This is a genomic window from Streptomyces sp. NBC_00354, assembly GCF_036106915.1.
Taxonomy (GTDB): Bacteria; Actinomycetota; Actinomycetes; order Streptomycetales; family Streptomycetaceae; genus Streptomyces.
This window is the reverse complement of record NZ_CP107983.1, coordinates 8,173,262-8,286,808: the sequence shown is the minus strand read 5'-3', so window position 1 is coordinate 8,286,808 and position 113,547 is coordinate 8,173,262. Positions and strand designations below refer to the sequence as shown.

Genomic DNA, 113,547 nt, shown 5'->3' with positions numbered 1-113,547 from the left:
GCAACATCCGGATCTCCCACATCGAGGACCGATTGCTGGACCTGGCCAACCGGAGGCCGTCGATCCGCCTGGTTCCCAAGCGTTTCGACGTGGCGGAGGAGCAGAACCGGATCACCCAGGAACACGTCCTGGTGGTCGCCGAGGGCGGCCGCTCCCGCACCCGGGAGCACTACGCAAACCGCTTCGGCGCTGCCGACTCCTCGATCTACTCCCTCGACGGCGAGCACCTCCAGGACATCGTGCTGGGGTTGCGCGTCAAGTCGAAGCTGCCGGACCCGATGAGCGTGCTGCTCACCGTGTCGCAGAACCGCTTCCTGCTCAACTCGCTGCGCGGCGAGGGCTTCCTGAACATGCGGCTCACCCGGGAGGAGACGAAGAGCGTCATCGGCATCGACCCGGTCCGCCACGTCTTCGAGGAATGCATCGCCGCCCGACCCTGCCTGATGAGTCGTCAGGAGGAAGACAATGAGTTCCGCTGCCCCACCCACGGCACCCTCTTCCTGCCCGCCCTGCTGCGCGGTTCCCCGCTGTGGAAGGAGATCCGTCAGGGTCTCAGCCTGTTCGGGGTGGCCGAGGAGGACCTGTCCGCGATCACCTCGTTCCGGCTGGACATGGTGCAGCGCCCGCGATTCACCGCACAGCTGCACCGGCCGACCGCGACCACCCCCGGCACCTACGGCTTCCTGCTGGGCGACGCGGCCAACGCCATCCACTTCTGGCCGGGCCGTGGCCTCAACAGCGGTCTGGCCTCGGCCACTTCGCTAGCCCGCTCGCTCAGCCGCGCATGGCAGGGCAAGCCGCTGCGGGACGCCGACTTCATCCGGCACGAGGCGGCGATGTCCATGCTCCAGTACCGGCACAAGAGCCGGGCCTGGAACGCCATGGTGACCACCGACGAACAGGGCATCACCCGCGCCATCAAGGACATCATCGCGCGCAGCGCGGAGGCCGACGCCGGTGCCGCGGACGGGAGCGACCTGGACGTACTGCTGGACCGCATGGCGGGGATCCGCGAACGGCTGGCACCCCGGATGCCCGGCCTGCCCGGCGACGGGGAACTCCGCTCCCACCTCGCCTCGATCGCACCCGCCACCCTCCGCACCCTGCGGGAGAGCGGCGCCTGGGACACCTTGATCGTCGGCGGCGAGGAGGCAGACATCGACCTCTTCTACCAGTCGGACTCCCCTGTCTTCGTCCCCCGCCCGACCGATCCCCGGAGCCCCTCCCCGGTCGGCTGACACCCAAAGGGACGGGACCCAGCTGGGGAAAGTCGGCCGGTGCCGGGGCGCCGGCTGACCACCTGCCTGTGGGCGGCCGCCCTCGTCTCCTGCTGCGCCACGGCGAGGGCGCCGGGCAGGTCCACTGGTACTGGACCGCGATCTGCCGGCGGCGGGCTTCGCAGCACCGCAGGAGACCATCGGTGTGGCTCCGAGAGGAGTGAGTACGGCTACTCATGACGGACGCTCGACAGCGGCCGAGGATGAGCGGTGTCAGCTCAGCGCCATCCGAACGAGGCCGCCCATGCTCAGCCGAATCGCCGCCGCCGTCGTGCCCGTATTCGGGAAACTGACCGTCACCTCCGAGGGCGAGACCGGTCCCGGCGCCGGAAGCATCCTGGTGGCCAACCACTCTTCGCTCGCCGATCCGGCCGTCGTGATCGCGGCGCTGCGGCGGTACGGGGTCGAGCCCGTCGTGATGGCCGCCGCAGGCCTGTGGCGGATCCCGCTGCTGGGGGCGGCGCTGCGCCGCGAGGGTCACATCGCCGTCCATCGCGGCAGCGCCCGCGCCGCCGAATGCCTGGACGCCGCGGCCGCCGTACTCGCGACCGGGCGCTGCGTCCTGCTCTACGGCGAGGGCCGGCTGCCCGGACGCGCCGACTCGGGCGAGGCCGCGCCCGGGCCCTTCCGCAGCGGACCGGCCCGGCTCGCTGCCGTGACCGGGGCGCCGCTCGTGCCGGTGGGCCAGGCGGGCGCGCGCAGGCTGTGCTCCGGCGGGCCGGTCAAGCAGCTCGCCGGCGCCGTGACCGCGCCGCTGAGGCGGCCGGGCCTGCACGTGCACATCGGCGCACCGGTGCACCTCCCCGGCCCGGTGCCGGAAGCGACGCACCGCATCCAGGCCGCCGTCGCCGCCGCCTGGGAGAACGCCGTCCGCGCCCAGAGCGGACGACGGCAGAGGGGTCACCCCTAGGCCGGGTCAGACCCGGATGTGCGTCAGTTGGTGCTCTGCCGGTCGAGGAGGTCGCAGTCGGTGTAGACCGTGGGCCTGGTCATCAGTGCCGACAGCGCCTGGGCCAGCTCGTCGGTCGCGGCCGCGCGACTGTTGGCCATGGCCGCGTCGTAGGAGTCGAATTCGACCACGGCGAGATAGCGGTTGGGGTTGGACCTGTCCTTGAGCAAGGTGCGGGCGGAGGGGGTACCGGGCCGTCCTTGCGAGCGGGCCTGTTCCTCGTAGGCGCGCAGGAGGTCGCGCACCTCGTCGATCCGCTCGGTCTCGAAATCGATGATCTGTGCGAACTTCATGACCAACTCCTCCTGGCAGACGGCGGCCTCACGGGTGCGGCACCTCCCCCAGCAAACACCGCGAGGGGCGGCGCCCCCGGACGCACACGCTCACGCACGGCGATTCCATCGGCTCGGGTGCGCCAGGGGGCCTGCGGTTCACCCTCCCGGGGCCGGCGGGCGGGCCGCTCAGTCGTCGGCAATCTGCAGGGCCAGCGCGAAGTGTTCGCCGTCCGACCCGGCAACCAGGCTGTCGAAGAGCGGGGTGAGCCCGTTCACGGCGCCGCACCCGGCGTCGTGGTTGGTCCACCAGCTTCCCTCCGGCCCGAGCAGGGACACCACCCGGTCCGCCACGCGCTCGGCGGCCTCGGCGGGCATGTGCCGGTGGTCCGGCCATACGAGGTCGACGGCCGCGACCCCGGCCAGGAACGCGGCGGCCTCGTGTGTCTCCAGCGGTTCCAGGGCGGCACAGATCTGCGGGACGGACGGCGGGGCATACCCGGGGATGAAGCGCTGCCAGGCCTCATCGGCCGCGGCCTCGGCCAGCAGTGCGCGGATCCGGGCCGCCAGCTCCGGCAGGTCGGGTTCCACCTCGGTGAACCGCGCGGCCGCTACGTACACCCGCGTCGGCGTGGACAGTTCCGCCATGCGCGCTTCCAGCTCGGCCAGATCCCCCGTGGACATCACAGCGGCATTCTGCCCTGCGCCCCCAGCCGGCGCCAGGAAGGGCGAGACCTGCGTGGATGTGGTCGAGGCAGGTGGGCAGCACCCGTTGTCAGGGAACGGAGCCAGGTGACCATTTCGCGGCGGTGGAGACGGCGCCCGGTCTTCCGGTTCCGAGAGGTCCTCCCAGTGCCACAGTGGTGTCGGGGTCCCTCCCGGTTCGCAGCCGTGACGGAAGTGCCGTGAGAGCGTGAGGACCAGCACGAATGCCTCGTCGTCGGTGGCGTTGCGCAGGTCTTCGATACCCCTGACCGGTGACGATGTGTTGGAGATGCGCGCTCGCAGCTTCTTCTCCGCCTCGTGTGCATCGCAGGCGCGAAGGGCCTCGAGCAGCCGCTCCGTGTGACCGTCGGCCTCGACGTGGGCCGCCGGATCGCGGGCCAGCAGCTCGTTGGCCGCCTCGACCATGCCGAGTCCGTGCAACGCGGCGAGGACGACTCCGACGTCCAGCGGATCGCTGATCGGCATCTGCGATGCAGCGCGGTGGGCCAGTACGGTCATCGGCTGCTCGGCTCCGGTGTCTCGGAACATGTGGAGAAGATCGGAGAGGTCGAAGCCCATGGTGAGGCGGGTATGCCGGGCGGCGCGATCGGCCAGCACGGCGCACGCCTCCAGCCGTCCTGCGCCGTGCAGTTCGGACAGCAACCCGGTCACCCACTTCGGGTTGTCGACCCGGACGCCGGTGGCAATCCGGTCGATCAGGGTGGTCACCGCGCCGTCGTCCGTCACGGTGGTGCGCCTGCACCGAAGGAGGGCGGCACACCTTCCGCGTCGGCGAGCGGAAGGCCTCGAGACGCCCGGCGGGCCAGGGCATCCGCAGCCGCCGGCGCCTCGGCCGAATGCAGCGCCGACAGCAGCTTGGCAATGTCCTGCGGATCCGAGAGCTGGGCATGGGCGGCCGGCGCGCGCCTCAGCAGTATGGCTCGGTCTTGCGGGCTCCCCGTACGGCCCACTGAATCGAGCAGTCTCGCGACTCCGCGGGGGTCGTCGAGAGGAACGCTGTGGGCGGCCGCCCGGCCAGTACGCGGGCGGCCCCATAGGCTCGCGCGTCCTTCAACGCGTCCAACAGCCAGGCGACGCCCGAGGCGTAGTCGAGCCGTACGTGTTCGGCCGGTGCTCGCTCCGGCAACTCGGCGATGGCGTCCTGAGCCTGGCATCGGCGCAGTTCATCGACCAGTCGGCTCAGACCGTGCGGGTCGTCGAGCCGGACGTGCCGGGCCGGACGACGGCGGAGCAGGGCTTCCCTGGCCGGCGGCGCGGAGCGCAGGGTCAGGAGCAGTTCCGCCACGCCTTCGGGATCGGCGAGCGAGACGTGTTCTGCCGCCCAGAAGGCGCCGGTGCCGTGAGGGTCGCGACCGAGCAGGTTCAGCTGGACAACGAGCTGGTGGGCGGCGTGGGTGTCACCGGCCAGGACGGCCCGGCGGTACAGGCGGGTCGACAGCCGGTACAGCCCGCAGTGCAAAGCCGATCGCGCGAGGTAGGCCAAGTCCGTGAACTTGGGCGGCGTGCGCAACGAGAGCGGTCCACAGCAGGGGCTCGGTGGCCGAGGTGGCGGGCGTCCAGGGCGGCGGTGATGATCGCCTGTTCCGTGGGTGCGAACACACGGTTGGCGTAGGCGTCCACGAGTTCCGGGCCGCCGCTCAGGTGCTGGAGCACGCGGCCGTCGGTCGCTCCGGCCGCGACTGCGCGTACCACTCGCGCCGCGTCGGTGCGGTCTCCCCGGTACGCAAGGCGGAGCAGCTGCTCCTGCTCCTCCTGTGACAGCCGGTCCGGAACCCTGATGAGATGTACGAGCGGGCCCGTCAGGAGCGAGCGGACTGCGGTGTGGCCATCCGGTGAGCTGCCCTGGGCGGCCAGTTCGTCGAGGTACGGCCGCTGCCAGGTCGACCCCACGGCCACGAGCCCCGACGTACGCGACAGCAGCCGCTGCAGTTCCCCGGCGGCCACCGCGCCGGCGTCACCGTAGAAGAAGCGCTGCGCCCCTTCGAGCCACAGCACCGTCCCGGAGGAGATCTGTCCACCGGCTCATGACCATCGGTGTCGTCGATGTCGTCGCGTACATCATCGGGGTGCACGGCCGCCCGGCGGAGACCGAGTTCCAGGGGGGTCCGTCTGCCCGGTCGTCAGCCACGGCCCCGCGGAGGCCTTCGGGGTGGCCCGGGCCTCTTCCCACCAGCGCTGCCAGTTCTTGAGGTCGAGCAGGTCACTTGGTAGATCGGCTCGGTCGATCTCCGCAGCGGCGATCCTCTTGACCACCTGATCCACAAGGGCCTCGACGACCAGGGAAGACAGCCACAGCCAGTCCGGCACGTAAGTCCCTTTGGCCCACTCGCTGACCCTCTTTCCGCTTTTCGCCGGGACTCCGGGCGTCTGGCCTGACGCGCTGCGCGCATGCGGCCCGTGGATCGCGTCGCACGCGCGGCTGCATCCTCGCGCCGGGTCCTGATCAACTGCGCCTGTCGCGCAGCCGCTTCCTGCTTCATCCCGGAAAGGCCCAACAAGTCTCGTAACCTTCGCGCAAGTTCCTCACGCGCATTGCTCGCATCGTCCTCGGCCGCACGAGGCCACGGGTCCGGAGCAAGGGGAGAGCCGGGCACCACCCGTGCACCACGACCGGCGCGCGTACCGAAAACCCGGCGGAGCCCTGAACCCGGCCGTGACCGGCCACCACAGGAGGAGCGAGCCGACGCGCGTGAGTCATCAGGCACACACGGACCACGGGAGCTGCCCGGCGACGTCCCCGTGCGAGGTGGTGCGGACCACGACACTGCCGGCTGACGCGAACGAGCCCATCGCCCCCGTGTCGGTCTGCCTCAGGCCGGGAGGTCCCGGGCAACGCGGTGTACACGGCCATGGCGACGGTGCCGCCGTCACAGGGCCGGGCAGACGATCCGCGACCGCAACGACTGCAAGGCCTGGGAGGAATCCGGCACCAAAGCCGCCATCGGCAGGACACTCACGATCTCCGATGGCAGCTAGAAGGCGTCCACCACGCCATGCTCGGCATCGCCCGGGGCTGCGCAACCTCACCCTTGCCCGACAGGCGAACGGGCGGCACCGCGGCCAAGCACGCCAGGGGCGACTCGAAGATTGTTTACGGGGTAACCCTTAGTGTGCGGTCGAGGATGGGGAGCAGGTGGTCCCAGTGGCGCTTCAGTCCGGCGGGGTCGAAGGCGTCGGTGTCGGACATGGTGAACCCGTGGACGGTGCCCGGGTAAATCTCGGAGGTGTAGCCGACACCCGCGGCATCCAGGGCCTGGTTGAGCTCGCCCAGGGCCTCGGGCGTCAGGTCGCTTTCGGCGTGGCCGAAGTGGACCTGGGCGGTGATCTCGGCGAGGGCGTCGGGCCCGTCCGCGCCCACGGGACCGTGGAATGCGGCGACTGCGGCCACCTGGCCGGGGTGGGCCGCAGCGGTGCGCACCGCCAGAAGGCCGCCTATGCAGTAGCCGGTCACCGCGACCGGTCCAGCGGCGACCTCGGGCTGGGTGGTGAGGAACCTGAGGTAGGCGTCGGCATCGCTCAGGACACGTTCGGCAGTGTGCGCCTCGATCAAGGGCATCAGCCGGGCGAAGACCGCGGACCGGACCTCTTCTCCGATGTACTCGGGAAGCTCGATCACCGGTGCCGGGCCGTGCCGGTAGAAGAGATTGGGGACGAGCACGTAGTAACCGTGCCCGGCCAGTTCGCGGGCCATCTCCCGCAGCACGGGACGGATACCGAAGCCGTCCGCGTACATCAGCACCCCTGGGTGCCGCTCGCCACGGTCGGGGAAGGTGGCGAAAGCGTCGGCCTGGCCGTCCGCGGTGGGGATGTGCAGCATCTTGCTGGGCATGAGTTCTCCTGTCGTGGTTGACGTATCGAGCTGCGATCAACACGACAAGAGGCGGAGCCCGCGCAGCAGCGCCAGATCCTCGATCCAACAGCGGGCCAGCACCGGCCCGTACGGCGCTCAGAGCAGCGCCGGGTCACCAATCCGTGTGTGGCGCAAGGCCGTCCCGGTAGTCATCACCGCATAACCTAGCCCACCGGACAGGATCGATGCCAGTGCTCCCCCTACGTCACAGTGCTATCGGATCTCGGCCGGGAAGTGCGCCGATTCCGCGTCTTCGCGTGGACCGACTGCTGGTGGAACGCTCCCTGAGGACGGAGGCAGGCCACCGCGCAACTGTCCTTGTTAAACTGCCAGTTCGGTCCAGATCATCGGGTGAGCGTGGCCAGCACCGCGGCACCGAGGAAGAGCACGCCTCCGGCAAACAGGCAGACGATCCGGGATCGGCGGTGCTTCCGGGTCCCTGCCAGTTGGCGAACTCGATCACAGGCGTCAAAAAGTCGTCCGCCGGCGCCTGCTCCCGGTCCACCACCAATCCCCCAGCGCGAACGCCGTGCCGACGCAGCCGCGCTTGCAACCGCACCTCCCGCACACAACCCCACAGACACAGCAGGCCCGCCAACACGCACAGCCCGACACCGATCGCTTCACCCGCCATCCGTCCCCCGCTCTCCCTCACACAGCGCAACCGGCAGCGGCGCCGGCACCGGTCCCGCACCATAACGACGCGGCACCCGGCCCGATGGTTCACGAAGGCACGCGGGCCACGTCCGCCCGATCCGACGTCAGCTCCGAAGGCCGACCCGTTGAGTACGTGCGCGGCGAAAGGTGTGGTGGCCGAGGTCAAGAGCGGCGCTCATCTGCGGGTGACATTGGCCGTGACCAGGCGGAGCAGGTATCTGGCAGTGGCGTCCTGTTCCGGAGTCAGGTTCATGGCATCACCGATGGCGAGCGGGACGGTCCGGGCCTTGCCCCGAAGGTTCGCACCAGCCTCGGTGAGGCGCACGGCGACCGAGCGCTCGTCGTCCACGCGCCGCTCGCGCAGGACCAGGCCGTTCACTTCGAGGCGCTTGAGCAGCGGCGAGAGCGTGCTGGACTCCAACTGGAGCGCGGCGCCCAAGTCCCGGACGGAGAGGGAGTCCCGCTCCCAGAGGGCGAGCATCACCAGATACTGCGGGTAGGTCAATCCGAGTTCGTCCAGCAGGGGTCGATAGCTAGCCGTGACCGCCCGAGAGGCGGCGTAGAGGGCGAAGCAGAGCTGGTCCTCCAACCGCACCGAGTCGCCTTCCGCCTGCCCGGTCGCCGCCTTCTCCATTCCGCTGTTCCCTCTACTTCCGCCTGATCCGCTGCTGCCACCTGCCCGGATCCCGGCTTCTCATCCTACCGTTCGAGGCGCACGCGACCATAGCGCGCACGATTAAGTTGTGTACTACTTAATCGCACGCTACCTTTCTGGTGTGCCTGCCGGGCGGCGGCGCGACGATCGCCGAGGGCTGCCCGCTCTCGATGCCCTACGCCTTGGAGAGTCCAACATGACTGAGAAGAGTGCTCGTCCGGTCCTGGAACCCGCTGCGGCCGCATTCGCGGAGGCCACGGCGAAGCCGCCATTCCTGTTCCAGATCCCGCCGGCCGAGGGCCGCAAGGCCGTCGACGAAGTCCAGTCCGCTCACATCACCGAACCCGCCGTCGACGAGGAGTGGGTGACCGTCCCCGGCGGCCCGACCGGCTCGATCCGCGCCCGACTCGTCCGCCCGACAGGGGCATCCGGCCCATTGCCGGTGATCGTCTACATCCACGGCGCGGGCTGGGTGTTCGGCAACGCGCACACCCACGACCGCTTGGTCCGTGAGCTCTCGGTCGGCGCCCATGCGGCCGTCGTCTTCCCCGAGTACGACCTCTCACCGGAGCACCGCTACCCGGTCGCCATCGAGCAGAACTGGACGGTGGCCCGCTGGATCGTCACCGACGGCGCCGTACACGGCCTGGACGCCACCCGGATCGCGGTCGCCGGGGACTCCGTCGGCGGCAACATGAGCATCGCCCTCACCCTCATGGCCAAGGAACGCGGCGGCCTGGACCTGCGCCAACAGGTCCTCTTCTACCCGGTCACCGACGCCGCCTTCGACACCGGCTCCTACCATCAGTTCGCGGAGGGCTACTTCCTGCGCCGCGACGGAATGCAGTGGTTCTGGGACCAGTACACCACCGACGTGGCCGAACGGGCCGAGATCACCGCCTCCCCGCTGCGCGCCACCACCGAGCAGCTCACCGGCCTCCCGCCGGCCCTGATCATCACCGCCGAGGCCGACGTACTGCGCGACGAGGGCGAGGCGTACGCCGACAAGCTGCGCACCGCCGACGTTCCCGTCACCGCGGTCCGCTACCGGGGCATCATCCACGATTTCGTGATGCTCAACGCCCTGCGCGAAACCCACGCCGCCCAAGCCGCCATCGACCTCGCCACCACCACCCTGCGCACCGCACTCGGCACCGCCTGAGCGGGCCCGGACCGCGGCGGGCACGGCGTCGATGCCGTGCCCGCCACATCGCGGCACCGCGCTCCGAACAGATCGGCGCGGCCAAGGCCTGCCGGTTCAGTCGACACGTCCGCTGAGGTCCGTGCACCACACCCAGGGCATGCGGCCGTAGAACTCCGGGCTCGGCTTCGGCGACAAGGGGCTGCACCAGCACTACTCGGCCAGGGAGGCTCCTCGTCATCGACATGAGCCACACCGATGAGGTGAACAGCCCAACGACGCCGGCCGCATGGCGCGGGAGGTCAAGGACGCCCTGGCCGCAGTCAGGCACCAGGCCGGAACACAGGGCGTGGGCGAAGACCCCGAAATCGACGCGCGGGCGAAGGCACCTCACCTGGGCGGGTGATGGCCACCGTGCACATCACCAGGGCACTTCGCCGGCGTCCTCGAAGAACTTGCCGGTCGGGCCATCGTCGGGCAGGGTCGCGAGTTTGATGGCGATCGCCGCGCCCTGTTCGGGGGTGCGTACGCCGCGGAAGCCGTTGAGGTCGGTGGCGACGTAGCCGGGGCAGCCGACGTTGATCAGGATGTTCGTGCCGCTCAACTCCCGGGCGTACTGGAGGGTGACGGCGTTCAGGAACGTCTTCGACGGCGAGTACGCCACGGCCACCGGACCCGCCGTCTGCTCAGCAGCGGTTCCTGACTGCCGGGTGAGGGAGCCCACACTGCTGGACATGTTCACGATCCGCGGCGAGGCAGAGCGGCGCAGCAACGGCAGCATCGCGTTGGTGACGCGGATGACGCCGATCACGTTGGTCTCCATGACCGTCCGGATGGTGGCGGGATCGACCTGGGTGGGCTCCTGCGGCATGCCGCCGGTAATGGCGGCGTTGTTGACGAGCACGTCGAGGTGCCCGGCCCGTTCCTCGATCAACCGTGCGGCGGCGCTCGCGCTCACGTCGTCGGTCACGTCCAGTGGTACGCCGAACGCGTCGACGCCGACCGCGCGCAGTCGCTCCACCGCCGCCTTACGGCGCTGATCGTCGCGGGCGCCGACGCCGACGCTCCAGCCGAGGGCACCCAGGCCTGCGGCGATCTCGTAGCCAATTCCCTTGTTCGCACCGGTGACCAGCGCAATCGTTCGTTCACTCATGGGAATCATGCTGCCTCGGACCCCGGCGCGAGGTCCAAGACCGATGGGGTGGGCAGCGATACCGTCCGGGTATTGATCCGGGGTAGCGTGGCCCTCATGGAGACCCGGGAACTGCGCTACTTCGTCGCGGTCGCTGAGGAGCTGCACTTCGGGCGCGCCGCGCAGCGGCTCGGCATCGCGCAGCCGCCGTTGTCACGGGCGATCCAGCAGCTCGAACGCCGACTCGGGGCAGCACTGCTGGATCGGACCAGCCGCACTGTCGCGCTGACCGAGGCCGGCTCGGTGCTGCTGGCCGAGGGCCGGGCGGCCCTCGACGCGGTCGACGCTGCTGAGCGCCGGACCCGCCGCGCCGCCCTTTCCACGACCGGCCGTCCTGGCCTGGTCCTGGTCACCAAAGCCAGCGCCTCCCGCGAACTGCTGGCGAAACTGCTCGACGCGTACGCCGCCGAACCCGGCGCGGTCCCCGTCGATGTCATCCTGTGCGGGCCGGCCGAACAGGAACGACTCCTGCGAGAGGGCCGGGCCGACGTGGCGCTGCTGCACCGTCCGTTCGACTCGACGGCCGGGTTCGACACCGAGGAACTCGGCACGGAGGGCCAGGTGGTGGTCCTGCCTGCCGGGCATCCGCTCACCGTCCGGGCCCATGTGCACATGGCCGACATCACCGGGCTGCCGGGCCTGCCCCTGCCACGCTGGCCGGACCCCGACGGCACCTACCCGCCCGGCCCCGGCCCACAGGTCCGCGACCACGCGCAGTTGTTGCAGCTCGTCGCGCTCGGCCGTGCTTGCGCGGTATCACCGGAGTCGTGCCGAGCCCAACTGCACGATGACCTCGCTGCCGTACCCGTGCTGGACGCGCCGACAGTCACCACCGTGATCGCCTGGCCACCGCACAGCCGGTCCAGAGCCGTCGCCGACCTTGTTCGGACTGCGACACGTCTCTAGTGGTTCCCACATGTCTGGCCAGGTTCCACCTGTCGTGTCCCGGCTCACCGCCTTGCGGGCCAACCGTCACGATCAGGGTCTTCCCATTGGAGAAGCCAACCTCGATCCGGCTCGTCAGCGGGCCTGGTTCGTCAGCTTGGCGTACTGATCTGTTCTGCTTCGTCGTCGCTCATTGCCGTGTAGACGGTCAGGATCGATGCCACGACGTCTACCTCGGCCGGGCCGCTGATCCGCAGCCATGCGAGCTCGTTCAATCCGTTGAATCGGCCGACGCGGCCGGCTGCGTCCTCGGGCCAGGGTGTGGCATCTCCGGTAGGTGTGTCAGGGAGATCGCGTCGATGAAGCAGCCGGAGATCTCAGGGGGCTTTGACACCGCGACGTAGCGAAGGTCGGAGAGAGAGATCACGACGTCGGGCTTCGTCGGCCCGTCTCTCATGGTGATCTCCATGGAGTCGTCCTCGTTGAAGGCTTCGAACGAGATCCGACTGATGAAGTAGCCGGTGAGCGACGCGAGCATCCGCTCGGCGTTCGCGCACCGATTCTTGAAGGCACTCTCTGTCTCACTTCTCCCCGTCACAGGCGGAGGCTACGAGCCGAGCCACTGCGCGTCGACCTGATTTACGGGTCGCGTCATCGCCGCGGTCTGAGGCGGCGCGACTTCGTAGAGGCGCCGGTCACGGATCAGGGCCCGCAGGGCGTTGCCGCGGCGGCGAGCGAGGGCGATCACGGACTGCGTACGGCGTTTCCCCTCGGCTCGTTGCGGCCGTAGAAGGTCCGGTAGTTGGGGTCGTAGCGGACGCTGGTCAGGGCGGACATGGAGAAGACGCGCTGGAGGCCGCGGTGGTAGTGGCCGGGGCGGTGGAGGTTGCCGCTCTTCTTTCCTGAGTCATGCGGCGCTGGTGCAAGCCCGGCGAAGGCGGTGAGCCGGTCCGGGGTTGCGAAGTAGCTGAGGTCACTGCCGACTCGGGGCGGACATGCGAGCAGTGAACGAGACGGGCCGAAACGATCACGCGCTCGGATCGTTGGCGGTGTATGAATCACACCACGCGTGGTCTCGCCTTCATCGTCCTGATGGCCACAGCCGCCCTACTCACAGTTCCCTCCGCGCATGCCGTGGATCATAAGTCCGGGGGTGCGAGCGTCTCCGACACCTGTGGTGGCACCCTGTTTGCGGATTACCTCGCCACAGCCGAGGGCACTGCTGACACTGCTTTCGCTGGCACGCTGACCGTGGTCGGAGGCGCCTCGCCCATCGCCATGACACTCACTCCGCAGGCCTCCGCAGGGGCGATCCCCAACGGCCTTGTCCGCACGGGGTTCTTCCACCCGGCCATCTCAGATGACGCGGTAACCTCCGCCCCGAATCTGCTGGAGGACATCTCCGGCAGGAGCCGGATCCGGTTCGAGACCCCGTGGGGTCCGACACTCGCCACGGCCGGATGCACCGGTGCCACGACCCGGGTCACCAAGCTGACCGGCGGCCTCACGTTTCATGGGGTTGCCTACGAGTACGTCCTCACCCGCGCGTGAGTACTTGTGCAACAGGCACGTACTCGCACGGTCGGCCGTGACCACGACTGCCGCCACCCGTTGGTCAGAGCACCACCGACTCCCTCAGCCGCTAGGTTCACCGTCCGCGTCGCTGCGCGCTCGGGTCTCGACCGGTCCGGCCTGGTGCGTCCTGCCGAGCCACGCTTCTGGCACGCCGACGGGGCGTTCCCGATGTTGCTCGACATCGTGTGCCGCCTGCCGCGGTCCGTCGCGTACGGGCGCCCCCCTGCCGCGCCGTACCCCCCGGGCGCGGTGCGCCGAGCATTGCGGGCTCTCGAGTTGATCGCCGTGAGCCCCGCACTCCGGAAACCCGGGCTCGGCGTCGCGGCTCGCCCGAAGGCCCAGCCCGCACAGAGAAAGAGGCCTGATCATGCAGCTCACCATCCTCGGCGCCACTGGACCCATCGGCCAGCAGGTACTCCAGCAGGCTCTTGCAGCCGGGCACCGGGTCACCGCACTGGTCCGTGACGCGGCCCGGCTGCCGCAGCGCGACGAGGAACGCGTGAGCGTCGTCATCGGCGACGCCACCTCCGCCGCGGGCGTCGAAGCGGCTACTCGGGGCAGCCAGGCCCTCATCTGTGCCCTGGGACCGGGCAAGGATTACAAGTCCACTCTCGCCACCCGCACCGCCGGTCCCGTCCTGGAGGCAATGGCCGCGGCCGGCGTGGAGCGTCTCGTCTGGCTGTCGGCTCTCGGCTCGGGCGACACCGCCCGGCGCCAGTCCCTCTTCCAGGCCTCGGCGTCGAAGCTCGTGATGGGCAAGCTCATGGCGGACAAGGGCATCGCCGATGAGACCATCGCCCGCAGCGACCGCGCCTGGACCATCGCCCTGCCCGTGATGTTCGCCAACGGCCAGACCACGGGCGACTACGAGACGATCCCGCTGGACGGGACCCAAGGACGCGTCGGCGGAAGAATCAACCGTGCCGACGTCGCGGACTTCCTGTTCTCCGCCGCGACCAGCGACCTATGGGTCCGCCGCCGCGTCATCCTCACGCGCTGAGCCGTCCGAGCGGCCGGATCGCCCGGGCCGATGCCTCAGAGGCCGACGGCACACGCACCCAGGATCGCGACGAGCCATGTCGAGCTCGGTCAACCGTGCCGGAGTCGACATGCTCGACGAGGTCCTCGCCGACTTCGACCGGCACCTTGAAGCGGCGGAACCCCAGAGGACCGGCGGAAGCTACCATTCCTTTCCCACCCGCTAAGACATGCGCACGGCCCGGGAACAGGGCCTGAGCCTGGTCACCCGTCCGATTTCCTGGCCGCCTTCCGGGGCACCAACGTCCGCCGGCCTTGACACTGCGGAGGCACGACTCCGCAGCGACACCCCCGCCGAGGGCCCTGCTCAGTGCCGGCATCAACGCCTCGGCTGGCGGTCGGGGCCTTGCCCGGGCAGCTTTTGCCCCGGCGCTGCTTCTGGGCGGCGCGGCGGGCCACGTCGGTGCCGGTGGGCGATGTCCAATGGGGGCTATGTACGGCAACGCGGATCAGGCAGGACTCCCGCGAAGCCCACCTTTGCCCGGAGGTCTCCATGTCGAAAAGTGGCGCGCCACGAGGCGGCGTTCCGCGCGAGGCCCCGGCGCGCGCGCCGCTCGTCCTGGCGTCCCTGATCATCGTCGCGGCGGTGGCCAACCTGAACCTGTCGGTGGCCAACGTGGCCCTGCCCGCGATCGGGAAGGCCTTCGACTCGTCACAGACCGCGCTGAACATGATCGCCGTGGGGTACTCCGTCGGCCTGGCCACATCGGTGCTCTATCTAGGGGCGATCGGCGACCGTCACGGGCGCAAGCTGCTGCTGCTCCTCGGCGTCACCCTCTCCATCCCGGCCTGTCTGCTCGCCGCCTGCGCGCCGAATGACACCGTCCTCGTGGCGGCCCGGATCCTCGGAGGACTCTCGGCCGGCATGGCCTACCCGACCACCCTGGCACTGATCACCGCCCTGTGGGCGGGGCCGGGGCGGACGAAGTCGATCGCGCTGTGGTCGGCCCTGGGCGGAGGCATCTCCATGCTCGGGCCAGTGGTCGCGGGCGCGTTGCTCGAACAGTTCTACTGGGGGTCGGTGTTCCTGATCACCCTGCCCCTCGCCGTGGTCGCGCTGATCATGGCACTGTTGTTCGTCCCCGCGCACGCCAACGAGTCGACCGAACCGGTGGACAATCTCGGCGGCATCCTGTCCGTCCTCTTGATCGCGGGACTCGTTCTGGCGATCAATTTCGCCGCCGTTCCCAACCAGGGGGCACTGGTCGTCGGCCTCGTCGTGATCGCCCTCGCTGCCGGAGCAGCGTTCTTCTGGCGTCAGCGCCGGGCTCCTAACCCGTTGTACGACCTCCACATCGCCGGCCGGCGAACGTTCTGGGTCGCCGCATGCGCAGGCATCGTCGTGTTCGGCTCCCTGATGGGGTCGGCGTTTGTCAGCCAGCAGTACCTGCAGAACGTGCTCGAGTACGACTCCGTCGCAGCAGGGGCCGCCATCCTGCCCGTCGTCGTGACGATGGTCATCGTGGCACCGCAGTCCGCGAAGCTGGTCGAGACACGAGGCGCCCGCACGACTCTGCTGATCGGTTATGTGTTCCTCTTCCTCGCCTTCGGCTGGATGCTGCTGTTCTGGGGCGAGGACAGCAGCTACTGGCAGATCGGCCTCGCCTACGTGCTCACCGGCATCGGGGTCGGCTTCGCCGGGACGCCCGCATCGCACTCGCTGACCGGGTCGGTGCCCGTGCGACGGGCAGGTATGGCCTCGGGCACAGCGGACCTGCAACGGGACCTCGGTGGGGCCATCATGCAGTCCGTCATGGGCGCGCTGCTCACCGCCGGATACGCCTCGGCCTTCAGCTCGGCGATCGCCACGTCTTCCGAGAGCAAGGACGTGTCGGACCAGGTCCAGAGCGAGCTGACGAAGTCGTTCGCCTCCGCAGAGCAGGTCGCCCAGCAGCACCCCCAGTACGCCGACCAGATCGTCGCGGCAGCCCGCCAGTCGTTCCTCGACGGCGACGACTGGGCATACACCGCCGCCTTGACCGCGATCGCACTCGGTGCGCTCCTGGTCTTCTTCAAGTTCCCGCGCCGGGACGCCGAGCAGGATCTCCTTCGGCGCTACTACGCCGAGGACTCCGCGTCCGCCACCGAGGGATCGACCGGATCGGGAGGCTGAGGTGTCTTGGGTCCCCGGCCCGGCCCGCCTCGCCCCCCGGGACAGCACCGTCCCCTTCCCCGAGCGTTCCGGACGCGGGGAAGAGGCGGCTATGCATAGCCGCCGCCCTGGGAGGATGCCCAGGTCACGGGCTCGGGCGCGGAGTGGAGCATCTGCCCAAGTCGCACGTGCGGTCAGGCGACCAGCTCATAGATGCCCCGGGCCGTCAGCCACAGGCCGACGAGCAGGGAGATCGTGACGATCAGCTGCTCCTGATGCTGCTCAAGCCAAATCCGCAGGGCGTTCAACCTGGCACCCGCGGCCGCCGGTGCCCAGACCGTGTACATCTCCATGACGATGAGGCCGAGCGTGGCCAGCAGGCAGTAGCCGGTCAGTGCGAGCCAGCTGGTGAGGGAGGAAAGGTCCGCGGCGACGACCGTCGCGGCGCCGGCACCGACCAGCGCCCAAGGCTGCAGCAGCCAGGCCAGCCCGGCAGCCGTGACCAGTGAGGCGCTGTCTACCCGGGCGGTCCAGTGCGGCGGGCCGTGCGGGCGGGGCGGCCGACGGCGCCGGTGTGCGCCGTACAGCACCAGCCCTATTCCGATGGCGAGTTTCGCACACGCCGCGGCGGTCGACGGCGTGCTGTGGCGGGCCGGGGGCTCACCACCGGTCAGCAGCACCACACACGCGATCACCACAACCAGGTTGGCGAGCCACGACAACAGGAACGCCAGGCCCTTGCGGACGCCACGCCGCGAGGAGAGCAGCAGGATGAAGGCGCTGTTGTGCAGAGGCCCCAGGGTGATGGCCGTGCCGATCACGACCAGGTCGAGGACCATCAGCGCAGTCACTCCCGGAGGCCAAGGCCGTCTGCCGCCTTCGGACGGGTGGACCGGAGAACGGGGTCGGGCGGCGCTGTCACGACACCGCGTTCCGACTTTGCGGGCGGCGTCCCGACCGGTCAAGCAGGCCACGCGCACGTTCCCGAATGCCGCACGGCGCCACCTGCCTCCGCGCGGAGCCCGGCCGGGCCGAACAGGCGCTGAACACCGCGCAGGAAACGCGAAGCCCCCGCAGGCGGCGGCCCCTCTGTCTACGGGAAGCCCGCCGCCCCGGGCCAAGGCGGCGGGAAAAGGGTGTGCCCCGCCCCGGCGTGGCGCCCGGGGCGCGCGGGCGCCCGTACACTCGGCTCATGAACCGCACACGCGTCACGGAGGAGTGCCTGCCGCAGGCTGCTCCCGCCGCGCGTGCGGCCCGCGCGGACCGGACGGGCGTCAGCTCCCGGACCGCCGTCGACGGCCAGGCCCCCGCGGTCGGCCGCGGTGCCCCGCACGGCCACGGCTAGCGCTTCCCGCCGCCGTCCCCCGCCACCCACCTCATCCGGGCCCCTCCCGTACCCCTTCCCGGGACGGCCCCACCCGCCTCCGGCCTCCCGGCCGGGCCACCGCGCCCCGACCCTTCCCGGTCCCGTCGCCCGGGGGCGACCCCTCGCCCCCACCCCATCACCGCGGTACCGGCGATCCGTCGGCGCTGCCGCCAGGCGCGGGCCGCACGCCGGGCCGCCGCCGCTCCCGAAGGGACCACCGTGAAGTTGAGCGGGTTGCTGACCGGCCACGAGTACCACGTCATCCAGGGTGACGCCGCATCGACGCGGATCACCGCGGGCACCACCTTCGACGTCGACCGGGTCGTGCCAGGCTCGCTCTTCATCGCCGTACCCGGCCACCGCGGAGGCGGTCCCGCCGCCATCGGCGCGGCGCTCGCCCGCGGGGCGGTGGCCGTGCTCGTCGACGCGACGGGAGCCGCCACCGCGCCCCCGCAGCGGGAGCTGTCGCCCGCGGTGTGCGTCGTAAGGGTGGCCGACACCCGCAAGGCCGCCGCCGTCGCCTCCTCCCGCTACTTCGGTGAGCCGGGGCGGCACATGGACGTGGTGGCGGTCACCGGGACCAACGGGAAGACCTCCATCTCGTACATGGTCGAGTCGCTGCTGAGAATCTCTGAGGGCGCCTCGGTGGGCGTCATCGGAACGGCGGGCAGCAGGATCGGCGACGAGGTGATCCCCATGCCGCCCTCGGTGCTGACCACTCCGGAATCGCCCGACCTCCAGTACCTCCTGGGCCACATGCGCGAACGGGCCACGGGCAGCGTGGTGCTGGAGGCCACCTCGATGGCGCTGCAGACGTACCGGATGGACCGCACGTTCGTCGACGTCGGCGTCTTCACCAACCTGACGCAGGACCACCTGGACGACCACGGCACGATGGGCCGCTACACGGACGCCAAACTCCGGCTGTTCCAGGGGCTCTGCCGGCACGCAGTGGTCAACGTGGACGACGCCGTGGGAGCCGGGATCCAGGCGATGATGCCGGGCGCGGTGACCACGTACGGACTCGACGCGGAGGCCGACTTCCGCGCCGCAGACCTGATCGCGGACGCCTCCGGCACTCGGTTCACCCTGCACCACGCGGGCCGGGCGTACCCCGCGGCCGTCCCGGTCCCGGGCCGGTTCTCCGTGTCCAACGCGCTGGCGGCCGTGGCGGCCTGCCGGGTCCTGGGGCACGACCTGGACGGCCTGGTCGCCGCGCTCGCGCAGATGCCGCCCGTACCGGGCCGGTTCGAGCGCTTCGTGACCCCCGCCGGGATGTCGGTGATCGTGGACTACGCGCACTCGCCCGACTCCCTCGACAAGGTCCTCACGGCCATCCGGGGCTTCGCCCGCGGCCGGGTCATCACCGTCTTCGGCTGCGGCGGCGACCGGGACACCACCAAGCGGGCCGAGATGGGCCGCATCGCCGGTACCCACTCCGACCTGTGCGTCCTGACCTCGGACAACCCCCGCACCGAGGACCCCGAGGCGATCCTGGACCAGATCGCCCCCGGCATCGAGAGCACCGGCACACCGTACGAGCGCTCCGCCGACCGGCGCCGAGCCATCGGCTTCGCACTGGCCGCAGCCCAGCCCGAAGACGTCGTCCTGATCGCCGGAAAAGGCAGCGAACCTCACCAGATCGTGGGCGAGGACCTCCTCCCCTTCAGCGACATGGCGACCGTCCGCGACCTCGCCTCCGATTCATGACACTCCCACCCACCAACGCCCTCTCAGACCAGACCCCCGGTCTGATCTGAGAGTCGCCGCCTTCGTGTACTTCGGCAGCAACCCAGTCATCGCCGCAGCCGAAGGAGCACTCTTCCTCGCCTTCTTCCTACTGGGCACACCACACCACAACGTCACCACCAGCCGCCTCCCCCTCACGCCTACACACATGACAGGGACTGTAAAAGGAACGTCAACTTTACGGACCCTGATTCCGGCCCGCGCTCGCGCCAGGAACACGAGGCGGCACGGGATCGAGAACATAAACAAGAGCGCTGGAGGACAGCAATAGCCACCGAGAGGCGGGAACGTACCCATAGGGAGAAGCTGTTACTGGCCCTGGCAGAAGGTGCGCCCGCCCTCTCTCGATGTTGCGCCGATGCGCCACTGAGAGACGATGGAACTGGCTCGGCGTTGTCCGCTGTCCGCTGTCCGCTGTCCGCTAAACCCGCCGAGACAGGAGGCGTAGCATGCCCGCGAATCCGTCGTTCCCGACCCCCGTCCTGGAACCCGCGGCCAAAGAGCTGGCCGACGCCACCTCAGCGCACCCGCGCATCTACGAAGTCCCACCGGAGAACGGCCGCGAGATGCTCGATGGCCTGCAGGCCGGGGAGGGCGTGGCCAAGCCCGCCGTGACCGAGGAGTGGGTGAGCGTAGACGCGGGACAATACGGCCACGTCCGCGCCCGTATCATCCGCCCCGAGGGAGAGACGAAAACCCTCCCGGTCGTGCTGTACATCCACGGCGCCGGATGGGTATTCGGTGACGAGAATACCCACGACCGACTGATACGTGAACTCGCGGTCGGATCGGAAGCAGCGGTCGTCTTCCCGGTCTACGCCCTGGCCCCCGAGGCGAAGTACCCCACGCAGATCGAGCAGAACTACGCGGTCGGAAAGTGGATCGTCCAAAACGGCGAGGAGCAAAACCTCGACACCTCCCGGATCGCGGTCTGCGGCGACTCGGTTGGCGGCAATATGTCGGCCGTTTTCGCGCTGATGGCCAAGGAGCGCGGCGATGTCAGCCTGGCGGCCCAGGTGCTGCTCTACCCTGTCACCGACGCCAACTTCGACACCCCCTCATACCAGCAGTTCGCCGAGGGGTACTACCTCACCCGCGACGGGATGAAGTGGTTCTGGGACGCCTACACCAGCGAGCCCGGGCAGCGCGAAGAGATCTACGCGTCCCCTCTGCGGGCCGACATCGAGCAGCTGCGCGGCCTTCCCACCACCTTGGTCATCACCGATGAGGCCGACGTACTGCGTGACGAGGGCGAGGCGTACGCATCCAAGCTGCGCAAGGCCGGTGTGGACGTCACCGCGGTGCGCGTGTTGGGCATGGTCCACGATTTCCTCATGCTCGACAGCCTCCGCGACTCCAAGGCGACCGTTGTCGCACGCACGCTGGCCGTCGAGGCACTGCGCCGAGCACTCCACTCTTAGAACTCCTATCGCAATGAGGTTGCCCGGGCCCAGAGGTTCAGGCTGCTGCCGGGTGCGATCTCTCGGTCCATTAGAGCGCCGCGCGCTCCGCACGGAGCTGAGCTGCACATTCATACAGTGCATGGACGGGAGAGCGAGATTGAGCAAGATCTTCTGTGGCATCGACTCATCGAGACTCCGCGAGGGCTGCTGGTCTCCTGCTTGCGGGTAACCGGACCGAAGGTCTGCGCGATCAACCCGCGGGTGCTGGTCAGTGGGTGCAGTGGCTGGTGCGTCCACGGAAGTGCCTGTTCATCCACTCGCGAGGGGGTTCGGTGCCGTCCCAACCGCCGCTCGGGCGGCCGGGTCCTACCTCGATCCCGTGCAGCGGCGGGCGCTGGCGAGCCGGTGACAGAGTGGTACCCCGGCGGCGGGATCGTCCAAAGCCGCAGTCGGCCCGGACGGACCTGCCGGTGGACTCTCCGGCAACCGCGCCGCTGCAGTTCCCAGGCGTCACCTTCCGTCTTGTTCCGGCGGGCCTGTCGAAGCTGTTGCTGAAGCGCAACAAGAAGTAGGGCTCACTTCTCGCAGGGGAACGTCACCTGCTCGCTGCGGACGCTCTTCTTTTGGTCCGGCAGGTGGAGCGTGACGTACCCGGTCACCGCCTTGGCGTTCCTGGGCGCCGGCATGTCCACGACCTGAAGGACGACCTTGGTGGAGGTGCCCGCGCCGAAGGCGAAGGATCCCGGGGAGACCCGGGCGCGGCTGGCGTTCACGGTCCAGTGGTAGCGGACCGTGCCCGGCCCGGTCGCCGTGACCTTTCCGTCGAAGGCCATGGCCACGGGAGTTCCGTTGCACTCGACGGTCTCCCCCGGCTTCAGCAGGGTGACCACTTCGACTTTGGTGACCTTCACCGCCTGCTTGACCCCGCTCGTCCCGGCGGTTCCGGCCTGCGCCACGTGGGCGGGGGCGAGGGCCACCGAGGAGGCGAGGAGCGGGGCTGCGAGGAGCATGAGGTATCGACGCCGCATCGTGCTGCCTTCCGGATGAGGAAAGCCCCCGATCTCGGTCCCAGGATATCGGCGGCCCGCCCGGGCGGCCCGGCAACCGGCGGTCAGCCCGGCGAAGGGATCGGCGCTCTCGGTGTGGTACCTCACCGGGGTCTACGCCACCGACCCGCCGCAGGTTGTGCAGGCGCTGGAGTCGTTCGCTGTCAGCACCGGTGATGCCCGATCACCTGGCGATGGTCCCGCCACCGACCACCCCGCTGAGGTGTCCGGTCCGGCAGCAACGGCGCGATCCGCGCCCACTGCGCGTCAGTCAACGACACACATCAACCAACGATCGGATGATCGGTAAGAAGCGGCCTAAACGGCACCTTCCTGAACGGCATCCCAGGATTCCGGGCGATCTGGATCACCGGCCGGGGCGGCGGCACGCAGCGCCGCGTCAACCTGGCGGTTGCTGGTCATGGTCGCCGTGACGGCGGTCATCGTGAGGAGGAGGCCGGCGGCGGCGTAGAGCGGGGTGCGTACGTCGTAGGTGGTGGCCAGCCAGCCGCCGAGGAAGGCGCCGAACGGGGCGGCGCACATGGCGAGCATGCGGGAGGTGGAGGCGACCCGGCCCATCAGGTGGGCGGGGACGATCGCCTGTCGGAGGGAGGGGCCGAGCACCATCGTGGCGCCCATGCCCGCTCCGCAGACGGCGAGCGCGAGGCCGGCGATGTACGGGTTCGGGGCGGCGGCAAGGCCCAGGATGGCGAGTCCCTCGACTGCGGCCGTGCAGGTCAACGCGGTGCCGGTGCCGAGTCGTCGGCCGAGGAAGGAGGCGATGCCCGCGCCGAGCAGACCGCCGGTGGCCTCCGCCGTGAGGAGCAGGCCGAAGCCGAAGGTGTCGATGCCGAGACGGTCGTGCGCGAAGAGGGCAAGTACGGTCTCCACGGCGAGGAAGGCGATGTTCCCGACCGCCGGACGCAGCGCGAGTCCGAGCAGCAACTGATCCCGGAATACGTACGAGGCGCCGGCCCGCGCCTGCAGCAGCAGCGACTCACGGGCCTGCGGTACGGGCCGGGGTGTGGCAGGCAGCGACCGCACGAGGAGTGCGGAGAGCGCGAACGACACCGCGTCGACGAGCAGCGGAACCGCCCGTCCGAGCGCGAGCAGGGCACTTCCCGCAGGCGGCCCCGCGAAGCCGGACGCGGCGGTCTGGGTGCCGCGCAGGCGGGAGTTGGCGCGCTCCAGGAGCGCGGGGTCGCGGCCGAGCAGATCCGGCAGATAGGCCGTGGCGGCCGTGTCGAAGAAGAGTCCGCCGAGGCCGAGCAGGAAGGCGACGGCCGCGAGCAGTGGAATGCTCAGCACGTCGAGCGCGGCCGCTGCCGCCGGTATCGCGAGCAGCACCGCACGCGCCGCGTCCGTGACCCACATCGTGCGCCGACGGTCCCAGCGATCCACCAGCGCACCGCCGAGCACCCCGAAGAGCAGCCACGGCAGCGTTCCGGCGGCCGTGACGACGGCGAGCGCCATCGGATCCCGCGTCAACGCCAACGCGAGCAGCGGCAGCGCGGCATGCGACACCCCGTCACCGAGCGAGGACACCGTCTGCGCAGCCCAGAGCCGTCCGAACCGGGTCGGCAACTTCCGAACGTCTGCGGTCACTTGGCGTCCCCTTCGGCCTGCTGGCGCGGTGCCGGGTGGAACAGTGCGAAGACGAGTGACACGTCCGGCAGCGACGGATCGGACTGCTCCCGGTACTCGTCCGCCAGTGCCTGCAGCCGCGCCCCCAGCTCCGCGAACTGCTCCTCGGTGAGCCGCAGATGCGCCATCCGTACGTGCCGCTCGCCCTCCACCGGCGCTGCCTCCAGGTCCGCCACCGCATGCCGCATCAGCACATCCGGGCCTCCCGCGCCCGGATCCGGCAGCACGATCGCCCGCGCGGCCATTGCGTAGTACCGCTCGGTGACCCCCCGGACCTTCCTCGTTCGTACCACCTTCACCAGGCCGGCCCGCTCCAGCAGCCGTACGTGGTAGCTGGAACTCCCCTTCGCAAGGCCCACTCGCTCGGCGATCTGCGTAATCGTCGCGGGCTCGAAGCGGAGCACGGCCATGATCCGGTGACGCGTGAGATTGGAAACGGCGCGTAGCTGCTCGTCAGTGGTGACGTGGAACGTCTCGGGAAGATCATCGGTAGGCATACCCCTAATGGTCAACACTTCTTGACCATTAGGCAAGGGGGTTTTGTTTCACCGGAATACGCCCTCCCGGCAAAGCGGTCATTACGCCCACTCTGCATGGCTGCGATCATGGAAGATCCAGACAGGCCATGACCGGGGCCATCACCCGGATGGCGCGGCGGAGCATGCAGTCCACGACGCCAGGGACCGGTTGACGGCGCCAAGTCGATCCCACGACCGCGTGGGCCGGCCGGGCCGGAGGGGTTCGCAGGCGCGCTGCCCTGGACAGGATCGACGTATGTACTCCGTGAAGACAGTCCTGACGGCCACCGCCGCCATGCTCCTCGCCCTCGCCGCTCCGGCCGCCGCAATCCCCGCGGCTCCCACCACCCCGTCCCGCCCCTTCGTGTCCGCCGCGCCACGTCCCTGCGACGGCGCCGCGACCTGCTACGTCAACGTGACGGTCGCTCAGGTCTGGGTGAGCCCCGAACAGGTCCGGCCCGTGGACGCTCCGGCGACCACCAATCCCGCAGACATCCGCGGCTGGTTGACAACCATGTCCCTCGACGAGCGGCGTGAGGTCGCCGGGGAGACGCAGGCTCTCCACGGCGTCCCGGTGACCGTCGACCGCACCGAGTGGCACGGCGGTCTGCTCTGGGACCACGTATGGGTGCACGGCCAGCCCACCCCCAGGGACCAGGCAGGACGGGGCGCCTACCCCGGCTGGATTCCCGACCGGCAACTGACCTCGGAGCACCGGCGCCCGCCCGGCGGTACGCACGAGGAACGCGTTGCCCGCCCCACAGCCCGGGGCTTCGCCACCGCCCAGGCCGCGCTTGCCCGCGACCAATCCGGGCAGACGGGCGAGTACTCGTACAACACCTCCTTCCCGGTGAAGGCCGGTCCGCTGCCTGGAGTCGTCACCGCCTACTCCCCCAGCAGTGGCCGGCTGTTCTTCCGAGCTGACGACCTGGCCAGGGTGCCGGCCGCACCGAGCGGCGCGGACGTGGTCGCCGCCGCACGCGCGTTCCTGGGTCTGCCCTACCTGTGGTCGGGCACCTCCGGATTCGGCTACGACTGCTCCGGTCTCACCGGCCAGGTCTACGCCGCCCTCGGCGTGACGATCCCCCGGGACGCCCAGCCGCAGTTCGAGGCGGGCGGCGGGCAGGTACCCGCCGGCTCGGCCGCGGGGGTGCGGATCACCGGTACGGAGGACCTCAGGCCCGGCGACATCGTCGCCTTCCGCCCCGCCACCGGCACCGAGGTCACCCACGTCGGCATCTATTCGGGGACGAGGAACGGCGAACCCATGATGATCAACTCGCCGCGGACCGGTGACCCGGTCAAGGAGGAGCCCATCGGTTCCACCGGCCGCGTCTACGTGGGCGCCACCCGCTTCCTGACCCGCTGACGTGCGTACGGCCTGCCGTACGGCTAGCGCGGACGTGGGCGGAGTCGAGGACGGCACGTGAGAGATCGAGGAGGCCGGCGTCGTCGAGCCGATGGCCAGCTTGTCGTGGCCTGAACGGCGGACGCGTCCGTACAACGCGTGAGAGCCCCGCCCGCTCGCCGGCTGCGGCGGCGGCAGTCGGCCACGAAGGGTCGAGGCGGACGGGCCCCGTTGCGACGTCGACGCCGGCACGGGCCGCGTGGGCGTCGATCCGTGTCGTCGTGAGCGAGGGCGGCCCCTGGCGGACGGTGCGCTGCGGGGACTCCCGTGCCGTCTCCGCCAGGCCGCGGCGGGCCGCCTTCTCCGCGTCCCCGGTGACTGGTCGGCGGCGCGCGCTCCGGTCCCGCGGCGACAGCGCGGTGAGGCCTCCGCCTCCTCAGCCGGTTGAGTCAGGTGCAACGTCGCAGGTCGGGTGGAGCTGGTGGAGGTGGTCGGCGGCTTCGGACTTGCGGGGGTTGTTCAGCCGGACGAGCGCGTCATGAGCGGTGGTCAGGACCGTGTGGGCTTCGTGGTGCCGGTTGAGGTGGAGCAGGACGATGCCGAGGTCGAGGCGGGCCGGTTCGCTCCAGGCGGGCATCTGTGCTGCCTGGAAGTGGGTGAGGACGTAGCGCAGGAGGTGTTCTGCTTCGTTCCATCGGTTGAGGGCGGCGAGGTCGTTGCCGATGTGCCGGCGGGTTACTGCGAGGTAGAGGCCGATCAGTTCCTGGGGCTTTCCTGGGACGCCGGTGTGGCAGATGGCTTCGCTGCGTCGGTGGATGGCCAGGGCTTCCTGGGCGCGGCCGGTCTGGCGCAGCTGCTGGCCAAGGGAGTTGAGGGCGGTGAGTTCGGCAAGGCGGCTCTCTGGGCCGCTCTGCTTGCCGAGGTGGTCGGCGGCTTCGTGGAGCCAGGTGATGGATTCGTTGGTTCGCCCGAGCCGGTGGAGGGCGCCGGCGGCGTAGCCCAGGGCCCAGCCGATCTGGAGCTGGTCGCCGCTTTCGCGCGCTGCGGCCAGGGCGGCCTGTGCGGTGGCCAGGGCGGCGGTGTGGTCGTAGAGACACATGTTGTAGGCCCAGGCCAGGTAGTTGAGGTGGACGGCCTCGTCGCGTTTGCTGCCCAGGGCGCGGGCAGAGTCGACGGCCCACTGGAAGACCTGTGCCCATGCTTCCCAGTGCGGGGTGCGGTCGGAGAACCAGTGCATCGCCTCGGCGGTATCGATGACCTGTTGGTGCAGGCCCCGGGCTTGGGCGCGGCCCAGGGCGGCGAGCCACTGGGCCTTCTCGGCCGGTAAGGAGCGCAGGAGGCCGCTGCGGTCCTCGGTGGTGGTGGGGATGGCGTTGTCGGCGGCGCCGAGGGCGCGCAGGAGCCGGGCGAGCGCGTCGCGCGGCGGGGTGGGCTGGGGGTCCATGCCGCGCAGGTCGATGGCGTACTGGCCGTGCGGGAAGTGGGGGGTGAGGGTGTGGGCGGCGTGGACGGCGAAGGCGGTCTTGCCCAGGCCGGGCTGTCCGCTGACCACGGCAACGGGTGGGTGAGCGGGGTCGAGGTGTTCGGCCAGGGCGCGGAGCCGGTTCAGGGCAGAGCCGCGGGCAGTGAAGTCGCCGAGATCGCGTGGCAGTTGGAGGGGGTGGTGCGGGACGGGCTGTGTCTCCGGCTGGGTGGCGGGCCCGGCTTCGGGAGCGGGGCCGGGGCGGGGGCGGCCGAGGCTGGCGGTGTGTTCCAGTTCGGCGGCGGCCGGACCGTCCAGGCCCAGGGCGGTGGCGAGGGCCTGTACGGTGCGGCGCTGCGGCCCCCGGGAACGTCCGCGTTCCAGGTCCGAAAGAGCCCGCACGCTCACACCCGCGGCCTGCGCCAGTTCCTCCTGACTCAGCCCCGCACCCGTTCGCAGAGCATGCAGGCGCGCGGCGAACCCCCCGTTACTCATGAATCAAATCCCCTGGTCAGCGCGTTCGCCCCGAGTCGGCGGGTCCTATCGGCAGAAGTATGCCAAGACGTTACATCTACTTCTGCCGGTGGAAGTTCGTGGTCCGCACGCCCGCCCCCGGGCGCTGTCAGTGGACGTCGGAGAAGCACAGCTCTTCTACTGCTCCGACCACGCGAGGGTGAACGGGGCATACGACGCGTGCTCCGATGCCGCCGAGGCGGCCTTGAACCGGGCCGGGTTCGAGAAGTACTCGTATGCCCCTGACGCCGAGGTGTACCACGCGGCCTTCCTCGCCCTGCCCAAGGCCGGAACGCTGCCGATGGCCGGGCCCTCGCCCGCGCCGCCCTCGACGTCTTCGCCGACGACCCAACATGGTGCTCCGACGTCATCCGCCCCAGCGCGGCGATGAGGAGAGACGCCCCGCCCGCAACCCCGGTTCCCGCCGCCGAGCCGCCCCCGCCTGCTCCGCCGGCGACGGGGTCCCGGCCCGCGCCCGGGGCCCCGTCAGGAACAGGAGCGGACCGCGCGGTCCCAGGCGCCGGGGCTGCGGTAGTGGTTGCTGTGCCCGGCGGCGAGCACATGGCGCAGTTCGGCACGGTGCTCGGTGTCGGCCGGGAGGACCAGCCGGTCGAGGAGGGCCAGGGCGGCGCCCGGCTCCAGGTCGCCGTAGACGTCGTGGAAGCCGGCCCGGAGGCCCCGGAAGAGGGCGGGGTGCAGGGCGGGCAGCCGCATCGCGGTGCGGTACGTCGGCTCCTTCACGGCCCAGCACACCGGCCCCGAGCACTCCAGGACCCGGCGGGCCCGCCGAAGCAGGCCCTCCGACGGTTCGGTCACGACCCGGTCGATGTCGTTGCCGAGCACTTCGGCGAAGGCCCTCGCGGACGTGGTGCGGTCCTCGAACCAGTCCACCCAGAGCGAGTAGGTGACGGACTCGGTCTCCCGCTCCGCCTCCAACCGCCGGCGGTAGCCGTCCCACAGCACGTCGGCCGGGAGGGGACCGCCCTCGCCGTCGTCGGCGAACCGGATCTCGCACGTGACCCAGTACTCGTCGAGCAGGTCCAACAGCCCGAAGGCCAGCCGCAGCTGTTCGGCCGCGTCCATGTCCTCGGCGAACACGTCGCCGGCCCGGGCATGCGCCACGTCGTTGGCCGTGAGCAGCACGTCCGGCCGCTCGTCGCTGACCCACCCGTCGCGCACCCTGCTGATGCCCTGCTCGGCCAGCCAGCCCCGCGCCGCCTCCGCCGCCTGCGTTTCCATGCAGAAAGTATGACCGGCCCGGCCGATTGCTCGGCCGGGCCGCTTCGGGCGCCGGTATCGCGGACGTGACAGGTGCCCGGATCAGGCCCGGAGGGTCATCCGCGGGTCGGGCAGACGTCCTGCGTGACCTTGCCGGCCTTGCCGGCGTTCGTCGCCGGGTCCAGGGCCAGGCACTTGCCGGTCCACCGGTTGATGAAGTAGGTGGCGCGCCGCCCGCCGTACTGCTCCGCCGGCATGACCTCCCAGAGCTGGTTGTCCGAGGCCCACCGGCTCTCGCACGGCCACCAGAACAGCTGCATGCCGTTGCCGGGCGGCACGCCGAGGTTCCACGGGATGGTGAGGCAGTAGCCGTTGCCCGCCTTGATCCAGTAGTAGTTCTGGCTGTCGTAGGGCGGCAGGGTGCCCGACCACTGCTGGCTGCTGGGCGCCGGGCTCGCGCAGGCCCGCTGTGTCACCACGCCGCCCGAGCCGTCGGGGAACTCCTCGCCGCGCACCATGCAGCGGTTCGGGGCGGTGGTCTCGTAGGTCTGCCCGATGAACTGCCTGTTCGGCGTGACGGTCCACAGCGCCGGGTGCGGCGGGAAGATGTGGGCGTTGCGGTTGAGTTCGTTGACCACGGACATCGGGGTGACGCCGCCGGTGTCGCTCTGCTCGTAGAAGTTCACCGCGACGTAGTTGGGGTTGTGGCCCGCGGCGGGACGGCAGTCCTTGTCGATGCGCTTCTTCAGGGCCGAGCCGTTGTCACCCGGCGCCTTGGCCTCGGGGTTCAGCACGCTCGAGTCGAACTGGTTCATGGTGAACAGCGGCGTCAGGGCCGTGCCCGGCATGGGGTTCTGCCCCACCGGGTTGCTGTTGCGCGATGCGCAGCCGCTGGGCAGGTCGTCGTAGTCGTAGAGCGTCTCCACCGTGCGCGCCCACGTGTACATGAGGCGCCCGTATTCCTTGCTCCCGTCGCTGGACTTGACCGGGACGTCCTCTCCCCACCTGTCCTGGAAAACCACCAGGCGGCGGTTGTCGGAGACCATGTCGCGCAGCCGCGGCCAGTTCCGCTTGTCGATGTCGTACTGGTTGGGCGAGAACAGCAGGTTCTTCGCGTTCTCGGCCTCCAGCACGTCGGTGACCGCCTGGGTGAGCGACGGGCGGCTCGCGTAGTTCTCCAGGAAGACCGTCACCACTTCGTCCGGGTGAGCCTTGAGGAAGTCCACCACCCTGCTGAGCCCGCTGCGAAAGCTCTCGAAGCAGGCGAACGTGGAGTGGCACATCATCAGGTCGACGTTGCCCTCCTGGTCGACGGAGACGTCGTAGGTGTCGAGCATCAGCCCGCGCACGCCGTCGTCCAGCTGCCGGGAGATGTTGCGCGACTGGTTCTTCGGCAGCAACGACCCAGAGCTGGCGTAGGAGTTGTGGGTGGTCAGCGACGACCACTGGTCGAGGCGGGCGTCTCCGTACTTGCTCCCGGACGCCGCCACGGCGGTCGTCGGGGTGGGCAGCGTCGCGGCCAGGAGGAGCAGCGACAGCACGGGTAGGGCCAGCCTTCGCAGCACGCGGAAGCCTCTTGCAAGCATGTCGTTCCCCAGGGTCAAGCCGGTCGTCGGAACCGGAGCGGGCGTGCGGTACCGGTTGCCGGACGGCGGTGTGGGCGGCCCGGGGCACCGTGATGCCCGGCGGCCCGGCCCCGCCGCCCGTTCCACGTCGAGCCAACACGGTGAGCAGGGGGCCGGACCATGCGGTTCCACCGGCAGAAGTAGGTCCCTGCCTACTTCTGCCGGGCGGGTCCGCCGGCCCGGGCCCCCGGCCGGGGCCCCACGGGGCGCTCGCCACGATCGGCGGGGAGGAGGGGCGGCTGTCGGGCTTCTTGGCCATGACGGTACGACTGGGTTCTGACAGACGGGCTGGGACTGCTCGTGGCTGGTAGCTGGGGCGGGGCCGTGTTATCCGGCCCCGCCCGTGAGGGGTTCCCTACCGTGAGGGAGGTGGGAGCTGCAAAATGTCCGGCGAGCACGTCCTCCGCCGCGAACTCACCAACCAAGTCCTCTGGGAAGCATCCTCGGGTATGACCTCGCCATCGGCGATCACGTAGAGGTGTTCGACGTGGGCCTTCTTGGCCGCGTAGCCGGGGTCGCTGGAGGCCTTCCAGGTCTTCGGGCGCTGAAAGGAGACGCCTTCCTCGCGGAGCGCGATGCGCAGGCCCTCGTGGCTGATGTCGTCGACCACCCCCTCGGCGACCAGGAAGTCCGCCAGCTTGGTCAGGCTCCACGTCGAAAACCCGGCCCACGCTGGTGAACGTCACTTCGGCGATCTCGCGCACATGTACTCGTTCTGCCACCCGGACAGGGTGACGGCACGCGCCGCCAGGCACAGCACCGGAACGGCGCGTCACATCACCACAGGGCAAGCGTTGCCTGATACGGCACTAGCCAGCGACGACCCCCGTGTTCTGGCAGGCGGTCAGCAGCCAGCGGCCGTCGGCCTCCTTTGAGATCACGTACAGCGGGGCGCCCTCGCTCTCCTCATCCGGGGCCAGGTAGCGCTGACGGACCTTGACCGCCGCGACGTCGGGTCGGATGAAGAGCACGTGGACCACCTCGTAGGTGACCTTGCCATCCCAGCTCGCCGCGGGCAGGACTTCGCGGGTGAACTCCGAGATCGCGTCGAGGCCGATAAGGACCTTGCCGTGGGCCGTCGTCCAGATCGCATCCGGGTGGAAAAGGCCGAGGAACTCCTCGGGGTCCTTGTTCTGCTGGGAGTGCTCGACGGTGGCGACGAGCTGGCTGATCGCTTCGACGTCTGCCGCGTGGGACGTGGATTCCATTGTCATGTGGATTACCGTCACACCTCAACCATGGCTGAGGTCAAGCGTCTGATCACGCGACTCCTCCCCCGCCATGAATGAGGGAGCTTCTCGCTACGCCGGTTGAGCTTCGCGACGGACCAGCCCGGCCCGCAGAACGTTCCGAGCACCCATCATGTCCGCGTGCGCGATGTGGCCGCACAAGACGCGGTGGCCACTTCTGAACGGCTCCCGCCGTGCCCGCCCAGGCCCACTTTACGGAGTCCCGCGATTGGCTCTCGTAGGGCGGCGAACAGGCGGGCGACCGTGTCGTCCTGGGCGTCGTGCAGGTCTTCGACGCCGGTGACGATGTGAAGGAAGGACTCGTCCAGCCGCAGGGGCCGCTGGTCTCGGTGGCTGAGGGTCTGGGCGCAGCGGAAGTGGGCGTCGCGGCCCTGGTGGATGTCGTAGAAGGCACCGACGAGGATGAGCAGGCGCTCGTACGCGCAGTGGTAGGCGCCGCGGTGGGCTTGCCGGGCCGACAGCAGCCCGGCCCGGCCCGAGGCGTTCACCAGGTGCTCTTTTCGCGAGGCTCCCGCCGACCCCGGCGACGGCGGTCTGCTCGAGTGCGCCCCGCACACCGCTGCACTGCCCCTGCCCATGCCTGCGAACACGCCGGTCCAGCGGCACCGCCACGGGCCGGCGACGCCTATCTGCCGCGCGCCGACACCACCGCGCAGCGCGTCAGCCCGCTGACCCGGCCCGGCGTCCGCCGTACCGTCCTGAACCTCGCCTGCACCGTCCCGGGGCGGCAGGCCCCTCGTTCGCCTTCCGCCCGGCTACCGTGCACGTCACTCCGGGCGGCCCTGCGGCAGGTCGCAGGCATCCACGCCGTCTTCTCTCGGGGCCCGGCGCCTCGTCGGCTCCTCCGATCGGGTGCCGTCGGCATCGGCGCCGCCGGTGCATGCCGGCCACGGGGTAAGGCTGGGCCGGTCGGGGAGGTACGGATGGAAGAGGCAAGCAGTGCGGTTGAACAGCTACGACGGCTTCACTCGGCTGCGTGAGGTCATCGTCGGATCGGGCACCGGCTACACCGGCCACGACCGCGACCTCACCTTCGAACTGTTCCACCAGGAGAACCTCCTGCACTACGGCAGCTGGCACTACCCGCGCCTGGCGGCCGGGGAGGCACCCGAGCGCTGGGCGGTCCATCCGCAGTACGTCGAGGAACTCGTCGAGGACGTGGAGGGGTTGGCCGAGACCCTGGTCTCGCTCGGGGTCACGGTCCACCGCCCGCTCGCCCTCCCTCCGGACGCGGGTCCCATCGCCGGCCCCGGCTGGAGGGCCACGCCGACACCCGCGCTGAACGTCCGCGACAACACGCTCATCGTCGGCGACGAGATCATCGAAACCCCGCCGATGGTCCGCTCCCGCTGTCTGGAGACCCGCCTGCTGGCCCCGCTGTTCCGCCGCTGCTTCGACGCCGGCGCGCGCTGGACGGCGATGCCGCGCCCCGGCCTGACGGACGCCTCCTTCGACCTCTCCTACGCCCGGCACGCCGCAGCCGCCCTCGGAGCCGGCGCCGTGCCGTACGCACGTCCGGGCCCGTACGACGCGGGATACGACATGATGCTCGACGGAGCACAGGTCGTGCGGCTGGGCCGCGACCTGATCGTCAACACCGCCCAGGCCAACCACCGGTCGGCCGCCGACTGGCTCGAACGCCATCTGCGCGGGCGGTTCACCGTCCACCGGGTGGAACGGATGGCAGACAGCCACATCGACGCCACCCTCCTCGCACTGCGCCCAGGAGTCTTCCTCGCCCGCCACGACCGCGTACGAGACCTGCTGCCCCGGCCCCTGCAAGGCTGGAAGTTCATCGTCCCGCCCGAGCCGGATCCTGCCGATTTCCCCTCCTACGTGCCCCGGGACCTGCTGCTCACCAGCCCCTACATCGACCTGAACGTCCTGTCCGTCGACGAGACCACCGTGCTCGTCAACGCCGCCGCCACCAGCCTCCGCGCCGCCCTCGAAACCAACGGCTTCACAGTCGTTCCCGTACGCCACCGCCACCGCCGGCTCTTCGGCGGCGGTCTGCACTGCTTCACCCTCGACACCGTGCGCGACGGCGGCCCCGAGGGGTACCTGAACTGAGCCGACGATGCGGGCGGCGCAGCGAGCGGCTCGCTGCCCTGCCCGGACGGGACGTCGACGGGAACATCTCCGCCAGCGCCCCCGTGCGGATGACCGCCTCACTGGGGTTGATGCCGGTCGCTTTCACGCGTACGAGGACCTGCCCGCCCCGGGCACCGGACGTTCCACCGCGTCGACCCGCAGCACGTCGATCCCGCCGAACTCGTCGCACCTGACTGCCTTGGGCGTGATCTCTCTCCTCCTCCTCGCTGAAGCTGACACGGGTGGGGCTACGCCCGCCGGAGTTCGAGCACGGGAATGATGCGGATTCCGGCCGTCTGGCGTGCGTACTCGGCAAAGCCGGGATAACGCTGCGCTTGCTCGGCGTAAATGCGGTCGCGTTCGGCGCCGCTCAGTTCGCGGACGGTCACCTGGTAGGTGGCGGTGCCGCGTTCGATGGTGCCCTCACCGGCGGCGGTCAGGTTGCGGTACCAGTCCGGATCGGTGGGTGCTCCGCCCTTGGATGCGAAGACGTAGACGATGTCCGGCGCGGTGTCGTGCGGGAGGTACATCATCGGGCTGACGTACTCCTGCCCGCTCTTGCGGCCGCGGTGATGGACGAGGACCAGTGGAGCGCCCTCGAAGACCCCGCCGACCCTGCCCTCGTTCGCTCGGAACTCTGCGATGGTCTTCGCGTTCCAGTCTGCTTCGCTCATGTCGAACTCCTGTCGTTCACGATCCGGGTTGGGCGCTGGGAGGATGAGCCGTAGGGACGGAGTGGGTTCTGCCTTGCGCCAGGCGGTGACGCGAGCTGCGCCGGAGAGATGGGCTGACACGAGCTGTCCGGTTCTGTGCAACGCCGCGGCCGCCTGCCGACTCGGGCGCGGAGTGCTGGTTCGCTCGTCAGCGGGTCTGCCTCGCGCTTGGTTGAAGGCCGCGGCCGGCATGGGCGGCCCGCACATCGGCGGGCCGCGGCTGCGCCGACAGCAGATCCCGAAGCTGGCGCCGCTGCTCATCGACGTCGCTGTCGGCGGGGAGGGCTGACTGCCGCAAGATCGCTTCGAGGTTCTCGAGCTGTTCGGTACGCACGGAGCATCTTCCTTCGGTGGGCGACCTCCTGCCGGGAAGCGCGCCGCTGTGATCCTTCCACCAGGCAGGTGAGGAGGCATCACCGGATCAGGGTGATTCGCTCGGCCGGGGCAGCCGCACCGACCGATCCTCTGCGGACAGGCGGGCCTTCTCCATGCCATGGGACGTCTCGGCCAGAAGTAACGGCAAAGGCTGACCGCCTTGGCGCGAACGGCAACCCGAAGGGGACCGCTCCCGGCAGGTTGGTGACCTGCAGGGTGTCGGACGCGGCGTCGGAGAGCGTGACGGCGAAATCAGACCAGGAACGCGAGGTGCGTGAGCGTCAGCGGGTACGTGGTCCGGCGCCGGGTACCACGCTGTATCGGGAGTGCATACGGCTGACGGGGCGGGGGCTGACCGCGCCCGAGGTGACTGACCACGCGCGAAGGCAACGACGTCACCGTGCGTGGTGCAGTCCACCGCTTTGCGGCGGGCGGGTTCGACGCGCTGAGGATGCCCCTCGCCCGGGCGCCCGGCCTCGGTCGCCCGTGAGGACCGCGAGGCGCTGGTCGCCCTGCTGGAAGAGTCCGCCCGGCAGGGCCGCACGTGGACTGCCGCCGCGCTGTGCGACTGCCTGGCCGCGGAACGGGTTTCCACCGGGACGGGTTCCGGTGGAAACGGACCCGGGACACGCCGCGGCCCAAGGCCGACCCCCCGTCCTCCAGCAGGCCGCCCGGGCCCAGCTGGAGGATTTACGGCTCTACGGCTGGGCGCGAGTACGGGTTTGAGGGACCTGCGCTTCCTCGACGAGAACGGGTTCGCACCGACCACGCGCATCGGATACACCTGGTCACGGCACCACAACGGGCTGTGGTGCCGGGTGGGGCCGGCGGGCGAATGCGCTCGGGCCCTGGCCGTGGGACAGCCTCCGACCTGGTCTGGGAGAGGACCTGCCACAAGGTCGACGCGGCCATGCTGCTGAAATGCGCATGCACGCGCCTGGCCGCCTGCCTGGCGGTGCCGCCGCTCTGGAGGAGCCGCCCCGCGGGCTATGCCGAACGTGTCCACACCACCGCCGAAGCGGTCGGCACCGCAGTCGACCAAACCCTGAAGCGTCAACGCGTACGCGTCAAAGGATCAGCAGCGAACGTCGGCAAAGCCGCTTAGCATGAATGGCAAGGATTCATCTCCAGGCCCGCGCCGGCGCGGCAGGGAGGCCGTCATGGCGTTCGACACGACTGGTTTCGAGCAGGCCGACAGCTCCCGCTACATACCGATCCCCGAACACGGCCTGATCGGCGATCTTCGAACGACCGCCCTGGTCGGCACGAACGGCACCATCGACTGGTACTGCTGCCCGCGCTTCGATGCGCCGAGCGTGTTCGGGTCCATCCTCGACGCCGACCGGGGCGGGTCGTTCGAGCTGGCCGCCGAGGTCCCGACACGCACCAGGCAGTTCTACTTCCCCGACACGAACGTCCTGATCACACGGTTCTTCGCCGCAGACGGCGTGGCCGAGATACAGGACTTCATGCCCGTGGTCGACGAGTCGCGCGAGGCGGCCCGGCACCGGCTGATCCGGCGGGTGATCTGCGTCCGCGGAGCCCTACCCTTCAGGGCGCGGATCGCCCCCCGCTTCGGCTACGGCGCCGAGGCACACACGACACACCTCGAAGGCCACACGGCTGTGTTCCGCTCCCCGTCACTGACGCTCGCGCTGACCGCCACCGCACCCCTGGAGAGCGACGGCCTGGACGTGTGGTCGCACTTCAAGCTCCTCGAGGGCGAGTCCCATGTGTTCGCCCTCGACCAGCTCGGCGACGACGTGGCCCCTCGGTCCTGTCCACGCGCCGAGGCGCAGGAGCAGGCCGAGGCGACGATCAGGTTCTGGCGTCACTGGCTGGCCGGTTCGCGCTACCACGGGCGGTGGCGGGAAACAGTGAACCGCTCCGCTCTGGTACTGAAACTGCTCACCTACGCGCCGACCGGTGCGATCGTCGCCGCGCCGACCACCAGCCTTCCCGAGCAGATCGGCGGCGAGCGCAACTGGGACTACCGCTACGTCTGGATCCGCGACGCCGCCTTCTGCGTCTACGCCATGCTGCGCCTCGGGTTCACCTCGGAGGCCGAGGCGTTCATGGGGTTCCTCGGCGAGCGCGGCATCATGCGCGGCACCGGTGCGACCGGCCCGTTGCAGATCATGTACGGCATCGACGGGCGCAGCGAGCTGCCCGAGTACGAGCTGCCGCACCTGGAGGGCTACCTCGGCTCTGCACCGGTCCGGGTCGGGAACGCCGCCACCGGCCAGCTCCAGCTGGACATCTACGGAGCCCTGATCGACTCGATCTACCTGTACGACAAGTGGGGACAGCCGATCAGCAGCGCCCGCTGGGACGAGGTCGGAGCGATGGCGGACTGGCTCTGCGAGCACTGGGACCAGCCCGACGAGGGAGTCTGGGAGACCCGCGGGGGCCGGCGGAACTTCGTGTACTCGCGGCTGATGTGCTGGGTGGCACTGGAGCGGGCGATGCGCATGGCGAACCGCCGCGGCCTGCCGGCGGACCTGCCCCGCTGGCGGGAGTCCCGGGACGCGATCTACCGGCAGATCATGCGGCGCGGCTGGTCGGCCCAGCGGGGCGCCTTCGTCCAGGCCTTGGACGACGAAGTCCTGGACGCCTCGCTGCTGATGATGCCGATGGCCAAGTTCATCTCGCCCACCGACCCCAAGTGGCTCTCCACTCTGGACGCCCTCACCGCAGACTTGGTCTCCGACTCCCTGGTCTACCGCTACGACCCGACCGCCAGCCCCGACGGCCTGCACGGCCCGGAGGGCACCTTCTCGATCTGCTCCTTCTGGTACGTCGAGGCACTGGCCCGCGCAGGCCGGCTGGAGGAGGCCCGGCTCGCCTTCGAGAAGATGCTCACCTACGCCAACCACCTCGGTCTGTTCGCCGAGGAGATCGGCCCTACCGGCGAACAGCTCGGCAACTTCCCCCAGGCCTTCACCCACCTCTCGCTGATCAGCGCCGCCTTCAACCTCGACCGCGCACTCGGCTGACGCGGTACCGCCGCCCGGACGCCGTGCATCGCGAGGTGGTCACCGCCAATCCACCGTTCAGCGTTCAGTCTTCATGCCTCGCCGAGACTTTGTGAGCTCCGTGGTTCGGGCATCGGCGGTGCTCAGCAGTGTGTTCGTGCTCGCGCCGGGACCAGTTGATGCGATCCGAGATCTCTCGGCCACGTCGGCGCGGACGCGTTCGGCCAGGCGGACACGGCTCCGCAGAGATGTGATAGCCGCTGCCGAAGTTGCAGAGGCGGAAGGTGTTCGGGGTGACGGCCTCGGCAGTAGCGGCCGGGACCAGTACGGCGGTTGCGGCGACCAGGGTAGAGGCTGCGCCTCCTGGCACGGACGACGGACGGTGAGCTGTCCCTCACGACCGTCAATGAGCTGCTGAGGTTCGCCTCGGCCGGGCACGGCACCGACTGCATCGAAGCCGGGGGTGCGGAGCCGCTGCGATGACCTGCGGCCGGCGGTGGAGCACCTGCGGTGAGCCTGGCGTCGCGGCGGAAACGGTGTGTCGCCGACCGGCCTCACGGTCGACTTCGACTGACCGGACCACCCCCTCCCCCCGTGTACGCCACCTGCGCATTCGGTCATGCAATCCGGCAGGCCGGACTCTGCGCGATGACCGGATCGGGGTCGCCCCCGCGGTGTCAGGAGCCGTCGGCGTCGGGCCAGGCCCGCATGGCAGCCTTCGCGACCTTCTCCAGCGCCTCGCGGGACTCCCCGTCGCACGCCTGCTGGTTCATGCCCTGGATGACCGAGGCATAGAAGGTGGCGAGGCCCTCCGCGTCCGTTTCGCGGGGCAGGATCCCGGCTTCGACGTCCGCGCGGACCAGGCCCGCGATGGACGCCTTCGTGGCCTCCCTGATGGCCCGGAGGTCCGCCTGCACGTCTTGTGATCCGGGTGTGCAATTGGTCGCCGCCGTGATGATCAGACAGCCCGGCGGATGACGCGGGTCTGTGTAGTCCGCCGCCACGTACATCAGCACCGCCTGGATCACCGAGCGGGCGTCCCGGTCCTCTGGCGACGGCGGGAACGTCCCGTAGGTGCGCTGATACAGCTCCACCACCTCGCCGAACAGCCGCCGTTTGTCACCGAAGGCCGCGTACAGGCTGGGCGGGTTGATCCCCATCGCCTTGGTGAGCGAGGCAATGGACGTCGTCTCGTAACCGTGGGTCCAGAACTCCTCCAGCGCCACGGCCAGGGCCTTGTCCCGGTCGAAGGCGCGGCGGGATCGCGTCCCACGGGCCTCCCGCCCTTCTTCGCCGCTCGCCGTCACACGCCCAGTCTACCCACAACCTGTAGCGACCGCTAAAGACACTCTGCTACGGTCTCCCCGATCCCCAGCTTTATCGATCGCTAAAGCTGGGATCCGCGGCCGAGCCGCACCCATGCATGCGTTCACCGCCGACCCAAGGAACCAGCCATGACCTCTGCGCCCCTCGCCCCGTACTCGCGCACCACCCGCGGCTCCGGCCCCGGCCTCCTCCTCGCCCACGGCGCGGGCGGCGGCATCGAGGCCAACTACGGGCCGATCATGGACGGGCTCGCCGCGCAGTACACCGTCGTCGGGATCGACTACCCGGGCGCCGGCAAGACCCCCACCACACAAGGCCCCCTGGATCTCGACGAGCTGGCGGACCAGTTGGTCGCGGCGGCGGACGCCGAAGGCCTCGACACCTTCGCCGTCTCGGGATACTCCCTGGGCGGCCCGGTCGCACTTCGCGTGGCCGCCCGCCACCCGGAAAGGGTTACCGCCCTCGTCCTGAGCGCCACGTTCGCCCAGGTGGACACCCGCACCGACCTGGCCGCATCCATCTGGCACGAGCTCTTCACGTCCGGACAGCACACCCTGCTCGCCCGGTACGTGACGCTGCTGGCGTTCAGCGCCCCCGGCCTGAACTCCTTCACCCCCGCTCAGGTTCAATCCGTCGCCGACCAGATCGCCCCCTCCATACCCCCGGGCACCGGCGCCCACGTCGACCTGGTCCGTCGCGCGGACGTACGCAACGACCTCGCGACCATCACCGCGCCGACCCTGGTCGTCGTGACCACCGCCGATTCCCTCATCCCCGCCGCCCTCCAGCGCCAGGTGGCCGACGCCATCCCCGGTGCCCTCACCGCCGAACTCCCCACCGGGCACCTGCCCTTCGCGGAGCAGCCCGCGGAATGGCTGAAGATCATCACCGACTTCCTCTCCGGGCAGCCGACCCGGTGAGGGGGCCGCGTTGCCCAGCGGCCCCGGCCGACCGGCCGTGGTCCCCTGGGGGCCGGTCATGGTGGACCACCCCGGCATCGACGGCGCGCTCGGCGTCATCGACAGCTGCCACGCGGGCTGGGAGCCGCCCCAGGCCGAGGATCTGGCCGGGCACGCGCACCGGCCGTGCCCGGCTGGGGCCTGCCGATGGCCTCGTCACCGGGCCAGCCCGCCGTCGGTCTCGCCGTCTCCCGGCGCTACGCGGCGTGGACTGGCTGCTCGTCGCGGCGCGCACGGTCGATTTCGCCCGCGAGTGGACCGGCACCGACCTGACCGCCGCCCGGATCCCGCACACGCTGCACTCCGTGCCGGCTGCCCGTGCTCCGGGGGTCCGCTACGGGGTGCGGCTGCACCGGAGCAGCCGGCTCACACCGGACGCTCGACGAGGGGTCGGACGCTGCGCACGTCGCCGCCGATGAGGCCCAGGACCATGGGCAGGCCGAGGCGGCCGACGCGCTCCGCGCCGGCGGGGGTGCCGCCGACGCCGAGCCACAGGGGCAGCTCGTTCTGCTGCGGGCGCGGCGGACGGGGAGGTCGTGCAGGGCGGGGCGGTGGCGGCCGGACCAGGTGACGTGCCCGCTTGCGCGGATCGCGAGCAGCAGGTCGAACTTCTGGACGAAGACATCGTCGTAGTCGGCGGGGTCGATGCCGAAGAGGGTGAAGGCTTCGAGGAAGGCGCTGCGGCCGGCGACGCTCTCGGCGCGGCCGCAGCTGAGGCGGTCGAAGGAGGCGAAGCCCTACCATCCCGAAGTCGCCGGGCGGGCGGTCCTCTACGCGGCGGACCACCCGAAACGCAAGCAGTACTACGTCGGCGCCAGCACCATGGCCACCATCTGGGCCAACCGGATCGCCGCCGCGCTGCTGGACCGCTACTACCTCGCCCGCACCGGGTACGAATCCCAGCAGGCCGAGGAGCCCAAAAAGCCGCACCGGCCGCACCATCTCAGGCGCCCCCTCGACGACGCCGGCGGCCACGACTTCGGCGCCCACGGTTCCTTCGACGCCCGTTCCCACGGCCGTGCCCCGCAGCTCTGGCTCTCGCAGCACCCGGCCCTCTCGACGACCGCCGCCCTGGCGGCGGGCGCGGGCGGTGCGGCGGCGGCCCTGTACGCCGCCCGGCGGCCTTCCTCTGCACGTACGCGCGAGTACGCCGGCAGATGGGCGCCCGCCTGACGGCTCGTCATGCCGGCGCGGAGTCTTTCCCTGCGCCGGCCCCGGACCCGCCGGCCGGAGCCGGGCTGAGCCTGAGCGTCACGACATAGGCGACCACGACCGCGACGATCACCAGCGGCATCACGGTCAGGCCCTGCGCCCCCAGCAACAGGGTGGCCAGCAGCACCGAGGTCAACGGCAGCCTGAGCATGGCAACCGACATGGCGCCGATGCCCATCGCGAACGCGGAGGTCAGCTGCAGGCCCGGAAGGTGCGAAAGAGCGATCCCGCCCGCCGCCCCCAGAAACATCGCCGGGAAGATCGGGCCCCCTCGGAAGGCGCCCAGCGAGGCAGTGTAGGCCAGCCCTTTGCAGGCGACGAGCAGCATCGAGGTGCCGACCGTGTAGCCGGCGCTGTTCGCGAGCAGCGGCCCCAAAGCGGCCTGCCCCGAGTACAGCACCTCGGTCGCGGCTTTCCCCGAGCCTTCGGCGTAGGCGATGGCGAGCCCCGCGACCGCCAGGCCCATCAGCACGGTGGCCGGGACCAGGTGCCGCTCGACTCGCGACTGCAGCAGCAGGGCGGACTGTCGGATGCCCGTGCCCACGAAGGCCGCCGCGAGTCCGATGACCAGCGCCCAGCCGAACTCGGCCACGGTGGGCGAATTGGCCTGCGGCACGTCCTGGAGGGCAAGGGAGTACGTGCCAAGACCGGTCCAGTTGTCCAGGCCGACGAAGACGAGCGAACCGATACCGGCGGCGAGCAGGCCCGGCACCAGCACGATCCCGAGCATCGGCCCGCCGATCCCCGACACCTCCATGAGGAGGAACGCCCCCGTGATGGGCGACCCCAGTAGGGTGCTCACCGCGGCGAAGCTCCCCGCGGCGCCGACCATCGCCTCGACCGGCGGCGGCACGGCCGGCTTGAACAGTCGGACCAACCAGACCGCCACACCACTTCCGAGCATGATGAGCGGCCCCTCAGGTCCGAGCACCGCGCCAAGACCCAGCGTGGCCACAGCCGCAAGGAGGACCCCGGGAAGCTCAACCGGCCTCGGCGCGCCCGACACCGACAGCCCCTCGGCCGGCTTGTGGCCGCCCGTCCCGGGGAGACAACGGATGGTCAACCCCACCAGCAGGCCCGCCACGGCGAGAAGCGGCAGGGGCCACCAGGGCGGGGTCCCCTGGAAGCCCAGCGCTTTGGGCAGGTCGGCGTAGGTCCAGGACTGGAGCCCATCGACCAGCGCGAGGAAACCGTACGCACCAGCGGAGATCGGCACTCCGAGCACCGCAGCCACAACCAGAAGACGGACATAACCGCGACTCCTGACCTGGGCGAAGGGATCAGGCGACGTCGCCCCCGCCGCTCCGACGGAACCCTTGGCCGACATGCGCATCAACTCCCCGGCAGCGACATCCGTCGAAAACGCAGCAGTCCACTGCCGCCACGCAGAGTTGATACCACGTCACACCATCCGCACCACGCTGGCTCACCGGCGACCTGAGCCAGCGAAACAGGCGGAGAGGAGCCGGGCGTCGATGAACAGCATCTCCGGGACACGGTGCCGGGCCGCGCCAACCGAAACGACGGTGCCGTCGGGCAGGTCGCAGTCGACAGTGTCGGCCTGCTCGGCCAAATTCGGGATCCGCATCAGTGCCGGACTACCCCGACCGCGCCCGCTCCCCCGACCGCGGCGCCCCGCAGCCCGGCCGGCCGGCCAGGCCAGCGTCGCCCGCAGCCTCCCGATCCCGCCCGGAACCGCTCCCCAATACCCGCACCTCTCCGAGGACCGCCAGCGGGACCGTGCCCAGGCTGCCCGGTACGCCTGGGAGCGGGCAGACATCGTCGGGGTGTCGGACGATTCACGGTTCCAGCGAGGTCCCCGGTGGAGATTGCAGGTTGCAAACAGCGGAGGGGTCCATCACGGGCGATGCCCTCGGTGCGCATTGCGGTCTGGTCGTGCTGGCGGCCGGGGCGGCCGGCCAGCAGGCGACGCACCTGCACCTCGGTGCCGTCGATGCGCAGGTCCACCCCTTCCGTGTCGGCGTAGGCGAAGACGTCCGCCAAGGTACGCAGGCGCACGCCGGGCCGGTCGGGGACCGCGAAGCCGCGCCGGGCCGACAGCGGCCGGATCTCGTGCACCGCCCGGGTAATGGTGGGGCGGCTGACCCGGTAGAGGGCGGCCAGGGCCGCGTGCGGCAACTGGAGCCGCAATACAGCCGGGTGACCAGCACCCGGTCGGTGAAGACCAGGGCGGTGGTTCGGTCCGGCGCCAGCCGCGCGGGCTGGGTACGGGGTCACAACCTCCGCAACCCGTGCGGCCGTTGTCACAGCACGGCTGACCGCGTCTCTGGAGGGCCGATTCGCTACTTGGCAGGCTCGGCGGTCAGTGCAGTGGCGACACGTCGGAAGCCGAGTCGGGCGTAGATCCGGGCGACGTCATCGTCGCTTGCCGACATGAAGACGGTCTCCACTCCCCGCGATCGGGCGTCGGCCACCAGGGCCGCGGTGACCGCGAGGCCAAGACCACGACGGCGTGCGGTAGGCAGCGTCCCGACACCGACGATCTCGCTGACCGATCCGACTGGCTGGTGCTGGCCCGCGCACAGCGCGGTCCCACCTTCCACCGCTGCTGCAACCGAAGTCCGACCCGCCCCGATCCGCTCCACCAAGCGTTCCACCGACCCGTCACCTGCTCGGGCACGCACGGCATCCGCCAGCTCGGTGACTCCCGTCAAACCAACACCGGTTCCGGGCTCCGCGAAAGCAAGATGCGGCACGGCCAGCGCGCTTGCCAGCGCCGGATCATCCGGACCCATGGTCCGCACCGATGATCCGCCGGACAACTCGTCCGCAGCGGGAACCGGCGCGCCCGGGTCAAGCACCATCAAGGGGTGCTCGTGAACCACAAGCCCCGAGTCCTCGATCGCGGCCCGCAGCGCGGGCGTGGTTTCGGCGATCCACTCGAAACTCTCCGGGATCCCGAGTTCACGCTGCCGGGCGCGGACCCTAGCCACAGCGGCGGCACTCACCGCACCGGACCATCCCCGAGCCGGACGTGCGTAGAACGGCCAGCCTTGGCCTTCCCGCACGAACAGAGTCAGCGGCCCGAAGTCCTCGACTCGGGCACCGTGACGCGGCACGGCGTCGTAGTACCAATCAAGTCGGTCCAGCAATGCCCGCTCAGGGCGATCATCAAGATCCACAGAAGTCACGCCGGGCAACTAAACACCAGGTCGCCAAGCACCGCCACCTCATTACGGCTCGGGACCAACCAGCCTCCGCGCAGACGATCAAGCACGGACCGAGCTACCGCGCGAGGTGACAATGGCCATTGACGCGCTGTCTCACCGTCCACCTGGCAGAGATGGCCGGGCGCAGCTTGAGTGGCAGAACACGGATCTGCGCGACCTGGCGAGGTCCCCGGCGCCCGTGGTGGTCAGCAACCCACCACCGCTGTTCCGCCCGCCGTAGCGGTCACCGACGTCACCTGCAGCTGCGACACCCCGCACGACGGCGCGCCCGAGAACGTGATCGGCTGCGGTGCGAGCTTCCGGCTCGAGCTCGAAGCCGAACCCGAGGCCACCTCGTGACACGGCCGCCCTACCGTCCGCGACGCCCGCAGCGGGCACCCACTCCCAGCGACCTCGCTGAGCGCGATGCCTTCGCGAACCTGGGCAACGACGCGCTGCCAGCGATCCGCGCCAGCGCCGAGACCTGGCGAAACGGCCTGGCTGTCTTCATCACCGCCGTCACCGCGGGCGTGGCGGTCAAAGGTCGCGACATCACCGTCGACCTCGCCTGGCCATGGCGCCGGCTCGTCGCGAGCCTCACGTTCGGCGGGTTGCTGATCGCGGTCGCCGGGCTGTGGCAGGCCCTTGGCGCGCAGGCCGGAACGAGAGCGGGCAAACAGTCATTCCACGACGTGCAAGTCAACTACGGTTCCGTGGCGGCGTACAGGATTTCCCTGGCCGCCACCGCCGCGCGTCGGCTCAGCATCGCCCGGCGTACGGTCGCGGTCGCGCTGCCGCTGGCGCTGGCGCTCATCCTGGGCGGTATCTGCGCCGCCCTGCAGGCGCCGAGCAAGACCACGCAGCCGACGGCCGCGCTGCGTGTCGATCATCGCGGCGCGGCCACGTGCGGCGCGCTCTCCTCAGCAGACGGCGGCTACGTGCGGCTCAAGGTCAAGGGGCGCAACGACCCGATCGCCCCCCGCCGGACCGGGAGGATGGGCCAGCAGCTCTCCCACCCACTGGCCGTCGCCCTGCGGAACACGGCGATGCGACTGACACCCTCCCGCGCCGCAACGCGCATGATCCTTCGCCACCACGCCTGGGCCCCACCACAGTTGAACTGATCCGATTCACGCCCCGCCAACGCACCACCAGGCACTTGCTCGACTCGGGCACGGACGTGTCAGTGTTCGGCGATACCCTCTCCCTGAGCGCGCAGGAGGGGACGTCCAACCCTTCTGCGGCGGGGGACGATCAGCCCGTTGCCCAGGTAGGCACCGTCCCAGATCACCGTCGTCCCGGCGGCCGTGGCGGGCAGGTCCGGCTCGCGCCAGGCGTGGGCGTCGGCCTTCTTTCCCGGCGTCGGCCGGGCCGAGGCGATCACCAGGCGGGTGTCGGAGACGATGTTGGCCTGCCCGTTTACCGAGATCCGGTAGTTCCGGGAGGAGGCTGTGACCCTCCGGTCGCAGACCGGGACGCGGGTGCCGTCCACGATCCACAACCGGTCGGTGCCCGCCACCGGCTTCGGGGCCGGGCCCTCGGACAGGAGCAGGCCAAGGCTCCGGCCGGCCCGGCAGACGGTGACCGGGGAGATCCCGAAGAGCGGGGCGAGCTGCCGCATCGCGAGGTTCGTGCGGTAGTACCCGGCCACCACCGGGCTTGTTCCCGCCCCGCTCCGGCGCCACCCCAGCAGCTTGGCGAACGCCGCATCGACAGACCCGTGAGCCTCTCCACCCACACCGGCTCAGCCCGCAACACCCCACCCGTACAGGCAAATGCCCCGAACCGAGCTTTCTGCAACGCCGTTCAGCCGAGCAGGGCGGCCGCAGACTCCTCGGCGAGGTCCTCGGCGTGTGGGGGCAGCGGGTGGCCTGCCCGCAGGGGGCGGCGGACCACCCCGAGCGGCAGGTCGATCAGGGCCAGGGCGATCCGGTCCCGGCCCTCGGGCCCGGTCAGGCCGAAGGCCGCGCCGAGCCTGCCGAGGCGGGCGAACACCCGCTCGTTGCCTCGATCCGCGCGTTCCCGGTGCTCCTCGGACCAGACGGCCCGGCCGAACTCCTCGGCGCCGTACAGGAGCAGCGCCGCCTCCCGCGGGTGGGCCCGGCTCCAGGCCACGACGTGTCGGGCGCCGGCGCGGGCGGCCCTGCGGGGGTCGGGGTCGCCGTCGAGGGCGGCAAGGTAGCCCTCCTGGAAGTCCTCGACGGTACGCAGCCACACCTCGGCGAGGAGCGCAGGGCGCCCCGGGAAACGGTGGTAGACGGATCCGCTGGGCGCTCCGACGGCCTGGGCGACGGCGGACATGGTGACTGCGGCCGGGCCGCCAGTGGCCGCGAGGAGGACGGCGGCATCGAGGAGCTCGTCGGCGTCGAAGCGGGGTGGTCTCGGCATGAATCAGAGAGTACTCTCCAATTCAATTAGAGGTTGCTCTCCAATTGAAGGAGCTCCATGCCCGTCCACAACGTCCACGAACGCCTGCTGCCGATGAACGCGGCCGAGGCCGGCGCCCTCCTCGACTCCCTCTCCGACGGGCCGGCCGACCAGCTCTGGCCCCACCGGACCTGGTCTCCCATGGAGTTCGACCGCCCGCTGTCCGCGGGCGCGAAAGGCGGACACGGCCCGGTCCGCTACACGGTCGCCGCGTACGTCCCGGGAACCTGGGTCCGGTTCACCTTCAGCGGTCCTCGCGGCTTCCACGGCTTTCACGAGTACGCCGTGCTGCCGGTCGACGACGAGCGCACGGTGCTGCGGCACACCCTGTCCATGCGGGTCACCGGAATCGCCCGGCTGAGCTGGCCGCTGGCCTACCGCTGGCTGCACGACGCACTGCTGGAGGACAGCCTCGACCGTGCCGAGCACCCGGCCCGGCGCGCCCGCTGGTCCCCGTATGTCCGGCTGCTCATGGCCATCGCCCCCAAGGAACGCTGACGGGCCCCGGACCCGCGCTCCCGGCAAGGTCCGAGAGACACGACCCGCTGCTGCGAGATCGGCCGCGCATACCCCGCCGACTACGGCCAAGCCGCCCACCATCCCCGGCGGCCGCGGGCTGGCCGTCAGCCGGGCCTCGCTCGAAGCTGACCTGGCGGCCGCAGACGCCCGCACCACTCGCCTCGCCGCTCAGGGTCCGCCGCCTCGAAGCCCTCCTCAGCGAGGTCCTGGGCTAACAGATCCGGCGCGCGTCTGGCATCGGCGGCCCCGACGACACCGAACACCTACAGGCCCGGATCGCCACGGCGACGGGCTCGGACGGCATGCGCCCCTGGGAATGGGAGGCGTTCTTCGCGGCCCTGCGCACCGGTGTCGCGCTGTGCCAGGCCGCCTCGCCGCCGGGATCTGGCCCGAGAGTGTTTACGAGCGACGCCGCACGATGCCGAGTTCGCCCGCCGCACCGACCGGGTACGGGCCGCGCGATAGCGCGGTGCCTGGCGGGACAGGGCCGGGCGGCGGGCTCGGTCCATCTTGCGAGTGACCTGCCGGAACGTCGACTTCCCGTTCCTGCGGATGCTCGGGCCCGCCGGGGGTCAGCGCGGCCCCCAGCTCGCGCCCGGGCCGCGCGGCGGGGCCCGGACGGGTGCGGCGAGGGCGAGCGGCACGGGGAACTCCACCCGCCAAGGGTGACCCGGCACCGTGAATTGATTGGGGAGGCGCAATGCTCAAGCGCGCACGCTGCGTATCGTCGAGGAAGCATTGGGCGGGGACGGCACACTGCGGCTGATCATCTTCATGGGAGCGGCCACCTGCGCCGCACTCACCCTCGGTGGTGGCACCTGGCTCGCGGGTCTGCTGTAGCGGTGCTGAGGCGCGATCCAGATTTTTCGGAGTTCGGCGGTGGGAGGATGTCGAGAACGTGCCACCGGCTCCGTCCCAGGGACATCGCCGACCGCCACCGGCCGCACGAGGAAGAAGGAGAAACCAGCATGGCGATTCAGCGGATGGACAACGTCGGCATCGTCGTCGAGGACTTGGATGCCGCCATCGCGTTCTTCGTGGAACTCGGTATGGAGCTTGAGGGCAGGGCGGAGGTCGAGGGCCTCGTCGCCGACCAGTGCACCGGACTCGACGGCGTCCGCTGTGACATCGCGATGGTCCGGACCCCGGACGGTCACAGTCGGCTCGAGCTGGCGAAGTACCGCAGCCCCGCGGTGATCAGCGCCGGGCCGCGCAACCGGCCGCACAACATTCTGGGCACGCACCGCGTCATGTTCGCCGTCGACGACATCGAGGACACCGTCGCCCGACTGCGCCCTCACGGCGCCGAACTCGTCGGCGAGATCGCCCGGTTCGAGGACAGCCATCTGCTCTGCTACCTCCGCGGCCCGGAGGGCATCATCATCGGACTGGCCGAGCAACTGCGCTGAGAAGGAGAAACCGAACCACGCAGCCGAACGAGATCACCGCGGTTCCAAACCGCCCGATCAGCCAGGAGCTGCCGGCCCGTGACGTGACCCGCCCGGCCTACGTCGCCAAGGACGGAACCCCGCGCAACGTACCGATCGCCTCCACCTGGAACAGGTCGCACATCGCCATGTGCACAACGAAGAAAAACGCGCCCAAAGCCAGGCCGCGCCAGCACTTGAGTTGGCGATCCAGCATTCGACAGTGTTCACGTGCATGACGGGGATGTAGCTTCGTGATCATGAAACCGTTGACCGGCAGCATCACCGACCAGGCACCGGCCGATCCGGCCGCCACACAGGACATGCTGGCCACCCAGCCCATCGGCTACTGAAGCGGGCTCGCCCACGAGGCCGTGACCCGCCATCTGCGAGACGCCATGGCCAGGATCGATGTCACCCAGCCGCAGTACTTGGTACTCAACCGAGTAAACGGCGGGCCCACGGCGCCGAGCCGTGGAGAGGTCACCGCCCAGCTGACCCCCCCTCGCGGACGGGCAGCACGAGATCCCCCGGGTCTTCTACCAGTTGCTCCACCGCGGCTGGCTCCGGACCGACGCCGGGCAGAGCCTGCACCTCACCGATGCCGGCGAGGCCGCCAGGGTCCGGCTCCGCGGACTGGTCACGGAGCTACGTGCCCAGGTCCACAAAGGCATCAGCGACGAGGAGTACGCGGCCGCACTCAAGGTACTGCGCACGATGAGCGCCAACGCCGAGGGAGATCGGGACGCCCAGGAGGGGTGATCACCGCTACCGTGCTGGAGGCCGCCTCGCCGACTCAGTGAGCCGATCGACCGGCTCAGCGGACTCGGTCGCAGACAAGAGCCGGCGCGCCTTGCCCACCCGCGGTCGGACCACGAGCGGCGGCCCTCCCCCTTGCGATGCACCGCACCGGACCCCGCGACCTGGCAAACCCTTCCGGTCACAGCTCTAGCCAGTTCCGGGCCCGTACCGGAGCCGGCGACCCGGCCCCGCTGCGGGCGCATCGGAGGTCGGGTCGCCGTGATGTCCGGTGGGTCGTCAGGCGCGGCAGCGCAGCATTTCCAGCGGGGGGTTGGCGTAGAGGTCCGCCCAGTGGTCCGCGCCGAACTCGCGTACGCCGGCCTCGGACACCTCCACCGGGACCCAGGTCAGCTCACCGAATCCGGCAGCCTTCAGGCAGTCCTCGTAGACCGCGCGGCGCGGACGGTTGGCGACGAACGAAACGGACGGGTCGAGCAGCGCCGTGGTGCGGACCTGCGGTCCGGTCTCGACCTCCTCGCCGGTGAGCTCGCTGCGGAAGCCGTACTTGTCCGGGGACGGCCCGTCGAAGCGGAAGTCGGGCGACTGGTTGAGCAAGAACAGCTCGGCGCCGGGCTTCAGGCTCTGGTGGATGTTGCGGCACATCAGCTCAGTGGTGGCGATGTCCGGTGCGTAGTTGAGCAGCTGGACCGCCAGGCCCACGTCGAAGGGCTGCTCGAAGGTCCGCAGCGCGGACACGTCGCCGACCTCGTAGCGCACGCCCAGCGGGTCGTGCTCCTCCAGCTTCTGCGCCACGGCGACCATCTCGCCGGAGATGTCGATTCCGAGCACGTCCGTGGCGCCGCGTCGCTTGAACTCCCGGCTGTAGAAGCCGGTGCCGGAAGCCAGGTCGAGGACCGACTTGCCGCTCACGTCCCCGACCAGGGCCAGGAAACCGGGCACCACCGCGTACTGCTCCAGAGGCAGAGCCTTGAACCCCTCGTACGCCTCACCGATCTCGTCGTACTGCTGCTGCGCACTCATCGTGCCGTCCTCCCCGTGTGTTTCACCATGTCAGCGGCCCCAGCCGCCCGCGATCGGGGCGGGCATCGGCCTCTGGCTGGCAGTCTCTCCCAACCTGGCAGTCCGTCAGGCTTAGCGGAAACCACAAAAATTCCGACATCGTCCCGGGCTCCCGCACAGGCGACGGTTTCCAGCGGGTCCAGCGTCTCGTCCACGCCGGGGCCGCAACGGCACCTGAGGGTCGGCCCGGGACCCTGGACCCGCCGAAACCGAGGCGGAGGCAACCGCGCAGACCTCGTGCCCCTGTGGTTCCGCGACAGTGACGGCGACCTGGCCGACACGCTGGTCGACGCCCTCGGCTCGGCTCCCTCTGCGACAGCGGGCACATCTGGCTTCTCACCCCGAAGACCGGGCAGGAGGGATCCCTCGAGCCCAGCGACGTCGCCGAGGCCTCTGTCACCGCCGGCCTCGCCACGACCACCACCATCGGCGTCGCCCCCCAGGTGGTCCGCCCACGCGACTCATCTCCCCCAAGGCCGCTCGCAGCAACCGGAAGTAGCGCACCTCACGCTTTGGATGCTCCGCAGGCACGGGAGCCGCACCCGACGCACCAGAACACCGCGCCGTTATCTCGCCCCGGGTCTGGCCGCGTACCAGCGCGATGTTCTCGAGGCCTACGCCACCACCCGGCTGAACTAAGCACGGCGCAACCGCCATCGCGGAACAGGCCCGCGATGGCGGTTGCGCTGGTGCACGGCAGCCAGCAATGTTCGATCCCGAGAACCGGCTGCCACCACCTCAACAGGACGCTGCCCGTTCTCATGAACAACGACTCCGCTCACGAAAGACCGCCGCCCGACGAACTGAACAATCGCTGCCGGAAGTCGTGAACAAAGCCGCCCTTGTCAAGCCTTCGCAAATCCGTGCTCTGGCCGCGCTCAACAACATCTCACCAACCACGGAACGCGCTGCTGCGCGGTGGCGCGATGGACTTCAGCCGATTTGATGTCCCGGGGTAACCTCCCGGGACAACAGGGGCGTCGGTGAGCTGCGGGATCAGCCGAAGTGGTACACGGTGATGGTCACGGAGCCGCCTTCATCGCTGATGGTGTACTCGCCGGGGCCCGTGTAGGGCACGCAGCCGTCAGCGAGGACGTCGTCATCGTTGATGCCGGTGTCGTCTTGCCCTACGAAGGCGCACACCTCGGCGACCGGGTGGGGAACGAACCTGTGTTCGGCGCCGCCGAACAGCGGATAGCGGGGCACGGTGGGGGTGTTGATGTCCCGGTCCGGGTGCTCCCACAGGGCGGTCTGCTGGCCCCACGGTGTCCTCATGACGACTTCGCCATAGGGCTCGGGCAGGTCGTTGTCGCCGCTCTCCCGGGGGTTGGAGAACTCGATCGAGTATGTGATGGGCCCACTGGACGCCTGGGCCTCGCCGGCGCTCACCACACCGACCAGCATCAGAGCTGTCGAGGCAAGGACCGCCAGTCAGCCTACGGACTTGCGACGCATATCAATCTCCTCCTACTTGGAGTAGCCGAGCGACTACTCCAAGTAGCCTAGGGGGCATATGCAGCGACTCCACCGGACTCATGGGCAAACCCCCCAGAGGGATGGCGCCGAAGCCCAACATGATCATTGCGCGGGCGCACACGCGAGCGCGAACCGCACCGAGTGTCGGACCACCCCCACCGACTCCACCGAGGCGGCACCCGCAGACCGGCCGGCCAGGACAGCATCACCCACAAGCCACCCGACCCCGACCGAAACCACGCCACCAGCCTCACATCGCCCAGCACCGCCAACGATCCAGCGCATCGAGCTCCACGGTCGCGGTCGGCCTGTTCCCCATTGGCGCCGTCGTGCATGGCGCCGACCTTCCTCACCACGGCCTTCAGGCTTATCGATGGGCTCCGATGTGGCTCACCTTTTACCGGTCCTCGCTGGCGCTCCTCGACCTGCTCGCGGCTGCGCTTCTGATCAGCGGCAAGCGCAGAGGGACAGACCTCGCTTGCGCCGTCATGACGACCGACCTCGCCGCCCAGCCCGGCCTCCAACGACTGGTCACCTTCACAGCATTCGTCCTAGGAACGGCGCCTTTCGTCCGGCGGCACCTCGCCAGTTGAGCTGACGTGAAAGACCCGCTTCCGACACACGCCTGGACGAACTTGGGTCCGAGGAAGAAAGTGCACGCGCACTTCTCGGACTTCCACGTCAGCACGCCCAAGCTCTGGCCGCGAAGGGGGCGCCGCCGTCGAGGCGCCTCCGTTCAGGTGCTCGGCACCGGGACCGGCCTGGCCAGCACCTGGTCCAAGACCTCGGTGAGGAACCGCGCCGGATCCGTCGCCGACGCCGTGGTGCGCATCGCGACGATCCCGTCCGGACGGACGAGCAGCGCCCCTTCGTCGGGGAGCCACGGGGCCGCGACGCGGTGCGCGGGAAGTCCGACGTTCGCCGCGGCGGTGAGCCAGCGCTCGCCGGCGACGCCCACCAGCAGGGTCCACCGGGACGCCACCAGGTCGAGCGTGGAAACCCCGTCGATCCACGCGTGGGGCACCCGTGAACCCGGCGACCCGTCCAGCACCAGGTCCACTGTGGACGGGAGTTCGGGCCGGGGGTCGACAACGGCGGCCGAGTCGTACCTTTGGCCGAGGTGCACGACCGGCGCCGCCCACACCCCCGCCGCCGCTCTGGCGGCGTCGGCCTCGGGTCCGCGTCCCCAGTGCAGCTCCGGGTCGGCGAGCCTGCGCATCGCCTGGTCCAGCGTCGCCGCGGCGACCGGTTCACGTTCGTGCGCGTAGGTGTCGAGCAGCCCGGCACCGGCCTCGCCGTGGTGGACGGCGGCCAGTTTCCACGCCAGGTTGTGCGCGTCGGCGACCCCGGTGTTGAGGCCGAACGCGCCCAGGGGCGACACGGTGTGCGCGGCGTCGCCCACGAGGAACACGCGGCCGACGGCGAAGCTTTCGGCCGCTGCGCTCCGGGGCCGCCACGGGAGCACGCTGCGCACCTCGACGTCGAGGTCGGGATCGCCGACCGCCAGCCGGACGGCCGTGGCGCAGCGCTCGTGCGTGAAGTCCTCGGGGCGTTCGCCGCCGTCGACGTCGCAGGAGACGTGGAAGACCCAGTTCGTCTCGCCGTCCACGGTGACCAGCAGGCCGGGCGCGTCCGGCGTGGTGATCGTGCAGGTGGCGAAGGACATTCCCCGCAGGTGCGGTCGGAGGTCGGCGCGGAACAGGATGTTGATCATCGACTTGCCCAGGTCGCCCGGCCCGGAGGTGCCCACGCCGAGCGCGGCCCGCACGGTGCTGTGCGTGCCGTCGGCGGCGACTGCGCGCGTGCACCGAAGCGAGTAGCGGCCCTCGGGTCCCTCCAGTTCGACGTCGACCCCGTCGGCGTCCTGCGCGATGCCGACCAGGCGGGTCGACCAGCGCAGGTCCGCTCCGCGGCGTGCCAGGTCGGCTGCCACGACGGCGTCGAGCCGGTCCTGGGCGCAGACGCCGCGCAGTCTGAACGGCGTCACGTCCAGCTCGTCGGCGGACGGGGTCGGCATGGGCACGGTCACGACGTGGCCCGCGCCCATCTCGACGACGGTCCGAGCCACCGCCTTGCCCGCGGCGCCCCGGAGGTCGACCGCGGCGGCGTCGACGGCGGTGTCGAGCCCGAGTTCGCGGAGGACCTCGACGGTGCGCGGTCCGATGCCGGTGGCACGTGGGTGCACCGACGGCCCGGACCGGCGTTCGACGAGCACCGCAGGAACGCCGTGGTGGGTGAGCAGCGCCGCGGTGAGCAAGCCGACGCTGCCGCCTCCGACCACGAGCACAGGCACAGGCACTTCTGGACACATCGTCTCCGTCATGGATACACCGTAGCCAGAAGATAGGATGCGGGTCAACGAGGAAAGGAACCGCCCCGATGACCGAACCCGTTCCCTCGTCGGTGTGGACCCGGCCGCGCCCCGAGCCACGTCGACGCGCGCCCGGGGTGGACCAGTACGTGGCCGCCGCGCTGGCCGTCGCGGACGCGGAGGGATTGGCGGCAGTGTCGATGCGGCGCGTCGCGGGTGACCTCGGTTCCGGGACCGCCTCGCTCTACCGGTACATCACCAACCGCGACGAGCTGGTGGACCTGATGGTCGATGCGGCGCAGGGCGAGGATCCGCTGCCCGGGTCCACCGAGGACTGGCGTGCCGGTCTGGGGGCGGTAGCGCACGCGTTGCGTGCGACGATGCTGCGGCACCCTTGGTTGGCGGGTGAACTGGCGGGGAGGCCCGCGCTCGGCCCCAACTCGTTGCGGCGGTATGAGTCCGCGCTGCGCGCCGCCGTCGCACTCACGCCCGACATCACCCTGGCCTCGCAGGCGCTCGGCGCCGTGCACGCGTACGTGCTGGGTTCGGTCGCCGCCCAGCAGGCCCTTCGGCGCGCGGAGCAGCGCACCGGGCTCAGCGAAGAGGAGTGGCAGCGCAGCGTCGGCCCCTACATCAGAGAGGTCCTCGCGGCGGGCGAACACCCGATGCTCGCCCGCCGCGTCCTCGAAGCCGAGGAACCCGACCCCGACGTCGAGTTCGCGTTCGGCCTGGACTGCGTGCTCGACGGGCTCGCGGCCCGGCTGGGTCGATGAGCGGTCAGTACGCGTAGCGGTTCACGGTCTCGGGTGGAGGACGAGGCGGACCTGGTCCTCGGCCAGGATTGTTCGATGGGACCGGCCTACAGCGCAGGCCTGCAACCACCCCCGGGCCCCGCCATCTGGAAGCTCGTCCTGGACAGCCGTGATCGCACTCGTGGTATCGGCGTTCGTCTGGGACTTGCACTGATGCCGATGACCGCCGTCTGGCGGGACGGGAAGATGGTGCTGGGGCCGCTCCACCTACTGAAGAGCGAAACGGTCCCCACCGCAGGCACCCTTGCCAGCCAGGCACTCCGTGAAATCGGTGTCAGCGCACACGGGACCCGGGACGAGTTCGAGATCGCAGGGCTCGATGAACACGGGGAGAGCATGTACTGGCTGTCCTGACCCTCCCTCGAAACTCGAGGTCATGGCCGAACGACGGCGCAAGACCCTGGCGATCCGCCGTCGCTGCCAGGAGGACATCCACACCGGGCAGGGACTGGAACCGCAGCATCAACCACCGCGCCGGTCCCCGGTCCGGTCAGTGGAACACGACGGCGCGACCGGTGGTGATGCTCGTGCGGCACACCTGGTACAGCTGGTGCCAGGCGAACCTCTCCATGTGGAAGAGGTCGTCGGACGCGGTGTCCAGGCGGGCGCTCTCCTCGTCGGAGAGGTGCCGGTCCCGGTCGAGCCGGACTCCGATGGCGGGAGCGAAGCCGCACAGTTCGGTGAGCAGCTGCTGACTGGAACCGACCATACCGCCGCCCTCTACCTGCTCCGCCGGCAGGAAGAGGGGATCGTCGAAGTCGACCGGCACGTAGAAGCCCGCACTGTCCGAGTGGCACAGCAGGTGGGAGCTCATCATCGTCGACTCGTCGAAGACCTTGTCCTCGTCGCGTTCGTACTGCTCGGCGCTGGTGGCCGATGCGGGCGTGACGGTCTCGCCCCGGGCCGCCAGCACGAAGACGCGGCGCAGGTGGTGCAGGTGGCTGGTGGGGAAACTTGTGAAGCGCAGACGTGACGGCTCGTCCAACGCCGGCTCCTGCCAGACGATTCCCTCATCGGCCAAGGCCCGGCTGAGAAGGTCGAATCGCTCCTGCCAGCGTACGAGCGCCTCGTGCTCCTCGACGCCGGCCATGTTCTGGAGCATGCCAACCGAAATATGAAGTCCCATGACCGGAAGGCTAGACGCCGGCTCTGACAGTCACGGCACCAACCGTCGAGCGGCGGTCTCGGCTCCGTCACTCGCACCGCTTCGGCGACGAGCGCGGCATGAGCCGTCACGGCGGGCCGGAGGGTGCGGCTGAGCACTCCATGGGCGGCGATGTGGTCGTAGAACGCGGTCCACTGCGCATCAGCGGACCGGAGCGTGCTTGCTCTCCGGGGTCCGCTGCTGCGCCGCCTTCGGCTCGTACGGCCAGTCTCCGAGACCGACGGACCTCCGCCCCCCTGTACTTCGTCACCGCATTGCGCACCCCAGGCACGGGCGTCCCGGCCGACCAGCGGAACTGCGTCAACGTGAGCGTGCGAGGGCATCATCACCTCGTGATCAATCATGTGCCGTCACCTGATGAGGTAGCCGCCGTGCAGACTCCTCACGGCGGCTGGACAAAGAAGCAGCTCGCCCAGTGGGGTGTCCCCTGGCCTCCGCCCCAGGGCCGGCGCAAGCACTTGGAGGCCACATGGGAGGGCAAGGATGCTCCCCCGCTGCCCCGTCAGGAGCCGGACCAGGGCTCCCCGTTCCGAGTCGCCGCCACCATCGCAGGGGCCGGTTCACCCCAACCGGGGTCCGGCGGCGCGTCCCGGCGATACCGTGGTCACCAGACGCCGAATGACGGCCCAGGAGCACCTGATGAGCGAACAGCCGGTCCCCGCCAGCACCGTGCGGCAGCAGCTGGAGCCCGCGGCCGCTGACGCGGTCCGCGCCTACGCCGCCAAGACCCGCGAGAACGCCGACCGGCTCGCCGCCGTCCTCGAGGACATCGCCACCAACGGCCTGCCCCCGGTGGAGGAGTGCACGCCCTGGGAGGAACTGCGCGAGGCCCATCTCGCCCGCCTCGCCGCCCAGCGCCCGGCCCTCGCCTGATGGCCCCACGACGCGCCCGGATCGCATTCAGCGACTCCGCGGCCAAGCAGCTCGAAGACCTCACCACCGAGCGCGCCATCCACGCCCTGGACCGCGCCCTGGTCGCCATCTCCGTCGACCCCGAGATCGGCGATCCGATCCCCGCCGACGGCACCGGGCCCGAGCTGCGCCAGTACGCCGACGAGATCGAGGACGTCCACGTCCTGTACTTCGTCACCGCCCTGCGCACCGTCGTTGTGGTCGCCTACATCGAAACCTGACCAGGACGACCACGGTCACCCTGAAAGCGACATCCTGAGCCTGTCAGCACGCTGCCGGCTTGGTCCATGAGCAACGGCTGCGCTGTGACGGCGGCAGGGAAGGCGTCTGGCGGCGGAAGCCCTTCGGAATGTCACCTCGGCCGCCCGCATCGGCCGCGGCGACTCCGGGCAGCTCCTCCTGGCGGACTGCGCCCGACTCCCTCTCCCCTGGGCCTCGATACGTGGCATCCTCGCGGCGGGACTCCTCGACCACCTGCCCCACCCGCGCCCCGCGTTGCGCGAACGGGCACGCGTCAGCGCGGCCGACGGCACCCTCTCCTCTTCCACCCGGCGGGCCGCGCCGAGCGGGCGGCCCGCCACGGCCGCCCACTCAGCCCCGACGACCCGCTCGCCGTACCGAACCTCCGGCCGATCCTGCACGCCACAGGCTGGAAGCTGGTGGTCTACGACGACGCTGGGCAGTACTTCCTCGCCCGCTGAGGTGTTCCCGCCAGGGTGGGTGGACGGCGCGCCCAGCGCGCCCATGCAGTCGATGACCCGCGGGAGGACGCAGCGCAGCTGGGGCGGATCCCCTCTCTGACAGCTACGCGACCCGGGGCATCGCAGTGACAGTGGTCCGTACGGCCTGAGAGGCGATCAGGGCGCGCTGGGACGGGCACAACCCATAGCTCCCTCTGCCATGGCCGGACCATAGTGGCAGTCCGGCCATACGCGCTCTTGCTCCGTCCCGGCTGGCTGCCGGGACGGAGCGAGAGCGCGTACGGGTTGGGCTCAGCGGGTGCTTGCGCGCCGGCGCCGACGGAGCACGACGGCCCCGCCCGCGAGGGCGAGTGCCGCGCTGGAACCGCTGGCAAGGAGCAGGGTGGAGGACGAGGCGTCGTCCGCACTGCGCTGGGGGCTGTAGCCGCTGGAGTAGCCGTTGGTGTCGTACTCCGAGCCGGGCAGCTTGTCGGCGTAGCGGGCCTTGACCAGCTTCTGGTAGTCGCTGAGCGACACCGAAGCCTGGCCGCCCAGGCCTTGGCGGGCCTCGTCGTTGAGCGGCTCGACGGTGGTGAGCTTGAGCTGGTACCAGCCGCGGATCTGTGGCTCGGTGAAGACCAGCGTGCCCAGGGTGGCCTTGCTGGCGTATGTGGCGTCGCTGTCGCCGTCGCGGATGGCTGCCAGGTGCCAGCCGCCGCCCTGAGTGGGGGCGAGCATGACGGTGGCGCTGCGGCCGTTGACGGTGGCGCTCAGCGAAGAGACCAGCTGCGTCAGCTTGATCGCCTCGGTGGGCAGTGGCTTGGCGGTGCCCGCGACGAACCCGGGGGTGATCTCGTTCCGTGCCACCGGGTCCTTGATCGTGAAGACCGGGAGGCCTTGGCACGGCTCGGCCGTTTCGGGGATCGTCTGCACCGGCCCGTCGGCGCCGCCGGTGGGCACCGGAGTGAGCAGGAACCGGCAGACGGCGTTGCGGACGTCAGTGGACTTCACCGCGTTGAGGGCGGCCTGATAGTCGGGGATGTCGGCCGGGAGAGGGTCCTTGGCCGGGGCCGCATGGGCCGGACCGACGACGGACAGCAGTGCGGATGCACTCAGTGCGATGACGATGGACAGGCGGGAGAAGCGAGAGTCCGCCCGCTTGCTGGACATCTTGTTGTCGCGCATGTCGCCTGCCTTAGCGGGAGATACCGATGCGGGAGTGGGTCCACTTGGACGAGCTGTTGCTCACGTAGTCGTTGTAGTTCCACCACGTGTACGTGGTGGTGTCCGGCCACGGGTCGGCCACGGCGATCGTGTTGTTCGACGTGTCGAAGCCGTAGACCACGTTCATGTGGCCGCCACCGGACGTCCACCCGATCCGCGCACCGATCGGCCGGGCCGCCTTGACGTCGGTGTACACCTGGTTGAACGTGGCCGCGCTGCTCAGACCCGAGCCGGTGTGGGCCATGCCGAGGCTGCTCCAGCCCCTGGCCATGTCGTCGAGCGTGGCGGGCTGGTTGTTGCAGCCGTAGTAGGGCTGGGCCCGGTTGCAGAAGTCCGTCTGCGTGGAGCCTAAGCCCTGGAACTTGGCGATGGTCAGCCCGGAGGCGACCCAGCACCACTGGGTCTTCTCCTGCTTCAGCATGGTGATGGTGTCCTGACCCGCTTCCGCGTGAGCCGTGCCTCCCGCGGCCGCGAGCGATCCCAAGGCGGCCAGCACGATGGCCGACGCCACGGCTCCATACCTGAATTTGCCCATGTTCCTGCCTTCCCCAGATGGGTGCAACGAGATGAGCGGGGCAATCTGGCACGAATATGACAGTGCAGAATGTCGAAGGCATAGGAGATCTACATTAATTCAACCCCTACTGATTACTTGTCGTGTAATCGTGTAAGTAAAGGCTGTTCCGTTTGGGGCGGTCGTTATCCCGTGATGCAAGGTTGTGAAGTCGGGCGCTGCCGAACGTGGCTTGGTCGACGCCAGTACGGCCTTGGCCAGGGTACGGACCACAGCTGCGGCCGTGGTCTCTCCGACCACAGTGGTGTGCTGGGCATGCGCCGCGGCGACGGCGGTGCCCGCCGGGGCCTGGGTGCCGCGCCCTTTGCGGTTCTTCAGGTCCACCGCGATCTCGTCCCAGTCCTGCAGAGGCTGCAGGCCCCGGCGCATCCGTGCCTGGTCGGCGATGACGTAGGCGTCCTGGGCGTCGGTCTTGCCGTCCCCTCGGTAGCCGTGGGAGGCATGGTGAACGGTGCTGCCAGGAATACGGAGAAGCCGTTGGCCGTGACTGGTGAGCAATGCGATCAGCAGGGCGGCTCCGCCCGCGTTCAGGTCGACTGCCCAGGTCACCGGGTCATCCTCAGCCAGTGCGAGGACGTTGCCTCTCAGCTCCAGCAGCTCGGGCTCGTTGTTGGGCACCCGGCGCGAGAGCACCTTCGTCCCGTCCGTGTCGCTCACCGTGCAGTGATGCGCGGCCTTCCCGGCATCCGTCCCCGCCCAGAGCCCGGGCACCCGAACCTCCCTCGCGCGGCCTATCAGTCAAAGCCACACGTACGGCATGCGCGCCTTCAGCCACACCCAGGCCCCTGGGTCTCCCGATCGCACGGAGGACCGGAATCAACCCGCCAACAAGGTAAGGAGCGCTTCAGACGGCGGATCCCGCCCGCTGAGGCGCTCAGTCACCGCCGGTGCGACTGAGCATTCCTACGGGCACCTGAGCAGTTCAGCTGGCCCTTTGAGTCCCACAGTTGGTGTGCGATGGAATCCTGGCACGCCGTCAATCTCGGGAGCGCTGGCCCTCCTCGGCTTGGTGTTCGGGGTCTGCCTATGCTGCCTCCATGGGTTTGGATCTCACGCTGTTCATGGCGGACTGGAAGTACCTGAGTGCCGTCCCCGTTGAGAGCCGGGTCCAAGCACTGGACGACGCGACCGGGTCACGGGAGCTCGACGGCGAGTACGAGGGGTGTGGGCGGGCCGACGGCTGGTTGTGGCCCCCGGATCGGGGTTCTGCGTGGTGTGTCGAGTACGGCTTCTTCACTACCACCGGCTCCTATCGCCCGCATGCCCGCGCCGGGGATGCATGGGCCGACATGCGCCTCCTCGTCGACGCATCCGTGCGCGAGGCGATGGACACCTTTCTCATCGGTCTGATCTGGGATGCGGATCCGGCCGACGATCCCGCGCTGACTGGCGGCGGAGGGTTCTTCCCTCCGGCCACCGACCGCTGGCACCCGCGTGTCCTTCTGGTGTGCCCGCCCGAGGCAATAGCCGGCAAGGCCCGCGCCTGGGTGCGGGTGGAGTCCCACCTCGAGGAGTTGCGGGAACCGTTCGCCGCCGAGTGCGAGGGCTGGGCAGGCCGCCCGGACACCTTCGAGGACTTCACCGCGCTTCTGCGTGAGTGGGGCGACGTGACCACGGAGGCCGCGCGCCGCGGTTGGGGGCTGGTGGGTCTGCCGTAGCCGTCAGCGGCGAGAGGTGGGAACAGGCGATGACCCAGGCCGTGATCGGTTATCCCTTCCTGGCCCGGCGCCTGCGGGAGTGGTCGCTCTTCCGCGCCGTCGCGCTCAAGCTGCCCTGGCACCCCGGACGACCTGCTCGCGTCGTCCAACTGGCTCCAACTCAAGACCGCCGCCGAAGGGAGCACCGAGGCCGTCCAAGTCCTCACCGAATCCGGCCGCACCAAGCGGAGCCGCAACACCGCCAAGGCCACCTCAAACACCAGAGCGAGCGCTGAACTCAGAACCCTCGAATATTGCTCTGACCACAGACGAGCGCGGCACTAGGGTTCCCTCGTGATCTCTACAGACCCCGCTTCCGGCCACAGTTGGTTCAGCTGCCGCATCCGCTTCGCACACATGGCAAGTGGCAGCAACGTCCTCCTGTATTCGGTATCGGTGTTCCTGATCCAAGCCGACGACTACGCGACTGGCTTGCAGATGGCGCTGGCCCGAGGGCGCCGGGAAGAGAAGGTCTACGCCAACGCGGAGGGCGAAACGGCCAGGATCGCCATGGTGGAGGTGGAAGCACTGGACATGCTGGACGTCATCGACGACGGCGTCGAAGTCGCCTGCCTTTGGTCCGAGGACATAGTTCCGAACCCGTTTCCGATGGACTTCGTCTTTCAGCCGACAGCGTCCAAGCCCACCAACTCGGTGTGAGCTGGCGCCGCCTCGTCTGGTCCACTTTTCACCCGTCGCCGACAGCCAACCCGTCACCGGCGCCGCCACGCCGAGCTCGTCACCGGCACGAACGACACTGCACCGCCTCCAGTGACAACTGACTGCAGATCCGCAGCTGCACTGGGTGACCTCAGCGACCACCGCCGGTACAGCTCCCTCAACCCCGACCAGGTCGACTGGGCGCAGCTGCGTTCGGTCGGCAAGGGGCGGCGCTCCCCGCTCGCCGGCCTCCGGGCGCAACCGGCCTGACTCCCCGGCCCGGCTCTGATGGCCTCTTCCCCTCGGCTATCGAACTAGAGGTGTCGTTGTCCGAAAAGGGCTTGCCCGGGGCCGCTCACCTGGGCGAACGACTCATGGCAGTTGGAGCTCGGTGAGCCACTCGTCACGCGATGGGACGTTCAGGAGCAGGGCGGCTCGGACGGGGTCCCCTTCGGGAGGAGTTTGCGTTCGTCTTTCGTGTAGTCGCGTCCGGCGCCGGCGCAGAGCGTGCGGAACTGAGCTTCGGGGCGAAGGTTGAAGGCCCGGCGCCCTTCACCGTTGTCGATCACCAGTTGGTGGTCCCGGGTGATCTGCGTCGTGGTGTCGGTGATCTCCTCGGTCTTCCACTCTGTCGTCGCCAGTGTGACGAAGGAGCCGTTCGCCAGGTCGTGGACCTTGACCAGTCCGTCCAGGTAGGTGAGCAACCTGCCGTCCGGCGTGAACCCGATCAGATGCGTCCCGGTCGGGTCGGGTGCCTCTTCCCGCAGCCGTTCCTGGCGGTCGACGTCCCACACGCGCACCTTTCCGTCAGAGTTCTGTACGGCGAGCCGCGAGCCGTCAGGGGAGAAGACGAGCCCGCTGCCGAGCGAATCCTCCGTGAACGGAAAGCTGATGGCGGGGCCCGTCAGCGTCGCGACCCGCTCCGGGGCGCGGACGTCCCACAGCAGGATCTCGCCACGACCGCCTCCTGCCCTGGTGACGACGGCGACCTGTCCGGGGTGTCCGGGACGGGCCATGAGCTGGCCGTACTTGAAGATGTCGCCGAAAGGACCGTTGGAGTTGGGTCCGGGGTGGGCGAGAAAGGGCTGACTGAGGACGGTCCCGCGGGCGGCATCGAGCCGCGCCAGCGTGCCCTTTTCGGTCACCAGGACGATCTCGCTGCCCTGCACTCCTACGACGCTGTCGATCTTCTCCCCCTTCTGTGCCTCCTGAGGGAGCGGCATACTCCGGCCGAGGTCGGACGCCGCATAGGAGCGGTGGAGGCCGGTCTTACGCCCCCACACGACGACCGACTGCGAGTCGGCGGTCCACGTGATCATCCAATCGCCGGTCTGCTCCTCGACCGGAATCACTAGGGACCGCAGGAGTGTGCGGGAGGCGTCCAGGATCTCCAGGGTGTGGTCGCTGACCCTGGCGACGGAGCTCCCGTCGGGCGACAGCGCGAACCTTCCGTCCCTACCGTTGCCGGTCTGGAACCGTTCGTGTCCCGACGCCTCTGCCCGCACTGCCATCAGTGTCGTACCGACGGGTACGAGAACGGTGAGCCCGCCGTCCGGCTGCGGCACTGCCGCAGCCGTCGCGCGTTCGTCGCCGATGTCTCCCGAGGTGGGCAGGCGTGTGCGATAGGCCTGCCCTGTACGCACGTCGGCCAGGATCGACTCGACATACCCACCGTCCTTGACCTCCCCGACCCCATTAGTGCCCTCGACGCTGTAGTTCCCCGTGGCATCGTCAGCGGCGAGCGTGTTGACGGCGGGAATTGCGATGCGCGGGCCGGGCGCGCGGCCGAGTGCCTGGGTGTATGCCTCTCCGCCGGTCCACGAGATCGCGACTTCGCCTCCGGCTCGGAGAGCCTCGTGGGCGGAGGACAAGTCTCCGGGCACCGAGCCCGGACCGTAGAGCTGGCGGCCGGTGGTAAGCTCCTTGACCTCGATCTGTCGTGCGGACCCTTTCCAATGGGTCACTGCCACCGTGCCTGGGTCCGTGGTGAAGGCCGCCTGGTCCACCCTGTAGCCGGCCACGAGACTGTCCGCGACGGGCAGTCGGTCACCGGAGGGCACTTCCCATGCTTCGGCGAAAGCCGGAACACACCGCCCGGCGTCGTTCTTGCACTCCTCGGAGCGGTCGTCCATGGTCAGCAGCAGCCGCTCCCCGTCGCTGCTGAAGTCCAGGGTCCCTCCGGTCTCTTTGGCGATTTCATGTTCCCCGCGGTTCAGGACGATGGGATCCCGCCCCTCCCTGTCGTTCAACCGCCACAGCCGAACCGCGTCCTCCGCGGCCAAAGCGAAGAGGCTGCCGTCCGGGCTGAGGGCGCTCACCAGACCGCCGGCGGGGACTCCACCGAGTTCAGAGGTCCGGATCTTTCCTTCGAGGGCGCCCGCGACGACGGTGAACGCGAATACATTGCCGCCCGACGGCTTCGACGCCACCACTAGAGTGCGGCCGTCCGAAGTGGCGTCCATTCCCTCGAACCGGCCCTTCCACACGGACGGATAGGCGCCTACGAGGTACTGGTCCCGCGCGTACTGGTGCATCAGCGCATCGCGGGTCTTCGGGGTCTGCTGGATGTTCCATGCGGCCAGGGCCAGCTGGAGCGCCGTGGCCGGGTTGTCGTCGGGGGTGTCCTCTGCGGCTTGGGCCAGCAGCGCCGCGGCCTGGATTCGCAGCGTCGCTTCGGTCTCCCGAAGGCTCTGCACGGTGGACCATGCCAGTACGAGGGCTAGCACGGCAAGAACGGCCAGTGTCCCGACGGCGGCCTGCTTGATGCGGGCGCCGCGCCGGGAGTGGCGCAGGCTCAGCAGCACGTATCCGCGCTCGTCGGCGGATACGTCGTCAGGATGCGCGGCCAGTCGGCGGGCGGCTTCCGCGAGATCGGTACCACTCAACAGCCGGGGTGACTCCATCTGCTGTGCCTGCCACCGCCGCAGGTCGGCGCGCAGCTGTTCCTGCCAGGCGCGGAAGTCCCGGGAGTTGGCCAGCCAGCGCTGGAGGCGAGGCCAGAGTCGGGTCAGCGCCTCGTGCGCCAGATCGACTATCTCCTCAGTACCGCCTGGGCCCCGGGAGAGGACAACGAGCTTGCTCGGTGCCAGCTTCCTCGCCAGTTCGATGAGTTCGGGAGCCAGGTCGGCGGCACGGGTGGGGCGGCGGAGAAAGGCGTCCCCGTCCGGGCGGGCCAGTTGCACGAACAGTCGCCGGGCTCGTTCTCGCTGGGAAGGCGTCAGCCCGTCGATCGTGTCGTCCGCATATCCGACCAGTGCCCCTGCCACCCCGCCCAGCTCGTCGTACGCGGCGTGAGTCAGCATCGACCGGCTGCGACGCTTCCACAGTTCGGTCAGGGCGAACTGGACCAGGGTCATCCGGCCGGGCTCGTCGCCCGCATCCGTAACGATCCGTTCCGGCAGCCCTGGCTCGAACCACAGCCCCGGTATGTCATCGACGGGCGCGGTCACTGCTTGCGCCAGGCCCTCGGCGGGCAGCGGAGCCAGGAACTCCACGGCGTCGCTGACCAGATCGGACGTTTCAGCTGTCACCAGCACGTCGAGCGAATCGGGCCGCGCGGTCGCGACGACTCGCAGCACCGCTGCGCCGTCCTTGCCCGCCAGCGCGGCAAGCAGCCCTAACAGGTCGCGGGCCTCAGCGGCTTCAGCACCCGCGTACTCCTCGAACTGGTCGACGAAAAGAACATGCCCGGCTCCCTCACCACGGGCAAGAATCCTGCTCCGCAATTCGGCCGGGACACCGTCCCCCGCATCCAGGAGCCTTGCCAGTTTCTCGGCCTTGGCGAGCCGCTCGATCTCGCCGAGCCCCGGCTCCAGAACACCCGTCAGCACCCTAGCCAGCACCGCGGACGCCCGTGCACCGGGTACGGGTCGTAGCTCGGTGACACTCATCCCCCCGGAGCGCAGCCGGGGCAGCACCCCCGCCCCTACGAGCGACGACTTCCCGCACCCTGAGGGCCCCGCGACCAGCGTCACCGGCCGCCTTCGGACGGCCGCGTACACACGCGCGATGTCACTTTCCCGGCCGTGAAAGAACTCCGCGTCGTCCTCCGAGAAGGGTGCGAGGCCCTGGAACGGGCAGCGCGACCGCAGCGTCTCCTCGTCGACCAGCTCGGCCGACGGCAGCAGGTATGCGGTGCGCTCGCCCACGTGCGCGGCGACCGTCATCCCAACGACGCCGTCCTGTATGTCGTCCCAGACCGGCGACCCGCTGAATCCTCCCGAGATCCGCGGTCCCGGCCCGTGTACCTCCATCTGCACCCAGCCCGACCCCTGCCCGGCCCGCAAGGTGCCAGAGGCCCACACCCCGCGATCGGCGCCGCCCGGATAGCCCAGCGCCCGGAACGTATGGCCCCATATGCCGGTCCCGTCGACCAGTTGCACCGGGCGCGCACCCTCGACGGCCGCCTCCAGTCTCAGGAGAGCGACATCCTGCCCCCCCGCGCCGCCACGACACCACGGTCGCCCGCACCTTAGGGCGACCTTCCAGCAGCGGAAAATCGAGATCCACTGGCCCGCCCGGCGCCTCCTGCCCACTGTCCGGAACTCCGAGTACTTGGGCCACAACGTGGGCACAGGTGCACACCACATCGGCGGCAACGAGAAACCCGGCACCGACCACCTCGCCCTCGGTCGAGCAGACCCGCACCTGTGACGCCTCCAGCACGTCGCTCCCCCGCACAGCGGCCATGAACTCCCCCGTATTCAACCTGTCCCCTGATATGCCTCAGGCCAGCATCATCGGCACGACCGGCCTACACAACTCGACCTACCGAAGCACCAGTTGCAGAGAAGCACAGCTGTGATCCGCAGGAGACCCAGCTCGACACATCCGCATCACACGGCCCAGCGGTTCAGTGCCAGACGAGCCTTCACCCACACCTGGTACTCGCCGCCAGGACCTCGCAATTTTTGCCGTTGCGGCACGCAGGCCCTTTAACGTTGTACCGCCGCCCGTCTGGCAGCTGCCGGAGACCTACAATCGCGCGACGACCTATTGGCCGCCGACATCGGCGCCAGGAATCATTGGGCCGTCCCAACGGGAGCCGCCCGGAGGCGGCGAAGGCGAGCACCGCGCCGAGCGAGAAGATGTTGCTCGCCTCGGTCAGGCTCTCGCCGCGGATCTGCTCCGGTGACATGAACCCTGGCGAGCCGACCACCACCCCGGCGCTGGTCAGGCCGCCGGTGGTGGAGTCCAGGGCGCGGGCGATACCGAAGTCGATCACTTTCGGGCCCTCGATGGTCACCATGACGTTCGACGGCTTCAGGTCACGATGGACCAGCCCGGCAGCGTGGATGTCATCCAGCGCCCGGCACAACCCGGAGGCCAGACCACGCACCGAATACTCCGGCCGCGGCCCGTGCTGCTCCACCACCACCTGCTGCAGGGTCGGCCCGGCGACGTAGGCCGCCGCAACCCAGGGCAGTGCCGCGTCCGGGTCGGCTGCCAGCACGGCAGCCGTCCACTCCCCGCCGACCTGCCGGGCCACAGCGGCCTCTTTGGCGAAGCGGCGCCGGAAATCCGGGGCCGCCGCCAGCTCGGCGCGGACGGCCTTCACCGCCACCATCCGCCCCCGCGGGGACCGGGCCAGGTGTAACCCCGGTTCATCTGCCCGGCGGTGACCTCCTCGGCAAGCACCCGAGCGCCGAGTTGGGCGCCGAGGCCGGCCAGCCCCGCGACCGGGGGTGGCCCCCGGCCTGACACCGGGGCACTGGGATCCCGGCTGCCTCGGGTGCCCTCATGCCCGATCCCCTGCCAGCCCGGAAGCCTTCGGCCCTGTTCTGGCCACCTGCGCAACGGCCGCGACGTCGCAGCCGCTGCGCAGGCCGCGGGTGTCGCGGTGAACGTGATGTTCACCGCGACACGTACCGATACCACCCTCGCGCTGGCCTTGGCGGGCACCGCCCCCGACCAGATGGGCGCCGCCGGAGTCGTGGCGCGGGCGGACTACCTTCGTCTACTCGCCCTCGGCGCCACCCCCGGCCTGGCCGCGCAGATCCTCTTCGACGGGGCGGGCACGGCCGGTCACCGGCGGCAGGACAACGCAGCGTTCACCCGGGTCTGCGAGGCAGAGGCGATCCGGGCCCGGCTGCGGGAGCTGGCAGGGGCCGTGGTCGACCACCCGCACTGGCAGAGCATCGAGAAGGAGAAGCTGGTCGCGGCCCGGATGCTGCTGAAGAAGCAGATCGTCCCCAGCCCGACGCCGGCCCGGGCGGCGATCTCACTGATCGGCGCGTCGACGCCGGAGGAGACGAACACCGCGGCGGCATCCTCGAGCAACGTCTGCTGGTTGCGTAGCGCGTCGGCCCGCCGGCATCGGACCGGCACCCCCCTGAGCTCGCTCGCAGTGGGCAGCACGTCTCCCTTTGATAGCGGTTGGCTAAACGGAAACACCGTTCCGCATAATAAACGGAACAACGTTCCGATCTGAGCGCAGCCGGAGCGTGACGCCCCAACCCCTCCCCGCCGCCGGCCTCATCGCACCGGCAGCAGGCCATGGAAGGGGGACCGCCGTCCCGCAGCTCCGCCGACGCCCTCGGCACGGCCAGGTTGGAGACGCTCGACCAGATGTACCCCCGGTTCCCGGATGTACCCGAACAGATCGCCGGCAGCACACCGCGAGACCATGTGGTCCAGCCGATGGGACAGCGGGCCCAGGCGACCGCCGGGCTTTGCGGCTGTCCTTGACCGCGATGACGGTGGTGGCGATCAGGGCACCGGACCGCGAGCTCGTATTCAGTCGGCAGAGCCCGGATCGTCGAGTTCGTGTAGCCCCGCCGGGTCCTCGTCGGTCAGTACCTCCCCTGTCGCGGTGACGAAGCGCTGGGCGTGGCCCCGGTGGACGCAGAGAAGCTGGTCGCGGATACCGGTCCGGTCTCGGTATACGGCCAGGGCCGGACCGTACTTGCTGCTGTGTCCCGGGATCTCCGTGTCCGTGCTCCACCCGGCGCCGTCGAAGGCGGACCACCACAGCTGCTGGCGGGCGGGGTCGCGGTGGACGCACATCAGCCTGCCGTCGAAGACGGCGAGGCCGATGTTGCTCCGGGTACGGTGCCCGGGCAGCGCGCCTTCGGAGGTCCAGGTGGTGCCGTGCAGTCGGGCCCAGTGGATCGCCCCGTCCTTCGGGTTGCCGTGCACAAGGTGCAGGGCGCCGTCGTACACGGCAAGTGCCGGGGACCTCGTGGTGGAGGAGCCGGGGACGGCTTCGGGAGCCGTCCAGCTTCGGCCGTCCCGGCTGGTGGTGACCATGATCCGCTGGGCGGCGTCGGCGTAGGCGAGGTAAAGGGAGTCGCGGAAGACGGCCAGGGCCGGGCCGTAGACGCTCTCGGCGTACGGGACCGGCCGGTCCGGCGTCCAGGTATCACCGTCGAACGAGGTCAGCGCCATGGCCCAGTCGCCCGAGCCCCCGCGGTGCGCGCAGTACAACCGGTCCCGGAACACGGCCAGTGCTGGGGCGCCCAGGGTGTGGTGGGCGGGGAACGGCTGGTCGTCGGACCAGCTGCCGTCCGCGTGGTGCGCGGTCCACCACAGGCCGGGGTCATCGCCCTGGCCTTGGTAAACGCAGTACAGGTCGTCTCGGAAGACGGCCAGGGCGGGCGTTTCGGAGGCGTAGCGGGCTGTGAACTGCGTGTCGGCTCCCCAGCCTGCGCCTGGTTCGAACACACTGAACCACAGGCCGGTCTCGCGAGGCGGTGCGTCGAGGGCCATCGGGGCGAGGAGGGTGGGCGCGGCCCACGGCGAGTGCAGCTCGCACCCTGCGCCCCGGGCGGTCGCCCGGAGCCGTTCTGCGCGTCCGGCCAGCCCCGCGCCGACGGCTTCGGCGAGGGTCGCGGGGAGGGACCCGGCAAGTGCCTCCGCCACCAGGCTGGGGAACCGGTGGTCGGGCTCGGTGCCGTCGGGGTGCTCAAGGCGGTCGGCGGCCCGCTGGTTGAGGCGGAGGGCGAAACCCCACCCCAGCTGGCGCAAGGAGACTTCGGCCCCTATGGCGATGAGCTCCTCGCCCACCCGTTCCGCGCGCTCCTCCGCTTTCGCTGACGGGGCCTCCGCGCCGAACTCCGGTGTCGTGCCGGTTTCCCGCCCAGTGGGGGTGTATTCGATTGCCATCCTGTCTTCCTGTCTTCCTGTCTTCCTGTCTGCTGGGCCCACGGGCCGACAGACTGCCCTCCGCGCGCCGCGCGGCGACCGTCCCGACCTGGGACGTGAACGTTTACGGCCCGCTGCCGGCCGGGTGTGCACCGCTCTGCGGGCTCCTCTCACGTTTCACCGGGCGCTCCGGTGCGGGCACGTGGCCGTTCGGCCGCCTGCGGTCAGTGATCGCGCCGCTGGGCCGGGTGGCGCCTGTGGTGTCCTCAGGGAAGGCCGGCCGGCGCGGGTGGCAGGAGCGGTGGCGCGTCGTGCGACAGGGGGAGGATCCGGTCGCCCGTCCGGATCGTTCCACCGCGGATCACCTCGGCCCGCAGTCCGCCGCGGTGCAGGAGGCCGCGAATCAGGCCGGGGCGGGCCAACTGTTCCAGGCGTGCGCAGGGTTCGCTGAGTTTGAGGCCGCGCAGGATTACCCCGCTGATCCGGAACTCCTGGTCCACCAGGGGGTTGAGGCGAATGTCGCGGCAGACGAGGTTGCGGCGGCATTCGGCGGGAGTGAGCGTGATGCCGTGCTCGTGGGCCAGGGCTTCGAGGACCTCGCTCTCGATGAGGGTGACGTCGCAGACCCCGGACGCCCGGCCGGTCCCCCGGCGCCGGGGCCGGGGAGCCTCGCCTGCCCAGTAGTTGCGGTCTCCCACCAGGCCGCGGCCGGTGACCGCCTGGGCCTGGTCGACTCGGAAGGTGGGCTCGCCGGTGCGCGCGGCGAGGTGCAGGGAGGCGATCCGGCCCGGTCCGGGTGGTGGCGGGGTATGCGCCATGGACGGTTCACCCCTTGAGGAAGTGGTCTGTGAGGGAGCGGAGGGTGCGGAACTGGTTCACGTCGATCTGGTCGAGGTGCAGCTCTCGGCCGATCAGGTCTTCCAGCAGCAGGATGAATTCCATGAAGGCGAGCGAGTCGATCAGCCGGTTCTCGATCAGGTCGAGGTCGTCCGGGATGTCTTCGAGACCGGGGTTGCGTTCGAGCAGCCAGTCCACGACTGGCTTGATCGCGTCGTCCATGGTCACCTCTCCTGGCTCGGGTACAGCCGTTGGAACGTGTTCGTGCGCGCGGCGTTGGCCGCGGAGCCGGGGCAGGCCCCAGGGGGCCGGCGGGCGTTCTCGTACTCCCAACGGATCTGGGCGACGGTTTCGGCGGCCGTGCGCGCGGCGGTGACGCCGCTGCAGGACCGGCCGCAGTACATGGCCATTTCCTCGATGCGGCCGGTGGTGCCGTCACTCGGGGCCGCCGCGCTGTAGCGCGGTACCGGGTGCTCTCTGCCGTCCACCCGGGTGGTGGCGATGAAGGTGGCCGGGGCACGGTCCGCGGCGGCGGTGAGGGGGTTGCGCAGGACGCGGTGTCGGCGTTGCGGCCAGCCGATGTCGAAGAGGGAGGTGATGAGGGTGTCGTCGGCCACGGCCTCGATCACTCGCCGTTTGAACTGCGGGTGCGCGGTGGATTCCGCGGCCGGGACGAACAGGGTTCCGGCCATCGCGCCGTCCGCGCCGCGCGCCACGGTGTCCGCGAGGTCGCTGCCGGTCGCGATCCCGCCGGCGACGGCCAGGACAGCGTGCGGGTGGCGGGCCCGGACTGCGGCCAGCAGGAGGTGTCCAGGCAGCCGGCCCAGCAGGTGGCCGCCGGCTTCGGTGCCCTGGAGGACCAGGGCGGCCGCACCTTGCCCGAGGGCGGTGTCCGCGTCTTCGGGGGTGCCTATCTGTATGACCAACGGGTGGCCGGCGTCCTGCACGGCCCGGGCCGCGTCGGGGTCGGGCAGCCCGAAGGAGGTGACGAAGCTGCCCTGCGGCAGCTCGTGCAGGACGGCTCGGAGCTGGTCCAGGCAGGAGGCCGGCCCTACGACCTCGGGAACCACATTCACCCCGAACGGGAGGCTGGTGGCGGCCGCCACCTCCCGGACCAGGCGGGCGGCCCGCGCCGGCGGTTCCTTGTACAGGGCAAGGGTGCCGCCCGCTCCGGCCCGGGACACCTCGGCGCACAGGGCGGGGCCGGCGACGGCGCCCATTCCGGCTTGCAGCAGGGGCAGTTCGAGCCCGAGCAGGGCGGCCAGCCGGGTCACGAGTACCTTCCCGCCTGCCGTACCGCGTGGAGGGCGGCGGCCAGGTCCCCTTCGAAGAGGTCGCCCAGGGCGTGCACCCAGCGTTCCAGGCCGAAGGCGACGCAGCCGGTGAAGGCCGGGCGGCCGGCGTGGCGAATGCCTCGGCGCTCGCCGAAGAAGTTGCGGTGGTTGTTGGTGGAGGCGACGGCGGTGCCGTCGGTGTGCAGGTACTCGTCCTTGACCGGGGCCAGCATCTGCATGAGGGTGCGGGCGCCGTCCTTCTGGAAGAACGGGTCGGTGGCGGGCTGCCGGTCCAGGGTGAGGCCGAGGGCCGCGCCGAAGGCGGCGATCCGCTCCCGGTGCCGGTCTAGGTGGGCCCGTACGGCTTCGGCGGAGCCGATGCACACGATCTCCCGCATGGTGAACCCCCACAGCCTGCGCAGCCCGTCGTGGTGGTCCTCGTTGCGGAAGCACTGGGCGACGGTGGTGATCAGCACGGGAGTGTCGGCGCTGGTGCCGGTGAGGTGGAGGAAGCAGCCGTAGCAGGCGGCGGAGGGCAGCAGGTGGGTGGCGTCGGCAAGATCGGCCGCGGGCAGTGCGGTGGCCCCGGGCGGGAGTGCGCCCAGGGCGGCCAGCCGGTCGGGGCGGATCCGGGTCACCGTGCTGCCCAGGTGCGGGAAGTTGCGGAAGTAGTCGAGGGTTCGCAGCTCTTCGGCCGGCAGCAGCGGTGGGTAGCTCTGCTGCCGGGCTCCGGCTTCGGTGCCCCAGCGGGTGAACACCGCGTCGAGTGCGCCCTTCAGCAGGACGGCGGGCTCGTCGAGGCTGGCCAGTCCGTCCCGGACCGACCAGGCGGACCCGGTGTTCCCGGTCGCCGTGGGTTCAGTGACGGCCATCGAATACCCCGATGCGGTTGAGGAAGTCGGTGGTCTTGTGCAGGACCGTGGCGTGGGCGGCATGTCGGGCGGGGTGGGCCAGCAGCTGTCCTCGCAGCGCGAAGCCGTTCGGGAGACCCGCGTCGCGGTAGACGGCCGGGCTGTAGAAGGACTCCATGCTCGTGGTGAGGTAGCGGCCGAGGTAGCTGCGCAGTTCGTGCCGGGCCGCCTCGTCCAGGCCGCTGTCGAGGAGTCGTTGCCACAGGAGTTGCACCAGCCGGCGGCCGAAGGCGATGTGCCTGGACTCGTCCTGGTGGTGCAGCCGGTTGATCTGGCGGATGGTCGGGTGCAGCCGGTCGTCGGCGGCGAGGTGGACGTTGTAGTGGTCGACGATCTGCTCGAAGACAAGGATCCGGGCGAATACCAGGAAGTTTTCGATGTCCGGGTCCTGTGGGGCGTCGGGCAGTCTGATCGACTTGTCGGGGTAGATCTTGGCCGCGTACTTGAGGCAGAACGTGGCGAAGAACCACATGTGGTCATTTTCCTCGCCGATGAAGTGGTGGAAGAACTCAGAGGGGAGCTCGAAGCCGGGCGTGTGGATGCGCCGGGTCACCTCGATGAGGAGTTCGCGGATGCCGTGCACGTTGAGGCTGTAGAAGTTGACGCTCTCCCAGCGGCTCAGGGCCTGGATTTGGGCGTGGCTCAGTTCATCCATCAGCTCGGTTCCGTGCACGGAGAGCAGTTCGGGGGACATCCATAGGCCGTCGCCCGGGATGGCGGGCGGCCAGTCGAAGGTGGTGAACGGGTTGTAGTAGTCCGCGGTGGCCTTCTCGGAGAGTCGGTCGAGCAGGCCCTTGAACTCGGTGTCGTCGGCGGTGGCGGTGCCGGCTCCTGCGGCGGGCCGGGTGTTGGGGGGGCGCATGGGCGTCACTCCTTCCATCGGACGGCCGACAGCAGAGCCTGGTGGAGTTCGGGGGTGGCCGCGGCCAGGCAGGACCGCTGGTTGGTGATGCTCAGGTCGGTCAGGACGGTGTCGCCGAGCGGCTGCCCGTAGCCGTCGGTGATGATCGCCCCGGCCCGCTCCGCGAGGAAGACGGCCGCCGCGATGTCGTACGGGAACAGGTGCAGGACCCTGCCGTTGCCGGCGCGTTCGAACTCGGGCAGCAGCGCCGGGTCGTCGCGCAGCAGCCGGTTGCCGATGTCCACGTAGGCGTCGAGCTGACCGGTGAGCAGCCGGGAGATGGACCAGGTGGCACTGTTGAAGACGAAGACCCCGCCGGTGTTGGCCGAGCGGTCGATGAGGTGGCCGTAGGCCTCGGTCATCAGACGGGCCGGGTGGCCGTTGAACTCCAGCGACCAGAACATCCGGGCGGGGTCGGTGGTGCGGGTCAGCGCCGGGACGGGGTGGTCATAGCCGTGCGCCGTGATGCCGGGCGTCGCCAGGTCCGCGTAGAGGTAGGCGCCCGTGCGCAGCTCCATCAGCAGTCCGTGCTCGACGTCCGCGATGCGCGGGCGCTGGGACATACGGGCGACGGCGACCGAGACGGTCGCCGACTCGAGGCCGGCGACTGCGGGCCGGGTGCCGTCGATGGGGTCGACGACCAGCAGATGGGCGGGGTCCGTCCCGTGGTACTGCAGACCGCGGTCCTCGGAGTAGACGGCGACGGGCAGGTCGCGGCCGGTGATGTACTGCCATACAGCCGTCTCGGCGACCTCGTCGAGGCCGAACTGGGCGTCCCCGCCCGGTGAGTGCCCTCGGACCAGGCGGCTGCCGGCCCGGTGCTGGGCGGCGAGTACCGCCTCGCGGACGGCTCCGGCGAGGCCGATCACGTACGGCCGCAGTGCTGTGGCGGGCGAGGGTGGCCCGTAGCCGGTGCGCGTCATGTCGCGGCCTCGGCGGCGAAGAGGGCTTCGAGCCGGTCGCCCAGCAGATCGGCCTCGGCTCGGGTGAGGATCAGCGGCGGCCTGATCTTGATAACGTTGCCCCGGCCGTAGCGGGAGGTGCGCAGGATCAGGCCGTGGTCCATGCCGTGACGGGCCAGGTTCTGGGCCCGTTCGCTGTGCGGGCGGCCCTGGTCGTCGCCGATCTCGATCCCGATCATCAGGCCGAGGCCGCGCACGTCCACGATGGCGGGGTGCCGGGCGGCCAGCGCGCGCAGCCGCTCCATGACGTAGGCGCCGACCTCCCGGACGTTCTCCAGGAAGCCGGGGCGGCTGATCACGTCGAGAGTGGTGGCCGCGGCGGCCGCGGCGAGCACGTTGCCGCCGTAGGTGAAGGAGTGGTGGTCACTGCTGAGGCCGGACATCCGCTCGTCGGCGACGATGGCCGCGACCTGCGCACCGGAGCCGCCGAGACCCTTGGCGGTGGTGAGGATGTCGGGCCTGACCCCGTAGTGCTCGGCGGCGAACATCCTGCCGACGCGGCCGATGCCTGTCTGGATCTCGTCGAAGACGAGGACGATGCCGCGTTCGTCGCACAGGGCGCGCAGCGCGGGCAGATAGCCGTCGGGGGGCACGATGTTGCCGCCGCTGCCGGAGACCGGTTCGACGACCACGCAGGCGACGCTGCCGGAACTGGCGTGGTCGAGGAAGTCGTTGATGCGCTCGACGCACAGCATGCCGCAGCTGTCGGGGCCCTCCTGACGGTAGAAGCACCGCAGACAGTAGGGGTCGGGGACCTGGAGCACACCGGGCATCAGGTGCGGAAATGGGGCCTTGCGGAAGGACTCGCCCGACATGGTGGTCGTCATCATGGTCTGGCCGTGGTGACTGCGGAACAGGGTGATGACGTCGCGGCGGCCGGTGGCGAGCTGCGCCATCTTGACCGCGCCCTCGTTGGCGGTGGAGCCTCCCGACACCTTGAGGTGCACCTTGGTCAGGTTCGGCGGCGTGACCTCGACCAGCCGCCGGACCAGTTCGTTCACGGGAGCCGTCTGGAAGGTCGAGGTGGTGTGCACGAGCCGTTCTGCCTGGTCGCGCATGGCCTTGACCACTTCTGGATGCCCGTAGCCGAGGCTCAGGTTGAAGGTGCCGGACGCGCAGTCGAGGTACTCGTTGCCGTCGGTGTCGTAAAGGTGAACGCCCTCGCCGTGGTCCATCTCGTACGCGCTGACCGGATAGTAGAGGTGCTCCTGTGCGTAGCTCAGGGCATCGCCGAGGACGTCGCTACGGGCACCGCTCCGAGCATCATTCCGGGCATTGCTCTGCGCAGTGACGTCGGCCATGAGTCTCCTGTCGACTTCCGTCCCGCAGACACTTCGGGCGGCGGATATCGATATCTCCGGGACGCGAGTTGGAGGTTCCTTCCGGAATTACGGAAGCTGGATTCACACGTCCAGAACGAAGGTGAACTCTGCGTCCCAACCTTCTGCCGTCTCCCGCACATCCATCAGGCATTCTGGCCGAAAATACTTGTCAAGATGGTTTCGGCGCTCTCCGGGGAAATACAGCATCGTGGTCAGCACGACCCCGCCGGGCGGCTGCACCTTCACGTGCACGTGCCTCGTCCGCCCCGGATACATGGCGGGCAGCACCGTCTCCAGCCGCCACCGCCCCTCAGCGTCGGCGAACTGGTGGCCACGCAGCCGAAAGCCGTCGCCGTCGTAGATCCCGGCAGCTCCGACCTGCCAGAAGTCGAGGAGAGTGCCGCCGATCGGCTTTCCCTCGGGGGTGCGCACGGCGCCGTGAAGCAGCATCGGAACGCCCCCTTCCACGTCGTCCCGGAAGCTGGCCTTGAAAGGGGTGTCCGGTTTGTAGTACGGCCCTTCGCGCAGGGCGGGCGTGGGTGGCGTCCCGTTGCAGCGAACCGTCGGCGTCAGCGTCTTCAGGACATTTTCCGGACTTCCATTCTCCACGTCAGAATTCTCCCTTGATCAAGGAATCAACGCTTCGATCCAAGCAGACTAACCGGCGTTCCCGATGTTGAGAAGAAGGCCATACGTCACCTCTGCGCCATTTAATCGACGCTTATTGCCCGGATCCCGCGTTCCACGCAGACAGCAGTTGTCTCCTGGGAATGAAGCGGCGCGCGGGTCGGATGTGAAAGTGGGGCCGGTGGGGCCAGTGACGCCAGCTCGTCCGACCGCGGTCAGTACCGGTCGGCGGCGGACCGGCGCAGCACGGCCCGGGCGCGGACGAAGTAGGCCCGATCGGGCGGCGCCGTGAGGATGTCCGCGAGCGCGAAGAGGTCGAGCGTCCGGCTGAGCCGCAGCCAGTCCGCGGGCAGCCGGCCGTTCCCGCCCCTGAAGCCCTCGATGAAGCCCGCGGTGAAGGCGGGTGGGTACTCGTGGGCGAAGCGCAGCATGTTCCCGACGTCGAAGAGCGGGGAACCGCTGAAGGCGAGCTCCCAGTCGAGCACGGCAGCCACCGCCCACTGTCCCGCGCGCCGATGCACGAGGACGTTCTTCGGGTTGAAGTCGCTGTGCACCAGGCTGCGTTCCCCCGCCACGGCGGCGAGGGCCCGGGGCCCACGGCGGGCCTGGGCGCGCAGTTCGGCCCTGTCCGTCCCGCTCAGCGGCCCGCCCGCGGCCGCTGTGGCCAGACAGTGGTCGACGAAACCGGGCAGGTCGCCCAGCGGGGCCGCGCCATCGGGCGGGGGGACCAGCGAAGAGTCGCCGAAGACGCCCGGTCGGGGCAGGCTGACCCGGCCGATCCGCGCCAGCACCGCGCCGACGGCCCGCCCCAGGGCCTGTGCTTCGACGGGCACCGGGCCGTCCTCGAGTACCTGACTGAGCGGTGTCCCGTCCACGAACCGGTAGAGCAGGGTGGGACGGCCGGTGGCCCGGCCGTGCGGATCGGCCGCCACCACCGCGGTCACCGGGACGGTATGGGCAGCCGCCCGGCCGAGGACCGCGACCTCGACCGCGCAGGTGTTGCGCGGAACGCGGCTGGCGCTGGGCCGGTAGCGGCGCAGCACATAGCGCTCCGTTCCCGGCGCGTCGGCCGGCTGGGCTGTGAGCACGGCCATGTCGTTGGTGAACCCGCCGGGCAGCGGATCCACCTCGTGAAGCCGGGCGCCGGGCAATGCGTGCCGGGTCAGCCAGGTGTGGGTGGCCGGGTCGAGAAGGCCCACCGGATCGGGGCGCGTCACATCGGACATACTGCCCGGCGCAAGGCCGTCCTCATGCGTCCCTTCCCCCCGATGGGCCAGTGCCGGACGGCCGCCGCCGCGCTGCGGCGGCCGCCCTCGCCGCCAGGACCAGCCCGCCCGCCGGTCCGGCGAGGCGGCCGAGCCGTGCCGGGACCACAAAGTCCCCGGCCGAATGCTCCGCCAGCCCCGGGTATCCGGCCAGCGCCGATGTCAGCTCGGCACTGAGCAGCGGGAACAGCCCGGGCAGTTCCGCGACGCCGCCGCCGATCACGATCCGTTGGGGCGCGGTCGTGTAGACGATGTTGCGCAGCCCCGCAGCCAGGTAGGCCGCCTCCAGCCGCAGCGCCTCGCGCAGGGCGTCGCCGGTCAATTCTTCGGCCGGGGTCCCCCACCGGGCGTGCATCGCTTCACCACCCGCCAGCCCTTCCCAGCAGTCGCCGTGGAAGGGGCAGGAGCCGGGGAAGGCGTCACCCGCGACCCGGGGCACCGCGAGGTGGCCCATCTCGGTGTGGACCAAGCCCCTGACCACCTCGCCGCCGATGACCGCACCGCCGCCGATGCCGGTGCCGACGGTGAGGTATACGTAGGTGTCCAGGCCGCGCGCCGCACCCCAGCGGCCCTCCCCGAGGGCCGCGCCATTGACGTCGGTGTCGATGCCCACGGGCACGTTGAGTGCGGCGGCGACCGGCCCCGCGATGTCCGCCCCCGACCAGCCGGGTTTCGGGGTGGCGGCGAGACGTCCGAACTTGGCGTGGTCCGGACGCAGTTCGAGGGGCCCGAACGACGCGATGCCGATCGCGTCCAGCGGTCCGGTCTCGGCGGCGGCCTTCCGGAAGAAGTCGATGGCCCGGGCCAAGGTGGGGCCGGGCTCGCCGGTCGGGAACCGGATCTCGGCCTCGATCCGGTCGGGGGCCGAGCCGACGAGGCAGACGAACTTGGTCCCGCCGGACTCGATCGACCCGAGCCGCGGCGCGCTCACGCTTCCACCGGCCAGCCATCGGCGTCGGCCGGGCCGGAGTGCGAGCGGATGACGACCTTGAGCGCGTCGTAGCGCGGCGGCCGTCCGGTGACGCCGCCCCCGCCGTCCCCGGTGAGGCTGCCGAGCGCGGTGAAGGCCTCGGCGTATCGTTCGAGCGGGAACTCGTGCGTCACCAGCCGCTCCAACAGTGGCCCGGTGCCGGAGCCGCCTCGTTGTGGGCCGGCGAGTTCGGCGGCCAGGTCCACCGCGACCGGGAAGATGTCGGCCCGGTAGTCCCCGGCGCCGATCAGCCGGATGCCCCGGTTCGTGAGCTGGAGCGGGCTCAGCGGCACGGCGTAGGTGTCGTCGAAGCCCATCAGCACCACCCTGCCGCCGTCGTCGATCAGCCGTAGCGCCGCGTCCAGGCCGGTTCCCGTGGTGTCGAAGACGACGGAGGGGCGCTCGCCCTGCGAGGCCTTCGCCACGGCTTCGGCCGGGTCCGCTCCGGCCACGTCCACCACGTGCGCGAAGTGCCCGCGGGCCCGCTCCAGCCGGTAGTCGTCCGGTTCGGCGATGATGACCCGGCGCGCTCGGCGGGCGGCGACCAGCGCGGTCAGCATCCCGATCGGGCCCGCTCCGAGCACCACCACGGTGTCGGCGAAGGTGACGGACGCGGCCTCGACGTTGTTCAGTACGCAGGCGAGCGGCTCGATCAGGACCGCGCTGCGGAAGGGCAGCCCGGCGGGAACCTGCTCGACGAAGCGTTCCGGCAAGGTCACGGCCTCCGCGTATGTGCCGTCCCGGTCGACGCCGACCTCGGTACCTGCCTTGTGACGGCAGAAGTTGGTTGCTCCCCGGCGGCACGGGACGCACCAGCCGCAGTACAGCGTCGGGTTGACCACGACCCGGTCCCCCACCGCGACCGATCGCACCCGCGGTCCGGTCTCCCGCACCACACCCACCGACTCGTGCCCGAGCACCACGTGCGGCCTGGCCGGGAACCGCCCGAGCAGGATTTTACGGTCCGTTCCGCAGACCCCCGTACCGACGATCGCCACCACCACGTCGTCATCGTTCACGATCTGCGCGGCAGGCCTGTCCTGCAGTTCGGCGGATCCTGGACCCAGATAGACGAGAGCGCGCACGAGACCTCCCCATCAGCGTTCGGACTGCGAAGCTAGCGCAGCCGCACGCGACCGGATACGACACCTCTGAGCCACTTTGCGGCCGCGGCCGGCCGGGCCTTGGGCCCCACGACTTCCCCGACAGTCGGAGTCGGCAGGTCAAGGGCTCGTACCCGCCGCGCCAGAATCCAGAAGTCCGGTCGCCCTCATCTGTCACCCGAGGCTGAGATCCGGGGGCCGTACGGACCGGCATCACCTGCTCCACATCAGCCACGGAGGTGTACGCAAGCGCAAGTACCGCTTCCGCGGCGTCCTGTATCAGGCCGCACGCGGGCGCCCCATCTGGATCCCGGCCCAGCTCCACACGAAGACCGCCGCCGACCGCGGCGAGCGCCAGACGGCCGCTTCTGCCAACGGATCTCCGGCGCAGGACACCAGTAGGACCTCGTCAGGTTGCTCCGGCTCCTGAGTTCTGGCTGGTGGTGGGTGTTGCGGGCAGGGAGCGGTGGTGCCGTGGGGTCGCCCCGTGCGGCCGTATTCGCACGGGGCTGCCCAGGCGCTTCAGCTGAGTTGTACCTCAGCGAAAAGCGGCGATGCTGCGGGTGACCCAGTCGTTGAAGGGGCTCGGGGCGCGGCCGAGGACTCGTTCCACGTCCGAGCTGATCCGCAGTTCGGCGGGGTTCGGGGCGGCGATGATGTCCAGGGTGTCGTCGGCGAGCTCCGGCGGCACGAACCGGGTCATCGCGGCCTTGGCCTCCTCGCGGGTGAGTTCGTGGAACCGCACCGGTGAGCCGAGCGCGGCGGCGATGGCCTCTGCCTGCTGGCGTGGCGTGATCACCTTGGGCCCGGTCAGCTCGAAGACTTTGCCGGTGTGCCGGTCGTCCAGCAGGCAGGCCGCCGCGACCTCGGCGATGTCCGCCGGGTCGACGATCGGAACCCCGACATCGCCGAAGGGTGCGGCGACCGTCCCTTGCGTGCGGACGGACTCCGCCCAGGCCAAGGCGTTGGAGGCGAAGCCGCCCGGTCGCAGGACTGCCCAGCCCAGGCCGGACTCTCTCAACGCGTCCTCCACCGCGCGCATCGCGATCCGCGACGGGCCGAGCGGCCTGGTCGCCACTCCCTGCGAAGACAGCAGGACGACCCGGCGGACCCCGCTGGCCGCAGCCAGGTCGATGATGTCGGTCGGCCTGGCGTCGGGGGCGTGCAGGTCGCCGGACAGCAGGAGGAACAGCGCCTTCGCCCCGACCAATGCGGCGGTCAGGCCCTGCGGATCGGCCAAGTCAGCCGGCACGTGCCGGACCCCTTCCGGCACCGCCGCCGCGTGCCGCGACACCGCCGTCACCTGCTCGCCCGCCTCGGCCAGGGCCTGCGTCAAAGGCCGGCCCACATTCCCGGTAGCCCCGGTCACCACGATCATGTTCAGCTCCTAGTCCGTTGTGTACTGCGGCAATTGACGCTAGGAGTCGGGCTTACTTTTCGTAAGAACATACCCCGAGGTAAGCTCCGGACATGAGGGAAGGCGCGCAGCTGACGCAGGCCGAGGCAGGCAATCGGTATGAGGTGTTTCACACCGACTGCCCTGCGCGCGACGTGGTCGACCACGTGACCAGCAGGTGGGGTATCTGGGTGCTCATCTCCTTGCGGAGCAACGACCTTCGGTTTTACGAGCTGCGCGACAGCATCCAGGGCATCAGCGAGAAGATGCTCGCTCAGACACTGCGCGCGCTGGTCCAGGACGGCCTGGTCTGGCGGAAGGTCGAGCCGACGACGCCGCCCCAAGTCACCTACGGGCTGACTGAGTTCGGCCAGGACGTCGGTGAGCCACTGACGGACTTGTTCGACCGGATCACACAACGGCTGCCGCCGCGCAGCGCGGGATAGTGCGGTAGCGGTCGGCAGCCGGGAGAGCCTCTGTCGGCGCCCACCCAACGTGCTCAGCCAGGTACACGGCAGGTGCGAGCCGCTGCCCGCGTCGAAGCAGACCGGGCCCGGGTCGCTGCTGTCGGACAGCACACCCCCCCTCGTGCGGCTCCCAACGCCTGCAGAACCCTGTCCACGACGATCGACCCCTCCCCGCGGCGCGGCCGGCCCACGAAGTCCAGGCTGGCGCGACCGCGCCGCCCAGGCATCGCGATCCACCGAAAGCGGGACGAGCGAAATTCCAGTGGTCAACGGGAGGCGGAGCGGAGCGTCGTGAGGAGGACCGGGATCCCCCGATCGGCGCATTGCCCTGCTCTGATTGGGGGATGCCATGTCAGACCAGGCCCCTACCGTCCGCCGCGGACAGGGATCTGCCACGGGAACGAAGGAGAGAGCGGTGGTGTTCGTCGGGGTCCACGGGGAGTAGGGGCGTATCGACGTCGCCCAGGCCGACCTCGGATGCGGACAGGACCGGGAGAGCATTTACGCCACCCCGACGTGGCCTTCCCCGGCAACCCGCTCCACGCCCTCGCCGGGCGCCTTGAGACAGAAGGGGCTGTGGCCGGCTTGATCCGGGAGGCCAAGGAGGAAGCCGGCCTCGTGATCGCCCCGAGGATGTCGAGCTCGTGCACACGGTACACATACTCGATGAGGGCGGCGATGGGCAGCCGAGGCCCGGGCTCTTCTTCCGTGCCCGCGCATGGTCGGGCACGCCGGAGGTGCGCGAGCCGGACAAGTGCCTGGAGTGGGCCCGAGCCGCGATGGTCGCCCGCCTCGCAGACGAAGGTGCCCTGCACCCGGGGCCCGTCCGGGAAGCGCTCCTGGCCTTCCCGCGGGAGGTACTCATGCCACAGGGCTACCTACGGCGCACCGAGGTGGACGTGACGCGGCCGCGGTGGACGCTGCCGGACTGGACGCGGCCCGCGGACCGGGAGGAGCTCCTCGAGATCTGTACTGCAGTGCGAGTGTCCTGATCCAGCACGACGGCGAGCCGATCCCGGGCTGCGAGGCCTGGCCGTGGCGGACGGCGGCGAGATCACGTCCCTGCCCAGCGTCCTGGCCGTGACGGCCCGCCTGATGCAACAGCTCGGCCTGCGGCCCGAATTGCGGACCCTGAGCATCGGCACCGTCGCAGCCGTGACGTGCGCGGTCACCGGCCGTGGCGGCGAGGAACTCGGCGCCGAGGAGGGGGCCGATACCGGGCATGCAGGACGAGCCCTACGGGTGAATGCGCATGCCGTGCTTCCACAGGGCACAGCCCGGCGCCTGCTGGCCGCCGATCACACGGTCCTTCTTGTCGTCCTCCCGCGTCAGGGTAAGTCCGCTCTCATCGTCGGTGTATTTCTGCACCACTACCCCATTGATCAGGACATTCAGCTGCTCAGGTGTCGGTCCCTTGGGCCAGCACGTGCGTGCGTTCACCTTCGTCTCGAAGAAAGAGGTCTGCGGGCCAGCGATGGTGGCGTGGGTGAGGTTCGCACTGTGCAGCGAGGCATTACCCAAGTTGGCGTTCATCAAGCTCGCGTCCTGAAGGTTAGCGCCGATGAGGTTCGCTTCCCGCAAATCGGCGCCCGTGAAGTCAGCCCCGGTCAGGTCGGCGTCCCGGAACTTGGCACCACGCAGGTCTGCCTTGGTGAAGTCCGCGTTATGGAGCGACTTGCCACTGAAGTTGATGCCTTTGATGTCGCGGCCAGCGACAGTGAAGCCTGGAATGCTCGCGGCGCTCTCAACGCTCGCACGCCACGTCGCGTACTCCTCGGAAACCCGAATCGACTCAGCCATGAAAATAGCGGACAAACCCACGGCGATTCCGCACACCAAACCTCCGCCTATACCGGAGAGCACCTCGATCCTCGGCTCGGACTCCGGTTCCTTGACGGCCATCCGCCAAGCGCGGACTGCGAGGAGGCAGCCGAGGATAAGCAGTAGCAAGACCAGAGCCCATTGCAATGGACCTACATGGGGCATGGGGACCCTCCCCACACACTCAGACAAGCGGCGGCCTACAACACACTGGCTTCTCTTCCTCTGTACGCCCGACCGGCCATGATCGCAAACGGGCCTGGTGGGTCCTGTGTTGCCAGCGCTGAGACCAAGCGGCTTCCCATGGCGTGATGCGGTGGCGGATCCGACGCTTGGAGCCACCGCGCGTCGGTTGGCAGTTTCGCCGGCCGCGACGGGATCGGATGGGCAGATGCCGAGCACGAGCGGTTCCACGCGTCAAGGCACAGAACGCCACACCGGCTGCCATGCAGGAACTTGCAGACAAGTACACCGCGGTGAAGGAGAAACTGACGGCCGCCACTGTGAAGCTCACGAATGAACAGGCAGTGAATGCCGCACTGTGGCAGATCGTCGCCGAGGCTCGACCTTGAACTGATGCAAGCCGATAGGAACTTGAGCAGTCCGGGAACGCCACCCGGCTTCCCTCCCCGCGTCGACGGGCAGCGCAGAGATAGAGACCGTTCCACAAGTACTGAAGACACGCACGTACAGAGGTGAACGACGCAGAGACGCGGGCTGGTCAATGACGACTCGCAGAATCATCCACCTGAAATGGCGATGCCACGCACAAGTGCTGCCACATCGAGGGTGCCCCGGGTAGCTGATGGCCAGCGTGCCACCGCGCCAGCCCAGCTTCGCTGACGCCCCTCCTGTCCAGTGAGCGTAGGCACTCATCAGCCAGTAGGGCGTCCGTCCGGAGCGCCTCATGGGGGACTGCAGGCCGGTGATCCGCATACGGCCAACGTCTACACCGAGGGCGAAGCGCTCATAGAGCGCAGCCAACTCGTGGGGGCCGCGTACATCTCGAAGAGAGCGACGTCAGCTGTTGGAGTGCCCGGGCAGGTATCGGCCGTCTCCGTTCTGTACTCGTCGCCAACCGTGGTGTTGTACGTTCGCCCCATCTGGTGGCTACTTGGTTCGTGCCGAGCGGACTTCGGAAGGAGCGGTGTCGCGGGGACCGTCGGTGAAGTGGCCAGGGATTCCTGAGGGGGAGACATGTCGTATCACGTGGAGTTGCCCATCGATGTGCCGGGCGGGCCGCAGGACGTGGTGAGGGTCGAGATCGCGCCGATCGGGGAGAACGGCCTGGTCAGGGTGGCGCGTCCGGGTCAGCTGATGGCGCGCGCCTCACGGTCGCTTGGGGAGATGGTCACCGGGATCCGGCCGGTCGCGCAGAGCTTCGCCGATGGCTTCCGGGGCATGGTGCATGGACCCGACGAGCTAAACCTCGAGTTCGGCTTGTCGCTGTCCGCCGAGGCTGATGTGGTGATCTCCAGTACGGCAGCCCAGGCCAACTTCAAGATCTCTCTCACCTGGAACCGTCCCCCGTCTGACGGAACCAGCGTCCCCTCGGGGCTGGCGGCGGAGCCGGCGCAGTGACCCCGTTAGGGCCGCAGGCAGCGGAGGGCATCGGCCCGAAGGCCCTGAACGCGGCAGTGCTGCGGATTCGCGATGTGCGGGGAGAGCCGGTGGGTCTGGGATTCCTGGTCTCCCCGGAGCTGGCTCTGACGTGTGCGCACGTGGTGTCTGCAGCCCTGGGCACACCGCAGGACCAGGAGCCCCAGGCCTCCGCCCGGCTCCACGTCGATCTGCCGCTGCTATCCGCGTCCGGGGCGGGGGGCACGGGCGTGACCGCGAGCGTCGAGCACTGGATGCCGCCGCAGGAGTCCGGCGGCGGGGACGTGGCGGTCCTTCGGCTGGACGCCCCGCTGCCCGGGGCCCACCCCGTCCGGCTGATCGAGGCCGAGGAGGTGTGGGAGCACCCGGTACGGGCCTTCGGCTTTCCTGCGGGTCGCCCGGGAGGGGTCTGGCACTCGGGTGTCCTGCGGGCGGAGCAGGCCCACGGGTGGGTGCAGGCCGATCTGGCCGGACAGGGCTATCCGGTCTCCCGGGGCTTCAGCGGCACCCCAGCCTGGGACGAACACCTCGTCGGAGTGGTCGGTATGGTGGCGGTCGCCGAGTCCGGTCAGCCCCCGGTCAGCTATCTGATCCCGACCGTCGGTCTGCTTCAGGCCTGGCCAGAGCTGCGTGGGCTGGCTCTGCCACCATCGCCGTTCCGCAGCCTGTCGGCGTACCAAGAGGCCGACGCCCCGCTCTTCCACGGCAGGCGGGCCGAGAGTGACGAGCTGGCCCGAGCGCTGCGTGCCGAGCAGTGGGTCACCGTCGTAGGCGCGTCCGGGTCCGGCAAGTCGTCACTGGCCCTGGCCGGGGTTGTACCGCGGCTTCGGGCGTCGGGTGCCGAGGCGGTCGTTGTGCGGCCGGCCTCCGGCAGCAGTCCACTGGCCGCCCTCGCGGCCGGGCTGCTGCCACTGCTGGAACCCGCGCTGCCGAAGACGTCGGAGACGCAACGCCTGGCGTGGGTCGCCGACCTGACTGAGGCACTGGGCCGTGGTGGGCTGGCCGATGTCGTGACCCGGGTGCTGGAACTGCGGCAGAGTCGCCGACTGCTCGTCGTGGTCGACCAGTTCGAGGAACTACTCGCGCTCGCCCCAGAAGCTGTCAACGAGCTGGCCGACGTCCTGTTCGATGACGCTCTGCCGCACACGGTCCGGGTCCTGACCACCTTGCGGGCCGACTTCCTTGAGCTCGCGCTGGCCCATCCCCGTCTCGGGCCCGTCCTCAGCCAGCGGGTCCACGCGCTCGGGCCGTTGGGCCCCGAGCGGCTGCGCGAGGTGGTGACCGCGCCCGTCGATGCCATCCCCGGCGTGCGCTACGAACCCGCCCTCGTGGACCACATCCTGGAGGACACCGGCACCGAGCCGGGCGCCCTACCGCTGCTCGGCTTCACCCTCGACCTGCTGTGGCAGGGCCAGAGCGGTGGCCTGCTGACCTACCAGGCGTACCGGACCCTCGGTGGTGTCACGGGCGCGCTGAGTGCTCATGCCGACCAGGTCTGGGCGGAGTACGTCCCGGCACAGGACGAGCCGGCGGCGCGACGGCTGTTCACCCAGCTGATCCGGATCCCCATGGGCTCGGCGGCCGCAACGCGCCGGATGGCCCTCCGTAGCGAACTGGGCGAACACGAGTGGCGCATCGCCCAGCAGCTCGCCGCCACCCGGCTGCTGGTCACCGGCCGGAGCGCCGAAGGCAGCGAGACGGTGGAGCTCGTGCACGAGGCGCTGATCAACGGCTGGGAGAAGCTGGCGCGGTGGGCGGCCGAGGACCGGTCCTTTCTTCAGTGGCGGGAGTCGCTGCGCCATGACATGGACCGGTGGGAAGGGTCGGAGCGCAAGGTGCCTCCGCATACCGTCGCGCTGGAAGGCGCCCGGCTGTGGGTATCCGAGCGCGGCGCCGACCTGAGCACCGCAGAACACGCCTTTCTGGAGGCCGCACGGGCGTACAGCCGCTCCCGGACCCGCCGGCGGCGGGCAGCCCTGTCCTTCGTCGCCGTGCTCACGGTGGTGGCCATGATGTCCACGACGTTTCTCGTGGCCGTGCGTCAGGAGAGCCGGGTGCGCGAGGCGCTGGCCACTTCACGTGCACTGACGCAGGCATCGCAGGATGTTGCGTCCACCGACCCTGCCCGCTCGGTGATGCTGGCGCTGGCGGCCTACGAGACCTCGCCGACCCAGGAGGCCCGCAATCAGCTGCTGCGGGTGTACCTGATGCACTCGGGCAAGGGCCGGGTGCTCTCCGGCTTGCTGGGGACAGTTAGGAGACTCGAGACGAGCCTCGACGGCAACGTGGTGCTGGCCACGTCGACGAACGGCAGAGCGACGCTCTTCGTGCACGCCGTCACCGGGGAGGTCCGCAGTGCGCAGGTGCCATCGGTTGGGCAGGTGCAGTACCCGATGGTCTCGGCGGACGGGAGGCGGGCCGGCTACGTCCAGGAGGACGGAAAGGCCGCGTGGTTCTCCGTGAACCCCGACGGTGAGCACCTGGTCGGCGAGCTACACAGGCTTCCTGAAGCACCGGGGACAGCCACCGGCTCGAACAAGAAGGTGATCCCGTCGATGTCGGTGGACGGCACACTGATCGTTTCCAGGGTGCTGGACCGCTTGGTGTGGTGGGATCTCGAGAGCGGCACCGTGGTGCGTTCGACACCTGCCCCGGGGGACTACGACGACGACAGCGTCCACCTGTGGATCGCTGCGGACAACCAGACCGTCTTACTGCAGCGCGACGGGTTGGAGAAGAACACGAGTGCCCTTCTTGCCCACGACGCGGCAACCGGCGCAACACGTGTCGTCGTGACCGACGTCGACGAGATCGAGCTCTCCGGGGACCGTACTGCAGCCGTGGCGTGTCGTGCACAGCCCAACGGGCCCGCCCTGAGCCTCCTCCGGATCTCCGACGGTGCCCAGCAAGGAGAGCCGTACGGCGAGCAGGAGGAGCGTTACAAGACGGACCGGTGCTGGTCCCATTCGGTCAACACGACAGGGAGCCAGGTAGCCGTGTCGTCTGCCGACACCATTCGCGTGGTGGACCTCCTCCAGCGCAAGGTGGTCACCACCGTCCCCACGGCGAAGTCCACCTACGGGTCGCGCCGGTTGGTGTCCGCCGGCGGCAAGCTCTTCTACGTCACGTGGCAGGACTCGCTGATCACCTACACCGAACTCCCGCCTGGAGGCGGCGTACTCTCCGTCGGCCAGCAGCGGCTCACCAACGACGGCACACGGACGATCAGTGTTCTCGCTGACGGCTCCAGCATGCAGTTGCGGCCCTCGGCAGACCAGGACAGTGACCGTCTCCTCGCCGAGGCGTCGCGGCGCAAGCCCTACTGGAAGCCGGGGAACGACGACCTGCTGAAGCTCAGCAGGGACGGGAGCCTGCTCGCCGACCAGGAGGGACAGAACGTGGTCTCGGTCCGCGAGGTCTCGACCCTCCGGGAAGTGGCCATCATCACGGCCGCCGAACCTCCTCCCCTGCCCGTACCCAAGCCGTCGATCCTGGGGCCCGCTCTACCGCCCGGGGAGGCCTGGAAGTGGGGCTTCCAGTACTTCTTCGACCCTGACGGGAAGGTGCTGACCATTTCGGGGAGTGTGGTGCAGCGATGGGAGCCTCGCACCGGCAGAGAAATCGTGCGCTTCGATGTGAAGGCTCTGCTGCCAGAGGGCACCCCCGAGGGCGGACCGGAGATCGACGTTGCCCCCTATCCGGCGCCGAACAAGGTGTCCGTCATCAGGCCGGGCGATCCTGAGGTCCGCATCGTCGACATCACCACAGGCGCCATCACAGAGACTGTGAGAACCACCGAGGACGTCCTCGCAGTGCAGTTCGACCCCAGCGGCCGCTACTTCGGGCTGATGCGCCGTGGGGCGATTGTCGAGCTGTGGCGTCGCGACCCGCTCCGCCGGGAACTCGGCCCGCTGCAGAGCACCACCGAGGATCTGGTAACCCCGACTGTCACGAGATTCCTCGACGGCGACGGCCGCTTCCTGATCGCTGCCAACAATGCCGTGCGGATCTACCGTGTCGGGGAGCGCGCCCCGGAGGACTCGTACGAGTTCGGCAAGCCGCCCGGGACTTCGGACGGTTCGTACAGATTTCTGGACATCTCGGGGGACGGCAAGATGGTGATCTACGCGGACCGATCAGGCCCGGGCGGCCCCCTGGCGCTGGACCCGCAGGTGTGGCAGTACGACCTGTGCAGGATCATCGGCTACCGAAAGTTCACCGATGACGAGCGGGCCAGTCTTCCGGCACGCGTCCCAGCGCACCCGCGGTGCACCGAGCATTAGGCAGGCCGAACGCTCTGACACCGTGCTGGGAAACGTGAGGAGGGTGTCCGGGATCGTCGTGTGACGAATGACCTGGACACACCCTCCCGACCTCGCTTCCCGTGAAGATCGATGCGAACTCGCGCCGGACTGGCGGATGGGGAGGCCGCCGCAGTTGACGGTCTCCGGTAGCGAGCAGATTCCCGGACTGCTGGAGCGCCATCAGCGCCGCACGGTACGGCTTGCCTGGCAGATACCCCAGGTAGCACGTGAGTTATACAGCCGGACGGCGGCACGCCTCGCCGGCCTGCTGGCCGCGCCTGCCGAGGGCGCGTGAGCGTCGGTACCATCGCCTGGTCCCGGACGGAAGGTGAGTCGACGCCAGCATGACTGACGAAGTGAGAGGGGAGCCCGTCGGCGGACTTCCCGGCCGGGCGCGAGAAGTCGCGATCCTGCGCGCGGTGCTGGCGGGCGAAGGTGGCACCTGGTGCGTCGCGGTCACCGGCGAACCGGGGATCGGCAAGAGTCGGCTGCTGACGGAGCTGGGGAAGCTCGCGGACACAGCAGGATGGACGGTCCGCAGCGCACGCGCGGCGGAGTTCGAGTCCCACGTCCCGTTCGGTGTGTTCGTCAACGCGCTCGACGACCGGCTCGCCGAGCTGGGCCCGGAGCGTCTCGCCGCCCTCGGGCAACAGCAGCTCGCACTTCTCGCGACCGTGTTCCCGGCGATTCCCGCCCCCGGCCCCGCCGACCTGGTCGACGCGGAGCGGTACCGGCTGCACCGGGCGGTTCGGGCGTTGCTGGAGCTGGTCGCCGAGCCGTCCGGGCTGGTGCTCGTCTTCGACGATCTGCACTGGGCGGACGAGGGTTCGGTCGAGCTGCTCGACCACCTCTTGCGCCACCCGCCCCAGGCGCGGCTGGTCTTGGCATTGGCGGCCAGGCCCCGGCAGACGTCGCTGCGGCTGTGGCACGCGCTGTCCCGCGCCGCGACCGACGGAGGGGCCGAGCTGCTGGAGCTCGCGCCGCTGAGCCAATCCGATGCCGGCCACGTCATGCCGGAGGGTCTCAGCCGTTCCCGGCGGGAAGAGCTTTACCAGGCCAGTGGCGGAAACCCGTTCTACCTGGAAGCCCTGGTGCGGGCCGGTGATCGGGGTATCGCCGTCGGTGATACGGCGCTCCACCCCGACGGGGCGATCCCGGTGGCGGTCCACGCGGTGCTCGCCGCCGAGTTGGCCGCGCTGACCCCGCACGAGCGGGTCGTCGCGCACGCCGCCGCGGTCGTGGGTGACGACTTCGAGGCTGATTCGCTCGCCGAAACGGCGGCAATGGACGCCGGGTCCGTACTCGCCGCGCTCGACCGGCTCGCCGAGCGTGACCTGGTGCGGCTGGACGGCGCGACCGGCCGGTTCCGGTACCGGCATCCGCTGGTGCGCAGCGTCGCCTACCAGGACGCCGGTCCTGGCTGGCGGCTTCAGGCACACGGCCGGGCCGCGTCGGCACTCAGGAGCCGGGGCGCGCCGCCCGCCGAGTTCGCCCGGCATGTGGAGCGTTCCGCCGTCCGCGGTGACCTCGAGGCGGTCACGGCGCTCACCGAGGCGGCCGAGGCGACGATGCACACCACGCCGGCGACCGCCGGGCACTTCCTGCGGGCGGCCATCCGATTGCTCCCCGACTCGGAGTCGGCCACGCCGCAGCGCCTGATCCTGCTCGGCCGGCTGGCACACGCCCTCGGCGCCACGGGCGACCTGCGGCAGGCCAGGGAAACCATGCACGAGGTGCTGCGGCTCCTGCCTGCCGAACTCACGCAGATCCGGGCACAGACAGCGCGGGCCTGTGCGACGGTGGAGCAGATCCTCGGGCGCTACACCGAGGCCAGGGCGATGCTGCACAGCGAGTGGAAACGCGTCGAAGGTGTTGACGCCCACTCGGCGGCCGTCCTGCTCGTCGCGCTCGTTGCCGGTGAAAGTGTCGAGCGCGAGCACGGGCAGGGCCGGGTGGCCGAGGCGATCGCCGCCGCGCGGCAAGTCGGGGATCCGATGCTGCTGGCGACGGCGTTGTCGGCCGCAACGCTCATCGACCGGCGGGCGGACCGGCTGGACGAGGCGGCCGCACTCCTGGACGCGCTGCCCGACAGCGACCTGGTCCGCGACATCGATGCGGCGTTCTGGCTGAGCTGGTCGGAAGTCTCCGCCGACCGGCTCATGGCTGCGAGCCGGCACATGAGCCGTGGCCTGCAACTGGCTCGCGCGAGCGGGCAGTCCCACAAGATCGCGCTGCTGACCGCGATCCGCGGCATGGTGCATGCCTACCTCGGCGAGCTGGCGGCGGCGACGACCTGCTTCGACGACAGCCTGGAGTCGGCGGAACTGACCGGCAGCGAGGAACTGCGCGTCATGGCGTTGACCTTCGGGTGCTGGATCAGCACCTGGCGCGGCGACCTGGCAGAGGCCATCCGCCTGGGTAAGGAGGCCATCGTCCTCGACGACCAGGCGACGGCCATGAGTTCCTGGCGCAGTGGCCAGGCCGAGGCGATGCTGGCGCAGGCGATGTTGCACTCGGGTGATCCGCACGCTTGCATCGAGCTGCTGCTCACCAGCGGCGGTGGGACCGAGCTGCCCGCGGTGGGCCTGCGCACCAGGCCATTGGTGTACCTGATGCTCACGGAGGCGGAGGTCGCGGCCGGCCGGGTTGCCGCGGCCGCGGCATGGGCCGACCGAGCGGAGGACGCGGCCGGCCGGCTCGAGCTTCCGCTGCGCACCGCCATGGCACAGCAGGCCCGCGCGATCGCCACGCTTCCCACGGATCCTGCGGCAGCCGCACCGCTCGCTGTCGCCGCTGCCGGCACGTTCGGCCGGATCGGGGCGGCCGTGGAGGCCGGGCGGGCGCACTTGCTCGCCGCGACGGCGTTCGGCGGCAGCGGGGCGATCGACCAGGCCCGTGCGCATCTCCTGTCCGCCCGCGCGTTGTTCACCCGGTGTGACGCGCAGCTGTTCCTGCCTCAGGTCGCGCGCGAGGAGCGGCGCCTGAACGCGCGCGGCCCCCGGCCCGAAAGCGGCGCCGAGCGGTTCGACCTGACCGCCCGTGAGGTCGAGATCGTCAACCTGGTCTCGGACGGCCTGACCAACCGGGACATCGGCCTCCGGCTGCATCTGAGTCCCAAGACCGTCGAAGTCCACCTGGGCCGGGCCTACGCGAAGGTCGGCGTCTCCGGTCGTGTTGCTCTGGCCGGCGTGTGGGCCGCCGCGGCGCGTGATTGAGGACGCCACGGCAGCCAACTACTCAGTTGCCGAGGCCGCGTACGTACAGGTTGAACTTCCGGCTGGTGCCGTCACCGCCCAGGTTCGTCGCGCTGGTCGTGAAAGCGACGTGGTGGCCGTCGGCCGAAATCGAGGGGCTGTAGCTGTACCCATCGCTCTGCGAGCCGTCATTGGCGACGCTGACCCTGGTCGTGGTGGCGGTCACCCGGTCTCGCACGTACACGTCCCAGCTTGAGTTGGTGTCGCCGGTCACCAGCTTGTCCTCGCCGGACACGAACGCGATGTAACGGCCGTCGGCGGAGAGGGTCGTCCGCTCCTGGCCGGGGGTTCTGCCGTCGCTCAGGCCATCGGGGCCAAGGTTCACCTGCGTCGTCGTCCGGGTAACCCGGTCGTACAGGAAGATGTCGGTGTCGATCGGACCGCCGGTGTCGCCCGCCACCAGATTCGACGCCGTGGATTCGAACGCGACGAAGCGGCCGTCGGCCGAGATGGTCGCCGTGCGACTGGCGGAATTGCCTTCGTTGCCGTCGGGACCGACGCTGATCCGGTCGGTGTAGCCGGTCAGCTGGTCGTGCACGAACACGTCGTCCGCTCGGTTGGTGTCGGGGAACAGGGACAGTGTCTTCGCCCCGGAGGAGAAGGCGACGTAGCGCCCGTCTGCCGAAATCGACGGCAGTTGGCTGATGTCGTCGCCCTGGCGACCGTTCGAATCGACGCTGACCCTGGTGGTCTCACCGGTCTGCCGGTCGCGCACGAACACGTCGTGGATGTCGTTGGTGTCGCCGAACACCAGGTTCGACGCGGGAGAGTCGAATGCGACGAACCGGCCGTCGGCGGAGATCGACGGATGGGAACTCTCACTGTCGCTCTGCTCGCCGTGGCTTGCGACGCTGGCCCTGGTCGTCTCACCGGTCTGCAGGTCGTGCACGAAAATGTCGCGGTAGCGGTTGGTGTCACCGGCCACGAGGTTCGTCGCGAAGGACTCGAACGCGACGTAGCGGCCGTCCGCGGAGATCGACGGATTCCGGCTCACGTTGTTGGCCTGGTTGCCCGCGGAGTCGACGCTGACCCTGGTGATGACGCCGGTCTGCCGGTCGCGCACGAACACGTCGTCCGCTCGGTTGGTGTCGCCGGCCACCAGATCCCTTGCCGGCGAAGCGAAAGCCACGTAGCGGCCGTCGGCGGAGATCGACGGCCCGCTGGCAGAGTTGCTGATCGGTGTCGTGCCTGCCGGCGCCGGGTCGGCAGCCGTGGCATGCGCGGCGCCGACCGGCAGCAGCGCCGCGACGATTCCCGACGCGAGCACTGCGCGCCCTGCGTTGCGGATTGTGGAGAGACGTCTCATGGGTGTCCTTCTGTTCGGTTCGCCGCCACGGCAGCGTGTTGCAAGGATCAGCGTTCCGTGTCGGACCGGCCGAAGCATGAGGGAACCCCCTACACCTTCGGCGTCGCGTTCTGCGCGCCGCGCATCGTCTGTGAACCGGCCAAGGAGGCAGTCATCGGCCGTGCGACGATGACGGACACGCCTGCTCCGCCAACGCGCGTGCCTAGGGTTATCCGGGGATGGCACCGGGGTCGACGCCGGTCAGGTCGCAGCTTGCGTCCCACAACCGCGCCGCGACGGAGGTGTCGGCGAGGTGGTTCCATATCGGTGCATGTCGGGGCTCGCCGCGCAGGCCGAAGACGCGTGGTCCCCACAGCTGGCCTCCACGCACGGCCGGGTCGAGCACTGCTCGGACTGCGGGCCATGCGCCGGCGTGCTTGCCCTGGACGAGGAACGCCGCAGGTGCCGCGCTCAGCCGGGCGCCGGTGGTTCGCATATGAACCGGCGGCCGTGACGGGGTGAGGGAGTCCAGCGCGCCGCCGGGATGGACCATCACGCTCGTCACCGTGCTGCCGGCAGCGCGCAGGCGGCGGTCGAGTTCGACGCCGAAGTACATCTGTGCCAACTTGGAGCGTCCGTAGCTGCGCTTGGGCTGGTAGTCGTTCCGGGACTGCAGGTCGTCCAGGTCGAGCCGCTCGGATTTTGCCGCGAAGCTGCCCATGGTCACGACGCGGGACGCCGGCGCGGCCGACAGCAGCGGCATCAGCCACCGGGTCAAGGCGAAGTGCCCGAGGTGGTTCGTGCCGAACATGAGCTCGTGACCGTCCCCGGTCTCCCTGCGCGGCGGGTCGTCAAGCGCGACGCCGGCGTTGTGGACTACCGCGTCAAGGCGCTCCACCTTCAGTGATTCCACCGCTGTTCCGAGCGACGAGAGGTCGGCGAGGTCCAGCCGTACGGCCCGCACCCGCGCACCGGCAACCCGCGCACGGATCGAGGCCGTGGCGACCTCGGCCTTGGCGGGATTCCTGCTGCCGAGTACGACGGTGGCTCCGGTCTCCGACAACTGCTCCGCGACGAAGTACCCGATGCCGGCGTTGCCGCCGGTGACCAGGAAGACGCGGCCATCGGCACACGGCAGCCGTTGGACATTCCAATGCGGGGTGGAGGATGCGGACGACATGGCGACGGGACTCCCTTGCTGGTGAAGGCGGCTGCGACTGCTCCGCCGGCAACTCGACACCCACGGTTGCAGCGGCCACCGACACATCGCCCATGGATCACCGACAGCCCCGCCAGGCGGCCGACATCCCGCCTACACGGTGCTCGCCCGTCGCCGCACCGTGCCGGTGTTCGTCGCGTTGGCCAAACCGGTGCGCTCAAAGGCCAACTGGGACACTCAGCCACCAGAGGTTAAAGGACTCTTCGGAGACGCCTGCGCGGGTCGAAGACGTGGCGCGGGCCGGCGCCGAGGATCTCGAGGAACCCGGGGCCGGCGGAGTGGTCGGGCAGGCCTCTCGCGTGTTGCAGGAGCCGGCGCAGGGTCACCGCGTGCCATGCCGACGATGCGCATGTGGTCGTCGGGCTGTGCAGGGACACGCCAGCTCACAGGACTCCGCGGAGAGTCCCGATCGCCCGTTCTGCTCACGGGACGCCGTGCAGACGGGAGGTCCGTACTCTGCCTCCGGCCATGGAAGGTTGGCGATGATACGGTCGCCGTAGAGACGGGTTGCGCCGGTCGCCAAACACATGACGTGTTGCCGATCTGCGCCTGCGGGGTTGAGGGAGGGCAGGAGGGTGCGGTCCTTGCTCGCAGACCTGAACCGTCCTGCGGTCAATGCGTTCTTGACGGCCGTGGACGAGGTCATGAACAGCAATACCTTTCTACTGAAGGTGCGCACCCAGACCCCGGTCACCCGCGAAAACCGCCAAGAGGTTCTGAGTGCTTTCTTCCGCGCCCGACTGTTCCACGAGATGATGCTTGACGCGGACCAGGAGCGCGACTGGTGGATTTTCCACGAGGTCCCGTGGCAGACGCCGGACCCCTCGTTGGCAAACTCCACGGATGCGGACCCCTGGCTGGTCCCCGCGAATCTCCGCCTCGCCATGGAACCGATGAACGAAGCGGGCTTCCTTGCCCGTCTTCGGTGGATGCTGTGCGAGGCGTACAGCCCGCATCGCGGCCATCTCGAAGAAGAACGCGCTGTAGAAACGATCGGGGCCTTCTTGCGCGAGGCCTTCGGAACCGGCAGCCGTCTCCCTTCCAGTCGAGGGACCGCAGAGCAACCGTTCCTGCATGGTTGGTCGTTCGCCGCCGTCAAGCCTGACTTCCTGCCCTCAACCGAGTACTACACGGCGAAGCCTTGCCCCGACCTGGCCTACTTCGATGGCGGCGAGTCCGATTCCGCCACGCTCGCCTACCGGGACGATGTTTTCTTCCTCCTGCTGACGAATGGATCACCGTAGGCTGCAGACCCTCTCCCGGGTCCGTGGGAGAGTCCCGATCACCCGCTTCGGAGCGGCTGTTCGGTGGGTGAGGGTCCTGACCCCCGTGCGGGCTCCTGCCCGGCCTCCCGGCACCGTCGGCGAACCGAGCGTGACCGTTGCGCGGCCCGCCCCTTCGCTGCCCGCGCCGTTACCCATGGCCCTGGGCATCCGCTGGACAGAGCATGACGGCAGCGCCTGACGCCCCCGGCGGGGTCCGCCCGGGCAAGGCCTGCCGCACCGACGCCCACGCCGCTCGTCGCGAGCACCTTCCCGCGCGCCGGGAACTCCGGCCTCAACGACCGCTCGCCGTCAGCGCCGTCAGCGCCGTCGCTGGATATCTCGACAAAGGCGGCAGCCGCTTCGACACCGCCTACGCGGGTGTCAACGGCGCGTCCACGCCGACCGCCGACACCGCAGGCGTCCTCGCCATCGACAACGACTCCGCCCTCATCACCACCTACCTCCAGGAGTCGCGCTGACCGGCTCAGCTCGGCGGCTGGAGGCAGTTCTCCTCGAACTTGAGGACCTTGACCGTCACCGGCGTGCTGCCGTACAGCGGCGTGCTGGCGCCCGGGGACTGGAAGCAGACGCGCCAGCCGCTCTCATCGGCGGCGGCACGGCCCTGCGAACTCAAGTCCTGGACCTCGATGTTCGTACCGGACGGCAACGCCTCGCGCGCAGCCTTCAGCGACCTGCCGATCAGTTTCGGCATGTGAGTGCCCGTCCATGCCGAGGAAGCCGCTCCTCCGGAGCTCGGGCTGCTCGGCTGCGGTGAGCCGGTGGACGGGGGAGAAGATGAGGACGCGGCGGGGCCGGGCTTGTCCGTGCCGCTGTCCGCGGGCTGTGCCGTGCAGGCGGTGACGGCCAGGAGGGCGCCCGCGACCATGGGGATGACGTGGTGTGTCCGCATCGGAACATGCTTGCCGCAGTGCCGGCGCGATGCGAGCGTTGTGACGGTCCTGTGACGCACCCAAAGGCCGAACTCCCTGTCAGCCCCGAGATGGAATGGGGTGACGCGGCGGCCTCCACCGCCTCCACGAGCGCCGGCAGGAGCGTCACCGCGGTGCCGCCGCCCCGCCCCGCGCGCGGTGCCCGCTCCAACGCCCGTGCCGACGCGCGCCATCCGGCACGGGCGTCCTCGGATGGCGTCACCCTCCGCTACCGGCGAATGTGAGCCAGGGCCCGATTGACAGTCCCGAGGCGCTCCGGATACGCCGGGGGACGGTACGGACTGGCTGGCTGGCTGGCTGGCTGGCTGGCGATGTAGCCGTGGAGGTGTGGGACAAGCAACGCAGCTGGCGGGGTGGCCGCTCCGCCAAGGATGCGGCGGAATCCTCAGGCGGGGCATATCAGTTGGACAGCTGATACCTGTTCGTGACCTATTGAAAATAGGTCAGTGCGGTGCTCAACCTCGGTCAGGATTTCGCTACTTGACGCGCTTTGCCTTTCACCTGCACTCTTCATCTCCCCAAGAGGCCAAGGAGAGTGCATCGTCCCTGTTCCGAACCACAGGTACAGGTCGTTGCGGTTCCCCTCATCGGGCGGCTCCATCCGCTACCCGCCCCGCCAGGCCGGCTCATGACTCCCCTCTCCGCACATCGCGGCCTCTTGCGTACTTGCAACAAGGAGCACCGTGACCCAGACGGCTGCTGGCGAGGACCCCCTGGTCCTGCGAGCCTTCCGTACCCTGTCCCCCGCATCGCAGCAGGCCCTGTGCCCCGAAATAGCCGAAGTCCCCGACCACGCCGGGCTCCGCGAGGCGGAGTACCCTGACCGCGACACCTCCTTCACTCCCTCGGCCCGGACGCAGCTGTGCGAGGCATACCTGCGAACCTACGTCGCGCAGGCCCCAAGCCGGACCTGCCGGCATCTGACTGCCGCGATGGATGACACGGTCCAAGGCGGCGTCTCCAATCCATCGAGCGTCCTCGCCCAGCACACCACAGCCTGCCGTAGCTGCTCAGACGTCCGGGCCAACCTCGCCATCCTTCGCAGTGGAAGCCAGTCAGTCCTCACCGGCCTTCTCCTGGACGCGGCACAGCACGCGGCCCTCCCCCGCGCCGGCACCCCCGACGTCGACCCGGAAGCACCGACGCCCGCGGCATCCGACGTGAGCACGACGGCCAGCCCAGGCTCCCCGCCCCCGGTGCCACGTCCCCGCAGCCGGTCCGTCACGCGGTCCCGCGCCTCGCTCCTTGTGGCAGCCGTCTCCGTCACCGTAGCGGCCACGGCTGTCGTCACCGCCATCGAGACGACCGGCCCCTCCGACACCACCTCTCCGCCCCCGGCCCACGCCACCATCGTGCCCCCCATACCCGCGGCCGCCGCTGCCACCACAGCGTCTCCTGCTCCATCCGCCACGACCCCCGCTCCGGCCTCCTCCACTCCGTCGAGCACGGCGGAAGACCCGGTGCCGGAAGACAACGCCACCCCCACACAGAGCAGCCCTCCCATCGGCTTCCCGCTCGTCAACAGAGCGACCGGGCTGTGCGTGGGCGCGCAGAGCCGCGCCGCAGGGGCCGCACTGCGCCTCGAGGAGTGCCGGGACGTGGCCTTGCAGCGGTGGGAGACGGCCAAGGACGTATCCGGCGCGTACCGGCTCCGCAACACGGGCAGCGACAAGTGCCTCGACGGTACCGAAGGTGGCGGAAACATCGTCAGGGCCGTCCTGAACGACTGTGACCACTCCTCAAGCCGCCACGCCGTACAGCTGTGGAAGATCAGCCCGGAGAAGGGATCAGACGCGTTCCGCTTGCAGTTCGTGCCGCGTGTCGCATCGAGCGACTACTCCTCACACCTGTTCGGTCCAGAGGACTGGTGGAACGAGAATCCACCCCACGAGGGCTCCTACCTCGCGCATCTGCCCAACTATTACAACTCCGAGAGCTTCGTCTTCACCATGAACCATGGTGAGTGAGTAGGTCCTTCAGCTCTGCTTCTGTCCCCGGGGGTCCGGTTCTGGCCCACCATGGTGACGGCCCCGACCCGGGGTGATCGAGTCGATGACGTCGCAGAACTGCTCCTCTCGTGGCTGCGGGCTCTTGCCTAGGCCAAGCCCGCAGCAGCGTCAGTGTGCGTCGGCGTACACATGCTCGATCCGCTCGACCACGGTTCCCTGCTCGCGCGGCGTCGGGGGGTGGTCGGACGCTGCCCGTCGGACCTGTGGGAGCGGGGAAGCGGCCCGCTGTGGAAGCTCCTCGCGCCCCTGGTCCGGCAGGGGTTGTTGACCAGGGGGCAACGCGCTTGGCGGGTCGCACAAAGGGCTTAATTGATGGCGTCGAGCAGGCGGTGTCGACTCCAAACGTAATGGAGCGGGCCGGCTGGGCAGTGCCGGGAGCCTCAGATACCAACATGCCAAACCGGCTTCGGGGTGCCGATCGACGAGCTGCTCGACGGAATCGCATGGGTTCGGGAGGGGCTTGCGACGGGTTCATTTCGGGTCAGCCCCGCGCTGGTACGCGACTGGGCGATCCTCGATCATTACATCGCAAACGATTTCGTTGCCCACAATGCTATGCATCCCGGGGTCACGAGATCAAGATGCAGGTCGCGGAGGGGGACTTCGTCGTCAGCCACATCATGGGCCGCGGCGTACAGACGGGAGAATTGCTCGGAATCCCTCCGACCAACAAGGAAATCGAGACCGAGGGCATCGTGATCCATCGCGTCCGCGACGGGCAGATCGTGGAGTACTGGGCAGTGACCGACGTTGCGGGCGTGCTACAGCAGTTGGGCGTCCTACCAGGGCCACCGGGATAGACGCCGCCGAACGTGCCCGGGACGGGGTCCACAGGATCTCCACCAGCCGGTGGTCCTCCATGTCCAGCAGGTTGTCCCGCCGATCCCCAAGGCTTGCAGGAGTTCCTCCGTCGAGGCTCGGTCGAATTCCTCTTGTGAGTAGAAACCTTTGAACAAGAGGGTTGTCGGACCTGCGACGACCCCCTGACCACCTGGCCCGACCCGCGGAAAAGCCCGGCTCTAGGCGACAGGGCGCGGAAGGAGTGGTGTCAGTCGCCTCCGCCGCCACCGCAAGAGGAGCCGCCACCGCAGGATGCACCGTCCCCGCAGGAGAAGCTGACGCCGTCGTTCTTCCACGTTCCGCTGTGCCGTCGCCTCCGCGATGACCTGCCGCCGAACGCACCGCCTCGCGCGGCCTGGAACAGCCCCCAGGCGAGACCGATCCCCACGACTACCAGAAATTCCATTTCCGTTACCCCCGTTCCCGTCCATTCTCGCCTGTTCGGGCCCGGGCGTGCTCGCCGAGTGTGTCGAGGAACGCGGTTGTCACCGGGTCGGGATGAGGACGCGCGTAGGCGGCCAGTACGCGGCGCACCGGTGGGTCCGGGTACAAGTTCCTCGCAGGGGCCGTCGCCGCGCGCAATCCCGCAGGCAGCACGGGAACCCCCGAGGACCTGGTGGGGCGGTGCTGTACGCGATGGCCGGCCCGTTCGTCACCGGCACCGTCCTGCACATCGACGGCGGCGCCCGGCTCGTCTGAACTGTACTTCCCGTCGGTTCACCTCTCGCCCATTCACCTCCTCGCCCTTCGGAGAAACACTCCTGCGTACCCGCACCGTCGTTGCCGGATCCCTGGCCCTCGCCACCCTGTGCACCAGCATCGCCGTCGACGGCTCGCCGGGCGAGCAACCCGCCCGCCCGGCACGAGGTGCGCCTCGCGCAGCAGCTGTACACCCAAGGGCTGTCCGACCGTGTGCGGGGCACACTAGACGTGCCGACGGGCCGTCGTGACGAAAGTGTTGATCAGCTCGCTGGTGGTGTCCCGCCGCGGGATGAGGGCCTCGCGGCCGACGGGACGGTCCAGCTTGCCCACCTCCGCGAACGCAGCGTCCGCCGCGGCCAGTACCTCGGGCTCCTCCGTGATCAGGTGCAGCCGGAACAGCCCGTTCTGGGCCGCGGAGCGCCGCTCGAACGAACGCCCCCGCAAGGCGACCTCCTCCTCCGCGTCCTTTCCCTCGTGGACGCAGAACCAGTGGTGCAGCATGGCCTGGCGGAACTCGACGAGCAGCCCGGCGTACGTGCCGTACACGTCCAGCCGCTCCTGCCGCAGGCGCTCATCGCGGGCCGTCTCCTCCGTCCGGCGGGCGGAGCGCTGCTGGAACACGTGGGTCACGGTGGAGCCCAGCAAGGTGCCGAGGACCGCGATCAGGCTGGTGAGTATGGTGTTCATGCCCTTATGCAACCAGCCGCGGAACAGAGCGAGTCGGGCAGCTACGTGACGCCCGCGAGGACGCCTGCGCGGCACATACGCAACGGCGTCCACCAGCGCGCGGGCGTGTGCGAGGAACGCCGACAGGCTCACGTTGAAGGCAGCGTCTGCGCCAGCACAAAGCATCGAACAATCGCTTCATGGCGAACGTCTTCAGACGGTGATCCGCCGCCGGACCTCGATCGCCGCCTGCTGCCCCGACCGTGTCCTCCGCAGCGAGTTACGCAGGATCCAACTCCGACCCCACCTCATAACCGGCTGCCTCACTACCACCGGCCTCACCCAACCGACGCCACCCTGAAAAGCTCAGCAAATCCACAAACTCTCGTTACGGCGTCGTACCACGGCGCTGTCCGCTGCGGGACTTACCCTGGCCACATGATCACTGGTGGACACGTTGTCATCTACAGCCGTGATGCGGAAGCGGACCGGGCCTTCTTCAAGGATGTGCTGGAGTATCCGCATGTCGACGCGGGAGGCGGCTGGCTGATCTTCAAGCTTCCGCCGACCGAGGTCGCCGTACATCCGACGGACGGCCCGGAGTCGCATGAGCTCTATCTGATGTGTGACGACATCGATGCGACGGTGAAGAACCTTGCCGCCAAGGGAGTGGAGTTCTCGCAGCCTGTCACCGATGCGCGCTGGGGCCGGCTGACTAGGTTCCGACTGCCGGGTGGCGGCGACGTGGGCATGTACGAGCCCCACCACGAGCGGGCTACCGACCTGTGAGGCGTCCTGGCACCAGGGATGAACAACAACCGTGCCGACGATCCCTCCGCGCCCAAATCCGTGTACTGGTTCGGTCACTAACGGCTCACCGGTGGACATGAACTGACGGTATGTCCGAGCGACGCTTGCAAGGTCCGCGTTCCGCGCCGACATGCTGAGTGAATTCCTGCAGGTGGGCGCCTTCGTGGCCGTGCTCTACTGCTTCGTCACGGCCTGACGCACCTCCTGGTCCTGGACGTCCGCGAAACGTGCGAGCTCACCCTGCACACCAGCTTCGACCCCGACCAGCATCGTCGAGACACTGCTGCCACTGTCAAAGACCTGCAACGCCGATGACGACCTGGTCCCGCCTACGTGAACCCGGTCCTCGCCGTCCTCGCCTCCGCGACCCTGGCGGCCGGCACCGGGACCGTCACACGCGCCCTCCGCGAACGACGCCTTCCCGAATGACGGCGACCGCCAGGCACCGGCCCAACCGCACATCCAGGCCGCCACCCCCCTCCCCTTCTCATTATTCTGGACACGTGAACGTGTTTGGCGGCGGTGAAGGCCGGTATCTGGAGATGACCAACGGCGGCACGGCGGTGTTCGTGGACGTGCTGATGCTCGCCGTGTCCGCGCTGGCCCGCGAGCCGTGGGACTTCCGCTTCGCCGCCCTGCTGACGCTCCAGGACCAAAACGTGATGGGGCGTGGTGTGGTCGGCTTCTGCCTGGCGGAGCTCAACTGGGGGGACACGCCGCAGGAGCGGGCCGCAGCCAAGGACTTCCTGCTGCGCGTCCTCGATCTGGCGCTGTCCCGCCACCGCTGGGAGGAACTGACGTACGAGCCGCCCCGGGCCGAGGGGCACCTGCGCACGTACCGGGCGATGGTGGAGGAGTTCGACCCTGCGACCGCGAGGGCCGGCACGGGCGTCCTGCCCGGGCCGGACGAGGCCGCGATGGCCTCGTGCGTACGCCACCGGGTACTGGACGCGCTGCCGTTCTGGGAAGCGTGCGTGTTCTGCACGGCCGGAGCCTGAGCGCCTGCGTCCCTCCGGGACCGGTCTCGGAGGGACGATCCCGTTCCGGCCCGCTCGTGAGCGCCATGACCGCAGCGAGGACAAACCCTCCGCCCATCCCCTCGTGGTCGCCGAGCTCGAGCTGCATCCGCTGATTTCAGGTACCCGGATCGAAATCGCATGCGACCTGGAGCTGAGACTCGCAGGTTGCGGCCATCATTCGCAGACCTGCCGTGTTGGGCGAAATCGTCAAGTGGCCTTGGGCGCTCGCGGGCTTCCCCGAAGGCCTCCTCCGGCGGGCTTCGCGGCGCTGTGGTCGGAGCTCGTCGTGCGGGGTGTGGCCCGTCTCGAGGACGTGCCCGCGCCGGTGCGGACCACGCTCTCCTACGAGGACCTCCTCGATGATCCCCGCCGGGAACTGACGCGCCTGGCAAGCTTCATCGGTGTCGAGCCGCTCCCGCGATGGCTCGACACCGGGACTGCGCGCCTGGACAGCAGCCGGCGGGGCACCTCCCGGCGGCTGCCCACGGCCGAACTCGCGGCGCTGCGGGAGGGGTGTGCCCCCGGGGAACGGGCCCTGACTTGTGCACAGGGGTGGTAGTGCCGCCACGCAGCCACCACGCGACGGCCGGAATACCGCAGGAGGCCATCGGTGCGGCTCCGAGGGGGGGGTGAGTACGGCTACTCATGACGGACGCTCGGCAGTGGCCGAGCGCGGCGCGCTGTTCACCCCGACGGCTGGTGCCGGGCGCGGCACCGGTCCTCCAAGCTGCGCCTCTCTGCCCGGAGGTCCAGCCCAGTCAGGCCCGGCACAGCGCCGCACAACGCGGGCTCAACCGACAAGATCCGAAAAGGCGTGCTCTGGGGTAGAGCCCAGCGGGCCGGCGGACGGTGGTGGTATCTGGTTCGCTGGGGAAGGCCCCGGCCCCTCCCGAGACGCGCCCGGTCAAGCGTCAAGTGATCGGCTGCGAACTCCCGTCAGGCAACGTGCACGTGTCTGACCTGTAGGGGTTTGACACAACCTGTCCGCCCGCAGCTGCGCACTCATCGCGCGAGATGTCCGGCGAGGCGGCGGCTTGAGCGCTGACAGCACCGATGGCGCTCACGCCGGCAAGGGTTACTGCGGCCAGAGCGCGGCCCAGCATTCTTCGCATACGCATGACTTTCTCCTCTCAGGCGCCCCGTTCCGCCCTCGGGAAGGACGAGTCTCATGCCGACGGCGCCCTACTACTCACCATGGGCGATACACAGACGGCCCGCGAGGCGAGCCGGGCGCCGTAACCTGCGCACGGTGAGCGCCGAGCCCGCGACATCGCATCGGGTGACGCCCCGCTGAGCGTTGTTGGTGGCACGCAGAGTAACGATTGGCGCGCTGACCTGCTGGAACTCCGAGCGAAGCCACACGGAAAGCGCTGCAAGCGCGCTGTTCTGGGGCATGACGGTTACGGTCCTTGCTCCCAGCGATTGAATCCCGGCCGATCTGGTCGCACAGCTGCGTCCTGGACGACCTCGTCGCGCCGTACGCCATCGATCCGGCGGTGGCCGCCGGGCTGGACACGGGGCCCGGGTGGGCCCGGCGGTGTCCCCGCCGCGAACCTCGCGCTGACCTCGGGCCGGGCGGAGCAGGACAGCACGCGGCCCGCCGGATCGTAAACCCGCCGGGCCGCGCTGCCGGTCAGTCCAAGCGCTTGGGCATCACGATCCGGCTCGCCCGCTCCCCGGGCCCCGAGATCAGGCACCACGTCTCGAGGTCCAGGATGCCGTCCCCCTCGGGGCGGGCGTCCACCGTGTCAGGGAAGGTCACTTCGGCTGCCAGCAGGTCGAAGTCCAGCGGCAGCTCCAGCTCGCATGCCGCGCCGCCATGCGGATCCTCGATGAAGCCCTCGCGGCCCGGCACGTACCGGTTGCCGTGGGCGAGAAGCAGCTCGACCACGGGCAGGAGGCTGCGGTAGGGCTCTGCGCTCCCCGGATCCCCTGGTGCGATCTCGATCATCGTGTAGACCTCTCGTTCCCGACCGTCACTGTCCGGCACCGCCCCAGTTCTGCTTGGGGTGCTCCTTGACGGGCGTCAGTACCTGCTGCCAGTTCGGCAATCGCGCCGCTCTGGACGTACGAGCCAGCGAGTGCATCACGCGCCGAGGTTGGCGTGAAGCCTAGCGTGCGGCTGGGCTTGGCCGGTGGCGCAGGCAGCCTCCAAGGCCGGCCGATGCAGGAGGCGTCGGCCGGCGCGAGTTCCGGGCAGGGCAGTTCTCCAGTGGCGGCTACGCAAGCCAGAGCGAGCTACGCCGATGACGCGCCGGCGCTACGTCCACCATGTCCGCGGCATCGAGCGCGAGTTCATTGGCGGTGGAATTCACCAGCTGCAGGAGACTCCGTACTTGGGTTCGCAGCCGCTGTCGCGCCCGGCGTTCCTCCACTGCGGACCATCGGGCGACGAAGCGGTCCCGCTGGTGTCGAGCGAACGAGTGGACATCTACCGTGCGGCGGACCATGCGAGGTTGAGGCCTTCTGGACTCTCGTTTCGCATCGGTGAAGCTGTGTGCGCTGTACCTGAGGTCGTAGAGAACCACGGAATGCCAGGGGTTTCCTGATGAGTACTCGTGTGCGCTCTGGCTGCGTGAAGGGGGAAGATGGTGGGCGGTGCGTGTCACGGGACTCCGTTCGCAGCAACCGCCAGGTATCTCCTGGCGGGCTACCTGAAGCCCGTTGGTCCTGTCGAACGTGCGTTTTCCATGTGCTTGACCTTATCTCGCTGCTTCCGTGGGCAGGCTTGTTGCTCGTCCCCGATGACCCGTGGCAGCGCATTTGCCCCTTTGCCGCCACCCCCGCTTTCTCGACAACCTCGGCGACGCCGAGGCCCTGATCCTGGCTGAGCGGCAGCTTGGCGCGAATCCTTCCCGCTGGTGCAACCACGGTGTGGCCAGCGACGACGGCGGAAAGGTCGCGAAGGAGGTACCCGGCAAAGCCGGCGATCGGCTCAGGACCATACGCTCCGGCCTTCAGGATCCACTCCGTGGGCAAGTGGCCGTGACGATGGCGGACCAATTCGGCGAATCCCTTAGCGTGGGTCTCAGCGGCCGCAATGTCTGGACATACCCCGGTGAAACGATCCGGCAGACTGGCAGAAGTCCTTGTCAGACGTCTTCACCACTCCCAGGCGAGCTCAGCCTGACCCGGCGGTGCTGAAGGTCGACCCCGGCAACCCGCACCGTGATCAGTTCGCCTTCGGCAACGAGCTGATCGGGGCTCTCAACGGGCTCGTCGGTCAGCTCCGACAGGTGCAGCAGTCCCTCCACACCGTCGGCGAGCTGCACGAAAACGCCGAAGGGCGCGATGTTTGTGATCAGCCCACGCATGACCCGGCCGGTGTGATCAGCGAAGCGGATGAGCGGATCTTCCTGGAGAGCCTTCAACGACACAGTGACCTGCCCCTGATACGTATCGGACGCGATCACTTGGCCGGTGATGCGCTGCCCGACCTCGACGGCCTCGGAGGCGTGGTTGATCCGCGACCACGTCAGGTCGATCACGCGGACGTATCCCGTGCAGAGTCCATCGGGCTCACCGTCCAGATGGACGAAGACCCCGAAGTTGTGAACCTCCAACACAGTCCCGGTCAGAGTTCGCCCCGGCTGAATGCCGAGGAGAAACGACCGGAGCTCCGGATGTTCGCATGCCCTGGCGGACAGCTCCAGCTGCCCTCCCTGCCAACGTCCGATCTCCTCGGCTTCGATCTCCTGGCCCCCCTTGAAGAAGTCCGACGGCTGGGCAATGCGACGCATCGACGGAGCCTAGCGTCCAGCCCTCCAGCAGCCGAGCGGAACAGCGGTGACGTGACTCAAGCCAAGCGCAAGCCCTGAAGGAGAACGGCTGTACCGCCTCCGCTGGGGCCGTCCACCTGGCGGTCCACGGCGGCCCGTAGCCGTCCCGGAAGCGCGGCCAGACCCCTTCGGTTGGCGATTGAGCGCGAGAGCCGGCGAGCGGTGCGTCTCGAGGAGTCGCAACGGAGCGCCACGACGATGCCGACGAAGGCCGCCGGACCCCATGGTAGATATTTAGCTAATGTGCTAAACATCTACCATGACAGAAGCTCAGGACGAGGCAGGGGCATTCCGTGCGCTCGCTGATCCAACGAGGCGCCAGATCCTTGAGGACCTCAGAGGTGGCGAGCTCGCGGCAGGCGAGATCGCGAGCAGGTTCGCGATCAGCGCGCCGTCCATTTCACGGCATCTCGGCGTGCTCAAGGGAGCGGGGCTCGTCACCGAGCGCCGGGACGGCAACCGGATCCTCTACACACTGGCCGAGGATCGCCTGGCGACCTGCATCGGTCGGTTTCTCAGCGCCGTCTGCCCCGAGCAGATCGTCCTGCGCCACACCAGATGGCGCCCCGGGGCGCAGAGTGAGGGATCATGAGGCAACCGCGCCTGTCCAGCGTCGTTGAACGACGGCTTCTCGTGAACTACCGGGTCGCCCCGGACGCCGCGGCACGCCTGCTTCCCAAGCCCCTGCGCCCGCAACTGGTCCACGGCCACGCGGTCGCGGGCATCTGCCTACTGCGGCTGGGAAGTGTCCGGCCGGTCTGGGCCCCAAAGGCACTCGGGCTGCGGAGCGAGAACGCGGCGCATCGGATCGCCGTCGAATGGGACGGACCGGACCGCGTTGAGACCGGCGTCTACATCCCGCGTCGCGACACCGCCTCGCGGCTCAACGTCTGGGCCGGAGGCCGCGTCTTCCCCGGCGAACACGGCCGCGCCGGTTTCGAGGTGCACGAGACATCCGGCCAGGTGCGTGTCGCCTTCGCGACATGGGACGGCGACACCCGGGTGGACGTGACCGTCGAGCCGTCCGACGAGCTGCGGGGCAGCGAGCTCTTCGCCGATCTCTCCGAGGCCTCCCGCTTCTTTCAAGGCGGGGCGAAGGGCTACTCAGCCACCAGGTCCGGCCGCCACCTGGACGGCATGGAACTGCACACCGACGCCTGGCGCGTGGAAGCCGGCCGGGTTCGCTCCGCCGCGTCGTCCTTCTTCGACGACCCGGATCACTTCCCGCCAGGGAGCGCAACCCTGGACTGCGCCCTGGTCATGCGCAACGTTCCCGCCAGTTGGCGGCCGCTCCCGACCATGGCCACCGACCGAAGCGCGCAACTCGCCAAGTGAAGCACTCAGTCACAACAAGGCGTTCGGGCCCCGCTCACGTATCCGCTGGCGAGCGTCACAAAATCTGGAGCACGCACCGGGGTAACTTCCGATAGGACACGCCTTAGCGGCTGAGGAACCTCTCGACCACCGCCGCCAGGGCCTCCGGACTTTCGTCCGGGGCGAAGTGGCCGGCGTCATCGAAGACCTCGAGTTCGGCGTTCGGATACCACTGCAGCCAGGTTGACCGCATGGTGTCGGGGCCCATCGCCGGGTCGTTCGCACCGGCCACGACGAGCACCGGGGTCGTGTTTCCCTCGACCAGCTCGTGGATGTCGGGTCCGCGCGTCCAGGATTCGAGGTACGAGCGCAGGGCCGCCTGCGAGGAGCGTTCCGAGCCGCTCACTCTGGCGTCCAGCCACGCATCGTCGTGCCGACTACCGGTGGTGACGTCGAAGATCGTCCTGCGGTTGCCGGACTCCTCCACGGCCCCGACGAACAGCTCCCACATATCCCCTTCGAGCGGGAACCCGGACGCGGGCACCGGCGAGATACCGACGATCGAGCGGATCCGCGAGGGGGCGTCCAGCAACATCTGCTGGGCCGCCTTGCCGCCCATGGAGTGACCGATGACCGAGAAGGTGTCCCAGCCGAGGTCGTCGGCCACGGCGAGGGCGTCCGCCGCGACCTCCTCCATCGTGTACGTGCCGGGGGTGTCCATCGCCTCGCCATACCCACGGCAGTCCACGAACGCGTAGCTGAACGCGCCCCCGTCCAGGTGCTGCCTCAGATGGCCGAAACTCGACCTGTCACTGAGCCAGTGGTGAAGCGCGAGGACCCGTTCGGGCCCGCTGCCCTGTACCTCGTACGGAATTACATGTCCTGCTACTTGGCCTGTCACAACATTGGGCACTTCCCTCCGGGCCGGGCCCGGAATCCCGTCGACTTGAGGTTTCGCCTCAACGGCGTACAGGAAAGCCAGGCCAGAACCGGGTTACCCCCTGGCGACGGGGGGTGGGTCTTCGAGGGACACGCGGCGAGCGGGGGCGTCGTGCAGCAGCAGGTTGAGCAGCGCCGTCGGGGGCAACGGCTCACCGGCGCTGCCCGAACGCATCTGGCGGTCGGTCCGGGACGGGGATGTCGCCATCCCCTTCTTGTCCCCCATTTTCCGCCCTCCGTCGCTCACCGGTCCGGGAGGCGCCGGCGCTGGCCGGGGACGACGCTGGTCATGCGGTCAACGGGCTTGCGTGGGGGTGCGGTGGGCAGCGCGACAGGAGTGTGCTGCAGCTCACGTGAAAACGGTGACAGGGTGTTGTCGCGGATGACTGCGATTGTCGACGGCATGACGATCACCGATGAGGACTGTCTCGCCGAGACCCTGGCATTCAACAAAGAATTCGAGGCCTCTGCCGCGAGACGCCCGGCGCGCGAAGAGACGCCGGACGCAACCGCGCTGGCCACCCTTCGGAGCAACCGGCTCGGCGGCGACACGCCACCGGTGCGACTGCCGCAGGGCCAAGACCGCGTCATTGCCCAAGGGGTGAGGGTCCGTGCCTTCGTGCCCGACCGCGTCGACGGCGTGTATCTACACATACACGGAGGCGGCTGGGTATTCGGTTCCGCGGACGGGCAGGATGAAAGACTGTGGCGGCTCGCCGAGCAGGCACGGCTGGCCGTGGTGAGCGTGGAATACCGCCTCGCGCCGGAACACCCCTTCCCTGCCGCCCCCGACGACTGCGAAGCGACCGCCCGGTGGCTGGTGGACCACGTCGCAGACGAATTCGGCACCCAACGGCTGCTGATCGGAGGTGAATCGGCCGGCGCCCACCTGAGCGTCGTGACGCTGCTGCGCCTACGCGACCGGCACGGCATCACCGGCGCGTTCCGGGCGGCCCACCTGCTCTTCGGCCCCTACGACCTGTCGATGACACCAAGCCAGCGATCGTTTGGCTGCAAGCGGCTGCTGAGCAATACCGACACGCTACGGCGGACCTACGAGCTGTTCACACCCGGCATGGGGGTGGAACAACGCCGCGATCCCGAGGTCTCACCGCTGTTCGCCGACCTTGCCGGTCTGCCGCCCGCCCGGATCGTCGTCGGCACCGAGGATCCGCTGCTGGACGACTCGCTGTTCCTGGCCAAGCGGTGGCAGGCAGCAGGCGCGCCTGTACAGCTCGGTGTCGTCGCCGGGGCGATGCACGGCTTCACCCTGTTCCCACTGACCGTCACCGAGCGGGAACTGCAGCGCCAGCAGGACTTCCTGTCCACCACAGGACGGTAGCGTCGCCCGCATGAACCGCACGGCCAGACTCTATGCACTGGTGGAAGAGATGCGCGCGGCGGCACCGCGGCCGCTGACGGTCGCGGCCTTCGCCGCACGATTCGAGGTGAGTACGCGCACGGTGCAGCGCGACCTCCAGACGCTGATGGAGACCGGTGTCCCGGTACGCGCCACACCCGGGCGAGGCGGGGGCTGGTCGATCGACCCTCGGATGACCCTGCCCCCGATCCACTTCACCGCCGATGAAGCCTCGGCACTGGCCGTCGCCCTTGCCGCGGCCGACGCCTCCGCCCCGTACGCCGGTGCGGCCCGCACGGCAGCCCAGAAGATCGCGGCCTCGATGACCGGCCCCGCCGCGGTGGCGGCACAGGAACTCGCCGCACGCATCGTTGCGCTGACCTCGCCGTCCGACCCCACGGTCCGCGCCGCGGTGGAACAGGCCCTCACCACCAACACGGTGCTGAGGCTTTCCTACATCGACGCAGCAGGACGCGAAAGCGACCGCGCGGTGGAACCGGCGGGACTGCTCGCCGCCGACGGCCGGTGGTACCTCATCGCCTGGTGCCGCACGCGACAGGCCGGCCGGGGCTTCCGGCTGGACCGCATCACAGCAGCGGTTCCAACCACGGAGCAGGCACAGCCCCAGGACCTGACCGAACTCCTGCGCGGCTCGGCCGGAGCCGGCGCTGTGCAACCCACCACGCTGGATCCACTCGCACCCCCGCCTTGCAGCCGCTATCCGACGCAGTGGCCTCGCTCTCGCAGCGCCAGCGACAGCTTCTGCACTGCTTGTACTCAAGGCACTGCGCCAGGAGGGTCAGGCAGCGGGCTACCCGGGATGCACCCTGCTTGACCTGCTACGGTCCGCTGCCTCCGACAGAGCAGGGCGTCCCTGGCCCAACCTGGGCCCAGCTGCCCGTGACAGGGTGGACGGCCACTGCTAGGACTCGACCGGGCCGCCGGGCAGGTGGTCGACCTCCAGGCGGATCAGGGTGCCCTCGATGAGAGGGAGTTCGCCGTCGTGGTCGATCCACGCGGAGCGGTGTGTGAGGCGGGGGTGTATGCCTCCACCGGCAGACCTTGCAGGTGGTGGGCCGTGCGCGGGGCGTCGAAGACGACCACGATATCGGCGTCGCCCTCGCGCCATTGCCCGCCGACGATCACGCTTTCGATCACGCGGCGGACCTGGACGGCGGTGACCTCGGCGACGTCATCTCGGGCCCGAGTCTGACCGCGTTCAGACCGTGCCGTGGTCCGAACGGCTCGTCCTGCAGGGGTTGTTCTGGGTGGCGCTGGTGCCGACCCTGCCCACCGTGTGGTTCGAGCGCGCGGCGATCCGTACCTGAGCACGCGGGACCAGGCCGGATGTTCAGGGCTGAGCCATCCACGCTCTCGTGGCTCACCACCAAAGCCAGGCTCCGGAAGGGACATGCCAGATCGCTGCATTGAAAGGCCGAGTCAGGCGTACATGTAGCTATGGGTCCAGTAGCCGCTGGCCGTGAACTCCCGTCCGCACCGATGACACGGCGCCGTACGCCCTTCGTCGGCGAACTCGAACACGTTGTACACGCCGATCACGGTGTCGCGCAGGAGTTGCTCTTCGTGCACCTTATGGCCGACGGCGTGGGCGACGATGTCCAGCGCGGTCGGTGTTCGACCACATGGACAGCGTGACTGGCCGGAGGCGGGGATGACTGAGAAGTCGACGATGGAATCCAGGGGAAGCCTCAGCAGGCCCTCGATGTAGCGGAGTTCCACGCCGGGAGTTTCGACTACAGGTCCCTGGTGTGGGAGGAGTGAGATGGCCCTCCGCATCTCGATGTCGTCAAGCTTGATGCCGGCCCGGGCACCGCTCCTGCGGTACTGGGCTTTCAACTGCTCGAGGGTTGTGGTGTCCACCGTTCATCCCTTCGGTTTCGTGCGCGCAATGAGGGCCAGGAGGGACCGATTTGACTTCTGTGTGCGCCGGACAGCCGTGCTGGTGGCTCTCACCGGCGCCTGTTGAGCATGGTCTCGCTGTCCAGAGCCAGAGGTAGTCGCGCCGCTCATTGGAAATGACTGCTGCGACGATGCAGATGGGACCGAACCTCAGAACCACGTGATAGTTCGCGACAGTCGCGAATGGATCGCTACCGTTCTTCCAGTACATATTCCACGGCTCGTATCGGATCTCGGCGAAGAAACGCAGGCCGCCGTCAATCGGGTGACAGCCTCCGACCCCGCGGCGGCTTGGAGATCGGCGGCTTTCACATGCCGCGAAGAAGGTCCCGGGCCGCAAGAGATGCCTTGCCGTGGACACATTGGGCCGGTCATCGATGTCGCGATCGTCGAACGCA

99 protein-coding genes and 12 pseudogenes (1 of these 111 running past the window's edge) are annotated in these 113,547 nt (G+C 69.6%); 49 read left to right on the top strand and 62 right to left on the bottom strand.

Features of this window, described 5'->3' with window-relative positions; translation table 11 throughout:
* Positions 1 to 1,238, top strand: partial view of an FHA domain-containing protein gene (locus tag OHT74_RS38120; RefSeq protein WP_328622853.1) — the 3' portion only. 661 nt of this gene lie to the left of the window's left edge; 1,238 of the gene's 1,899 nt are visible here — the last part of the coding sequence; its start codon lies beyond the left edge, outside the window; the stop codon is at positions 1,236 to 1,238.
* Between the two features lie 283 nt (positions 1,239 to 1,521).
* Positions 1,522 to 2,187, top strand: coding sequence for a lysophospholipid acyltransferase family protein (locus tag OHT74_RS38115; protein ID WP_328622852.1), 666 nt, complete (start codon positions 1,522 to 1,524; stop codon positions 2,185 to 2,187).
* Positions 2,188 to 2,210: 23 nt separating this feature from the next.
* On the opposite strand, the gene OHT74_RS38110 is transcribed toward OHT74_RS38115, so the two are convergent.
* The 3 genes from OHT74_RS38110 to OHT74_RS38100 form a co-directional block, all read right to left on the bottom strand.
* Complete coding sequence (locus OHT74_RS38110) at positions 2,211 to 2,519, bottom strand: hypothetical protein (protein ID WP_267002548.1); 309 nt, start codon at positions 2,517 to 2,519, stop codon at positions 2,211 to 2,213.
* A gap of 168 nt (positions 2,520 to 2,687) precedes the next feature.
* Positions 2,688 to 3,950 (bottom strand): hypothetical protein, encoded by a 1,263-nt coding sequence (locus tag OHT74_RS38105; protein ID WP_328622851.1) that lies wholly within the window; start codon positions 3,948 to 3,950, stop codon positions 2,688 to 2,690.
* A 181-nt stretch (positions 3,951 to 4,131) separates the two neighbouring features.
* Complete coding sequence (locus OHT74_RS38100; RefSeq protein ID WP_328622850.1) at positions 4,132 to 4,734, bottom strand: hypothetical protein; 603 nt, start codon at positions 4,732 to 4,734, stop codon at positions 4,132 to 4,134.
* A 26-nt stretch (positions 4,735 to 4,760) separates the two neighbouring features.
* On the opposite strand from OHT74_RS38100, the gene OHT74_RS38095 reads away from it, so the two are divergent.
* Positions 4,761 to 4,982 (top strand): hypothetical protein, encoded by a 222-nt coding sequence (locus OHT74_RS38095; RefSeq protein ID WP_328622849.1) that lies wholly within the window; start codon positions 4,761 to 4,763, stop codon positions 4,980 to 4,982.
* A gap of 1,134 nt (positions 4,983 to 6,116) precedes the next feature.
* Positions 6,117 to 6,194, top strand: a pseudogene (locus OHT74_RS38090) (IS5/IS1182 family transposase); the annotation flags it as partial.
* A 121-nt stretch (positions 6,195 to 6,315) separates the two neighbouring features.
* Here OHT74_RS38090 and OHT74_RS38085 read toward each other — a convergent pair.
* Positions 6,316 to 7,053, bottom strand: coding sequence for a dienelactone hydrolase family protein (locus OHT74_RS38085; RefSeq protein ID WP_328622848.1), 738 nt, complete (start codon positions 7,051 to 7,053; stop codon positions 6,316 to 6,318).
* An 853-nt stretch (positions 7,054 to 7,906) separates the two neighbouring features.
* Positions 7,907 to 8,365, bottom strand: coding sequence for a MarR family winged helix-turn-helix transcriptional regulator (locus OHT74_RS38080; RefSeq protein ID WP_328622847.1), 459 nt, complete (start codon positions 8,363 to 8,365; stop codon positions 7,907 to 7,909).
* 217 nt (positions 8,366 to 8,582) lie between these two features.
* Between OHT74_RS38080 and OHT74_RS38075 the strand changes: the two genes are divergently transcribed.
* The gene (locus OHT74_RS38075) at positions 8,583 to 9,548 is read left to right on the top strand and encodes an alpha/beta hydrolase (protein ID WP_328622846.1); all 966 of its coding nucleotides are present in this window, start codon (positions 8,583 to 8,585) and stop codon (positions 9,546 to 9,548) included.
* 400 nt (positions 9,549 to 9,948) lie between these two features.
* Here OHT74_RS38075 and OHT74_RS38070 read toward each other — a convergent pair whose 3' ends face one another.
* Positions 9,949 to 10,680, bottom strand: coding sequence for an SDR family oxidoreductase (locus OHT74_RS38070; protein ID WP_328622845.1), 732 nt, complete (start codon positions 10,678 to 10,680; stop codon positions 9,949 to 9,951).
* A gap of 96 nt (positions 10,681 to 10,776) precedes the next feature.
* Here OHT74_RS38070 and OHT74_RS38065 point away from each other — a divergent pair, with 96 nt between their 5' ends.
* Entirely contained in the window at positions 10,777 to 11,625 is an 849-nt protein-coding gene (locus OHT74_RS38065) for a LysR family transcriptional regulator (RefSeq protein ID WP_328622844.1), read from the top strand.
* A gap of 131 nt (positions 11,626 to 11,756) precedes the next feature.
* On the opposite strand, the gene OHT74_RS38060 is transcribed toward OHT74_RS38065, so the two are convergent.
* The 3 genes and pseudogenes from OHT74_RS38060 to OHT74_RS38050 form a co-directional block, all read right to left on the bottom strand.
* Positions 11,757 to 11,879 (bottom strand): hypothetical protein, encoded by a 123-nt coding sequence (locus tag OHT74_RS38060; protein WP_328622843.1) that lies wholly within the window; start codon positions 11,877 to 11,879, stop codon positions 11,757 to 11,759.
* Positions 11,876 to 12,202 (bottom strand): hypothetical protein, encoded by a 327-nt coding sequence (locus OHT74_RS38055; protein WP_328622842.1) that lies wholly within the window; start codon positions 12,200 to 12,202, stop codon positions 11,876 to 11,878. Before OHT74_RS38055 ends, OHT74_RS38060 begins: the two co-directional genes overlap by 4 nt.
* A 9-nt stretch (positions 12,203 to 12,211) precedes the next feature.
* Positions 12,212 to 12,567, bottom strand: a pseudogene (locus OHT74_RS38050) (transposase); the annotation flags it as partial.
* 315 nt (positions 12,568 to 12,882) lie between these two features.
* Between OHT74_RS38050 and OHT74_RS38045 the strand changes: the two are divergent.
* The 3 genes from OHT74_RS38045 (at position 12,883) to OHT74_RS38035 (ending at position 16,330) form a co-directional block, all read left to right on the top strand.
* The gene (locus OHT74_RS38045) at positions 12,883 to 13,155 is read left to right on the top strand and encodes a hypothetical protein (protein ID WP_328622841.1); all 273 of its coding nucleotides are present in this window, start codon (positions 12,883 to 12,885) and stop codon (positions 13,153 to 13,155) included.
* Between the two features lie 391 nt (positions 13,156 to 13,546).
* Complete coding sequence (locus OHT74_RS38040; RefSeq protein ID WP_328622840.1) at positions 13,547 to 14,179, top strand: NAD(P)-dependent oxidoreductase; 633 nt, start codon at positions 13,547 to 13,549, stop codon at positions 14,177 to 14,179.
* Between the two features lie 531 nt (positions 14,180 to 14,710).
* The gene (locus OHT74_RS38035; RefSeq protein ID WP_328622839.1) at positions 14,711 to 16,330 is read left to right on the top strand and encodes an MFS transporter; all 1,620 of its coding nucleotides are present in this window, start codon (positions 14,711 to 14,713) and stop codon (positions 16,328 to 16,330) included.
* A gap of 173 nt (positions 16,331 to 16,503) precedes the next feature.
* On the opposite strand, the gene OHT74_RS38030 is transcribed toward OHT74_RS38035, so the two are convergent.
* Complete coding sequence (locus tag OHT74_RS38030; protein ID WP_328623477.1) at positions 16,504 to 17,148, bottom strand: GAP family protein; 645 nt, start codon at positions 17,146 to 17,148, stop codon at positions 16,504 to 16,506.
* Positions 17,149 to 17,501: 353 nt separating this feature from the next.
* Between OHT74_RS38030 and OHT74_RS38025 the strand changes: the two genes are divergently transcribed.
* The 3 genes from OHT74_RS38025 (at position 17,502) to OHT74_RS38015 (ending at position 20,845) form a co-directional block, all read left to right on the top strand.
* Positions 17,502 to 17,654 carry a hypothetical protein gene (locus OHT74_RS38025; RefSeq protein WP_266671358.1) on the top strand — a complete coding sequence of 51 codons (153 nt, stop codon included), beginning with the start codon at positions 17,502 to 17,504 and terminating at the stop codon, positions 17,652 to 17,654.
* Positions 17,655 to 17,894: 240 nt separating this feature from the next.
* Positions 17,895 to 19,385 carry a UDP-N-acetylmuramoyl-L-alanyl-D-glutamate--2,6-diaminopimelate ligase gene (locus OHT74_RS38020; protein ID WP_328622838.1) on the top strand — a complete coding sequence of 497 codons (1,491 nt, stop codon included), beginning with the start codon at positions 17,895 to 17,897 and terminating at the stop codon, positions 19,383 to 19,385.
* Positions 19,386 to 19,873: 488 nt separating this feature from the next.
* Entirely contained in the window at positions 19,874 to 20,845 is a 972-nt protein-coding gene (locus OHT74_RS38015; protein WP_328622837.1) for an alpha/beta hydrolase, read from the top strand.
* Between the two features lie 557 nt (positions 20,846 to 21,402).
* Here OHT74_RS38015 and OHT74_RS38010 read toward each other — a convergent pair.
* From OHT74_RS38010 to OHT74_RS37995, 3 genes are all read right to left on the bottom strand, one after another.
* Positions 21,403 to 21,855, bottom strand: a complete 453-nt coding sequence (locus tag OHT74_RS38010) for a hypothetical protein (RefSeq protein ID WP_328622836.1) — start codon at positions 21,853 to 21,855, stop codon at positions 21,403 to 21,405.
* A gap of 336 nt (positions 21,856 to 22,191) precedes the next feature.
* Positions 22,192 to 23,478, bottom strand: coding sequence for an MFS transporter (locus tag OHT74_RS38000; protein WP_328622835.1), 1,287 nt, complete (start codon positions 23,476 to 23,478; stop codon positions 22,192 to 22,194).
* Positions 23,475 to 24,014 (bottom strand): ArsR/SmtB family transcription factor, encoded by a 540-nt coding sequence (locus tag OHT74_RS37995; RefSeq protein ID WP_328622834.1) that lies wholly within the window; start codon positions 24,012 to 24,014, stop codon positions 23,475 to 23,477. The genes OHT74_RS38000 and OHT74_RS37995 overlap by 4 nt, the downstream gene beginning before the upstream one ends.
* Before the next feature lie 277 nt (positions 24,015 to 24,291).
* Between OHT74_RS37995 and OHT74_RS37990 the strand changes: the two genes are divergently transcribed.
* Positions 24,292 to 25,404, top strand: coding sequence for a C40 family peptidase (locus OHT74_RS37990; RefSeq protein WP_328622833.1), 1,113 nt, complete (start codon positions 24,292 to 24,294; stop codon positions 25,402 to 25,404).
* Between the two features lie 415 nt (positions 25,405 to 25,819).
* Here OHT74_RS37990 and OHT74_RS37985 read toward each other — a convergent pair whose 3' ends face one another.
* The 6 genes and pseudogenes from OHT74_RS37985 to OHT74_RS37960 all read right to left on the bottom strand — a co-directional run bounded on the left by OHT74_RS37985 (position 25,820) and on the right by OHT74_RS37960 (position 31,939).
* Positions 25,820 to 27,340, bottom strand: coding sequence for a helix-turn-helix domain-containing protein (locus tag OHT74_RS37985; RefSeq protein WP_328622832.1), 1,521 nt, complete (start codon positions 27,338 to 27,340; stop codon positions 25,820 to 25,822).
* A 504-nt stretch (positions 27,341 to 27,844) separates the two neighbouring features.
* Positions 27,845 to 28,597 carry a hypothetical protein gene (locus OHT74_RS37980; protein WP_328622831.1) on the bottom strand — a complete coding sequence of 251 codons (753 nt, stop codon included), beginning with the start codon at positions 28,595 to 28,597 and terminating at the stop codon, positions 27,845 to 27,847.
* Positions 28,598 to 28,692: 95 nt separating this feature from the next.
* Complete coding sequence (locus tag OHT74_RS37975) at positions 28,693 to 30,141, bottom strand: phosphatidylinositol-specific phospholipase C domain-containing protein (RefSeq protein WP_328622830.1); 1,449 nt, start codon at positions 30,139 to 30,141, stop codon at positions 28,693 to 28,695.
* A gap of 499 nt (positions 30,142 to 30,640) precedes the next feature.
* Positions 30,641 to 30,862: pseudogene (locus tag OHT74_RS37970) on the bottom strand (IS630 family transposase); the annotation flags it as partial.
* A 148-nt stretch (positions 30,863 to 31,010) separates the two neighbouring features.
* Positions 31,011 to 31,415, bottom strand: a complete 405-nt coding sequence (locus OHT74_RS37965) for an SgcJ/EcaC family oxidoreductase (protein WP_266671338.1) — start codon at positions 31,413 to 31,415, stop codon at positions 31,011 to 31,013.
* A gap of 146 nt (positions 31,416 to 31,561) precedes the next feature.
* Complete coding sequence (locus OHT74_RS37960; RefSeq protein WP_328622829.1) at positions 31,562 to 31,939, bottom strand: hypothetical protein; 378 nt, start codon at positions 31,937 to 31,939, stop codon at positions 31,562 to 31,564.
* A gap of 451 nt (positions 31,940 to 32,390) precedes the next feature.
* Here OHT74_RS37960 and OHT74_RS37955 point away from each other — a divergent pair, with 451 nt between their 5' ends.
* Positions 32,391 to 33,521, top strand: a complete 1,131-nt coding sequence (locus OHT74_RS37955) for a glycine amidinotransferase (protein WP_328622828.1) — start codon at positions 32,391 to 32,393, stop codon at positions 33,519 to 33,521.
* Positions 33,522 to 33,790: 269 nt separating this feature from the next.
* Here OHT74_RS37955 and OHT74_RS37950 read toward each other — a convergent pair whose 3' ends face one another.
* Both OHT74_RS37950 and OHT74_RS37945 read right to left on the bottom strand, forming a co-directional pair.
* A complete protein-coding gene (locus OHT74_RS37950) occupies positions 33,791 to 34,216 on the bottom strand; it encodes a nitroreductase family deazaflavin-dependent oxidoreductase (RefSeq protein WP_328622827.1) in 426 nt (141 codons plus the stop codon).
* A 187-nt stretch (positions 34,217 to 34,403) separates the two neighbouring features.
* Positions 34,404 to 34,589, bottom strand: a complete 186-nt coding sequence (locus OHT74_RS37945) for a hypothetical protein (protein ID WP_328622826.1) — start codon at positions 34,587 to 34,589, stop codon at positions 34,404 to 34,406.
* Between the two features lie 1,201 nt (positions 34,590 to 35,790).
* Between OHT74_RS37945 and OHT74_RS37940 the strand changes: the two genes are divergently transcribed.
* Entirely contained in the window at positions 35,791 to 37,626 is a 1,836-nt protein-coding gene (locus OHT74_RS37940; protein ID WP_328622825.1) for a glycoside hydrolase family 15 protein, read from the top strand.
* Between the two features lie 656 nt (positions 37,627 to 38,282).
* Here OHT74_RS37940 and OHT74_RS37935 read toward each other — a convergent pair.
* Positions 38,283 to 38,912, bottom strand: coding sequence for a TetR/AcrR family transcriptional regulator (locus OHT74_RS37935; protein ID WP_328622824.1), 630 nt, complete (start codon positions 38,910 to 38,912; stop codon positions 38,283 to 38,285).
* A gap of 147 nt (positions 38,913 to 39,059) precedes the next feature.
* On the opposite strand from OHT74_RS37935, the gene OHT74_RS37930 reads away from it, so the two are divergent.
* Entirely contained in the window at positions 39,060 to 39,851 is a 792-nt protein-coding gene (locus OHT74_RS37930) for an alpha/beta fold hydrolase (RefSeq protein ID WP_328622823.1), read from the top strand.
* A gap of 245 nt (positions 39,852 to 40,096) precedes the next feature.
* Entirely contained in the window at positions 40,097 to 40,309 is a 213-nt protein-coding gene (locus OHT74_RS37925; RefSeq protein ID WP_328622822.1) for a hypothetical protein, read from the top strand.
* Between the two features lie 117 nt (positions 40,310 to 40,426).
* Here the strand turns inward: OHT74_RS37925 and OHT74_RS42270 are convergent.
* Positions 40,427 to 40,564, bottom strand: a pseudogene (locus OHT74_RS42270) (LLM class flavin-dependent oxidoreductase); the annotation flags it as partial.
* Here OHT74_RS42270 and OHT74_RS37920 point away from each other — a divergent pair.
* Positions 40,548 to 41,063: a hypothetical protein gene (locus tag OHT74_RS37920; RefSeq protein WP_328622821.1), complete on the top strand. Its 516-nt coding sequence runs from the start codon at positions 40,548 to 40,550 to the stop codon at positions 41,061 to 41,063. The pseudogene OHT74_RS42270 and the gene OHT74_RS37920 sit on opposite strands and share 17 nt — an antisense overlap.
* A 7-nt stretch (positions 41,064 to 41,070) precedes the next feature.
* On the opposite strand, the gene OHT74_RS37915 is transcribed toward OHT74_RS37920, so the two are convergent.
* From OHT74_RS37915 to OHT74_RS37905, 3 genes and pseudogenes are all read right to left on the bottom strand, one after another.
* The gene (locus OHT74_RS37915; protein ID WP_443047641.1) at positions 41,071 to 42,435 is read right to left on the bottom strand and encodes a chloride channel protein; all 1,365 of its coding nucleotides are present in this window, start codon (positions 42,433 to 42,435) and stop codon (positions 41,071 to 41,073) included.
* A gap of 530 nt (positions 42,436 to 42,965) precedes the next feature.
* Positions 42,966 to 43,370, bottom strand: a pseudogene (locus OHT74_RS37910) (transposase family protein); the annotation flags it as partial.
* A 35-nt stretch (positions 43,371 to 43,405) separates the two neighbouring features.
* A complete protein-coding gene (locus OHT74_RS37905) occupies positions 43,406 to 44,254 on the bottom strand; it encodes a GNAT family N-acetyltransferase (RefSeq protein ID WP_328622819.1) in 849 nt (282 codons plus the stop codon).
* A 171-nt stretch (positions 44,255 to 44,425) separates the two neighbouring features.
* Between OHT74_RS37905 and OHT74_RS37900 the strand changes: the two genes are divergently transcribed.
* Both OHT74_RS37900 and OHT74_RS37895 read left to right on the top strand, forming a co-directional pair.
* A complete protein-coding gene (locus OHT74_RS37900) occupies positions 44,426 to 44,632 on the top strand; it encodes a hypothetical protein (RefSeq protein WP_328622818.1) in 207 nt (68 codons plus the stop codon).
* 614 nt (positions 44,633 to 45,246) lie between these two features.
* Positions 45,247 to 45,396: pseudogene (locus tag OHT74_RS37895) on the top strand (FAD-dependent oxidoreductase); the annotation flags it as partial.
* Positions 45,397 to 45,458: 62 nt separating this feature from the next.
* On the opposite strand, the pseudogene OHT74_RS37890 reads toward OHT74_RS37895, so the two are convergent.
* Together OHT74_RS37890 and OHT74_RS37885 are read right to left on the bottom strand one after the other, a co-directional pair.
* Positions 45,459 to 45,982 (bottom strand): annotated as a pseudogene (locus OHT74_RS37890) (IS5/IS1182 family transposase); the annotation flags it as partial.
* Positions 45,983 to 46,078: 96 nt separating this feature from the next.
* Positions 46,079 to 46,660 (bottom strand): TetR/AcrR family transcriptional regulator, encoded by a 582-nt coding sequence (locus OHT74_RS37885; RefSeq protein WP_328622816.1) that lies wholly within the window; start codon positions 46,658 to 46,660, stop codon positions 46,079 to 46,081.
* A 57-nt stretch (positions 46,661 to 46,717) separates the two neighbouring features.
* On the opposite strand from OHT74_RS37885, the gene OHT74_RS37880 reads away from it, so the two are divergent.
* The 4 genes and pseudogenes from OHT74_RS37880 (at position 46,718) to OHT74_RS37865 (ending at position 49,407) form a co-directional block, all read left to right on the top strand.
* Positions 46,718 to 47,197: an SRPBCC family protein gene (locus tag OHT74_RS37880; RefSeq protein WP_267002488.1), complete on the top strand. Its 480-nt coding sequence runs from the start codon at positions 46,718 to 46,720 to the stop codon at positions 47,195 to 47,197.
* Positions 47,198 to 47,905: 708 nt separating this feature from the next.
* Positions 47,906 to 48,058: a hypothetical protein gene (locus OHT74_RS37875; RefSeq protein WP_328622815.1), complete on the top strand. Its 153-nt coding sequence runs from the start codon at positions 47,906 to 47,908 to the stop codon at positions 48,056 to 48,058.
* 128 nt (positions 48,059 to 48,186) lie between these two features.
* Positions 48,187 to 48,627: a VOC family protein gene (locus tag OHT74_RS37870; RefSeq protein ID WP_328622814.1), complete on the top strand. Its 441-nt coding sequence runs from the start codon at positions 48,187 to 48,189 to the stop codon at positions 48,625 to 48,627.
* Positions 48,628 to 48,905: 278 nt separating this feature from the next.
* Positions 48,906 to 49,407: pseudogene (locus OHT74_RS37865) on the top strand (MarR family transcriptional regulator).
* Positions 49,408 to 49,683: 276 nt separating this feature from the next.
* Here OHT74_RS37865 and OHT74_RS37860 read toward each other — a convergent pair.
* Positions 49,684 to 50,427: a class I SAM-dependent methyltransferase gene (locus tag OHT74_RS37860; protein WP_328622813.1), complete on the bottom strand. Its 744-nt coding sequence runs from the start codon at positions 50,425 to 50,427 to the stop codon at positions 49,684 to 49,686.
* A 27-nt stretch (positions 50,428 to 50,454) separates the two neighbouring features.
* Between OHT74_RS37860 and OHT74_RS42265 the strand changes: the two are divergent.
* Positions 50,455 to 50,733: pseudogene (locus OHT74_RS42265) on the top strand (hypothetical protein); the annotation flags it as partial.
* 59 nt (positions 50,734 to 50,792) lie between these two features.
* Positions 50,793 to 51,296 (top strand): DUF3052 family protein, encoded by a 504-nt coding sequence (locus OHT74_RS42260; RefSeq protein WP_443047758.1) that lies wholly within the window; start codon positions 50,793 to 50,795, stop codon positions 51,294 to 51,296.
* Between the two features lie 166 nt (positions 51,297 to 51,462).
* Here the strand turns inward: OHT74_RS42260 and OHT74_RS37850 are convergent, their stop codons facing one another.
* The gene (locus tag OHT74_RS37850) at positions 51,463 to 51,858 is read right to left on the bottom strand and encodes a hypothetical protein (RefSeq protein ID WP_328622812.1); all 396 of its coding nucleotides are present in this window, start codon (positions 51,856 to 51,858) and stop codon (positions 51,463 to 51,465) included.
* A gap of 820 nt (positions 51,859 to 52,678) precedes the next feature.
* Entirely contained in the window at positions 52,679 to 54,235 is a 1,557-nt protein-coding gene (locus OHT74_RS37845) for an FAD-dependent monooxygenase (RefSeq protein ID WP_328622811.1), read from the bottom strand.
* Positions 54,236 to 54,321: 86 nt separating this feature from the next.
* Between OHT74_RS37845 and OHT74_RS37840 the strand changes: the two genes are divergently transcribed.
* The gene (locus tag OHT74_RS37840) at positions 54,322 to 55,026 is read left to right on the top strand and encodes a TetR/AcrR family transcriptional regulator C-terminal domain-containing protein (protein ID WP_266671289.1); all 705 of its coding nucleotides are present in this window, start codon (positions 54,322 to 54,324) and stop codon (positions 55,024 to 55,026) included.
* A 75-nt stretch (positions 55,027 to 55,101) separates the two neighbouring features.
* Positions 55,102 to 55,419 carry a hypothetical protein gene (locus OHT74_RS37835; RefSeq protein WP_328622810.1) on the top strand — a complete coding sequence of 106 codons (318 nt, stop codon included), beginning with the start codon at positions 55,102 to 55,104 and terminating at the stop codon, positions 55,417 to 55,419.
* Between the two features lie 136 nt (positions 55,420 to 55,555).
* On the opposite strand, the gene OHT74_RS37830 is transcribed toward OHT74_RS37835, so the two are convergent.
* A complete protein-coding gene (locus OHT74_RS37830) occupies positions 55,556 to 56,191 on the bottom strand; it encodes a hypothetical protein (protein WP_266671285.1) in 636 nt (211 codons plus the stop codon).
* A 678-nt stretch (positions 56,192 to 56,869) separates the two neighbouring features.
* Here OHT74_RS37830 and OHT74_RS37825 point away from each other — a divergent pair.
* Both OHT74_RS37825 and OHT74_RS37820 read left to right on the top strand, forming a co-directional pair.
* A complete protein-coding gene (locus OHT74_RS37825) occupies positions 56,870 to 57,103 on the top strand; it encodes a hypothetical protein (RefSeq protein WP_328622809.1) in 234 nt (77 codons plus the stop codon).
* Positions 57,103 to 57,363, top strand: coding sequence for a hypothetical protein (locus OHT74_RS37820; RefSeq protein WP_328622808.1), 261 nt, complete (start codon positions 57,103 to 57,105; stop codon positions 57,361 to 57,363). Before OHT74_RS37825 ends, OHT74_RS37820 begins: the two co-directional genes overlap by 1 nt.
* A 771-nt stretch (positions 57,364 to 58,134) precedes the next feature.
* Here the strand turns inward: OHT74_RS37820 and OHT74_RS37815 are convergent.
* The 3 genes and pseudogenes from OHT74_RS37815 to OHT74_RS37805 form a co-directional block, all read right to left on the bottom strand.
* Positions 58,135 to 59,007 (bottom strand): hypothetical protein, encoded by an 873-nt coding sequence (locus OHT74_RS37815; protein ID WP_328622807.1) that lies wholly within the window; start codon positions 59,005 to 59,007, stop codon positions 58,135 to 58,137.
* A gap of 10 nt (positions 59,008 to 59,017) precedes the next feature.
* Positions 59,018 to 59,557, bottom strand: a complete 540-nt coding sequence (locus tag OHT74_RS37810) for a papain-like cysteine protease family protein (RefSeq protein WP_266671276.1) — start codon at positions 59,555 to 59,557, stop codon at positions 59,018 to 59,020.
* Between the two features lie 243 nt (positions 59,558 to 59,800).
* Positions 59,801 to 60,331: pseudogene (locus OHT74_RS37805) on the bottom strand (IS110 family transposase); the annotation flags it as partial.
* A gap of 326 nt (positions 60,332 to 60,657) precedes the next feature.
* Between OHT74_RS37805 and OHT74_RS37800 the strand changes: the two are divergent.
* Positions 60,658 to 61,278 carry a hypothetical protein gene (locus OHT74_RS37800; protein ID WP_266671274.1) on the top strand — a complete coding sequence of 207 codons (621 nt, stop codon included), beginning with the start codon at positions 60,658 to 60,660 and terminating at the stop codon, positions 61,276 to 61,278.
* A gap of 333 nt (positions 61,279 to 61,611) precedes the next feature.
* On the top strand, positions 61,612 to 61,977 hold the full coding sequence (locus tag OHT74_RS37795) for a DUF4288 domain-containing protein (protein WP_266671270.1): 366 nt from the start codon (positions 61,612 to 61,614) through the stop codon (positions 61,975 to 61,977).
* 419 nt (positions 61,978 to 62,396) lie between these two features.
* Here OHT74_RS37795 and OHT74_RS37790 read toward each other — a convergent pair whose 3' ends face one another.
* From OHT74_RS37790 to OHT74_RS37715, 16 genes and pseudogenes are all read right to left on the bottom strand, one after another.
* Entirely contained in the window at positions 62,397 to 66,359 is a 3,963-nt protein-coding gene (locus OHT74_RS37790) for an nSTAND1 domain-containing NTPase (protein WP_328622805.1), read from the bottom strand.
* Between the two features lie 488 nt (positions 66,360 to 66,847).
* Positions 66,848 to 67,543, bottom strand: a complete 696-nt coding sequence (locus OHT74_RS37785) for a serine/threonine-protein kinase (RefSeq protein WP_443047640.1) — start codon at positions 67,541 to 67,543, stop codon at positions 66,848 to 66,850.
* Positions 67,544 to 68,160: 617 nt separating this feature from the next.
* Positions 68,161 to 68,331: pseudogene (locus OHT74_RS37780) on the bottom strand (TetR family transcriptional regulator); the annotation flags it as partial.
* Between the two features lie 381 nt (positions 68,332 to 68,712).
* Positions 68,713 to 70,080, bottom strand: a complete 1,368-nt coding sequence (locus OHT74_RS37775) for a hypothetical protein (RefSeq protein WP_328622804.1) — start codon at positions 70,078 to 70,080, stop codon at positions 68,713 to 68,715.
* Between the two features lie 245 nt (positions 70,081 to 70,325).
* Positions 70,326 to 70,877 (bottom strand): MOSC domain-containing protein, encoded by a 552-nt coding sequence (locus OHT74_RS37770; protein ID WP_328622803.1) that lies wholly within the window; start codon positions 70,875 to 70,877, stop codon positions 70,326 to 70,328.
* Positions 70,878 to 70,884: 7 nt separating this feature from the next.
* Complete coding sequence (locus tag OHT74_RS37765; protein ID WP_266671262.1) at positions 70,885 to 71,118, bottom strand: phosphopantetheine-binding protein; 234 nt, start codon at positions 71,116 to 71,118, stop codon at positions 70,885 to 70,887.
* Positions 71,119 to 71,120: 2 nt separating this feature from the next.
* A complete protein-coding gene (locus OHT74_RS37760) occupies positions 71,121 to 72,170 on the bottom strand; it encodes an NAD(P)H-dependent flavin oxidoreductase (protein ID WP_328622802.1) in 1,050 nt (349 codons plus the stop codon).
* Positions 72,167 to 73,042 (bottom strand): hypothetical protein, encoded by an 876-nt coding sequence (locus OHT74_RS37755; protein WP_267002444.1) that lies wholly within the window; start codon positions 73,040 to 73,042, stop codon positions 72,167 to 72,169. Before OHT74_RS37755 ends, OHT74_RS37760 begins: the two co-directional genes overlap by 4 nt.
* Complete coding sequence (locus OHT74_RS37750) at positions 73,029 to 73,943, bottom strand: diiron oxygenase (RefSeq protein WP_328622801.1); 915 nt, start codon at positions 73,941 to 73,943, stop codon at positions 73,029 to 73,031. The genes OHT74_RS37755 and OHT74_RS37750 overlap by 14 nt, the downstream gene beginning before the upstream one ends.
* Positions 73,944 to 73,948: 5 nt before the next feature.
* On the bottom strand, positions 73,949 to 74,905 hold the full coding sequence (locus OHT74_RS37745; RefSeq protein WP_328622800.1) for an inositol monophosphatase family protein: 957 nt from the start codon (positions 74,903 to 74,905) through the stop codon (positions 73,949 to 73,951).
* Positions 74,902 to 76,245: an aspartate aminotransferase family protein gene (locus OHT74_RS37740; protein WP_328622799.1), complete on the bottom strand. Its 1,344-nt coding sequence runs from the start codon at positions 76,243 to 76,245 to the stop codon at positions 74,902 to 74,904. The genes OHT74_RS37745 and OHT74_RS37740 overlap by 4 nt, the downstream gene beginning before the upstream one ends.
* Before the next feature lie 102 nt (positions 76,246 to 76,347).
* Positions 76,348 to 76,875, bottom strand: a complete 528-nt coding sequence (locus tag OHT74_RS37735; protein WP_328622798.1) for a dioxygenase family protein — start codon at positions 76,873 to 76,875, stop codon at positions 76,348 to 76,350.
* Positions 76,876 to 77,108: 233 nt separating this feature from the next.
* The gene (locus tag OHT74_RS37730) at positions 77,109 to 78,110 is read right to left on the bottom strand and encodes a phosphotransferase family protein (RefSeq protein ID WP_328622797.1); all 1,002 of its coding nucleotides are present in this window, start codon (positions 78,108 to 78,110) and stop codon (positions 77,109 to 77,111) included.
* Between the two features lie 31 nt (positions 78,111 to 78,141).
* Positions 78,142 to 79,089, bottom strand: coding sequence for an ROK family protein (locus tag OHT74_RS37725; RefSeq protein WP_328622796.1), 948 nt, complete (start codon positions 79,087 to 79,089; stop codon positions 78,142 to 78,144).
* Complete coding sequence (locus OHT74_RS37720; protein WP_328622795.1) at positions 79,086 to 80,213, bottom strand: zinc-dependent alcohol dehydrogenase; 1,128 nt, start codon at positions 80,211 to 80,213, stop codon at positions 79,086 to 79,088. Before OHT74_RS37720 ends, OHT74_RS37725 begins: the two co-directional genes overlap by 4 nt.
* A gap of 556 nt (positions 80,214 to 80,769) precedes the next feature.
* Positions 80,770 to 81,609 (bottom strand): SDR family oxidoreductase, encoded by an 840-nt coding sequence (locus tag OHT74_RS37715; protein ID WP_328622794.1) that lies wholly within the window; start codon positions 81,607 to 81,609, stop codon positions 80,770 to 80,772.
* 92 nt (positions 81,610 to 81,701) lie between these two features.
* Between OHT74_RS37715 and OHT74_RS37710 the strand changes: the two genes are divergently transcribed.
* Together OHT74_RS37710 and OHT74_RS37705 are read left to right on the top strand one after the other, a co-directional pair.
* Positions 81,702 to 82,073: a winged helix-turn-helix transcriptional regulator gene (locus tag OHT74_RS37710; protein WP_266671237.1), complete on the top strand. Its 372-nt coding sequence runs from the start codon at positions 81,702 to 81,704 to the stop codon at positions 82,071 to 82,073.
* A gap of 665 nt (positions 82,074 to 82,738) precedes the next feature.
* A complete protein-coding gene (locus OHT74_RS37705; RefSeq protein ID WP_328622793.1) occupies positions 82,739 to 83,086 on the top strand; it encodes a hypothetical protein in 348 nt (115 codons plus the stop codon).
* Positions 83,087 to 83,330: 244 nt separating this feature from the next.
* On the opposite strand, the gene OHT74_RS37700 is transcribed toward OHT74_RS37705, so the two are convergent.
* Entirely contained in the window at positions 83,331 to 83,996 is a 666-nt protein-coding gene (locus OHT74_RS37700; RefSeq protein WP_328622792.1) for a pentapeptide repeat-containing protein, read from the bottom strand.
* A gap of 365 nt (positions 83,997 to 84,361) precedes the next feature.
* On the opposite strand from OHT74_RS37700, the gene OHT74_RS37695 reads away from it, so the two are divergent.
* The 4 genes from OHT74_RS37695 to OHT74_RS37680 all read left to right on the top strand — a co-directional run bounded on the left by OHT74_RS37695 (position 84,362) and on the right by OHT74_RS37680 (position 93,033).
* Complete coding sequence (locus OHT74_RS37695; RefSeq protein ID WP_328622791.1) at positions 84,362 to 84,487, top strand: hypothetical protein; 126 nt, start codon at positions 84,362 to 84,364, stop codon at positions 84,485 to 84,487.
* A gap of 625 nt (positions 84,488 to 85,112) precedes the next feature.
* A complete protein-coding gene (locus OHT74_RS37690) occupies positions 85,113 to 85,496 on the top strand; it encodes a CU044_2847 family protein (protein WP_328622790.1) in 384 nt (127 codons plus the stop codon).
* Positions 85,493 to 89,797: a serine protease gene (locus tag OHT74_RS37685; protein WP_328622789.1), complete on the top strand. Its 4,305-nt coding sequence runs from the start codon at positions 85,493 to 85,495 to the stop codon at positions 89,795 to 89,797. The genes OHT74_RS37690 and OHT74_RS37685 overlap by 4 nt, the downstream gene beginning before the upstream one ends.
* Before the next feature lie 365 nt (positions 89,798 to 90,162).
* Positions 90,163 to 93,033: a helix-turn-helix transcriptional regulator gene (locus OHT74_RS37680; RefSeq protein ID WP_328622788.1), complete on the top strand. Its 2,871-nt coding sequence runs from the start codon at positions 90,163 to 90,165 to the stop codon at positions 93,031 to 93,033.
* A gap of 22 nt (positions 93,034 to 93,055) precedes the next feature.
* Here the strand turns inward: OHT74_RS37680 and OHT74_RS37675 are convergent, their stop codons facing one another.
* Together OHT74_RS37675 and OHT74_RS37670 are read right to left on the bottom strand one after the other, a co-directional pair.
* Positions 93,056 to 94,378: a hypothetical protein gene (locus OHT74_RS37675; protein WP_328622787.1), complete on the bottom strand. Its 1,323-nt coding sequence runs from the start codon at positions 94,376 to 94,378 to the stop codon at positions 93,056 to 93,058.
* Between the two features lie 208 nt (positions 94,379 to 94,586).
* Positions 94,587 to 95,537, bottom strand: coding sequence for an SDR family NAD(P)-dependent oxidoreductase (locus OHT74_RS37670; RefSeq protein ID WP_328622786.1), 951 nt, complete (start codon positions 95,535 to 95,537; stop codon positions 94,587 to 94,589).
* Positions 95,538 to 96,160: 623 nt separating this feature from the next.
* On the opposite strand from OHT74_RS37670, the gene OHT74_RS37665 reads away from it, so the two are divergent.
* On the top strand, positions 96,161 to 96,820 hold the full coding sequence (locus tag OHT74_RS37665) for a hypothetical protein (protein WP_328622785.1): 660 nt from the start codon (positions 96,161 to 96,163) through the stop codon (positions 96,818 to 96,820).
* Between the two features lie 203 nt (positions 96,821 to 97,023).
* Positions 97,024 to 97,320 carry a hypothetical protein gene (locus tag OHT74_RS37660; RefSeq protein ID WP_328622784.1) on the top strand — a complete coding sequence of 99 codons (297 nt, stop codon included), beginning with the start codon at positions 97,024 to 97,026 and terminating at the stop codon, positions 97,318 to 97,320.
* Positions 97,321 to 97,325: 5 nt separating this feature from the next.
* On the opposite strand, the gene OHT74_RS37655 is transcribed toward OHT74_RS37660, so the two are convergent.
* Complete coding sequence (locus OHT74_RS37655) at positions 97,326 to 97,751, bottom strand: PASTA domain-containing protein (RefSeq protein ID WP_266671211.1); 426 nt, start codon at positions 97,749 to 97,751, stop codon at positions 97,326 to 97,328.
* Positions 97,752 to 99,251: 1,500 nt separating this feature from the next.
* On the opposite strand from OHT74_RS37655, the gene OHT74_RS37650 reads away from it, so the two are divergent.
* Positions 99,252 to 99,758 carry an RICIN domain-containing protein gene (locus OHT74_RS37650; RefSeq protein WP_328622783.1) on the top strand — a complete coding sequence of 169 codons (507 nt, stop codon included), beginning with the start codon at positions 99,252 to 99,254 and terminating at the stop codon, positions 99,756 to 99,758.
* 389 nt (positions 99,759 to 100,147) lie between these two features.
* A complete protein-coding gene (locus tag OHT74_RS37645) occupies positions 100,148 to 100,600 on the top strand; it encodes an ester cyclase (RefSeq protein WP_328623476.1) in 453 nt (150 codons plus the stop codon).
* A gap of 964 nt (positions 100,601 to 101,564) precedes the next feature.
* On the opposite strand, the gene OHT74_RS37640 is transcribed toward OHT74_RS37645, so the two are convergent.
* On the bottom strand, positions 101,565 to 102,029 hold the full coding sequence (locus OHT74_RS37640) for a hypothetical protein (protein ID WP_328622782.1): 465 nt from the start codon (positions 102,027 to 102,029) through the stop codon (positions 101,565 to 101,567).
* A gap of 417 nt (positions 102,030 to 102,446) precedes the next feature.
* Here OHT74_RS37640 and OHT74_RS37635 point away from each other — a divergent pair, with 417 nt between their 5' ends.
* From OHT74_RS37635 to OHT74_RS37625, 3 genes are all read left to right on the top strand, one after another.
* Positions 102,447 to 102,797, top strand: a complete 351-nt coding sequence (locus OHT74_RS37635; protein WP_328622781.1) for a VOC family protein — start codon at positions 102,447 to 102,449, stop codon at positions 102,795 to 102,797.
* Positions 102,798 to 103,321: 524 nt separating this feature from the next.
* Positions 103,322 to 103,816 (top strand): hypothetical protein, encoded by a 495-nt coding sequence (locus OHT74_RS37630; RefSeq protein ID WP_328622780.1) that lies wholly within the window; start codon positions 103,322 to 103,324, stop codon positions 103,814 to 103,816.
* A 316-nt stretch (positions 103,817 to 104,132) separates the two neighbouring features.
* Entirely contained in the window at positions 104,133 to 104,396 is a 264-nt protein-coding gene (locus OHT74_RS37625) for a hypothetical protein (RefSeq protein WP_328622779.1), read from the top strand.
* Between the two features lie 1,074 nt (positions 104,397 to 105,470).
* Here the strand turns inward: OHT74_RS37625 and OHT74_RS37620 are convergent.
* Together OHT74_RS37620 and OHT74_RS37615 are read right to left on the bottom strand one after the other, a co-directional pair.
* A complete protein-coding gene (locus OHT74_RS37620; RefSeq protein WP_328622778.1) occupies positions 105,471 to 105,788 on the bottom strand; it encodes a hypothetical protein in 318 nt (105 codons plus the stop codon).
* A 1,141-nt stretch (positions 105,789 to 106,929) separates the two neighbouring features.
* Complete coding sequence (locus OHT74_RS37615; RefSeq protein ID WP_328622777.1) at positions 106,930 to 107,577, bottom strand: S1 RNA-binding domain-containing protein; 648 nt, start codon at positions 107,575 to 107,577, stop codon at positions 106,930 to 106,932.
* Between the two features lie 298 nt (positions 107,578 to 107,875).
* Between OHT74_RS37615 and OHT74_RS37610 the strand changes: the two genes are divergently transcribed.
* Together OHT74_RS37610 and OHT74_RS37605 are read left to right on the top strand one after the other, a co-directional pair.
* Positions 107,876 to 108,208, top strand: a complete 333-nt coding sequence (locus OHT74_RS37610; RefSeq protein WP_328622776.1) for a metalloregulator ArsR/SmtB family transcription factor — start codon at positions 107,876 to 107,878, stop codon at positions 108,206 to 108,208.
* The gene (locus OHT74_RS37605) at positions 108,205 to 108,951 is read left to right on the top strand and encodes a DUF2071 domain-containing protein (RefSeq protein WP_328622775.1); all 747 of its coding nucleotides are present in this window, start codon (positions 108,205 to 108,207) and stop codon (positions 108,949 to 108,951) included. The genes OHT74_RS37610 and OHT74_RS37605 overlap by 4 nt, the downstream gene beginning before the upstream one ends.
* A gap of 103 nt (positions 108,952 to 109,054) precedes the next feature.
* Here OHT74_RS37605 and OHT74_RS37600 read toward each other — a convergent pair whose 3' ends face one another.
* Positions 109,055 to 109,831, bottom strand: coding sequence for an alpha/beta fold hydrolase (locus OHT74_RS37600; protein WP_328622774.1), 777 nt, complete (start codon positions 109,829 to 109,831; stop codon positions 109,055 to 109,057).
* 93 nt (positions 109,832 to 109,924) lie between these two features.
* On the bottom strand, positions 109,925 to 110,095 hold the full coding sequence (locus OHT74_RS37595; RefSeq protein ID WP_328622773.1) for a hypothetical protein: 171 nt from the start codon (positions 110,093 to 110,095) through the stop codon (positions 109,925 to 109,927).
* Between the two features lie 156 nt (positions 110,096 to 110,251).
* On the opposite strand from OHT74_RS37595, the gene OHT74_RS37590 reads away from it, so the two are divergent.
* Together OHT74_RS37590 and OHT74_RS37585 are read left to right on the top strand one after the other, a co-directional pair.
* Entirely contained in the window at positions 110,252 to 111,211 is a 960-nt protein-coding gene (locus OHT74_RS37590; RefSeq protein WP_328622772.1) for an alpha/beta hydrolase, read from the top strand.
* A 10-nt stretch (positions 111,212 to 111,221) separates the two neighbouring features.
* Positions 111,222 to 112,064 carry a helix-turn-helix transcriptional regulator gene (locus OHT74_RS37585; RefSeq protein WP_328622771.1) on the top strand — a complete coding sequence of 281 codons (843 nt, stop codon included), beginning with the start codon at positions 111,222 to 111,224 and terminating at the stop codon, positions 112,062 to 112,064.
* 102 nt (positions 112,065 to 112,166) lie between these two features.
* Here the strand turns inward: OHT74_RS37585 and OHT74_RS37580 are convergent.
* Positions 112,167 to 112,452 (bottom strand): annotated as a pseudogene (locus OHT74_RS37580) (hypothetical protein); the annotation flags it as partial.
* 217 nt (positions 112,453 to 112,669) lie between these two features.
* Positions 112,670 to 113,110, bottom strand: coding sequence for a hypothetical protein (locus tag OHT74_RS37575; protein ID WP_266671182.1), 441 nt, complete (start codon positions 113,108 to 113,110; stop codon positions 112,670 to 112,672).
* Between the last annotated feature and the right edge of the window lie 437 nt (positions 113,111 to 113,547).

Excerpts from the sequence above, each read along its gene's own strand:
- OHT74_RS38115 (WP_328622852.1), top strand. The coding sequence starts at position 1,522 with ATGCTCAGCCGAATCGCCGCCGCCGTCGTGCCCGTATTCGGGAAACTG.
- OHT74_RS38110 (WP_267002548.1), bottom strand. The coding sequence starts at position 2,519 with ATGAAGTTCGCACAGATCATCGATTTCGAGACCGAGCGGATCGACGAG.
- OHT74_RS38085 (WP_328622848.1), bottom strand. The coding sequence starts at position 7,053 with ATGCCCAGCAAGATGCTGCACATCCCCACCGCGGACGGCCAGGCCGAC.
- OHT74_RS38080 (WP_328622847.1), bottom strand. The coding sequence starts at position 8,365 with ATGGAGAAGGCGGCGACCGGGCAGGCGGAAGGCGACTCGGTGCGGTTG.
- OHT74_RS38075 (WP_328622846.1), top strand. The coding sequence starts at position 8,583 with ATGACTGAGAAGAGTGCTCGTCCGGTCCTGGAACCCGCTGCGGCCGCA.
- OHT74_RS38070 (WP_328622845.1), bottom strand. The coding sequence starts at position 10,680 with ATGAGTGAACGAACGATTGCGCTGGTCACCGGTGCGAACAAGGGAATT.
- OHT74_RS38065 (WP_328622844.1), top strand. The coding sequence starts at position 10,777 with ATGGAGACCCGGGAACTGCGCTACTTCGTCGCGGTCGCTGAGGAGCTG.
- OHT74_RS38045 (WP_328622841.1), top strand. The coding sequence starts at position 12,883 with ATGACACTCACTCCGCAGGCCTCCGCAGGGGCGATCCCCAACGGCCTT.
- OHT74_RS38040 (WP_328622840.1), top strand. The coding sequence starts at position 13,547 with ATGCAGCTCACCATCCTCGGCGCCACTGGACCCATCGGCCAGCAGGTA.
- OHT74_RS38035 (WP_328622839.1), top strand. The coding sequence starts at position 14,711 with ATGTCGAAAAGTGGCGCGCCACGAGGCGGCGTTCCGCGCGAGGCCCCG.
- OHT74_RS38030 (WP_328623477.1), bottom strand. The coding sequence starts at position 17,148 with ATGGTCCTCGACCTGGTCGTGATCGGCACGGCCATCACCCTGGGGCCT.
- OHT74_RS38025 (WP_266671358.1), top strand. The coding sequence starts at position 17,502 with ATGAACCGCACACGCGTCACGGAGGAGTGCCTGCCGCAGGCTGCTCCC.
- OHT74_RS38015 (WP_328622837.1), top strand. The coding sequence starts at position 19,874 with ATGCCCGCGAATCCGTCGTTCCCGACCCCCGTCCTGGAACCCGCGGCC.
- OHT74_RS38010 (WP_328622836.1), bottom strand. The coding sequence starts at position 21,855 with ATGCGGCGTCGATACCTCATGCTCCTCGCAGCCCCGCTCCTCGCCTCC.
- OHT74_RS37995 (WP_328622834.1), bottom strand. The coding sequence starts at position 24,014 with ATGCCTACCGATGATCTTCCCGAGACGTTCCACGTCACCACTGACGAG.
- OHT74_RS37990 (WP_328622833.1), top strand. The coding sequence starts at position 24,292 with ATGTACTCCGTGAAGACAGTCCTGACGGCCACCGCCGCCATGCTCCTC.
- OHT74_RS37985 (WP_328622832.1), bottom strand. The coding sequence starts at position 27,340 with ATGAGTAACGGGGGGTTCGCCGCGCGCCTGCATGCTCTGCGAACGGGT.
- OHT74_RS37980 (WP_328622831.1), bottom strand. The coding sequence starts at position 28,597 with ATGGAAACGCAGGCGGCGGAGGCGGCGCGGGGCTGGCTGGCCGAGCAG.
- OHT74_RS37965 (WP_266671338.1), bottom strand. The coding sequence starts at position 31,415 with ATGACAATGGAATCCACGTCCCACGCGGCAGACGTCGAAGCGATCAGC.
- OHT74_RS37950 (WP_328622827.1), bottom strand. The coding sequence starts at position 34,216 with ATGAGCGAAGCAGACTGGAACGCGAAGACCATCGCAGAGTTCCGAGCG.
- OHT74_RS37940 (WP_328622825.1), top strand. The coding sequence starts at position 35,791 with ATGGCGTTCGACACGACTGGTTTCGAGCAGGCCGACAGCTCCCGCTAC.
- OHT74_RS37930 (WP_328622823.1), top strand. The coding sequence starts at position 39,060 with ATGACCTCTGCGCCCCTCGCCCCGTACTCGCGCACCACCCGCGGCTCC.
- OHT74_RS37915 (WP_443047641.1), bottom strand. The coding sequence starts at position 42,435 with ATGCGCATGTCGGCCAAGGGTTCCGTCGGAGCGGCGGGGGCGACGTCG.
- OHT74_RS37885 (WP_328622816.1), bottom strand. The coding sequence starts at position 46,660 with ATGCCGAGACCACCCCGCTTCGACGCCGACGAGCTCCTCGATGCCGCC.
- OHT74_RS37880 (WP_267002488.1), top strand. The coding sequence starts at position 46,718 with ATGCCCGTCCACAACGTCCACGAACGCCTGCTGCCGATGAACGCGGCC.
- OHT74_RS37870 (WP_328622814.1), top strand. The coding sequence starts at position 48,187 with ATGGCGATTCAGCGGATGGACAACGTCGGCATCGTCGTCGAGGACTTG.
- OHT74_RS37860 (WP_328622813.1), bottom strand. The coding sequence starts at position 50,427 with ATGAGTGCGCAGCAGCAGTACGACGAGATCGGTGAGGCGTACGAGGGG.
- OHT74_RS37840 (WP_266671289.1), top strand. The coding sequence starts at position 54,322 with ATGACCGAACCCGTTCCCTCGTCGGTGTGGACCCGGCCGCGCCCCGAG.
- OHT74_RS37835 (WP_328622810.1), top strand. The coding sequence starts at position 55,102 with ATGGGACCGGCCTACAGCGCAGGCCTGCAACCACCCCCGGGCCCCGCC.
- OHT74_RS37830 (WP_266671285.1), bottom strand. The coding sequence starts at position 56,191 with ATGGGACTTCATATTTCGGTTGGCATGCTCCAGAACATGGCCGGCGTC.
- OHT74_RS37825 (WP_328622809.1), top strand. The coding sequence starts at position 56,870 with ATGAGCGAACAGCCGGTCCCCGCCAGCACCGTGCGGCAGCAGCTGGAG.
- OHT74_RS37820 (WP_328622808.1), top strand. The coding sequence starts at position 57,103 with ATGGCCCCACGACGCGCCCGGATCGCATTCAGCGACTCCGCGGCCAAG.
- OHT74_RS37815 (WP_328622807.1), bottom strand. The coding sequence starts at position 59,007 with ATGCGCGACAACAAGATGTCCAGCAAGCGGGCGGACTCTCGCTTCTCC.
- OHT74_RS37800 (WP_266671274.1), top strand. The coding sequence starts at position 60,658 with ATGGGTTTGGATCTCACGCTGTTCATGGCGGACTGGAAGTACCTGAGT.
- OHT74_RS37785 (WP_443047640.1), bottom strand. The coding sequence starts at position 67,543 with ATGGTGGCGGTGAAGGCCGTCCGCGCCGAGCTGGCGGCGGCCCCGGAT.
- OHT74_RS37775 (WP_328622804.1), bottom strand. The coding sequence starts at position 70,080 with ATGGCAATCGAATACACCCCCACTGGGCGGGAAACCGGCACGACACCG.
- OHT74_RS37770 (WP_328622803.1), bottom strand. The coding sequence starts at position 70,877 with ATGGCGCATACCCCGCCACCACCCGGACCGGGCCGGATCGCCTCCCTG.
- OHT74_RS37765 (WP_266671262.1), bottom strand. The coding sequence starts at position 71,118 with ATGGACGACGCGATCAAGCCAGTCGTGGACTGGCTGCTCGAACGCAAC.
- OHT74_RS37755 (WP_267002444.1), bottom strand. The coding sequence starts at position 73,042 with ATGGCCGTCACTGAACCCACGGCGACCGGGAACACCGGGTCCGCCTGG.
- OHT74_RS37750 (WP_328622801.1), bottom strand. The coding sequence starts at position 73,943 with ATGCGCCCCCCCAACACCCGGCCCGCCGCAGGAGCCGGCACCGCCACC.
- OHT74_RS37745 (WP_328622800.1), bottom strand. The coding sequence starts at position 74,905 with ATGACGCGCACCGGCTACGGGCCACCCTCGCCCGCCACAGCACTGCGG.
- OHT74_RS37740 (WP_328622799.1), bottom strand. The coding sequence starts at position 76,245 with ATGGCCGACGTCACTGCGCAGAGCAATGCCCGGAATGATGCTCGGAGC.
- OHT74_RS37715 (WP_328622794.1), bottom strand. The coding sequence starts at position 81,609 with ATGATCGTGGTGACCGGGGCTACCGGGAATGTGGGCCGGCCTTTGACG.
- OHT74_RS37710 (WP_266671237.1), top strand. The coding sequence starts at position 81,702 with ATGAGGGAAGGCGCGCAGCTGACGCAGGCCGAGGCAGGCAATCGGTAT.
- OHT74_RS37700 (WP_328622792.1), bottom strand. The coding sequence starts at position 83,996 with ATGGCCGTCAAGGAACCGGAGTCCGAGCCGAGGATCGAGGTGCTCTCC.
- OHT74_RS37695 (WP_328622791.1), top strand. The coding sequence starts at position 84,362 with ATGCAGGAACTTGCAGACAAGTACACCGCGGTGAAGGAGAAACTGACG.
- OHT74_RS37690 (WP_328622790.1), top strand. The coding sequence starts at position 85,113 with ATGTCGTATCACGTGGAGTTGCCCATCGATGTGCCGGGCGGGCCGCAG.
- OHT74_RS37680 (WP_328622788.1), top strand. The coding sequence starts at position 90,163 with ATGACTGACGAAGTGAGAGGGGAGCCCGTCGGCGGACTTCCCGGCCGG.
- OHT74_RS37675 (WP_328622787.1), bottom strand. The coding sequence starts at position 94,378 with ATGAGACGTCTCTCCACAATCCGCAACGCAGGGCGCGCAGTGCTCGCG.
- OHT74_RS37670 (WP_328622786.1), bottom strand. The coding sequence starts at position 95,537 with ATGTCGTCCGCATCCTCCACCCCGCATTGGAATGTCCAACGGCTGCCG.
- OHT74_RS37660 (WP_328622784.1), top strand. The coding sequence starts at position 97,024 with ATGACGGCAGCGCCTGACGCCCCCGGCGGGGTCCGCCCGGGCAAGGCC.
- OHT74_RS37655 (WP_266671211.1), bottom strand. The coding sequence starts at position 97,751 with ATGCGGACACACCACGTCATCCCCATGGTCGCGGGCGCCCTCCTGGCC.
- OHT74_RS37645 (WP_328623476.1), top strand. The coding sequence starts at position 100,148 with ATGGAGCGGGCCGGCTGGGCAGTGCCGGGAGCCTCAGATACCAACATG.
- OHT74_RS37640 (WP_328622782.1), bottom strand. The coding sequence starts at position 102,029 with ATGAACACCATACTCACCAGCCTGATCGCGGTCCTCGGCACCTTGCTG.
- OHT74_RS37635 (WP_328622781.1), top strand. The coding sequence starts at position 102,447 with ATGATCACTGGTGGACACGTTGTCATCTACAGCCGTGATGCGGAAGCG.
- OHT74_RS37620 (WP_328622778.1), bottom strand. The coding sequence starts at position 105,788 with ATGATCGAGATCGCACCAGGGGATCCGGGGAGCGCAGAGCCCTACCGC.
- OHT74_RS37615 (WP_328622777.1), bottom strand. The coding sequence starts at position 107,577 with ATGCGTCGCATTGCCCAGCCGTCGGACTTCTTCAAGGGGGGCCAGGAG.
- OHT74_RS37610 (WP_328622776.1), top strand. The coding sequence starts at position 107,876 with ATGACAGAAGCTCAGGACGAGGCAGGGGCATTCCGTGCGCTCGCTGAT.
- OHT74_RS37605 (WP_328622775.1), top strand. The coding sequence starts at position 108,205 with ATGAGGCAACCGCGCCTGTCCAGCGTCGTTGAACGACGGCTTCTCGTG.
- OHT74_RS37595 (WP_328622773.1), bottom strand. The coding sequence starts at position 110,095 with ATGGGGGACAAGAAGGGGATGGCGACATCCCCGTCCCGGACCGACCGC.
- OHT74_RS37590 (WP_328622772.1), top strand. The coding sequence starts at position 110,252 with ATGACTGCGATTGTCGACGGCATGACGATCACCGATGAGGACTGTCTC.
- OHT74_RS37585 (WP_328622771.1), top strand. The coding sequence starts at position 111,222 with ATGAACCGCACGGCCAGACTCTATGCACTGGTGGAAGAGATGCGCGCG.